The organism is Microbispora sp. CSR-4 (assembly GCF_008033685.1).
Classification (GTDB): domain Bacteria; phylum Actinomycetota; class Actinomycetes; order Streptosporangiales; family Streptosporangiaceae; genus Microbispora.
The window spans coordinates 57,672-169,428 of the sequence record NZ_VJVX01000007.1; the positions used below are offsets into that span (position 1 = coordinate 57,672).

The 111,757-nt window shown below is 71.6% G+C and carries 91 protein-coding genes, 1 tRNA gene and 1 pseudogene (1 of these 93 running past the window's edge); 47 read left to right on the top strand and 46 right to left on the bottom strand.

The genetic code is table 11. From position 1 onward, the window contains the following. On the top strand, positions 1-1,115 hold the 3' end of the coding sequence (locus FLV34_RS08735) for a glycoside hydrolase family 3 protein (protein WP_147942827.1). Its footprint begins 1,816 nt before the window's first position; 1,115 of the gene's 2,931 nt are visible here — the last part of the coding sequence; its start codon lies beyond the left edge, outside the window; its stop codon occupies positions 1,113-1,115. A gap of 199 nt (positions 1,116-1,314) precedes the next feature. On the opposite strand, the gene FLV34_RS08740 is transcribed toward FLV34_RS08735, so the two are convergent. The 3 genes from FLV34_RS08740 to FLV34_RS08750 are packed head-to-tail and all read right to left on the bottom strand — an operon-like array spanning position 1,315 to position 7,526. Continuing rightward, the gene (locus tag FLV34_RS08740; RefSeq protein WP_147942828.1) at positions 1,315-3,366 is read right to left on the bottom strand and encodes a serine/threonine-protein kinase; all 2,052 of its coding nucleotides are present in this window, start codon (positions 3,364-3,366) and stop codon (positions 1,315-1,317) included. A 5-nt stretch (positions 3,367-3,371) separates the two neighbouring features. Further along, positions 3,372-5,357, bottom strand: a complete 1,986-nt coding sequence (locus FLV34_RS08745) for a hypothetical protein (RefSeq protein WP_147942829.1) — start codon at positions 5,355-5,357, stop codon at positions 3,372-3,374. Between the two features lie 3 nt (positions 5,358-5,360). After that, positions 5,361-7,526, bottom strand: coding sequence for a protein kinase family protein (locus FLV34_RS08750; RefSeq protein ID WP_147942830.1), 2,166 nt, complete (start codon positions 7,524-7,526; stop codon positions 5,361-5,363). 114 nt (positions 7,527-7,640) lie between these two features. Here FLV34_RS08750 and FLV34_RS08755 point away from each other — a divergent pair, with 114 nt between their 5' ends. Next, complete coding sequence (locus FLV34_RS08755) at positions 7,641-9,155, top strand: serine/threonine-protein kinase (RefSeq protein WP_147942831.1); 1,515 nt, start codon at positions 7,641-7,643, stop codon at positions 9,153-9,155. 2 nt (positions 9,156-9,157) lie between these two features. Next, the gene (locus tag FLV34_RS08760) at positions 9,158-10,546 is read left to right on the top strand and encodes a serine/threonine-protein kinase (protein WP_187280578.1); all 1,389 of its coding nucleotides are present in this window, start codon (positions 9,158-9,160) and stop codon (positions 10,544-10,546) included. Between the two features lie 360 nt (positions 10,547-10,906). On the opposite strand, the gene FLV34_RS08765 is transcribed toward FLV34_RS08760, so the two are convergent. Beyond that, on the bottom strand, positions 10,907-11,437 hold the full coding sequence (locus FLV34_RS08765) for a hypothetical protein (RefSeq protein ID WP_147942833.1): 531 nt from the start codon (positions 11,435-11,437) through the stop codon (positions 10,907-10,909). Between the two features lie 222 nt (positions 11,438-11,659). Here FLV34_RS08765 and FLV34_RS08770 point away from each other — a divergent pair, with 222 nt between their 5' ends. Next, on the top strand, positions 11,660-13,045 hold the full coding sequence (locus FLV34_RS08770) for a hypothetical protein (protein ID WP_147942834.1): 1,386 nt from the start codon (positions 11,660-11,662) through the stop codon (positions 13,043-13,045). A 66-nt stretch (positions 13,046-13,111) separates the two neighbouring features. Next, entirely contained in the window at positions 13,112-13,366 is a 255-nt protein-coding gene (locus FLV34_RS08775; RefSeq protein WP_142618158.1) for a hypothetical protein, read from the top strand. 170 nt (positions 13,367-13,536) lie between these two features. Here FLV34_RS08775 and FLV34_RS08780 read toward each other — a convergent pair whose 3' ends face one another. After that, positions 13,537-13,884: a hypothetical protein gene (locus FLV34_RS08780; protein WP_142645740.1), complete on the bottom strand. Its 348-nt coding sequence runs from the start codon at positions 13,882-13,884 to the stop codon at positions 13,537-13,539. A gap of 459 nt (positions 13,885-14,343) precedes the next feature. Between FLV34_RS08780 and FLV34_RS08785 the strand changes: the two genes are divergently transcribed. The 5 genes from FLV34_RS08785 (at position 14,344) to FLV34_RS08805 (ending at position 22,368) form a co-directional block, all read left to right on the top strand. Then, the gene (locus FLV34_RS08785; RefSeq protein WP_142645739.1) at positions 14,344-15,555 is read left to right on the top strand and encodes an ROK family transcriptional regulator; all 1,212 of its coding nucleotides are present in this window, start codon (positions 14,344-14,346) and stop codon (positions 15,553-15,555) included. Positions 15,556-15,708: 153 nt separating this feature from the next. Continuing rightward, the gene (locus FLV34_RS08790; protein WP_147942835.1) at positions 15,709-16,656 is read left to right on the top strand and encodes a PD40 domain-containing protein; all 948 of its coding nucleotides are present in this window, start codon (positions 15,709-15,711) and stop codon (positions 16,654-16,656) included. 584 nt (positions 16,657-17,240) lie between these two features. Next, positions 17,241-20,090, top strand: coding sequence for a glycoside hydrolase family 3 protein (locus FLV34_RS08795; protein ID WP_147942836.1), 2,850 nt, complete (start codon positions 17,241-17,243; stop codon positions 20,088-20,090). Next, positions 20,081-21,088: a LacI family DNA-binding transcriptional regulator gene (locus tag FLV34_RS08800; protein ID WP_142645736.1), complete on the top strand. Its 1,008-nt coding sequence runs from the start codon at positions 20,081-20,083 to the stop codon at positions 21,086-21,088. Before FLV34_RS08795 ends, FLV34_RS08800 begins: the two co-directional genes overlap by 10 nt. Continuing rightward, positions 21,085-22,368, top strand: a complete 1,284-nt coding sequence (locus FLV34_RS08805; RefSeq protein WP_147942837.1) for a GH1 family beta-glucosidase — start codon at positions 21,085-21,087, stop codon at positions 22,366-22,368. Before FLV34_RS08800 ends, FLV34_RS08805 begins: the two co-directional genes overlap by 4 nt. Before the next feature lie 144 nt (positions 22,369-22,512). Here the strand turns inward: FLV34_RS08805 and FLV34_RS08810 are convergent, their stop codons facing one another. Both FLV34_RS08810 and FLV34_RS08815 read right to left on the bottom strand, forming a co-directional pair. After that, a complete protein-coding gene (locus FLV34_RS08810) occupies positions 22,513-23,664 on the bottom strand; it encodes a low temperature requirement protein A (protein WP_187280579.1) in 1,152 nt (383 codons plus the stop codon). Between the two features lie 34 nt (positions 23,665-23,698). Beyond that, positions 23,699-24,769, bottom strand: coding sequence for an isopenicillin N synthase family oxygenase (locus FLV34_RS08815; protein ID WP_147942839.1), 1,071 nt, complete (start codon positions 24,767-24,769; stop codon positions 23,699-23,701). 215 nt (positions 24,770-24,984) lie between these two features. On the opposite strand from FLV34_RS08815, the gene FLV34_RS08820 reads away from it, so the two are divergent. Further along, positions 24,985-26,343 (top strand): cell wall metabolism sensor histidine kinase WalK, encoded by a 1,359-nt coding sequence (locus FLV34_RS08820; RefSeq protein ID WP_147942840.1) that lies wholly within the window; start codon positions 24,985-24,987, stop codon positions 26,341-26,343. A gap of 266 nt (positions 26,344-26,609) precedes the next feature. On the opposite strand, the gene FLV34_RS08825 is transcribed toward FLV34_RS08820, so the two are convergent. Continuing rightward, positions 26,610-27,428, bottom strand: a complete 819-nt coding sequence (locus FLV34_RS08825) for a DoxX family protein (RefSeq protein WP_147942841.1) — start codon at positions 27,426-27,428, stop codon at positions 26,610-26,612. 76 nt (positions 27,429-27,504) lie between these two features. Beyond that, positions 27,505-29,094 (bottom strand): MFS transporter, encoded by a 1,590-nt coding sequence (locus tag FLV34_RS08830; protein ID WP_187280580.1) that lies wholly within the window; start codon positions 29,092-29,094, stop codon positions 27,505-27,507. A gap of 222 nt (positions 29,095-29,316) precedes the next feature. Here FLV34_RS08830 and FLV34_RS08835 point away from each other — a divergent pair, with 222 nt between their 5' ends. From FLV34_RS08835 to FLV34_RS08845, 3 genes are all read left to right on the top strand, one after another. Beyond that, positions 29,317-31,509, top strand: coding sequence for a hypothetical protein (locus FLV34_RS08835; RefSeq protein ID WP_147942842.1), 2,193 nt, complete (start codon positions 29,317-29,319; stop codon positions 31,507-31,509). Positions 31,510-31,632: 123 nt separating this feature from the next. After that, the gene (locus FLV34_RS08840; protein WP_142645730.1) at positions 31,633-33,981 is read left to right on the top strand and encodes an AAA family ATPase; all 2,349 of its coding nucleotides are present in this window, start codon (positions 31,633-31,635) and stop codon (positions 33,979-33,981) included. Positions 33,982-34,092: 111 nt separating this feature from the next. Then, a complete protein-coding gene (locus FLV34_RS08845; RefSeq protein WP_142645729.1) occupies positions 34,093-35,796 on the top strand; it encodes an ABC transporter family substrate-binding protein in 1,704 nt (567 codons plus the stop codon). A gap of 126 nt (positions 35,797-35,922) precedes the next feature. Here the strand turns inward: FLV34_RS08845 and FLV34_RS08850 are convergent, their stop codons facing one another. From FLV34_RS08850 to FLV34_RS08860, 3 genes are all read right to left on the bottom strand, one after another. After that, positions 35,923-36,687 carry a LamB/YcsF family protein gene (locus FLV34_RS08850; protein ID WP_142645728.1) on the bottom strand — a complete coding sequence of 255 codons (765 nt, stop codon included), beginning with the start codon at positions 36,685-36,687 and terminating at the stop codon, positions 35,923-35,925. 62 nt (positions 36,688-36,749) lie between these two features. Continuing rightward, on the bottom strand, positions 36,750-38,252 hold the full coding sequence (locus tag FLV34_RS08855; protein WP_142645871.1) for a hypothetical protein: 1,503 nt from the start codon (positions 38,250-38,252) through the stop codon (positions 36,750-36,752). A 225-nt stretch (positions 38,253-38,477) separates the two neighbouring features. Next, on the bottom strand, positions 38,478-38,732 hold the full coding sequence (locus tag FLV34_RS08860; RefSeq protein ID WP_185948921.1) for a hypothetical protein: 255 nt from the start codon (positions 38,730-38,732) through the stop codon (positions 38,478-38,480). A 101-nt stretch (positions 38,733-38,833) separates the two neighbouring features. Here FLV34_RS08860 and FLV34_RS08865 point away from each other — a divergent pair, with 101 nt between their 5' ends. The 4 genes from FLV34_RS08865 to FLV34_RS08880 all read left to right on the top strand — a co-directional run bounded on the left by FLV34_RS08865 (position 38,834) and on the right by FLV34_RS08880 (position 44,649). Beyond that, positions 38,834-39,400 (top strand): HhH-GPD-type base excision DNA repair protein, encoded by a 567-nt coding sequence (locus FLV34_RS08865; protein WP_142645727.1) that lies wholly within the window; start codon positions 38,834-38,836, stop codon positions 39,398-39,400. 177 nt (positions 39,401-39,577) lie between these two features. Next, on the top strand, positions 39,578-41,659 hold the full coding sequence (locus FLV34_RS08870) for a SpoIIE family protein phosphatase (RefSeq protein ID WP_142645726.1): 2,082 nt from the start codon (positions 39,578-39,580) through the stop codon (positions 41,657-41,659). Between the two features lie 218 nt (positions 41,660-41,877). Further along, a complete protein-coding gene (locus tag FLV34_RS08875) occupies positions 41,878-43,566 on the top strand; it encodes an RNA polymerase sigma factor (protein ID WP_260617124.1) in 1,689 nt (562 codons plus the stop codon). A gap of 192 nt (positions 43,567-43,758) precedes the next feature. Continuing rightward, positions 43,759-44,649, top strand: coding sequence for a hypothetical protein (locus tag FLV34_RS08880; RefSeq protein WP_240971006.1), 891 nt, complete (start codon positions 43,759-43,761; stop codon positions 44,647-44,649). A 1-nt stretch (position 44,650) separates the two neighbouring features. On the opposite strand, the gene FLV34_RS08885 is transcribed toward FLV34_RS08880, so the two are convergent. Both FLV34_RS08885 and aceE (FLV34_RS08890) read right to left on the bottom strand, forming a co-directional pair. Next, complete coding sequence (locus FLV34_RS08885) at positions 44,651-45,400, bottom strand: YaaA family protein (protein WP_147942843.1); 750 nt, start codon at positions 45,398-45,400, stop codon at positions 44,651-44,653. 271 nt (positions 45,401-45,671) lie between these two features. After that, positions 45,672-48,128: a pyruvate dehydrogenase (acetyl-transferring), homodimeric type gene (aceE, locus tag FLV34_RS08890; RefSeq protein WP_147942844.1), complete on the bottom strand. Its 2,457-nt coding sequence runs from the start codon at positions 48,126-48,128 to the stop codon at positions 45,672-45,674. Positions 48,129-48,199: 71 nt separating this feature from the next. Here aceE (FLV34_RS08890) and FLV34_RS08895 point away from each other — a divergent pair, with 71 nt between their 5' ends. Together FLV34_RS08895 and FLV34_RS08900 are read left to right on the top strand one after the other, a co-directional pair. Next, a complete protein-coding gene (locus tag FLV34_RS08895) occupies positions 48,200-48,814 on the top strand; it encodes a GntR family transcriptional regulator (RefSeq protein WP_222709456.1) in 615 nt (204 codons plus the stop codon). A gap of 43 nt (positions 48,815-48,857) precedes the next feature. Beyond that, positions 48,858-49,598 (top strand): N-acetyltransferase, encoded by a 741-nt coding sequence (locus FLV34_RS08900; protein ID WP_261985709.1) that lies wholly within the window; start codon positions 48,858-48,860, stop codon positions 49,596-49,598. Between the two features lie 170 nt (positions 49,599-49,768). Here FLV34_RS08900 and FLV34_RS08905 read toward each other — a convergent pair whose 3' ends face one another. After that, positions 49,769-49,999 (bottom strand): hypothetical protein, encoded by a 231-nt coding sequence (locus FLV34_RS08905; protein ID WP_079312375.1) that lies wholly within the window; start codon positions 49,997-49,999, stop codon positions 49,769-49,771. 245 nt (positions 50,000-50,244) lie between these two features. On the opposite strand from FLV34_RS08905, the gene FLV34_RS08910 reads away from it, so the two are divergent. Further along, the gene (locus tag FLV34_RS08910; protein ID WP_142645720.1) at positions 50,245-52,317 is read left to right on the top strand and encodes a type IIA DNA topoisomerase subunit B; all 2,073 of its coding nucleotides are present in this window, start codon (positions 50,245-50,247) and stop codon (positions 52,315-52,317) included. Positions 52,318-52,381: 64 nt separating this feature from the next. On the opposite strand, the gene FLV34_RS08915 is transcribed toward FLV34_RS08910, so the two are convergent. The 5 genes from FLV34_RS08915 to FLV34_RS08940 all read right to left on the bottom strand — a co-directional run bounded on the left by FLV34_RS08915 (position 52,382) and on the right by FLV34_RS08940 (position 57,211). After that, positions 52,382-52,876, bottom strand: a complete 495-nt coding sequence (locus tag FLV34_RS08915; protein ID WP_142645719.1) for a carbonic anhydrase — start codon at positions 52,874-52,876, stop codon at positions 52,382-52,384. Between the two features lie 1,820 nt (positions 52,877-54,696). Next, positions 54,697-54,945, bottom strand: a complete 249-nt coding sequence (locus FLV34_RS43365; RefSeq protein ID WP_147942846.1) for an FxsA family protein — start codon at positions 54,943-54,945, stop codon at positions 54,697-54,699. Between the two features lie 231 nt (positions 54,946-55,176). Next, the gene (locus FLV34_RS08930; protein ID WP_142645717.1) at positions 55,177-55,500 is read right to left on the bottom strand and encodes a hypothetical protein; all 324 of its coding nucleotides are present in this window, start codon (positions 55,498-55,500) and stop codon (positions 55,177-55,179) included. 15 nt (positions 55,501-55,515) lie between these two features. Next, a complete protein-coding gene (locus tag FLV34_RS08935) occupies positions 55,516-56,523 on the bottom strand; it encodes an SPFH domain-containing protein (protein ID WP_147942847.1) in 1,008 nt (335 codons plus the stop codon). A 187-nt stretch (positions 56,524-56,710) separates the two neighbouring features. Beyond that, on the bottom strand, positions 56,711-57,211 hold the full coding sequence (locus FLV34_RS08940) for a carbonic anhydrase (protein WP_142645715.1): 501 nt from the start codon (positions 57,209-57,211) through the stop codon (positions 56,711-56,713). A 139-nt stretch (positions 57,212-57,350) separates the two neighbouring features. Between FLV34_RS08940 and FLV34_RS08945 the strand changes: the two genes are divergently transcribed. Continuing rightward, on the top strand, positions 57,351-57,716 hold the full coding sequence (locus FLV34_RS08945) for a VOC family protein (RefSeq protein WP_142645714.1): 366 nt from the start codon (positions 57,351-57,353) through the stop codon (positions 57,714-57,716). Positions 57,717-57,724: 8 nt separating this feature from the next. On the opposite strand, the gene FLV34_RS08950 is transcribed toward FLV34_RS08945, so the two are convergent. Together FLV34_RS08950 and FLV34_RS08955 are read right to left on the bottom strand one after the other, a co-directional pair. Further along, entirely contained in the window at positions 57,725-58,003 is a 279-nt protein-coding gene (locus FLV34_RS08950; RefSeq protein ID WP_142645713.1) for a DUF3817 domain-containing protein, read from the bottom strand. A 2-nt stretch (positions 58,004-58,005) separates the two neighbouring features. After that, complete coding sequence (locus FLV34_RS08955) at positions 58,006-58,500, bottom strand: hypothetical protein (protein WP_142645712.1); 495 nt, start codon at positions 58,498-58,500, stop codon at positions 58,006-58,008. 327 nt (positions 58,501-58,827) lie between these two features. On the opposite strand from FLV34_RS08955, the gene FLV34_RS08960 reads away from it, so the two are divergent. Beyond that, positions 58,828-59,796: a GlxA family transcriptional regulator gene (locus FLV34_RS08960; protein WP_222709450.1), complete on the top strand. Its 969-nt coding sequence runs from the start codon at positions 58,828-58,830 to the stop codon at positions 59,794-59,796. Positions 59,797-59,968: 172 nt separating this feature from the next. Here the strand turns inward: FLV34_RS08960 and FLV34_RS08965 are convergent, their stop codons facing one another. Together FLV34_RS08965 and FLV34_RS08970 are read right to left on the bottom strand one after the other, a co-directional pair. Continuing rightward, the gene (locus FLV34_RS08965; RefSeq protein ID WP_142645710.1) at positions 59,969-62,497 is read right to left on the bottom strand and encodes a DNA topoisomerase (ATP-hydrolyzing) subunit A; all 2,529 of its coding nucleotides are present in this window, start codon (positions 62,495-62,497) and stop codon (positions 59,969-59,971) included. Between the two features lie 232 nt (positions 62,498-62,729). Next, entirely contained in the window at positions 62,730-63,305 is a 576-nt protein-coding gene (locus tag FLV34_RS08970) for a GNAT family N-acetyltransferase (protein WP_187280581.1), read from the bottom strand. Between the two features lie 191 nt (positions 63,306-63,496). Between FLV34_RS08970 and FLV34_RS08975 the strand changes: the two genes are divergently transcribed. The 3 genes from FLV34_RS08975 to FLV34_RS08985 all read left to right on the top strand — a co-directional run bounded on the left by FLV34_RS08975 (position 63,497) and on the right by FLV34_RS08985 (position 66,926). Then, on the top strand, positions 63,497-63,958 hold the full coding sequence (locus tag FLV34_RS08975; protein WP_168065661.1) for an ester cyclase: 462 nt from the start codon (positions 63,497-63,499) through the stop codon (positions 63,956-63,958). Positions 63,959-64,022: 64 nt separating this feature from the next. Beyond that, positions 64,023-66,134 carry a RecQ family ATP-dependent DNA helicase gene (locus tag FLV34_RS08980; protein WP_222709451.1) on the top strand — a complete coding sequence of 704 codons (2,112 nt, stop codon included), beginning with the start codon at positions 64,023-64,025 and terminating at the stop codon, positions 66,132-66,134. Between the two features lie 213 nt (positions 66,135-66,347). Beyond that, positions 66,348-66,926 (top strand): hypothetical protein, encoded by a 579-nt coding sequence (locus tag FLV34_RS08985; RefSeq protein ID WP_142645707.1) that lies wholly within the window; start codon positions 66,348-66,350, stop codon positions 66,924-66,926. Between the two features lie 109 nt (positions 66,927-67,035). On the opposite strand, the gene FLV34_RS08990 is transcribed toward FLV34_RS08985, so the two are convergent. Beyond that, positions 67,036-67,929 (bottom strand): carbohydrate kinase family protein, encoded by an 894-nt coding sequence (locus FLV34_RS08990; RefSeq protein WP_147942850.1) that lies wholly within the window; start codon positions 67,927-67,929, stop codon positions 67,036-67,038. A 277-nt stretch (positions 67,930-68,206) separates the two neighbouring features. On the opposite strand from FLV34_RS08990, the gene FLV34_RS08995 reads away from it, so the two are divergent. From FLV34_RS08995 to FLV34_RS09030, 8 genes are all read left to right on the top strand, one after another. Continuing rightward, positions 68,207-70,933 carry a bifunctional GNAT family N-acetyltransferase/acetate--CoA ligase family protein gene (locus FLV34_RS08995; protein ID WP_147942851.1) on the top strand — a complete coding sequence of 909 codons (2,727 nt, stop codon included), beginning with the start codon at positions 68,207-68,209 and terminating at the stop codon, positions 70,931-70,933. A 110-nt stretch (positions 70,934-71,043) separates the two neighbouring features. After that, the gene (locus FLV34_RS09000; protein ID WP_142645704.1) at positions 71,044-71,637 is read left to right on the top strand and encodes a DUF5998 family protein; all 594 of its coding nucleotides are present in this window, start codon (positions 71,044-71,046) and stop codon (positions 71,635-71,637) included. Positions 71,638-71,724: 87 nt separating this feature from the next. Beyond that, positions 71,725-72,852, top strand: coding sequence for an alkaline phosphatase family protein (locus FLV34_RS09005; RefSeq protein WP_147942874.1), 1,128 nt, complete (start codon positions 71,725-71,727; stop codon positions 72,850-72,852). A gap of 127 nt (positions 72,853-72,979) precedes the next feature. Then, positions 72,980-73,420 carry a MarR family winged helix-turn-helix transcriptional regulator gene (locus tag FLV34_RS09010; protein ID WP_142645703.1) on the top strand — a complete coding sequence of 147 codons (441 nt, stop codon included), beginning with the start codon at positions 72,980-72,982 and terminating at the stop codon, positions 73,418-73,420. A 41-nt stretch (positions 73,421-73,461) separates the two neighbouring features. Further along, on the top strand, positions 73,462-73,713 hold the full coding sequence (locus FLV34_RS09015; protein WP_147942852.1) for a hypothetical protein: 252 nt from the start codon (positions 73,462-73,464) through the stop codon (positions 73,711-73,713). Next, positions 73,710-75,098 carry an MFS transporter gene (locus FLV34_RS09020; RefSeq protein ID WP_205829870.1) on the top strand — a complete coding sequence of 463 codons (1,389 nt, stop codon included), beginning with the start codon at positions 73,710-73,712 and terminating at the stop codon, positions 75,096-75,098. The genes FLV34_RS09015 and FLV34_RS09020 overlap by 4 nt, the downstream gene beginning before the upstream one ends. Before the next feature lie 95 nt (positions 75,099-75,193). Then, a complete protein-coding gene (locus tag FLV34_RS09025) occupies positions 75,194-75,778 on the top strand; it encodes a hydrolase (protein ID WP_147942853.1) in 585 nt (194 codons plus the stop codon). Between the two features lie 142 nt (positions 75,779-75,920). Further along, positions 75,921-76,733 carry a sulfurtransferase gene (locus tag FLV34_RS09030; RefSeq protein WP_147942854.1) on the top strand — a complete coding sequence of 271 codons (813 nt, stop codon included), beginning with the start codon at positions 75,921-75,923 and terminating at the stop codon, positions 76,731-76,733. A 468-nt stretch (positions 76,734-77,201) separates the two neighbouring features. Here the strand turns inward: FLV34_RS09030 and FLV34_RS09035 are convergent, their stop codons facing one another. The 4 genes from FLV34_RS09035 to FLV34_RS09050 are packed head-to-tail and all read right to left on the bottom strand — an operon-like array spanning position 77,202 to position 82,377. Then, positions 77,202-80,258 carry a CHAT domain-containing protein gene (locus tag FLV34_RS09035; RefSeq protein WP_147942855.1) on the bottom strand — a complete coding sequence of 1,019 codons (3,057 nt, stop codon included), beginning with the start codon at positions 80,256-80,258 and terminating at the stop codon, positions 77,202-77,204. Next, a complete protein-coding gene (locus FLV34_RS09040; protein WP_147942856.1) occupies positions 80,255-80,788 on the bottom strand; it encodes a hypothetical protein in 534 nt (177 codons plus the stop codon). Before FLV34_RS09040 ends, FLV34_RS09035 begins: the two co-directional genes overlap by 4 nt. Beyond that, entirely contained in the window at positions 80,785-81,312 is a 528-nt protein-coding gene (locus tag FLV34_RS09045) for an RNA polymerase sigma factor (RefSeq protein ID WP_147942857.1), read from the bottom strand. Before FLV34_RS09045 ends, FLV34_RS09040 begins: the two co-directional genes overlap by 4 nt. A gap of 45 nt (positions 81,313-81,357) precedes the next feature. Beyond that, positions 81,358-82,377 (bottom strand): S8/S53 family peptidase, encoded by a 1,020-nt coding sequence (locus FLV34_RS09050; protein ID WP_147942858.1) that lies wholly within the window; start codon positions 82,375-82,377, stop codon positions 81,358-81,360. A 192-nt stretch (positions 82,378-82,569) separates the two neighbouring features. Here FLV34_RS09050 and FLV34_RS09055 point away from each other — a divergent pair, with 192 nt between their 5' ends. After that, a complete protein-coding gene (locus FLV34_RS09055) occupies positions 82,570-83,067 on the top strand; it encodes a DUF3145 domain-containing protein (protein WP_179155579.1) in 498 nt (165 codons plus the stop codon). A gap of 222 nt (positions 83,068-83,289) precedes the next feature. On the opposite strand, the pseudogene FLV34_RS42265 reads toward FLV34_RS09055, so the two are convergent. The 11 genes and pseudogenes from FLV34_RS42265 to FLV34_RS09110 form a co-directional block, all read right to left on the bottom strand. Then, positions 83,290-83,469, bottom strand: a pseudogene (locus tag FLV34_RS42265) (aldo/keto reductase); the annotation flags it as partial. Between the two features lie 172 nt (positions 83,470-83,641). Beyond that, a complete protein-coding gene (locus FLV34_RS09065) occupies positions 83,642-85,063 on the bottom strand; it encodes an acyl-CoA carboxylase subunit beta (RefSeq protein ID WP_147942859.1) in 1,422 nt (473 codons plus the stop codon). A 15-nt stretch (positions 85,064-85,078) separates the two neighbouring features. Next, the gene (gene fabF, locus FLV34_RS09070) at positions 85,079-86,311 is read right to left on the bottom strand and encodes a beta-ketoacyl-ACP synthase II (RefSeq protein ID WP_142645694.1); all 1,233 of its coding nucleotides are present in this window, start codon (positions 86,309-86,311) and stop codon (positions 85,079-85,081) included. Positions 86,312-86,410: 99 nt separating this feature from the next. Continuing rightward, positions 86,411-86,650: an acyl carrier protein gene (locus FLV34_RS09075; protein ID WP_147942860.1), complete on the bottom strand. Its 240-nt coding sequence runs from the start codon at positions 86,648-86,650 to the stop codon at positions 86,411-86,413. A 79-nt stretch (positions 86,651-86,729) separates the two neighbouring features. Further along, positions 86,730-87,686 carry a beta-ketoacyl-ACP synthase III gene (locus FLV34_RS09080; RefSeq protein WP_142645693.1) on the bottom strand — a complete coding sequence of 319 codons (957 nt, stop codon included), beginning with the start codon at positions 87,684-87,686 and terminating at the stop codon, positions 86,730-86,732. Beyond that, positions 87,683-88,579, bottom strand: coding sequence for an ACP S-malonyltransferase (locus FLV34_RS09085; RefSeq protein WP_142645692.1), 897 nt, complete (start codon positions 88,577-88,579; stop codon positions 87,683-87,685). Before FLV34_RS09085 ends, FLV34_RS09080 begins: the two co-directional genes overlap by 4 nt. Before the next feature lie 117 nt (positions 88,580-88,696). Beyond that, positions 88,697-89,899: a CdaR family transcriptional regulator gene (locus FLV34_RS09090; protein ID WP_142645865.1), complete on the bottom strand. Its 1,203-nt coding sequence runs from the start codon at positions 89,897-89,899 to the stop codon at positions 88,697-88,699. 256 nt (positions 89,900-90,155) lie between these two features. Continuing rightward, entirely contained in the window at positions 90,156-91,805 is a 1,650-nt protein-coding gene (locus tag FLV34_RS09095; protein ID WP_168065659.1) for a DUF2079 domain-containing protein, read from the bottom strand. Positions 91,806-91,956: 151 nt separating this feature from the next. Beyond that, on the bottom strand, positions 91,957-92,400 hold the full coding sequence (locus FLV34_RS09100) for a DUF350 domain-containing protein (RefSeq protein ID WP_142645690.1): 444 nt from the start codon (positions 92,398-92,400) through the stop codon (positions 91,957-91,959). 14 nt (positions 92,401-92,414) lie between these two features. Next, on the bottom strand, positions 92,415-93,578 hold the full coding sequence (locus FLV34_RS09105; RefSeq protein WP_147942861.1) for a glutathionylspermidine synthase family protein: 1,164 nt from the start codon (positions 93,576-93,578) through the stop codon (positions 92,415-92,417). Positions 93,579-93,591: 13 nt separating this feature from the next. Further along, positions 93,592-93,993, bottom strand: coding sequence for a hypothetical protein (locus FLV34_RS09110; RefSeq protein ID WP_261985710.1), 402 nt, complete (start codon positions 93,991-93,993; stop codon positions 93,592-93,594). Positions 93,994-94,198: 205 nt separating this feature from the next. Here FLV34_RS09110 and FLV34_RS09115 point away from each other — a divergent pair, with 205 nt between their 5' ends. From FLV34_RS09115 to FLV34_RS09130, 4 genes are all read left to right on the top strand, one after another. Further along, positions 94,199-95,215 carry a PHP domain-containing protein gene (locus FLV34_RS09115; protein ID WP_221889864.1) on the top strand — a complete coding sequence of 339 codons (1,017 nt, stop codon included), beginning with the start codon at positions 94,199-94,201 and terminating at the stop codon, positions 95,213-95,215. Positions 95,216-95,284: 69 nt separating this feature from the next. Next, on the top strand, positions 95,285-95,743 hold the full coding sequence (locus FLV34_RS09120) for a YafY family protein (RefSeq protein WP_142645687.1): 459 nt from the start codon (positions 95,285-95,287) through the stop codon (positions 95,741-95,743). Positions 95,744-95,840: 97 nt separating this feature from the next. Continuing rightward, the gene (locus FLV34_RS09125; RefSeq protein WP_222709453.1) at positions 95,841-96,554 is read left to right on the top strand and encodes a YafY family protein; all 714 of its coding nucleotides are present in this window, start codon (positions 95,841-95,843) and stop codon (positions 96,552-96,554) included. Positions 96,555-96,825: 271 nt separating this feature from the next. Beyond that, positions 96,826-97,221 carry a VOC family protein gene (locus tag FLV34_RS09130; protein WP_147942863.1) on the top strand — a complete coding sequence of 132 codons (396 nt, stop codon included), beginning with the start codon at positions 96,826-96,828 and terminating at the stop codon, positions 97,219-97,221. Between the two features lie 223 nt (positions 97,222-97,444). On the opposite strand, the gene FLV34_RS41345 is transcribed toward FLV34_RS09130, so the two are convergent. Continuing rightward, on the bottom strand, positions 97,445-99,472 hold the full coding sequence (locus FLV34_RS41345; protein WP_261985711.1) for a serine protease: 2,028 nt from the start codon (positions 99,470-99,472) through the stop codon (positions 97,445-97,447). 250 nt (positions 99,473-99,722) lie between these two features. Beyond that, entirely contained in the window at positions 99,723-102,476 is a 2,754-nt protein-coding gene (gene aceE, locus FLV34_RS09140) for a pyruvate dehydrogenase (acetyl-transferring), homodimeric type (protein WP_142645684.1), read from the bottom strand. A 566-nt stretch (positions 102,477-103,042) separates the two neighbouring features. Between aceE (FLV34_RS09140) and FLV34_RS09145 the strand changes: the two genes are divergently transcribed. The 7 genes from FLV34_RS09145 to FLV34_RS09175 all read left to right on the top strand — a co-directional run bounded on the left by FLV34_RS09145 (position 103,043) and on the right by FLV34_RS09175 (position 106,190). Continuing rightward, the gene (locus FLV34_RS09145; RefSeq protein WP_142618036.1) at positions 103,043-103,237 is read left to right on the top strand and encodes a DUF1918 domain-containing protein; all 195 of its coding nucleotides are present in this window, start codon (positions 103,043-103,045) and stop codon (positions 103,235-103,237) included. A gap of 10 nt (positions 103,238-103,247) precedes the next feature. After that, on the top strand, positions 103,248-103,655 hold the full coding sequence (locus tag FLV34_RS09150) for a secondary thiamine-phosphate synthase enzyme YjbQ (protein ID WP_142645683.1): 408 nt from the start codon (positions 103,248-103,250) through the stop codon (positions 103,653-103,655). Between the two features lie 139 nt (positions 103,656-103,794). After that, positions 103,795-104,223 carry a DUF3052 domain-containing protein gene (locus FLV34_RS09155; protein WP_142645682.1) on the top strand — a complete coding sequence of 143 codons (429 nt, stop codon included), beginning with the start codon at positions 103,795-103,797 and terminating at the stop codon, positions 104,221-104,223. 73 nt (positions 104,224-104,296) lie between these two features. Next, entirely contained in the window at positions 104,297-104,752 is a 456-nt protein-coding gene (locus FLV34_RS09160) for a peroxiredoxin (RefSeq protein WP_185948918.1), read from the top strand. 71 nt (positions 104,753-104,823) lie between these two features. Further along, the gene (locus FLV34_RS09165; protein ID WP_142645680.1) at positions 104,824-105,150 is read left to right on the top strand and encodes a hypothetical protein; all 327 of its coding nucleotides are present in this window, start codon (positions 104,824-104,826) and stop codon (positions 105,148-105,150) included. Then, the gene (locus FLV34_RS09170; RefSeq protein WP_142645679.1) at positions 105,147-106,103 is read left to right on the top strand and encodes an ROK family protein; all 957 of its coding nucleotides are present in this window, start codon (positions 105,147-105,149) and stop codon (positions 106,101-106,103) included. The genes FLV34_RS09165 and FLV34_RS09170 overlap by 4 nt, the downstream gene beginning before the upstream one ends. Before the next feature lie 15 nt (positions 106,104-106,118). Beyond that, positions 106,119-106,190 (top strand) — tRNA-Val (locus FLV34_RS09175). A gap of 59 nt (positions 106,191-106,249) precedes the next feature. On the opposite strand, the gene FLV34_RS09180 is transcribed toward FLV34_RS09175, so the two are convergent. Genes FLV34_RS09180 through FLV34_RS09190 form a run of 3 tightly spaced genes read right to left on the bottom strand, consistent with a single transcriptional unit; the run spans position 106,250 to position 109,040 of the window. After that, the gene (locus FLV34_RS09180; protein ID WP_147942864.1) at positions 106,250-107,407 is read right to left on the bottom strand and encodes a site-specific integrase; all 1,158 of its coding nucleotides are present in this window, start codon (positions 107,405-107,407) and stop codon (positions 106,250-106,252) included. Next, positions 107,404-107,610, bottom strand: a complete 207-nt coding sequence (locus FLV34_RS09185; protein ID WP_147942865.1) for a helix-turn-helix domain-containing protein — start codon at positions 107,608-107,610, stop codon at positions 107,404-107,406. Before FLV34_RS09185 ends, FLV34_RS09180 begins: the two co-directional genes overlap by 4 nt. Then, the gene (locus FLV34_RS09190; RefSeq protein WP_261985712.1) at positions 107,607-109,040 is read right to left on the bottom strand and encodes a replication initiator; all 1,434 of its coding nucleotides are present in this window, start codon (positions 109,038-109,040) and stop codon (positions 107,607-107,609) included. Before FLV34_RS09190 ends, FLV34_RS09185 begins: the two co-directional genes overlap by 4 nt. Before the next feature lie 138 nt (positions 109,041-109,178). On the opposite strand from FLV34_RS09190, the gene FLV34_RS09195 reads away from it, so the two are divergent. Continuing rightward, positions 109,179-110,048, top strand: a complete 870-nt coding sequence (locus FLV34_RS09195) for a GntR family transcriptional regulator (protein ID WP_147942867.1) — start codon at positions 109,179-109,181, stop codon at positions 110,046-110,048. 1,130 nt (positions 110,049-111,178) lie between these two features. Here the strand turns inward: FLV34_RS09195 and FLV34_RS09200 are convergent. After that, positions 111,179-111,649: a hypothetical protein gene (locus tag FLV34_RS09200; RefSeq protein ID WP_147942868.1), complete on the bottom strand. Its 471-nt coding sequence runs from the start codon at positions 111,647-111,649 to the stop codon at positions 111,179-111,181. Positions 111,650-111,757: the final 108 nt, after the last annotated feature.

Sequence of the window (111,757 nt, forward strand, 5' to 3'; positions counted from 1 at the left end):
TGCCGTTCATCAACGGCCGCGAGGACCACGACCGCACCGACATGAACCTCGCCGAGGGGCAGGAGGCGCTGGTCAAGGCCGTGAAGGCGGCCAACCCCAACACGGTGGTGGTGCTGGAGAACAGTTATCCGACCACCATCAACTGGGAGCAGGACAACGTCCCCGCGATCCTGTGGACCACCCACGCGGGCGCCGAGACCGGGCACGCCCTCGCCGACGTGCTGTACGGCGACGTCAACCCGGCCGGGCGGCTCACCCAGACCTGGTATCGGTCGGCCGACGAGCTGCCGGGCATCCTCGACTACGACATCGTCAAGAAGGATCGGACGTACCTGTACTACAAGGGCAAGCCGCTCTATCCGTTCGGCTACGGCCTGTCGTACACGTCGTTCTCCTACCAGGGCCTCAAGGCCGTCCAGAAGGGCGACGCGTACGAGGTCTCTGTCAAGGTGACCAACACCGGCTCCCGGGCGGGCGACGAGGTCGTGCAGCTCTACACCCACCAGCACCGCTCGCGGGTGAAACAGCCGGTCAAGCAGCTCCGCGCGTTCGAGCGGGTGACGCTGGCGCCGGGGCGGACGAAGACGGTCGCCTTCACCGTCAAGAAGAGCGACCTGGCGCTCTGGGACGTCACGCGCGACAAGTGGACCGTCGAGAACGCCACCCACGACGTGCTCGTGGGGTCGTCCTCGGCGAACATCCGCCAGCGGGCGACGATCAACGTCAAGGGTGAGAACATCCCGCACCGCGACCTGTCGAAGACCACCCGCGCGGTCGACTTCGACGACTACTCGGGCATCCACCTGGTCGACGAGACCAAGGTGCGCGGCGACGCGGTGGCGGGCGCGAACGGCGGCTGGATCGCCTTCAAGGACGTCCAGCTACGCAAGCCCCGCACGGTGACGGCCGGGGTGGCCTCCACGAGCGGCGGGAGCATCGAGGCGCGCCTCGGCTCGCCGACCGGCGCCAAGGTGGCCACGATCCCGGTCGCCGCCACCGGCGGGATCTACAACTGGGCCGCCGCGACCGCTCCCGTCTCCGGCGCGAACGGCGTGAAGGACGTGTATCTGGTGTTCAGCGGCGACGTCCGGATCAAGGACCTCGCCCTGAGCTGAGGCTCCCCGCCGAGAACGACGGACGCCCCGGACAACGGACGCCCCGCGTACCTGCGTGGGGCGTCCGTGCCGGTTCAGGGCGCCGGTTCAGGGCGCCGGTTCAGGGCACAGGGTGCAGGGTCAGAGTGCAGGGTCAGAGTGCAGGGTCGGAGTGCAGGGCCAGGGCGCCGGGTTCGGAGAGCGCGTTCGGAGAGCGTGTTCAGCCCGGGGTGATGTGCAGGAGCCAGTAGGTGTCCTTCGTGCCCGTGATTTCGGCGAACAGCCGGACCCGCCGGCCGGACAGGTCGACGATGTGGACCCGCCAGGGCGTCGAGCCCTTGTCGAAGACGAGGAGGTGGTCCTCGTTGAACCAGCCCCACAGCGCGCCGTCGGCCGGAAGGGGAAGGCTCGCCCGGCGTCGGCCGGAGTCGGCGTCCACCACGCACGCGCGCCGGTCATCGCCGGGACACAGCGCCGCGAGCAGACGTCCGGAGGGGGAGAAGCCGGCGTCGGCGGTCCAGCGGACGCCGTCGATGGTCCGGCGCGGGGTCCCGTCCAGGTCGTAGACGCGGATGCCGTCCGCCCCGGGGGCCGCCTGCCGGATCACCGCGGACCCGTCGGGCGTCCACCGGTAGACCGGGGCGGCCGCCGCGGGGGCGTTCTTCTCGTCCTCGCCCTCGACCTCGGTGAAGGACACCTTCCTCGCCGGCACGTCGACGACCGCGAAGCCCACCGGCCGGGGATCGCGGTCCGGCTCGGCGGAGACCGTGAGCAGCAGCCGGCGGCTGTCGCGGGACCACTCCGGGGAGCCCGCGAGGAGCGGACGGTCCACCGTGGGGACCGAGAACCGCTCACCGGTCCCGCGGTCGGTGAACAGCACCTGATTGTGCAGGTCCGACACGCGCTGCGGGGTCTGCGCCACCGCCGCGACCAGCCTGCCGTCCGGGGACACGACCGGGTCGAGCAGGCCGTCGAGCTTCTCGTACGCGGCCCGGCCGGGCTCGCGGACGTACGCGGGCTGACTGAACGGACCCGTCTGCACGAGGAACGACGTGACGCGCACCGGGTCGCCGGGCGCCTCGTAGAGCGTGGCCCGCAGCTCCGGCACGGCGACGCGGTCCGCGACCGGCGCGGGCGGGCCGCTCAGGGCGGGACGGGGGCGCGGCGGCGGCACGTCAGGGCGGGTCGCCACGTAGGCCGCCACGCCCGCGCTGAGAACCACTCCCGCGCAGGCGGCCGCGACCGCGCGCCGCACGCTGGTCCGCTTCTCCCCGCCGTCCTTTTCCCCGCCGCGCTGGATTCGGCCGCGCTGGATTCGGCCGCGCTGGATTCGGCCGCGCTGGATTCGGCCGCCCGGCACGGCGGCCTCGTCCTCCGCGCTCTCCGGACGGCCGGAGGCGGCGTCGGAGCCGCGATGGAGGAGCCCGGCCGTGTCCTCGGCGGGGCGTGGGTCCTCGGCGGGGCGGCCGAGCAACCGGAGCAGTGCCTGCGCCGCGGCCGGACGGGCGGCGGGATCCTTCCGCAGGCACTCGGACGCCACCTCGCGCAGGTCTCCGTCGAGCGCGCCGAGATCGGGCTCCTCCGTCAGCACGCGGCGGATGATCGCGGGGACCGTGTCGTGCCCGAAGGGCGGGACACCGGTGGCGGCGAACACCACGACCCCCGCCCACGCGAACATGTCGGCGGCCGGAGCGGGCGGTGCGCCCCGCAACTGCTCGGGGGCCATGTAGGCGGGGGTGCCCAGCACTCCCTCGCCGGTGATCTCCACCGCGTTCCCGGGGCCGAACGCGCGGGCGATGCCGAAGTCGATCACCCGCGGGCCGTCGGGGCCCAGCAGCACGTTGGCCGGCTTCAGGTCACGGTGGACGACGCCCGCCCGGTGGATCGCCGCCAGAGCGGTCACCGTGCCGATGGCCAGGCGCCGCAGCTCCTGGCCACGCAACGGACCCCGCTCCGCCACGGCCTGCTGCAGCGTCGGGCCCTCGATGAACTCGCTGACGATGTACGGCAGGCCGTCCGCCGTGCCCACCTGGAGCACCTGGGCCGTGCAGAACGACGCCACCCGGGGCAGCACCTCCGCCTCCCGGCGGAACCTGGCGTCGGCCTCCGGGTCGCCGGTGGCGTGCAGGACCTTCACGGCGACCCGTTCGCCGCGCCCGGACTCCGCGAGGTAGACGACGCCCTGTCCACCGGAGCCGAGCCTGCCCAGGACTCGGTGGCCGCCCACCTCGGACGGATCGCCGGGGCGCGGGGGAGAGACGGCGCCGGGCATGGCGGTCAGCGCGGGGTGAAGGAGAACTGAACCGGCTTGTCCGGACGCTTCCGGGCCTCCGCCAGGACCCTGACCCCCCTGCCCTTGAAATCCGTCACGACCGCACGCACCCGGTCCTCGCCGGCGGGCTCGCTCACGATCAGGTGCTCCTCGTCGTACCAGCCGAGGACGCCGCCGCCCTCGTGACCGGGGACCGTCCTGGCGCGTTCGCCCGTGACGGTGTCCCACAGGCAGACGGCGTTGCGCTTTTCGCACCCCGTGGTGGCGAACAGGCGGCCGGACGGCGAGAACACGTCGCCCGCGCCGACTGAGGGCCCCGTCCAGTGCATGCTCCGCAGCAGCCGCCCGGACAGGTCCCACACCCGGGTGCCGAGGGCCTGCTCGGGTGTGGTGTAGGGGCCGATGACCCCGGCCCCGTCCGGCATCCACCGGAAGTAGCCCACGGCGCGCGCCGACTCCGGCAGCGCCAGGTGCGCCTGGGCGTCCTCGGCGTTGGCCGTCTGGACGAAGCGGGCACGGCGGGTCGCCGGGTCGGCCACGAGGAACCCGGCCGGATAGACCGCGTCCGTGCCCTTGCCGTAGTCGTAGACGGTGAGCAGCAGCCGGGCGCCGTCCCGGGACCACTGGGGGCCCGAGGAGATGTAGGGCGAGCCCAGGCCGGTGACGGTGAACCGTTCGCCGGTCCGCCGATCGGTGAACGCGATGGACTGGCGCTCGGATTCGGCCACGTAGAGCGAGTTCAGCACGGCGAGCCATCTGCCGCCGGGGGACACCTCCGCGAGGACCACGTCGCCGCCGACCGCCGTGAAGCCGCCCTGGGGGAGCCGGGCGTAGGCGAGGTCGGTCCGCCCGTCGGCCGCGGCGTGATAAGAGGTGAGGATCACGGGGTCGGCCGGCTCCTCGTGCAGCGTGAGCCCGGGTGACGCACCGGCGGACACGGCGGACACGGTGGACACGGTGGACGCGGCGGACGCGGCGGACACGGGGGAGGCCGGAGCGGCGCCGGTCACGCCGATCGCATCGGTCGTGGCGGTCGTCGCGGTTGCGGGCGGCTGCCGGGCCTCGCGCGGCGTCAGGGCGTACGCTCCGCCGCCGCACACGAGCGCGATGGCCGTCCCCGCGGCGGCGAGCGTGAGCCACGAACGGCCCGCACGGGACGTGGGCGTCCGGCCGGAGGGTTGCGTGGGCGCTTCCCGCGCCCCTTCCGCGGCCGGCGCGGCCTCGGACAGCTTTTCGGGGATCCACTCGGGGATCTTCTCGGGGATCAGCGTGTCCAGGCCGCCGGAGTGCCCGATCAGGCGAAGCAGGACCTCCTCGGCCCGGGGCCGGGCGCCCGGCTCGGCGGCCAGGCAGTCGGCGACGAGCTGCCGCAGGTCGCCGTCGAGCGGGTCGAGGTTCGCCGCGCCGTGGGCCAGGCGTTCCTCCTCGGTGAAGGGGGCCCGCCCGCTCGCCGCGTACACGACGGTCGCGGCCCAGCCGAACACGTCGGCGGGCGGGCCCACCGGATCGCCGGCGGCCTCCTCGGGGGAGCTCCACAGGAGAGGGTTGGGCGCGGCGGAGCCGTCGCAGAGCAGACGGGGACCGTCAGGGCCGAGCACGATCCGGTCGGGCCGCACGTGCCCCGCACGCAGCCCGGCGCGGTGCAGGGCCGCGACCGTGGTCATCGTGGCGATCGCCAGCCGGTGGAGCGCCGGGCCGGAACGCGGGCCCTCGGCGGCGACGTCCTCCTCCAGGGACGGCCCGTCCACGTGCTCGGTCACCACGTAGTCCGGGCCGGAGCCGACCACGAGCGCGGCTCCGACGACGGCGGCTCGCCGCAGCGCCTCCAGCCGCGCCGGGCCGGGACGGGCCGTGGCGGGGAACCGCTTCACCACGACCCGCTCCCCGGAGGGGGACATGGCCGTGTACGTGGCCTCGCCGAGCCGCCCGGTGAGGCGGTAGGGACCGAGCGCGGCCGGGTCGCCCGGACCCGGCGGTGCGACGGGGGGCATCGGTCAGCTCCCTGTGCTGGAGAAGGGGGTGCCGGAGGAGGGGGTGCCGGATAAGGGGGTGCCGGATAAGGGGGTGCCGGATAAGGGGGTGTAGGAGAAGATCAGGTCGTCGGCGTCGTCGGCCGGGGCGATCTCGGCGAGCACCCGCTGCTGCCGTCCCCGCTCGTCCATGACGACGACCTCGTGGTTCTTCCGGGTCGGGTCGATCAGGAGAAGGTGCGCGTCGTCATACCAGCCGAGGAACACGGCGCCGGAAAAGAAGATCGCGATCGAGTGCCTGCGGACGCCGGTGGCGGTGTCCCACAGGCACAGGGTGCCGCCGCTCGGGCAGTACGTGACGAAGAGCCGCCCTGAGGGGGAGAAGAGACGGCGGCCGACACCCGGACCCACCCAGGGCAGGTCGCGCGTCTGCCGTCCGGTGAGGTCGCGGAACCGGACACCGTGCCCGGAGCCGGTGGCGTGGCCGACGGCGACTCCCGATCCGTCCGGCAGCCACGCGTAGGAACCCACCCCCTGCTCGTGCTCGTCCTGCGTGTCCACGTACGACGAGGTCCGCGTGGCGGGGTCGAGCACCACGAAGCCCGTGGGGGTGTTCTTTCCGGTCATGACGGACAGCAGGAGCCGGGCGCCGTCACGAGACCAGACGGGCCGGTCGAGCTTCCCGTCCGGGGCCGGCGCGGCGAGGGTGAACCGCTCTCCGCCGCGCTGGTCGCGGAACTCGACGGACCCCTTCTTCGCCAGGACAAGCGCGAGCCAGGCCCCTCCTGGGGAAACGAGCGGCTCGACGTCCGGCGTCTCCAGCTTCTCGAACGCGTCCCCCGTCCGCAGGTAGGTGTCCGGACCGACCCGGTAGCCCGTCATCCGTACGGCGTCCTGAGGGCTCTCGTGCAGCATCATGCGTACGCCGGGCACCTTCAGGCGGGTGGTGGCGGCGGGAGGCGTGGGCGGGTCGGCGGCGGCCGAGACGATCTCGACCGGCGGCGGCGACGTCGTGACCGGGCCGGTCGCGGCGGCCTGGCGCAGCGCGAGCGCGTGGCCGCCGCCGGCCGAGGCGAGGGCGATCACGAGCCCGGCGAGAGCGAGGGCCGGCCGCCTCCACCGGGCCCGTGTGCCTCGCGCGGACCCTGCCGCGAACTCTGCCGCGGACTCTGCCGCGGACCCCGCCGCGGGCCGCTGCGGGGCCGGTGCGGCGTCCGTGCCGCCGGGCTCGCCGCGATCGTCCCCGGACGCGGCGGCGGGAAGCGCCATGCGTGGGCCGCGGTCGACGGGGACGGTGAGCAGGGAATGGCCGACCAGCGTGAGCAGGGCGTCGGAGGCGGTGGGGCGGGCCGCCGGGTCCTTCGCGAGGCATCCGGCGATCAGGCTCCGCAGCGGTTCCTCCAGCGCGGACAGGTCCGGTTCGCCGTGCAGCACCCTGGTGACGACGGCCGCGGGCGAGCCCGCCTCGAACGGCCGGTGTCCCGTGGCGGCGAAGACGACGGCGCCCGCCCAGGCGAACACGTCGGCAGGCGGCCCGGTGGCCCGTCCGGCGAGCTCCTCCGGCGTCAGCCCGTCGAGGTCCACGGGCAGGGTGGCGCCGCGGTCGGCCCCTGGATGGGCCCCTGGGTGGGCCCCTGGGTGGGCCCCTGGATCGGCCCCTGGATCGGCCCTGGCATCAGCGGCGGCGTCGCCGGGAGGGGCGGCCGGTCTCAGCAGCGGGGCGATGCCGGCGCCGGTCACGCGAGGGCCGTCCGGGGTCAGGATCACGGCGTCCGGGCCGAACGCTCCGTGCACGGCTCCGGCTTCGTGGACGGCGACCAGCGCGGTCGCCGTCCCGACGGCGAACCGGTAGAGCGCCGGCTCCGGCAGCGGCCCCCGAGCGGCCACCTCCTCGGACAGCGTGGGCCCGTCAACCGGCTCCGTCACGACGTAGGGCCTGCCCCCGCTGGTGCCGGCGTCGAGGACGGGCACGAGGTGGAAGGCGGGAAGCCGCCGTACGGCGTCCACCGCGAGGAGGAAGGCGTCGGGGTCGCCGAGCGTCACGTCATACAAGGTGACGATCACATGGCCGCCCGCGTCCGCCTCAGCGGAGTAGACCACCGCGTGTGCGGTCTCGGTGATCCGGCCGAGCAGCCGGTAGTCACCGAGCCGCTCCCGATCGTCCGGTCGTAACGGGCTGGTGGCGAGCAACTCGCCCTCCGTTTCGAGGCGGTCCGTCTCTGGAGGCCCCCATTATGCGTCGATCACGGGGCCTGGGAAGGATTTCGTCGGGCGATCAATCACGCTTTCGCTATTCTCCCCCATATGGCCGAATCGCTGAGGGGGACGCTGGCCTCGCGATACCACCTCGTACGCCCGCTGGGCTCCGGTGGCATGGGCACGGTGTGGCTGGCCAGAGACTCCGTGCTCGACCGCGAGGTCGCGATCAAGGAGCTCCGCCTCCCCGAGGGCCTCGGCGAGCGCGAGCGGGCCGAGCTGATCGCCAGGGTCATGCGCGAGGCGGAGGTCACCGCTCGCGTCCGGCATCCCGGGATCGTCGCGCTCCACGACGTGCTCCTCCAGGACGGCAGGCCGTGGATCGTCATGGAGCTGCGGCACGGCCACGATCTCGCCCGGCAGATCACCGCGTACGGGCCGATGCCGTACCGGCAGGTGGCGGACCTCGGCGCCCGCCTGCTCGACGCGCTGTCGGCCACGCACGCCGAGGGCGTGCAGCACCGGGACGTCAAGCCGGGCAACGTCTTCCTCTCCGCCGACGGCCGGGTGCTTCTCACCGACTTCGGCATCGCCCGTCCGGCCGACCAGGCGTCGATCACCGAGGCCGGGCTGATGGTCGGCTCACCGGGATTCATCGCCCCGGAACGGCTCGCGGGTGAGCCGGGCGGCCCGGCCTCCGACCTGTGGTCGCTCGCCGCCACCCTCTACACGGCCGCCGAGGGCGTCGCGCCCTACCAGGGCAGGCATTCCGAGGTGATCCGGGCGACCCTCACCCAGGCTCCCCGTCCGCCGGTGCTCTCGGGACCGCTCGGCCCGGTGCTGCTGTGGATGATGGCGCGCGAACCGGCCGCCCGCCCCGACGCGGCGACCGCGCTCGGGCTGCTGCGGCAGGTGGCCGACGGCGGCGTGCCCGACCTCGACTCCCGGCGCGGCCTGCGAATCGAGGCGCGCAAGCGGACTCCCCGGTGGTGGTACGCCGCCGGGGCCGTCGCCCTGACCGGCGTCGCGGCCGCCGTGGCGGTCGTCGTGCTCTCCGCCGGGCCGGACGAACGGCCGAGCGACCCCGTGCACCGGGTCTCGCCCACCTTCAACGGCGCCGTGGACCTGTGCCGCGCGCTGCCTGCCGGGGAGGTGCGGCGCGTTCTGGGCGCGGCGGCGCAGCCACGGCCGGGCAAGACGAGCTGCCAGTGGACCGTGAAGGGCAGCGGCATCGAACTCAGCGCGGAGACCGACTCCGACACCCCCGAGCCGTGGAAACTCGACACGGCGGCGGCGCAGACGCTGATGGAGGGGCTGCGCAGGCAGTACGCCTCGGGGCCGCGCGACGCGAGCTGGCTCTGGTACGAGATCGGCCTCGACAGCAGGACCCAGGTCATCGAGACGGCGGCACGGGACACACCCGACGTCGCCGACGAGGCGTTCGCCTTCGACCTCACCACCCCCGACGGCAAGGCACAGGCCGCGGGTGTGTACTTCCGGCTCGGCGACCTCGTCCTGCGGCTCCAGTTCGCCGATCTCGACGTGAGCTCCCCGGCCGACCTGCGTGACCGGGCCGTCTCGGCCGCCTCGGCGGCGGCCGAGGGCCTGAGAGAGCTGGCCTGACCGTGGACGTGCTCGCCGGGCGTTACCGCCTCGCCGAACCGCTCGGCGAGGGCGGCGGCGGCACGGTCTGGCGCGCCCACGACGAGCTGCTGCGGCGTGAGGTGGCGATCAAGCAGCTGCACGTCCCGCCGGACCTGGACGAGCGGCAGCGCGCCGACTTCCTCGGCAGAGCCATCGAGGAGGCCCGGGCGGCCGGGCGGCTCACCCACCCGTCCATCGTCACGGTCCACGACGTCGTCGGGCACGCCGGGCAGCCGTGGATCGTCATGGACCTGGTGCCGGGCCGCTCCCTCGACAAGATCATCCGGGAGGACGGGCCGCTCGCGTCCGAGCGCGTGGCCGAGATCGGGCTGGCCGTGCTCGACGCGCTGGAGGCTGCCCACGCCCGGGGCATCCTGCACCGCGACGTCAAACCGGCCAACGTCCTCATCGGGCCGGATGGCCGCGCGCTGCTCACCGACTTCGGGATCGCCGCACCGGTCGGCCGCACCGGGAACTCCTGGCAGAGCTCGGCGGGGTCGCCCAACTACATGTCCCCGGAACGGTTCCGCGACGAGCCGGACGGGCCGCCCTCCGACCTGTGGTCCCTCGGGGCCACGCTCTACCCCGCCGTCGAGGGGGAGCCGCCGTTCCACCGCAACATGGCGGCCGCGCTCGTCGCCGCCGTCCTGCTCCACGAGCCCCGGCCCATGACCCGGGCCTCGCGGGTGCTCACGTGGATCGTGCTCGCCCTGCTCGACAAGGACCCGGCGCGTCGCCCGCCGCCCGAGGTCGTACGGCAGGCCCTGCACGCCGCCGCCGCGCCGCCGGCCTCCCCGTCGGCACCCGCCGGCCGGCCCGGCGGAATGTGGCGGCTTGTCGCGATCGCCGCGGTGGTGGTCGTCGTCGGCCTCGCGGCGGGACTGGGCGCCTGGTTCCTCGTGTCCGGGAAACAGGGCGGCTCGGGGCGGTTCGACGGCGTCCCCGACGCCTGCCGCAGCCTGACCACGGAGCAGATCCGCGACGTCCTCGGCGCCACGCCGCGTGGGAGACCCGCCGCCGAGGGGCGATGCGAGTGGAAGGAGCACGCCACCGGCCACGACGGGACGATCACGGTCGGATACCGGTTGCCGGCCGATGGGGACGGGGAGGCCGCGGCCTCCCGTGACCTCGCGGCGGAGCGGGCCGCGCGGTGCCCCGCCGCGCGCGACCTGCCCGGGATCGCCGACGAGGCCTTCACCTGCGACTCCTCCGACCCCGCCACCGGGACCACCGGGGCCACGGTCTGGTTCCGCCTCAGCAATCTCATCGTCGAGGTCGCCTACCGGCGCAACGGTGACCCCTCGGTCACCCCCGCCGACCGGCGCACGGCCGAGCGCGCCGCCGAACTCGTCGGCATCGGGCTCGGGTGACCTCCCGCTCAGCATCTGTAGGAGACCCCCATGACCAGCGGTGACGACGCCCCCGTCGAGCCCGGCGCGACGCCTCCCCGGGACGACCGCCCCGGGCAGGGACTGCCGCCGTACCCGCACCCCCAGCCGGGGGTTCCGCCCTACCCGCCCCCGTACGGCCCGCCGCCCGGCTCACAGTCGGGTCCCCAGCCTGGCTCGCAGTCGGGTCCTCAGCCTGGTCCCCAGTCGGGTCCTCAGCCTGCGTCACCGTTCGGCCCGCCGCCTGGTTCACAGCCCGGCTCACCGTTCGGTGCCCCGCCCGGTTATCAGCCGTCCGCCGCACGACCGGGACTCCCGCCCGGCACGCCGGGGGCTCAACCGCTACAGCCCGGTGCGTACGGTCCGCCGCTGCCGGGTGCGTACCCTGCCGGTCCGCAGCAGGGTGGGTACGCCGGGCCGCCACCGCAGCCGGGCGCGTACCCGGCTGGACCTCAACCGCAGGCGGACGGGTACCCCGGTGGGCAGCAGCCGCCGGGTGGGTATCCGGGAACGCCGCCCGGGTCCCAGCCGCAGCACGGGGGGTACCCCGGTGCGCAGCCGCAGCCGGGCGCGTATCCCAGTGGGCAGCCGCAGCCGGGCGCGTACCCGGCTGGACCTCAACCGCAGGCGGACGGGTACCCCGGTGGGCAGCAGCCGCCGGGTGGGTATTCCGGTTCGGGGCCTGGTGCGCAGCAGCAGCCGGGCGCGCAGCCGCAGCAGGGCGGGTATCCCGCCCCGGGGCCCTATCCCGGTCCGTCGGCCGGGCAGCAGCCGTACCCGGGTGCTTATCCGGGTGCCGCGCCCGGCGGCGCGCCGCAGCCGGAAGGGTATCCCGGGGCGTCGAGCGGTCAGGGCCTGCCGCAGGCGGGGCATCCGGCCGGGCCGCCTCAGCCCCCGGGTTCGCAGCCGCCCGCGTCGCAGTCGCCCCAGTCTCAATCACCGCAACCGCAGTCGAATCCCTATCCCTATCCGTCCCAGGGCGGGCAGAGTGGCCAGAGCAGCCAGAGCGGGCAGAGTGGACAGGGCGGCCCGCCGTCCGGGCAGCCGGGACAGGGCTGGCAGGCGGCGACGCCGCCTCCGCCCGAGCTGTGGCAGATGCCGACCCAGCCCTCCGCTCCGGCGCGGCGGGGATGGGTGCTGCCGGTGGCGGCGGTCGTCGCCGTACTGGTGGTGGCCGGGGGGACGTTCGCCTTCATGACGATGCGGCAGACGGGGACGACCACCACCAAGGCGGGTGCGACGACGACGGCGGCGGCGACGGCCAGGAATTCGGCCACGGCCGCGCCGGTGGCGGCGACCGCCGACGTGTGCTCGATGCTCGACCCGGACGAGGCCGAGCGCCTCGTGCCGGGAGCCACGATCGACTCCTCGACGAACGACAACCGCGGCGACAGCCTCGTCAGCTACGTCCGCTACACGTGCGGCTGGGTCAACCGGAACATCTCGTACAAGGACCTCATCCGCAGCCGTGAGATCACGGTGAACGTGTCCAAGTACGAGGCGATCGGGACGACCACGGCCGAGAAGTCCGCGCGGATCCAGTTCGACGGAGAGTTCAAGCAGTACAAGTACCAGGAGACCCACTCGGACAAGGAGCACTACTACTCGCCGGTCCAGGAGTACCAGGGCATCGGCGACCAGGCGGCCGCGCAGTACCAGTGGACGCGGGAGGGCGACAAATACTGGTACTCCTTCGGCCAGGGAGTCGGCCGGGTGGGCGACGTGGTCTTCCAGGTGAAGTACGAGGCGAGCCAGAAGAAGAAGGAAGCCGATTTCCTCTCGACGGAGTCCACGCAGTCGATCACCGAGGAGAACGCCCTGCGGGAGGTGAAGGGGCTGCTCGGGCAGCTCGCCAAGTCGGTGACCGCCTGGCGGGCCGGACAGCCGCTGCCCTATCACGCGCGTCCCAAGCCGAGCCCGACGCCGTCGCCCTCGCCCACGAAGATCCCCCTGCCCCGGGCCTGCGTGAGTCTCACGACGCTGGCGGCCACCCTGGTGCCGGACACCGAGGGCGTGGCGGTGCGGAGCAAGGAGGGCAAGTCGAACGTCTCCCAGTGCCAGTGGTGGAACGAGAAGCTGCCGCTCGGCGGAGGCAAGGTCCGGTGGCGCAACCTGCGGGTCGCCATCCACACCTTCTGGGACGAGGAATCCGCCCGCTACTACCTCATCGACCAGCGCTCGAAGACCAAGTTCACGGCGAACAGCCAGATCGGCGGCATCAAGTGGGGCAGGGTCGAGAAGCTGACCGGCTTCGGGCAGGAGGCGTTCGGTCAGGCGATCCGGCAGCGCACCGACACCGCCCAGGGCAACCGGTACGAGATCTACGCCCTGGACGGCAAGAACGTCATCTGGGTGCTGCTGTCCGGCAGTGACCGCCCGGAGAACACACCGATCAACTCGGCCGATTCCGTGCTCATGGACCCGAAGGAGGCGGCCACCGGGGCGAAGTCCGTGGCCAAGGCCCTGCTCGACGCCCTGTGAGGCGGTGTTCGTGCAGATTTAGGCGGGTATTTCCCCCCTCGACCGCGAGTCGACGGGGGGAAAACCATGGCTACATGTGAGGTCTGCGGCAACGACTACGACATGGCCTTCGAAGTGCACAGCCAGGGAGCGGTGCACGTCTTCGACAGCTTCGAATGCGCCATCAGCCGGATGGCGCCCGTGTGCGAGCACTGTGGGTGCCGCATCGTGGGCCACGGCTCGGAGTTCGACGGCCGCTGGTTCTGCTGCGCGCACTGCGCCCGGGAGGCGGGCGCGACCAGGATTGTCGACCGAGAGGTCACGGGCGCCGTCGCACGCTAGGGAGCGTCCGGCGCATGCTGCCCGTCGCGAGCGCGGCGCCGTACGGGCCGCGCGCAGCAGAGCCATGATCTGTGTCAGACACGACCAAGAGCGGCGGGCCGCCCTGACGGTCATGAGGGCCTCCGCGCGGGATCCACTCCCGCCGGAGGCCCTCATGCCGCGCGACACGCTCAGGGCTCGAACCCGACCAGGCGGATGATGAGGAATCCCTCGCCCTCGCGTTTGGGCGGCAGCGTGGTGCCGGGCACGGCCTCGAACACCTCCGGGTGCTCGTCCCTGGTCACCACGCAGAACAGGTCGTCCGACAGGGTCATGCCCAGCGCCATGGCCCGCCTCGCCGCGGCGTGGAAACTGCCACCCGCCTCCAGGTCCGCGGCGACCGTCTCGGCCGCGGGCCGGTCGGGCACCCGGATGCGGGCCACCCGGGCCCGTTCCGGCCGGGCGGAGCGGGCACGGAGATAGTCCTCGATCTCCCACACGAGCAATTCGCCGAGGTAATGCGACATGTCCCTCTTCACGGTGCTCAGGCTCGCCTATGGCGGTTGATTCCCGTTTGCACTCCGGTTGCTCCCCGATTCGCCTCCGGTGCTCGGCTTCCGCGGTTCGCCCCCGGTGTCCGCCCCCGGTGTCCGCCCTCAGTGCTCGGCTTCCGGGTTCGTGCCGGCGCGGTTCGCCCCTGGTGTTCGACTTCGACACCGGCCGAGAGTCCGCCGGCGCGTCCCTCGTCTCACCCGGGCGCTTGCCCCTGGATTCACATGACGCTGCACGGTAGTCTTTTAGTTAGTTCCTTAGCCAAACAAATGTCGGAGGAGTCGAGTGCCACCAGGTTACCCGGGAGGCGCTGGGGCCGGTGGCCGGTGCCAAGCCGGGCGCGGGGCTGCCCGCGCGTCCGTGCGTGCCGCGATTCCAGCCGCCGCTGTCGTGTCAAATTGCTCGCAATTGCGGCATGATGAGCCCGAGCGGGAACGGGGCGGACATTGATCACATCGCACAACGGGCCACAGCCGGCCGACTTCACCGACGTGCGGGCGACCAACCTTGCCGTCGTGCTGCGGTTCGTCCGGGAGAACGCCCCCTGTTCGCGTGCCGACATCGCCGCCTCGACAGGCCTCAACAAGGCCACCGTGTCGAGCCTGGTCGCCGATCTCATCGACCGGCGCCTGCTCCGCGAGACCGGCCTGACCGAGCACCGCGTGGGCCGGCCCGCCACCATGCTCGTCCTGGACGGCTCGCCGTACGCCGCGATCGGCATCGAGGTCAACGTCGACTACATCTCGGCGGTCGCGGTGGACCTCAAGGGCGAGGAGCTCCTGAACTGGCGGCGGTCCTTCCCCGGCGGCACCTCCAGTGCGGGGCAGGCGGTCGTCGCCATGGCGGCGCTCGCCCGGCGGGTCGTCAGCCGCATGACCAAGGAGGCCCGGCAGGTGCTCGGCCTGACCGTGGCCGTGCCCGGCCTGGTCGACGTCAACGGGAACGTGCGGGTCGCCCCCAATCTGGGCTGGCGCGACGCCGATCTGGCGGGCGACCTCACCAAGGCGCTGCGCGACCCCGGCTTCCCCGTGCTCGTGGACAACGACGCCAACCTCGCCGCCCTGGCGGAGCACCGGTTCGGCCCCCACCGCAACGCCGCCAACCTCGTCTACGTGACCGGCGAGGTCGGCGTGGGCGCGGGCATCATCATGGACGGCCGGCTCAGGCGGGGCGGGCAGGGCTACAGCGGCGAGATCGGCCACATCGAGCTCGACCCCGCCGGGCCCACCTGCCGCTGCGGCCGGCGCGGCTGCCTGGAGGCCGTCGCCGGGATCGGCGCGATCCTCGCGCACACCGCGCCCGACGCCTCGCCGTCCGAGCTCGAACTCGAGATCGACGAGGTCGTACGCCGCGCACGCAACGGCGAACAGGACATCCTCGCGCTGCTGGAGAACGTGGGGCGCCACCTCGGCAGGGGAATGGCCGCCGTGGCCAACATGCTCAACCCCGAGGTCGTGATCCTCGGGGGCTACTACGTGCCGCTGGCGCCCTGGCTCGTCGCGTGCGCGGAGGAGGAGATGTACGGCAGGGTGCTCGCCCCCGGCGGGGGAGGCTGCCGCCTTGAGGTGTCCACGCTCGGGTACGGCGCCGCCGCGCTCGGGGCCGCCGCGCGGGTGCTCGACTCGGTCGACTCCGGCCGCCTGCCCGCCCAACGCTGACCCCCACCCCGCCGCCCGCCCGCGCGGGCGGCGCGCCGGGCCGGACCCATGCGCCCGGTGCATTGGTCCTGGCGGCAGGTGTACCGGAATCGAGCGACTGCGAACCCGGCCGGGACGCGAGGCGTCGAACATGCACTGCCGACGAATTGGACCATGATGAACACACGCCCGCTGTCCGCCGCCGCGCTCTGCGCCACGCTCACGGCCGCGCTGGCCACCCCGGCGTTCGCCGCCCCCGCACTGGCCGCTCCCACATCGACTGCCCCGGCCGCTGCTCCGGCCGCCGCGCCCAAGCCCCTCACCGGGGTCGCCGTCTACCTGTCGTACGACACCGGTTTCCCGGTCAGCCGTTACGAGCCCCGCAAGGGCTTCACGAAGCTGGGCGCCATGCCGATGACGGGTCAGTTCTCCGCGTCCCCGGACGGCAGGAAGCTCGCCTGGATAACCGACGCCGGGTACGTGCGGGTCGGCGACGGCCGCAGGGTCACGACCGCGGCCAAGGGCGCCGCGGCCGGGTTCCCGTGTGCCACCCCGGTCTGGTCGCCCGACTCCAGGCGGGTCGCGTACGTGGGGAAGGGCAACTCGGACGCGCGGCCGATCTCGGTCGTCGGTGCCGACGGCAGGGGCCGCAGGAGGGCGGGCACGACCCTCGGGCTGTGCCACCTGGCCTGGTCGGCGAACGGCCGCTACCTCGCGGGGTACGCCGGGACGACCGAGGGCGTCTACCGCCTCGACGTGAAGACCGGCAAGGCGACCAAGGTCAAGGGCGTCGCTCTCGCGAACCACGTGCAGAGCCTGTCTCCCGACGGCTCGAAGGTCGTCGTGGCGCCGTTGTCGAGGAACGCGGCAGGAGGGGACGGTTCCTGGCCGGGGAGCTTCCGCCCGGTCGTGGTCGACGTGGCCACCGGAAAGAAGGTCGCCATCCCGGTGAAGGGCTCGCTCATCGGCGCCTACTACCTGCGGGACGGCCGCCTCGTCGTGCGGGTCGCCGGGCGCACCGCCAACACCCTCGTCGTACTCGACAGGAACGGCAGGCAGGTGCAGCGCCTGACCGAGCCGGCCGCGGCCAGGCGGCAGGCACTGCTGCAGATCGTCGGCTGACGCCCGAGCGTCGGCGGAAAGGGCGGGCGCGGGCCTGCCGGGACTCCGGCCCCGCGCCCGCCTTCGTGTCAGGGCTCGCATACGGCCCGCGCCCGCCGCATGCCCCCGCCGCCCGCCTTCGCGTCAGAACCGCGCATGGCCCCCCGCCCGTCCTCGCCCGCGGCCTGTGCCTGGCTTCGCTCGCAGTTCGCTGTTCGCCTTGGTGCGCGGCCCGGACCCGCCTTCACCTACAGCTCGGACAGCTCGCCGTTCGCTTTGGCCCGCGGCCCGCACCCAGCCTCCGCCTACAGCCCGCCGCCCGGCTCGGCATGCGGCCCACGCCACGGCTCCGCGTACGGCCGGAGGGGGCAGCGGTGTGACATCGACGTGAAACCGGTGCGAACAAGGGTCTTGACCTGAGCCGAGGATGAGGGCACTCTTCCGGATAAGCCCGGATTTACACGCCGGAAACTTGCGGTAACCCTTTCGAAGCGCTTCGACGACGGCGCTTCCCCAACCGAACATGCGGATCCTCGCGACGCCCCTCACGGGCGCGTTTTTCGGCAGGTCATCGAAGCGCTTCGACGCGAAGGGTGAGTCTCCAGATGAACGAACCGGCGAGACACGACCAGGACCCGGCATTCCGGAACCCCGCGCTGTCTCCCGCCGAACGGGTGGACGACCTGCTCGGCCGGCTCACGCTCGACGAGAAGATCGGCCTGTTGCACCAATACCAGGCGCCGGTCGAACGGCTCGGCCTGCGAAGCTTCCGCACCGGCACCGAGGCCCTGCACGGCCTGGCCTGGCACGGCCCGGCGACGGTGTTCCCCCAGGCCGTCGGCCTGGCCAGCACCTGGAACCCGGACCTGGTCCGCCAGGTGGGGGAGGCGACCGGCGACGAGGTCATGGCCTTCCACCACAAGGATCCGCAGAGCGTGGGCCGCAACGTCTGGGCTCCGGTGGTCAACCCGCTGCGCGACCCGCGCTGGGGGCGCAACGAGGAGGGCTACTCCGAGGACCCCTGGCTGACCGGGGTGATGGGCACCGCCTACGCGCGCGGCCTGCGCGGGGGCCAGTCCGTGCTGAAGACCGCGCCCACGCTGAAGCACTTCCTCGGCTACAACAACGAGACCGACCGGTGCGTGACCTCCAGCGTCCTGCCGCCGCGGGTGCTGCACGAATACGAGCTCAAGGCGTTCCGCCCGGCGCTGGAGGCGGGGGCCGCGGTGGCCGTCATGCCGTCGTACAACCTGGTGAACGGCCGGCCTGCCCACCTGTCGCCGCTGATCGCCGACCATCTGCGGACGTGGGCGCCCGACGACATCCTCGTGGTCAGCGACGCGTACGCGCCGGGCAACCTCGCCGGGCTGCAGGGTTACCACAAGGATCTGACGGAGGCGTACGCGCACGCGATCAAGGCCGGGCTGGACAGCTTCACCCAGGACGACGCGGACAGCACCGCCACCCTGGGCCACGTCAGGACCGCGCTCGACCGCGGCCTGCTGACCGAGGCCGACATCGACTCCGCCGCCCGGCACGCGCTGTCGATCCGGGTGCGCCTGGGCGAGTTCGACCCCGACACGCCGTACGACGACATCACCCACGACGTCGTCAACAGCCCCGAGCACCGGCGGCTCGCGCGGGAGGCCGCCCGCCAGTCGATCACCCTGCTGAAGAACGACGGACTGCTCCCGCTGACGGCCCCGCGTACGGTCGCGGTGATCGGCCCGCTGGCCGACGCGCTGTTCGAAGACTGGTACAGCGGCACGCTGCCCTACCAGGTCACGGCCCTGGCGGGGCTCGCCGAGCGGTGCGAGACCGTCTACTGCGAGGGCGTCGACCGGGTGGCGCTGCGCACCGAGGGCGGGTACGTCGGCGCGTCCGCCGACCCTGCCGGCGGGCCGTTGTACGTCGGGAGCGAGCGCTCCTGCTTCGACGTGTTCGACTGGGGCGGCGGCGCGTACGCGTTCCGGTCGTGCGCCAACGGCCGGCACGTGCAGGCCGGTGAGGGCGGTGTGCTCACCAACGACCAGCCGGGACCGAACGGCTGGGAGGTGCGCCAGACCTTCCGGATCGAGGAGCGGCCGAGGGGCGTGGTGCTGCGCAACATCTCCTCGGGCGACTACGTCACCGTGACCGGCGGCGTCGTGCGCACGACCGACGATCCCGACGCCGCGTCCGTGCTGGCCCTGGAGCCCGTCGAGAGCGGCGCGGCCCGCGCGGCGGAGGCGGCGGCCCGCGCCGACGTCGCGATCGTCGTGCTCGGCGACCACCCGCTGGTGAACGGCCGCGAGACCGAGGACCGCGCGACGCTGGCGCTGCCCGAGCGGCAGGAGGCCCTGCTGAAGGCCGTCCACGCGGCCAACCCGGCGACCGTGCTGGTGGTCTCCAGCGGTTACCCCTTCGCCGTGACCTGGGCGCAGGAGCACCTGCCCGCGATCGTCTGGTCGGCCCACGGCGGCCAGGAGTACGGCCACGCGCTCGCCGATGTGCTGCTCGGCGACGAGGACCCGGGCGGCCGCCTCACCCAGACGTGGTATCGCTCGGCCGCCGAGCTGCCCGACCTGCTCGACTACGACATCATCGCCTCCGACGCCACCTACCTCTACTACCGCGGCCGGCCGCTCTACCCGTTCGGGCACGGCCTGAGCTACACCCGTTTCGCCTACTCCGACCTGGAGCTGTCGTCGGCCGACCTCGCCGAGGGCGACACGCTGACCGTCCGGGTGACCGTGACGAACGCGGGCGGACGCGCGGGGGAGGAGGTCGTGCAGTTCTACACCCACCAGCGGCGCTCCCGGGTGAAGCAGCCCCTGCGCCAGCTCCGCGGCTTCGTCAAGGTGCGGCTCGCGCCGGGCGAGAGCCGTACGGTGTCGGTGGACGTGCCGGTCGGCGACCTCGCCTTCTGGGACGTGACGCGCGGCAGGTTCGTGGTCGAGGAGGCCGCGCACACGGTGCAGGTGGGCGCCTCGTCGGGGGACATCCGGCTGTGCGCGCCGTTCCGGGTGCGCGGCGAGCGCATCCCGCCGCGCGACCTGACCTCGGGGCCACTGGACGCGGCCGATCACGACGAGTACGACGGTGTGGTGCTGTGCGACGCCGCTCTCGACTCCGGCGACGCGGTCCGCTCCACGGGACCGGGGGCGTGGATCGTCTTCAAGGACTGCGACTTCGGTGGGGACTTCGGTGGGGACTTCGGTGGGGGCTTCGGTGATCAGGGCCCCTCCGCCTGCCTGCTCGCGGTGTCGAGCGACGAGGGCGGCGTGGTCACGCTGCGGCTCGACGATCCTCTGATCGGCGAGGTCGCCGGCGCGGTCAGCGTTCCGCCCACGGCGACCAGGCATGATTTCGTGGAGGTGAGCACCCCTCTGGCGGGAGCCGCGGGAGTGCGCGATCTTTATGTGGTGTACGAGAGCGAGGGGGTCACGGTGAGCGCGTTGGGGTTCTGCCCGTGAGGACCGTGACGATCGCCGATGTCGCCAAGCACGCGGGGGTCGCCGTCAGCACGGTGTCGTACGTGCTGAGCGGCAAGCGGGCGATCTCGGCGGCCACCCGGCAACGCGTCCTGGACAGCGTGCGGGTCCTCGGTTATCACCCCAACGCCGGCGCCCGCGCGCTGGCGAGCAAGCGGGCGAAGGTCATCGCCCTGGTGCTGCCGCTGCGGGCAGGCATGAACCTGCCGGTCCTCATGCAGTTCGCGACCTCCGTCGTCACCACGGCCCGCCAGTACGACCACGACGTGCTGCTCATGACGGCGGACGAAGGGGCCGAGGGGCTGCACCGGGTGGCGGCCAGCGCGCTGGTCGACGGGCTGCTGCTGATGGATGTGGAGATCCACGACCCCCGCGTGCCGCTGCTGCGCAAGCTCGCCGAGCCGGCCGTGCTGATCGGTTTCCCGGCCGACCCCGAAGGGCTGACCTGCGTCGACCTCGACTTCGCCCGCGCCGGGGCGCTGTGCGCCGACCATCTGGCCGACCTCGGCCATCGCGAGATCGCGCTGCTCGGCGCGCCGCGCGTGGTCTACGAGCGCGGCACGGGTTTCGCCGAGCGGACGATGGCGGGTTTCGTCGAGGCGGCCCGGCGGCACGGGATCGAGGCCGACGCGCGCCCCTGCGAGGAGTCGTTCGACGAGGTCCACGCCGCCGTCAAGCTGCTGCTCGACGAGCGGCCGGGCCTGTCCGGGCTCGTCGTGCACAACGAGGCGGCCGCCGGCCACGTGCTGGGGGCGTTGCGGATCCTCGGGAGGCGGGTGCCCGAGGACGTCTCGGTGGTGGCGATCTGCCCGGACGACATCGCCGAGCGGGCCAGCCCAGCGCTGACCTCCGTGCTCATTCCCGCCGAGGACGTCGGCAGGCAGGCGGTCCGGCTGCTCATGGCCAAGCTGGAGGGCCAGGCCGTCCCGGAGTCGACACTCCTCGAACCTCGGCTGACGATTCGCGAAAGTTCACGATGACCTCATTTCCCGACGGCTTCCTGTGGGGGGCCGCGACCGCGTCGTACCAGATCGAAGGAGCGGTCCACGCCGACGGCCGCGTGCCCTCGATCTGGGACACCTTCTCCCACACCCCCGGGATGGTCGCCGACGGCCACACCGGCGACGTGGCCTGCGACCACTACAACCGCTATCTCGAGGACGTCGAGATCATGGCGTGGCTGGGGCTGAAGGCATACCGGTTCTCGGTGGCCTGGCCGCGCCTGGCCGACCTGAGCTTCTACGACCGCCTCGTCGACGCCCTGCTCGCCAAGGGCATCACGCCGGTCGCGACGCTCTATCACTGGGACCTGCCGCAGACGCTGCAGGACACCGGCGGCTGGACCAACCGCGAGACGGCCTTCCGGTTCGCCGACTACGCCGCCGTCGTGCACCGGCTCCTCGGCGACCGCGTCGGCGTCTGGACGACGCTCAACGAGCCCTGGGTGTCGGCGTTCGTCGGGCACGGGTCCGGCCGGCACGCGCCCGGGGTGACCGACCCGGCCGCCGCGTTCACCGCCGCCCACAACCTGATGCTCGGGCACGGCCTGGCCGTGCAGGCGCTGCGGGCGGGAGGCGCGGAGACCGTCTCGCTGACGCTGAACCTGACGCCGATCCTCGGCGACCCCGAGCCGGCCCGCCTGATCGACGGGCTGGCGAACCGGCTGTTCCTCGACCCCGTGCTGCGCGGCGAGTATCCCGCCGACGTCCTCGCGCACCTGGAACGTTTCACCAAGGTCAACGTGGACGACCTTCCGACGATCGCGCAGCCGATCGACGTGCTCGGCGTCAACTACTACACGGTCAACCGGGTCGTCGCCGATCCCTCGGCCGAGGGGCATCCGGAGTATCCCGGCAGCGAGGGCATCGCCTGGGAGGACCCGCACGGCGAGGTCACCGAGATGGACTGGGAGATCAACCCCGCCGGCCTGGAGGACCTGCTCGTACGGCTGTCGCGCGACTACCCCGGCACGCCCTTGATGATCACGGAGAACGGGGCCGCCGTGCCCGACGGGGTGTCCGACCCCGGCCGGATCTCCTATCTCGACGCCCACTTCCGCGCCGCCCGGGCGGCGATGGACCGGGGCGCCGACCTGCGCGGCTACTTCGTGTGGTCGCTGATGGACAACTTCGAGTGGGCCCGGGGCTACCACAAGCGGTTCGGGCTCGTCCGTGTCGACTACGACACGCTGGAGCGCACGCCGCGCGACAGCGCCCGCTGGTATCGCGAGGTGATCGCCAGGAACGGCCTGGCGGACTGAGACCCTCCCGCCCGGGTGGCACCGGTTCCCCGCCGGATTCCCGCCGGATGCCCACCGGTTCCGCACCGGTTCCGCACCGGTTTCCGCGCCGGTTTCCGCGCCGGTTTCCGCAGCCACCCGGGCGAACCCCCACGACGCGTTCGGCTAGGCCGTGGCGGCTTGCCGCTGCAGGACGTTCTCGACGCAGATCATCGCGATCAGCAGGACGACCAGCACGCCGAGGTGGGCGGCCGACGACCACAGGCCGATCGGGACGGTCGCCGCGGCCAGCAGCACCGCGGCGACCCGTACGGCGGTCCGCGTCGGCCCGAGCACCCGGCGGAACCACAGGTCGCCGAGCAGGAACAGCGCGGTGCCCCCGGCCAGCGCCACGGCGGGGCCGAGGTCGAGGTGGCCGTGGCCCACGGCCTTGTGGATCCCGGCCGCGGTCGCGACGATCCCGAGCAGGATCGGGATGTGGGCGTAGAAGTACGCGCCCAGGATGAGCCGGGTCCGCTGGACGACGTCGGCCCGCATCAATGCGTGTTCGGGCCCGCTCTCGTCGCGTGCGAAGTACACCCACCACAGCGACGCGGTGAGGGCAAGGCCCAGCAGGGCCGCGACGATCAGGGCCGCGCCCGGGTGGCCGTCGGTCGCCCCGATGCCGATCGCCACGATCGACTCGCCCAGCACGATGATGACGAGCAGGCCGTGCCGCTCGACGATGTGCGCCGGGTGCAGGGGGAAGCCCTTCTGCCCGATGAAGATCGGGCTCAGCCAGATCAGCACGAGGGCCGCCGTCCACAGCGCGTAGTTCCACGGCGAATCGACGAACGCGGCGGCGAAGACGAGCGCGGTCGCGGTCAGGTTGAACGGCACGACCCGGGCGATGGCGGCCGTCGCCTGGAGATAGAGCCCGCCGTGGACGAGCACGATGACGAGATAGCCGACGGCGAACGCCACGCCGCTGCCCGAGAAGGCGCGCGGGATGGCCAGAGCCATGATCAGGAACCCGGCCATGCCGCCCAGGATCAGCACCCGCCGGGCCGCGTGCTCCGGCGGCACGGTGTTGGTGAGCCAGGCGTAGCCGGAGTACATCCACCAGAGCAGACCGAAGATCAGGACCGCCTGCACGGTGCCCTGGCCGGTGAACCCCTCTCCGTCCTGCCGGGTGAAGTCGTCCACGAGCAGTGACGTGAGCTGCGTGATCGTGAAGACGAACACGAGGTCGAAGAAGAGCTCGATCGTGGAGACGCGCAGCTCGGCGTCCGGCGCGGTCGGCTCCACGCGCTCGGCGAACCAGCGGGGGAGAGGCATGGCCAACATTGTGCTGCTTACACCGCTTGTGTGATTACACGTTTTCACGTGCTCCAGAGGACGGCGGCAGCACCCTGCAGCCGAGTCCCGGGAACACCTTGGCGACCTTCGCGGTCAGGTAGTCGCCGTACGTGCCGGTGAAGGCCCGCAGGTCCAGGCCGTCCCATCGGGGGCGGCCCCCCTCGCGGGCGGGCAGCGAGGGCAGCGGCGGCACCTCGCAGTCCCAGCCCGGGTCGAAGAAGAACGGGAAGGAGAGCCGGCTCCGGCCGGTGGCGTTGCGCACGCGGTGCGGAGTCGAGCGATAGAGCCCGCCGGTCAGCTTGTCGAGCATGTCGCCGATGTTGCAGACCAGCGTGCCCGGGATGGGCGGCGCCTCGATCCAGCCACGTGAGGTGTGCACCTGGAGGCCGGGATTGTCGTCCTGGAGCAGCAGCGTCAGCAGGCCGTAGTCGGTGTGCTCGCCGACCCCCCACTCCTCCGGATCGGCGTACGGCGGGGACGGATAGTGGAAGATCCGGAACAGGGTCGTGGGCGGGGCCGTGTAACCGGCGGCGAAGTAGTCCTCGTCGAGCCCCAGGCTCAGCGCCACGCCCCGCATGACCGCCTGCCCCACGTGGGTGAGGGCGTCCATGTACGCGAGCACGGCCGGGCCCAGCTCGGGCACCTCCTCGGGGAAGAGGTTGGGCCCGTGCAGCGGCCGGGGATCGTCGGGTTCGAGTTCGGCGCCGAAATAGAGGCCCTCCCTGAGGTCGGGCCGGCCGGAGGTGAGCTCGCCGCCCACGGGGAAGTAACCGCGCCAGGCCCGCCCGCCCCGGTCCATCGATATGCGCGACTTGTGCTCCTCCGGCAGCCGGAAGAAACGATCCGCTGCGTCCCTGAGCTCGGAGATCAGGGCCTGGGGCACGCCGTGTCCGGTGATGTAGAAGAAACCGCTGTCCAGGCAGGCGGCCTCGATGCGGCGTGCGACCTCGGCGCGCGCGTGGCCTGCTTCGGGGCCGTTCCCTGGGCCGGTCCCTGGGCCGGTCCCGGGGCCGGTTCCGGGGCCGGTCCCTGAGCCGGTGAGGGCGGAGACGTCGATTACCGGCAGTGGTCCAGCGGCGTTCATATCCCATATCCCACCATCCGGAAGGGCCGTCCGGAAGGCTCCTTTACCTGCTTGCCGGTCGTGTTGCGCGGGGAGGCATTTCGACCTGATAGGACCATCTCGTCCAGTTTGTTCCGTTACCAAGTAATAACGCCCCGAAGAGTAGATTTCTTAGGCACGGATAGTTCGCCACGTCGTAAGTGGGCGATCAGGTGGGTTTCGGGGATCGTTGGTCGTTGAGGAATCGCATCGCGCTGTTCACCGGCACGGTGGTCGCCCTGCTGTGCATCGCGTTCTCGTTCGTCCTGGTGTGGTCCCTGCACGTGGCGGCCCGGGACAACCTAGTGCTGAGGGTGACGGCGACGGGCGGGCGGGTCGCCTATCTCGTGGACCACGGACAGGTGGAGAGCGTGCTGCCCCCCAGTGGGCGGGACGAGCCCGTCCAGGTGGTGGACCCGCAGGGCAGGGTGCGTTCTGCGACGCCGGACATGGCCGGAAAGCCGCCCATGGCGAGCTTCCATCCCTCGCCGCCGTCCCGCAAGGCCACGCGCGAGGTCTGCGGCGGCGTCTTCGGCCCGGACCGGTGCTACACCGTGGTCGCGCAGGAGGTCTACAGCAACGGCGGCGACTGGACCGTCTACAGCGCCGCGCCGAGCCGGCCGTTCAACGTGCCGCCGGGCCTGGTGGTCGGTCTGATCGTGGGATCCGCGCTCGTCACGGCCGCCGTCGCGTACGGCACCCAGCGCAGCGTGCAGCGGGCGATGTTGTCGGTGCGGGCCATCAGGGCCGAGCTCGACGAGATCAACGCCTCGGACCTCGGGCGGCGGGTGCCGGTCCCCGAGGCCAAGGGGGACATCCACGACCTCGCGCAGAGCGTCAACTACACGCTCGACCGGCTGGAGGAGACGCTGGAGCAGCAGCGGCGCTTCACCTCCGACGCGTCCCACGAGCTGCGCAGCCCGATCACCGCGATCCGCGCGCAGGTGGAGGACGCGCTGCGCGCCCCGCAGGAGTCCGACCTGCGGGAGATCGGGCCGGCCGTGCTGAAGAGCCTCGACCGGCTCCAGGCGATCGCCTCCGACCTGCTGATGCTGGCCCGTCTCGACGCGGGCGCGCCGTGCGAGCGCGAGCGGCTGGACCTCGGGCAGCTCGTGTCCGCCGAACTGGACGCCCGCCGTCCGCACAAGAGGATCGTCTCGCAGCTGGCCCCCGGCGTGATCGTCCGGGGAGACCGCATCCGGCTGGGCCGCCTGGTCACCAATCTCCTCGACAACGCCGAACGGCACGCAGCCAGCACCGTACGGGTGGAGGTGCGGCGAGAGGACCCGCATGACGGGGACCCACGGTTCCGTTCCGGCGTGGCCGTGCTCGAAGTGCTCGACGACGGCGCGGGGATCGCACAGGACCAGCGGGACCTCGTCTTCCAGCGGTTCACCCGGCTCGACTCGGCCCGCAGCAGGAACGCCGGGGGTGCCGGACTGGGCCTGCCCATCGCCCGGCAGATCGCCGAGAGCCACGGCGGCACGTTGACGATCATGGACAGCCCCCGCGGCGCGCGATTCCTCCTGTGCCTGCCGCTCTCCCAGGAGCCCTGACCGGCCCCGGCCGGGCCCCTCCGCATCTCGTACACGCCGCACGGGAAGACCGGGCCCACTCACCGCACGGAAACGCCGCACCCTTCATCCACGCACGCGGCATGCGGAGGCTCACACGCCGCCTCTCGCACGCCGTATCCACTCGCACGCCGTATCCACTCGCACGCCGTATCCACTCGCACGCCGTATCCAAGAGCCGCCGCACGGGCACGCCGCACGCGCGGGCGCGGGGGCCGCGCCTGTGGCCCGTGCCGGGCGACCCGCCGTCAGTGGGCCTCGGCGCGGCTCTCCGTGGTCGTGTCGTCCTCGCGCCGCGTACGCCGCTGCCGGGGCGTGGCCTTCCGCACCGTCGTCGTGGCAGGGGCCTCCTCGCCCGGCGGCTCCGCGGCCGTACTGGTCCCGGACGAGGTGGAGCCCGCACTCGCACCGCTCGCCGAGGGCGGCTCCGGCGGCCCGGCCGAGCCGGTGGAGGGGGCGGGCGCGGGCTTCCCTGAAGCGGACCCGGACCCGGACCCGGACCCGGACCCGGACCCGGACCCGGACCCGGACGCGGACCCGGACGCGGCGGGCCGGGCGGAGGGCTCGTCCGCACCCGGCTCCCCGGGCTGTGGCGGGCGCAGCGCCGCGATGACCGCGTCGGCCTCCGCGTCGGCGGCGAACTCTCCGGCGGCCTCGGCCTCGCGCCGTTTGATGACCACCATGTGGTCGACGGAGATCCGGCCCGCGCCCGTGACGGCCAGCAGCACGGAGGCGGCCCCGAGGGCCACGATCAGTTCGATGTCGCCCCCGGTGAGCGGCAGGCCGCTGTCCCCGGCCGTGATCACGAACACCGCGAGAGCCTCGGCGAACAGCAGGAGCCCGACGGCCGGCACGATGAGGCCCGCGATCAGCAGCGTGCCGCCCACCAGCTCCGTCAGCATGGTCACCGGCGCCCACACATGGGGCAGCGGGGCCTGGAGCGCGGTGAACTGGTCGGCGGTCGCGTTGAGGCCGGCTTCGAGCTTCTGCCAGCCGTTGGCGAAGAAGATCCCGCCGACGCCCATGCGGGCGGCCAGCGAGGCTAAGTCGTGCAGGGTTCTCTTCACGGCTTCTCACTCTGGGGTGGGGGGTGACTTGCCCGGACACTTTCCCGCCGACGCCGCCGTCATGCGTCCGGTCCGCTCAGGTCCCTTCGCTGTCGGACTCCTCGGCGTCGGCGCTCGCGGGGGTGGGAACGTGGCGGGGGAGCAGCAGGGCCACCGCCAGCGCGGTGAGCGCGAGCAGCGCCACGCTGACGGCGATGGTGGAGTGCAGGGCGGTGACGAAGGCCGCGCGGGCGGCCTCCAGCAGCGCGGTCCCGGCCGCACCGGTCTCGTCGGCCACGTGCGCGGCCGCGGCCAGCGACTCACGCGCCTGCGCCATGAGCCCGGCCGGGATGCCCGGCACGTTTGCGAGGGAGGGGGCGTACACGATCGTGGTGATCGTCCCGAGGACGGCGATGCCGAGGCCCGCCCCGAGCTCGTAGGCCGTCTCCTCGATCGCGGCGGCGCCGCCGGCCCGCGACTCCGGCACGGTTGCCATGATCGTGTCCGACGCCGCCAGCAGGGCGACCTCGACGCCGAAGCCGATCCCCACGAAGCAGGCAGTCAGCATCACCGGATGCTGCTCGGTGCCCCAGGTCAGCACCGGGGTGAGCGAGAGCGCGGTCAGGGCGAGGCCGCCGCCCACCGTCGCGCGCAGCCCGACGCGCCCCAGCACGTGCGCGGCGGCCAGGCCGCCCGCGATCGCCGCGACCATGAGCGGCAGCATCCGCACGGCGGCCTCCAGGGGCGAAAGCCCCAGCACGAGCTGGAGATACTGCGCCAGCATCAGCTCCAGCCCGACCAGCGCGAAGATGGCCAGCAGCACGCAGCCGACGCCCGTCGCGAAGCCGCGCTGCGCGAACAGGCCGATGTCGAGCAGGGGGAACGCCAGCCGCCGCTGCCGCCGTACGAACCAGACGAGCAGTGCGACGCCGGTCGCGAGCACGGCGAGCGAGAGCCCGCGGCCCAGCGTGTGCCCCGACCCCGCCTCCTTCAGCCCGAACGCGATCGCCAGGATGCCCACGGTGGACAGGGCCGCGCTCAGCGCGTCCCACGGATGGTCGGCCCGCCGCGGTGACGCCGGCAGGATCCGTACGGCGAGCGGCAACGCGATCAGCAGCAGCGGCACGTTGATGAGGAAGACCGCGCCCCACCACAGGTGCTCGACGAGGACCCCGCCGATCAGCGGCCCGACGGCCGCTCCCGCGGCGGCGACGGCGCTCCACACGCCGAGCGCGATCGCCCGCTCGCGCCGGTCGGTGAAGACCTGCCGGATGATCGAGAGCGTCGCCGGCATGATCATCGCGCCGCCGACGCCGAGGAAGGCCCGCGAGACGATGAGCGCGAGCGGGGTCGCGGCGAACGCGGCCGACAGCGAGGCCAGGCCGAACACCACGTAGCCGCCGAGCACCAGGGGCCGCCTGCCATACCTGTCGCCCAGCGTGCCGAACGTCACCAGCAGCGGCGCGACGACCAGCGAGTAGATGTCGATGATCCACAGGAGCTGTACGGACGACGGCTCCAGGGCCGCGGTGAGCGCCGGGACGGCGATGTGCAGCACGGTCGCGTCGACCGCGATCAGGAGCAGGCTGAAGCACAGGAGCACGAGCACCGACCACCGGCTCGCCCTCCGCTCCCGCAGGGCACTGGTGGCGCGGACGGCGGCGGACTCGACCGAAACCATGATCATAGTCCGCTCAGTGCTCCTGCTCCGAGATCCCGGCCAGCTGGAACATGCGTGGCAGCTTAGGCCATGGGAAGCGGATCTCTCAGCCCTTCCGGTGATGTCGGGAACAAATCGCCGGATCCCCATCACCCCAGGTGATCAAGCGGAGCAATCCGCCTCTCTAGAGAGCCATAGGTATATATCCCGCGTCTAGGCAAGAGACCGGCCGCAACGGATCATGCGGTCGTGGGGAGCGATATCGACGGACGCGACACGTCCCCGGTGCCGCCCCCGCTCGACCGCGCCGACGCCCGCGCCTGGTGCGCCGTCGCGGTGGCCCGGCTGTCGTGCGACCAGCCGGAGGCGGCGCTGGAAGCGGCGCGCCAGGCGATCGGCCGCGATCCGCAGGACGAATGGGGGCATCGCCTCGTCGGGGCGGCACTGGAGCGTCTCGGGCGCGACACCGAGGCGGTGGCGGCGGCACGAGAGGCCGTACGGCTCGCGCCCGGCTCCTGGGCGGCGCGGCTGCGGCTCGCGAGCGCGCTGCGGCGGATCCCCGGACGGTGGCGGGAGGCCTGGGCGGAGGCCCGCCGCGCCGTCCGGTTCGCCCCCGACGAGCCCGACCCCCACGTGCTGTGCGGCGACCTCGCGCTGCTGCGCGGTGACCACGACGGGGCCGCCCGGGCGTACGGCGCGGCGCTGCGCAGGCGCCGGGACCACCCGGCGGCGTGGGTGAACCTCGGCCTGGCCCTGCTGCGCTGGCAGCGGCCGCGCGACCACCACGACCCCGCGTGGGAGGCCGACCCCCGCGACACGGGCCGTGCGCGGCGTGCCCTGGAGACCTGGTCGCGGCAGGTGCGGGTGATCCTCGCGGTCGCGACGGCCGGGATCTGCGCGGCCGTCCTGCTGCCGGGCCTTCTCCCCGGCGCGAACGGTCATCCCGGCACGCGGCGCCTCTCCGGTGTGCAGGGCCTCCTCGGCATGCACGGCCTTCCCGGTGTGCACGATCTCCCCGGCCCGCACGACCTCCCCGCCATGCGGGGGGACGTGCGCGTCGTCGGCGCGCTGGCGCTCGCCGCCGTCCTCGTGGTCTGCCTCCGGCAGGCCGCGCGCGTCGGCGCCTGGACCTACGTCCCCGGGATGCTCCGGCGCGACCTGCGGCTCTTCATGTCGGTCGCGCTCGGGTTGCTCACCCCGGCGGCGTACCTGGCGGAGCTGGCCACGCTGCCGGAGCCGGGGGCGGCTTCGCTGCACGAAGGGGGCGGCGTCTGGGCCGGGGCGACCGGGCTGGTGCTCCTGAACCCCGTCGTGGCGCTCGCCGTCCGGCTCCTGGCCGAGACGTGGCGGGGGCGCCCGCTCGCCGCGCTGAGGCGGTTCGCCACCGCGCTGCATGTGCCCTCGTCGTCACGCATGCGACCCCCCGCCTCATCGGCCATGCCGTCACGCGTGCCACCACCCGCGCAACGACCTGCCTCATCGGCCACGCCACCACGCGTGCCCCCGCAAGCGCCGCCACCCGTCCCATCTCGCGTGCCACCACCCGCGCAAGGCTCCGCCTCACCGCCCATGCCGTCGCGGGTGCCGCCGCAAGCGCCGCCACCCGCACAACCACCCGTACGGCCGGCTGGGTCCGGCGTGGCCGATCGGGGGCGGGCGGCGGCGGCCGACCGGGCGGCGGCGCGTGACATCGCCGTCGCGTACTGGATCGTCGCGGCCCGCGCGTGGCAGGCGGCCGCGGTGCTCATGCTCCTGCCTTTCGTGACCACGGTGCCCCTCGCCGCCGTCGCGTGCCTGGCGGTCCCGGTTGGGCTGCTGCACGCGCGCACGACGGGCGCGCCGCGGCCGGACGACCGGTGGCTCGCCACGGCGCTCACCGCCCCGGCCGTCGCCGCCCTCTGCGCCGCCGCGGCGGGCGCGGCGCACGCCCTCATGGGACCCGGCCCCGCCGTCGTGGCCCTGTGGCGCTGTGCGTGGGGCGCGCTGGCGCTCGGCGCGGCGGCCTTCGCGGTGCGTGCCGTACGGGCGTGGTGGCGCGGCGGGCCGGGCCCGTGGCGCGCCTCGCTCGTGCCGTCCGAGTCGCGGGGCGCGCGGATCCCCGGCGACCTGACCCCCTCGGCAGGTCTCAGCGAGGAGGTGCGGCACGCCGCGGCCTACTCCCGGAACGTGGTCCTCGCCTGCACCGGGGCTGACGGCCCGCGCGCGCTCGCGGTGAGCGCCGTGACCTCGGTGAGCCCGGCGGGCGAGTTCCGCCTCATCGCGGGCGACGAGGCGTGGGACGCGGTGCGGCGCGATCCCCGCGTGGTGCTCTTCGTGGGAGACCCGCGATTCTGGGCAGAGGTGCGGGGCGTCGCCGTGCCGGACGACGACGTGCTGCGGGTGACGCCGCGGCAGGTTCTGATGCGCGAGTACCCCGGACGCCACCAGGCCCGCACCCGGTAGCGCGAACCACGCAACTCGGGCGCGCGTCCGGTTCCGGCGACGTGCGTCGTCCACCGCGCCGCTTGGGTCCACCCATTCCGTTCGCACGTGCGGTATAACCGGGGTCGAAGCGGGGAGGCGTCGATGCGGGACTCCGACAGGGCACGGGCGGCGAGCCTCTTAAGCCGGACTGCGGCACGTGATCTGTTCGAACAGGTGCGTTTCCGCTATTTCCAACTTCCGCCGTTCGCGCGGCGCGCGTTGTTCGTCGTGCTGCTCGTCGCCACCATGGGCCTGGCCGCGGCGCTCAACTGGTCGCTGGTGCCCACGTTCATCTACACGTTCCTGGCGCTGTGCTTCCTCGCGCTGGCGCTCAGCTATCCGCGCGCCGCCGCGACCGTGCTCGTGCTCGCCGGGTGGGGCCTGCTGCTGCCGCTGTTCATGGGCGTGTTCGGCGGGCAGTCGATCGCGCCCGGCCTGCTGATGCTGCTGGGCGCGCTGACCGGCGTCGCGGCCCACCTGATCCGGTGGGTCCCGCCGTGGCTGACGACGCTGATGGCACTCGCGCCCGCCGGCGTCGTCGCGCTGTCGCTGTCGCCGCTGTCGCCGTCCGCCGCCCTGTGGGGCGCGTACGGCGTCGTCGCGGCGGTGCTCCTCTATCGCCTGGTGCTGGCCCGCAGGGTGCGCGCGGAGGCGGAGCGGGAGGCGGCGGGCGCGGAGACCCAGGTGCAGGTGCGCGGCAGGGCGGGCGGGCACCAGACCGCCGCGGCCGAGGCCGGCGCCCCGCCGCCCATCACGGTCGAGCAGGCGCTCGCGGAGCTGGAGTCCATGATCGGCCTCGAACCGGTCAAGGAGCAGGTGCGCGCCATCGCCGCGTCGATAGAGGCGGCCCGGCTGCGCAGGGAGGCGGGCTACGCCAACGAGCGGCCGATGCGCCACTTCGTGTTCGTCGGCCCTCCCGGCACCGGCAAGACCAGCGTCGCCAGGTCGCTCGCCAAGATCTTCTACGCGTTCGGGCTGCTGGAGACGCCGTTCGTGGTCGAGGCGCAGCGGGCCGACCTCGTGGGGGAATACCTGGGGGCCACGGCGATCAAGACCAACGAGCTGATCGACCGCGCGCTCGGCGGCGTCCTGTTCGTGGACGAGGCGTACAGCCTGATCAACTCGGGCGACGGCCAGCCCGACCGGTTCGGCGCGGAGGCCGTGCAGACGCTGCTCAAGCGGGCCGAGGACGACCGTGACCGGCTCATCGTCATCCTGGCCGGCTACGAGCGGGAGATGAACGACTTCCTCGCGTCCAACCCGGGGCTGTCGAGCCGCTTCGCCACCCGGGTGCGCTTCCCCAGCTACAGTCCGGCGGAGCTGCTGGAGATCACCGAGGCGCTGCAGCAGCGCCGGGGAGACCGGCTCGCCCCGGAGGCCCGTCCCGTGCTGCGCCGGCTGTTCGAGGACGTGGAGCGCCGGGGGCTCGTCGACGACCTCGGCAACGCCCGGTTCGCCCGCAGCCTCGCCGAGGCCGCGGCGCAGGCCCGCGACGTGCGCGTGGTGAGCGCGGGCGGGGCGCCGCGCGGCGAGGACCTGGTCACCACCACCGCCGACGACGTGACCAAGGCGTTCAACGAGATCACCGCGCGATACCGCGGCTACCAGGTCACCCCGACCCTGGACGAGGCGCTCGCGGACCTCGACAGGATGGCGGGCCTCGAACCGGTCAAGCGGCAGGTGCACGCGATCACCGCCCAGCTCAAGGTGGCCAGGATGCGCCAGGAGCAGGGCCTGCCGGTCCAGTCGCAGATGCGGCACTTCGTGTTCGTCGGCCCTCCTGGCACCGGCAAGACGACCGTCGCGCGCATCCTCGGCCGGATCTTCTCCGCGCTGGGCCTGCTGGCCCGGTCCGACGTGGTCGAGGCGTCGCGGGCCGACCTGGTCGGCCAGCACCTCGGCGCCACGGCGATCAAGACCAACGAGCTGGTCGACCGGGCGCTCGGCGGGGTGCTGTTCATCGACGAGGCCTACAGCCTGGTCAACACCGGCTATTCGGGGGGCGACGCCTTCGGGGCCGAGGCGGTGCAGACCCTGCTGAAGCGCGCCGAGGACGACCGCGACCGCGTGGTCATCATCCTGGCGGGCTACGAGCGCGAGATGGACGCGTTCCTGGCGACCAACCCCGGCCTGGCCTCCCGGTTCAACCAGCGCGTGTCGTTCCCCTCCTACCGGCCGTCGGAGCTGGCCGAGATCGCGGAGCTGCTGGCCTCCGGCAGCGGCGACAGGTTCGACGCCTCCGCCGCCCGCGACCTCGCCGACGTCTTCGACTGGGTGTGCCGGGAGGGGCTCATCGACGGCCTGGGCAACGGCCGCTTCGCCCGGTCGCTCTACGAGCGGGCCGCGCTGCGGCGCGACGTCCGGCTCGCCGAGCAGGGGTCGGCGAACGCCGCCGAGCTGACGACGATCACCAGCGAGGACGTCCGCAGCGCGGTGGACGAGTTGTCCTGATGCCGTAGGACGTGTCAGGGGAACCCCGCAGACGCGTGTCCCGATGGCCGCGAGCCGTCACTTCCTGCTACTAATCGACTGCGGATGGTAGCCGGAGGATCGGAGAAGCACGTGAGAGCACGATGGCCGGTCGCCCTGGCCACACTGGCCGCTCTGTGGGCCGCCGGTGCCTGCGGCGTGCAGCGGGGGCCCGGTGAACCGGACAACGGGCTCGCCCCCTCCCCGGTCAAGGCGTACGACATCAACCCGATGGCCCGCGACAAGGTCAAGGACGGCGGCACGCTCCGGTGGGGGCTCACCGACTTCCCGACCCAGTGGAACCGCAACCACATCGACGGCGACGGCACCGGAGTCAAGGCGGTGACCGACGCGCTGATGCCCCGCACGTTCCGCTCCGACGAGCGGGGGCGGCTGACGCTCGACACCGACTACGTGACCAACGCGAGGATCACCGCGACCTCTCCCCGGCAGGTCATCACCTATTCCATCAACCCCAAGGCGAAGTGGTCGGACGGCAGGCCGATCACCTGGACCGACTTCGCCGCCCAGTGGAAGGCCATGAGCGGCCACGACCGGGACTACCGGGTCGACTCGACCATCGCGTACGAGAACATCCAGAGCGTGGCCAGAGGGGCGAGCGACCGCGAGGTGGTGGTCACCCTCGCCCAGCCGTTCAACGAGTGGCAGTCGCTGTTCACGCCGCTGTATCCCAGCAGCACCAACGCGACCGCGGCGGCGTTCAACGCCGACTGGATCAACCACATCCCGGTGACCGCGGGGCCGTTCCGCGTCGAGCGTCTCGACGTCAAGGGCAAGACGGTCAGGCTCACCCGCAACCCCGCCTGGTGGGGCAACCGCGCCAAACTGGACGCCATCGAGTTCCGGACCGTGCGCCCCGACCAGATGGTCCACGCGTTCACCAAGGGCGACGTGGACCTCTTCGAGGTGGGCCCGTCCCCCGACGACTACGCGCGGGTCAGGGAGGCGTGGGACGCCGTGATCCGGCAGGCCGCGAGCACCCAGTATCGGCAGTTCACCTTCAACGGGGAGAGCCCGGTCCTGTCCGACGCGCGGGTGCGCGAGGCCGTCGCGGCGGCGATCGACCGCCGCGGCCTCATGCAGGTGGACCTCAAGGGGCTCGGCTGGCCGATCGTGACGCTGGACAACCACTTCCTCATGAACAGCCAGTACGGGTATCAGGCCAACGCCGGACAGATCGGTGCGTATGACCCGAAACGGGCCGGGCAGCTGCTCGACCAGGCGGGCTGGAAGCTGTCGGGCAAGACCCGCGTGAAGAACGGCAAGCCGCTCACGCTGCGCTTCGTCGTGCCCGACGGCATCGTCATGAGCGGCGTCGAGGCAGGCGTCGCCCGGCAGATGCTCGATCGCGTGGGCATCCGGGTCGACGTGCGCAAGGTGTCCTTCAACGACTTCTTCGGCAAGCACCTCATCCCCGGCGACTTCGACATCACCGCATTCGCCTATCCGAGCTCGCCGTTCCCGGTGTCGAGCGCCTTCGACATCTACGCGGACGGCGAGAGGGGCGGCCGGGGCGACGACGTCGAGTGGTACTCCAACCTCGGGCGCAGCGGGAGCAGGCAGATCGACGAGGCCATGTATCGCGCGGGCAGCACGCTCGACCCCGGCAAGGTGCCCGGCCTGCTGAACGAGGCCGACCGGCTGGTCTGGAAGAAGGTCAACGTGCTGCCGCTCTACCAGAGCCCGCAGGGCGTGGCCGTGCGGTCCGCGCTGGCCAACGTCGGGGCCAACGGGTTCTTCGACCTCAGGTACGAGGACATCGGCTACGCCTCCTGAGCGGCGCCCACGGGCCGTCTCCGGGCCGCCGGAGGCCCCCGGCGACGCCCAGGAGGCGCCCAGGCGGTGCCCGGGAGGCACATGCGGCGACAGGGGCCCCCAGCCGACGGCACGGGGCCTGGCGGGTCAGATGAACGGCTCCACCGTCACGCCGGCCTCCAGGAGCGCCTTGCGGACGGCGGCGGCGATCCGTACGGCGTCGGGGGTGTCGCCGTGCACGCAGACGGACCGGGCGCCGACGCGCACCTCGCCGCCCTCGATCGTCGTCACCACGCCCTCCGTGGCCATGCGCACGGCGCGGGCCGCGACCTCGTCCGGATCGTGCAGCACCGCCCCCGGCCGCCTCCGGGGCACCAGCGTCCCCTCGGCCGTGTACGCGCGGTCGGCGAAGCACTCGGCCACCGACGGCACGCCATGACGGGCGGCCACCCGCGAGAGGGCCGACCCGGGCAGCGTGAGGATCGGCAGCGCCGCGCCGAAGGCCTCCACGGCGGCCACCACGGCCTCCGCCTGCTCCTCGTCGCGGCAGGCGCGGTTGTAGAGGGCGCCGTGCGGTTTCACGTACGACACCCGCCCGCCCATCGACCTGGCCATGCCGTCCAGGGCGGCGAGCTGATAGAGCACGTCGGAGCACAGCTCCTCCGGATCGATCTCCATCTCCCTGCGGCCGAAGCCGGCCAGGTCGCGATAGGAGACCTGGGCGCCGATCGTCACGCCGCGGTCCACCGCCGCCGCGCAGGTGCGGCGGATGATCAGCGGGTCGCCCGCGTGGAAGCCGCAGGCGATGTTGGCGCTCGTCACCAGGTCGAGCAGGGCCACGTCGTCCCCGAGCCGCCAGATCCCGTAACCCTCTCCGAGATCGGCGTTCAGGTCCATCACGCCAGTGGTCATCGCCGTGCCTCCCGCAGCTCGGTGCGGTGTCCATCCTGCCGCAGGGAGAGGGGCCGCCGCCGTCAGGCGGGAGGTTCGTCCGGGATGTCGGCGATGTCGTCGAGCGCGGCGGCCAGCTCGTCCGGATGGTCGCCGATCCGCTCGGCGATCTCGATGAGGACGTGCAGCACGTCGTGCCGGTCGTGCCCGAGGTCGATCAGGCGCTGGGCGGCCTCCCACAGCTGCGGCGGGTCGCCGACCCACAGCCGGCCCGCGATCTCCTCGTGCCAGGCGAGGTGCTCCTCCAGGTCCGTACGGCCGAGCTCGCCGGCGTGGTCGATCTCCAGCAGGATGCGCCGGTCGGCCTCGTCCGCCGGGTTCAGCAGGTCGAGGCTGGTCGAGCCGCGCATGCCCTGCAGCAGGGGGAACGCGAACGCGCGCCGGGCCAGGGCGGACAGGTCGCCGTCGGGCAGCAGCCGCTCCACGAGAGAGCGGTCCAGCCCGAACGTGGTCGGGTCGCGGTAGGCCTCGGTGAAGCGGGCCGTCGCCTCCCAGACCGCGTCGAGCGTCGCCCGCACCCCCTGCTCGGGCAGGCCGATCCGGGGGCCGGCGAAACGCACCCACGCCGACAGCACATGCGGCATCGCGTCCTGCTCCGCCGGGCTGAGCAGGACCTTGCGCGGCAGCCAGTCGAGCAGGAACGTCTCGCACTTCGTCGGGCTCACCCGCATCGGCCGCCCGAAGTCCTGGTCGCAGCCGTAGTCGATGATGTGGTCGGCGCACCGGGAGGCGGCCGACGGGTCCGACAGGTTCTCCGCCGCGTCCGAGGCGAGGAACTCGGCCGCCAGCATCGCCCGGCGGTCGCGGCTGTAGGGCGCCTCGGTGTGCGCGGGGGCGGGCCGCATCCGCCCGGGCGGCAGCGCCTTGATCCGCGCCCGCGCGAAGGCGTGGTAGGCGCTGTAGCTGTCGCTCACGAGCTTGGGGCCGGTGCGGCCGTGCGCGGCGGTCCTGGTGGCCTTCATGGCGAACTCCAGCAGCGCCCGCGCCTGCTGTGGCTCCAGCTCCTCGAACCGCAGCAGCGCGTTGCCCGCGGCCTCCAGCCTGGCCTGTTCGAGCAGCTTGTCGACCTGCGACGACACCCAGGCGTCGCGGGCCATGCCGCCCATGTTGTAGTCGACGACCACGACCAGCGCGTGCCTGTCCTCGCCGTTGTAGGCGAACGTGCACACCACGGTGTCCTGGTCGCCGTACACGTCCCTGGAGACGTAGCAGCCGGTCGGCTTGACGGCCCCGACGCGGTCGGCCCAGCGGGGGCGGGCGACGTCCGACTCCATCAGCGCGAGCGCCGCGCCCTCCGCCTTGGCCGCCTGGCGGGCGGTGCCGAGGTAGGCGACGGAGACGAGCAGGGTGAGCGCGGCCGGCGTGCCGGCCTTGGCCGCGTAGTCCACCAGCCCCTCGCCGAGGATCTGCTCGACGTCGCCGCCGCGCAGCCGCCTGCCCCACCAGGCCCCGAGCATGTCGGAGACCATGAGCTCGGCGTCGAGAGGGCTGCGGACGGCGAGCAGTTCCCTGGCCGCCAGCAGCATCTCCGCGAACACGTCGTCCGGTGGCCGGGTCTCCCGGGGGTCACGTCGGCGCCGGCGACTCACGAGGTCTCGCTCCGCTCGCTCACGGTGACCACCTTCTCGCATTCCCGCCGCGAACGGCATCAGGAACACGGCCCGGTGACTTCCCCGTTATCTGCCGCTCCGGCCGTGCCCGCCGTACGGGTGCGGGTGGGGACGCTCGCTGGGGGACCGCGGCGCGGCGCCTCACCTCCGGGAAGGCGGCGCCGAGTTGACCACGCCCAGGAGGCGTTCCCGGGCGACCCGCTCGACGATCTCCGGAGTGACGTCGAGTCCGAGATGCTCGCCGCAGGCCCAGGTGTCGGCGACGCACCGGGCGACTGCGGACAGGGGGACGGTCAGGAATTCCGCGGCCAGCCGGTGGGTGACGAGTTCCGCCGGTTCACGAAGACCCGGCTCCGGTGTTGGGCCGCCACTGATTCGTGCTGCGAGTACGGGCATGGACTGCATTCCTCGCTGAATGGGGACCTGCCGCCCCTTATTCCACCTCTTTCCCCGGCGGTGTCAACCCTTCGCGGGCCGCCGCGTGGGAAGCTGAATCCATGCGTATCCGGCTCGCCCAGGATCCCGAGGCCGACGAGCTTCTCGGCCGCAGCCCCCTCGCACTGCTCATCGGCATGCTGCTCGATCAACAGGTGCCGCTCGAGCGGGCCTTCGCGGGGCCCCGTACGATCGCCGACCGGCTCGGCAGGGACCTGGACGCGCGTGAGATCGCCTCTTATGATCCTGATCAGTTCGCGGCTCTGCTCGCGGCGACGCCTGCCGTCCACCGCTATCCGAAGGCCATGGCGGCGCGGGTCCAGGCGCTCGCGGCCTATCTGGTCGAGCAATACGATGGCTCGGCCGAGAAGGTGTGGGAGGATGTCCGCGACGGCGCCGGGCTGCTGCGCCGGCTGCTGGCCCTCCCCGGATTCGGCCGGCAGAAGGCCCAGATCTTCCTGGCCCTGCTGGGCAAGCAGTGCGGTGTGCGCCCGGACGGCTGGCGTGAGGCGGCCGGGCCGTACGGCGAGGAGGGGGTGCACCGGTCGGTGGCCGACGTCGTGGACGCCGAGAGCCTGCAACTGGTCCGCGCGACCAAGCAGGAAGCGAAGCGGGCGGCCAAGAAGTAGGCCGGATCCTCCTGCGCGAGACGCCGGTCTTTTGACAGGATGCGTTGACCGCATGGCGGGCGGGGCTTCCGTCCGTGCATGCCGATCGCCCATGATGTAGGGCAGATCTGCGCTACCAATCACAGTTATGGAGATGTGCCTCGTGGGAGACGCTGGCACGCGACGGAGGTGCCGACCATGAGCGCCGAAACCTCCGTGCCCCGGCCCCGGGAGCCCGGTTTGGACATATCAGACTCCGACCTCTTCAGAGGCATGATGTCGGAGGCGCCGTTTGCCTTCGCCTTTTTCAACCCGGATGGACGTTTCGTCCGGGTCAACTCCACCTTTACCGAGCTGACCGGCCATCCTGTCGAGCTGCATCTTGACCGCCGGCCGTCCGAGTTACTGCCGGCCGACCTGACCACCCTCATCGAGGCGGCGCTGCGCCGGATCGCCGACGAGTCGCTGCCGATCACCGACCAACGGATCAGGACCCGCGCCGGGAACGGCGACACCCGCCACTGGACGGTGTCGTTCTACCCGATGCGGGGCGACGACGGCGTCGTCGGCACCGCGTTCTTCGGCGTGGACGTGACCGAGCGGCAGCTGAACGAGGAGGTCCTCGAGCGCAGCGAGGAGCGTTACCGCTCGCTGGTGGAGTCGCAGCAGCAGCTCGTGTGGATCACCTCGCCCAGCGGCACGGTCGCCGAGGACGCGCCCCAGTGGCGTGCCATCACCGGCCAGGGCCTGGAGGAGTACCTCGCCCACGGCTGGCTGGACGCCGTGCACCCGGACGACCGTCCCGGCACCGAGGAGGCGTGGCGCGAGGCGCTGCGCGGCCGGACGATGTTCGAGTGGAGCTACCGGGTGCGCACCCGGGCCAGCGGCTACCGGCACTTCGAGGTCCGGGCCGTGCCGATCATCAGGCACGGCCGCGTGGTGGAGTGGGTCGGGGCGAACACCGACGTCACGCCGCAGCGCGAGGCCGAGGAGATGCGCGGCCGCCTCACCGACCAGCTCGGCGCCGCCGCGCTGCGCACCGCCCGTCTCCAGGGCGCGACCGCGCAGCTCGCCGAGGCGCTCACCGTCGAGCAGGTGGTGCAGGTCATCATCGACGTCGGCCGTACGGCCCTCGCCGCCGACCACTCGTCGGTGGCCCTGCTCGACCTCGACCGGGCGACGCTGAAGCTGATCAGCAGCGGCGGCACCCCGGACACCCGGGGCGAGGAGATCGATCTCGCGAACCCCAACGTGATGACGATGGCGGTCAACAGCCGCCGCCCGGTCTTCGCCGAGTCGCCGGAGAGCCTGCGCGCCCAGCTCGTGGACGCCGGCGCCGACGAGGCACAGATCTCCGGGTTCCTCGCGCAGACCGACGAGCGGGCCTGGGTGGGCCTGCCGCTGCTGGCGGCCGGGCGGGCGCTCGGCGCGCTGCGGTTCGCGTTCACCCGGACCCAGAAGATCTCCCAGGAGGACGGCGTCTTCCTGGAGGCCCTCGCCGGTCAGTGCGCCCTGGCGGTCGAGCGGGCCACGCTCTTCGAGCGCGAGCACAAGACCGCCGAGACGCTGCAGCGCAGCCTGCTGCCCGAGCGCCTGCCGGTGGTGCGTGGGCTGACGCTGGCCTACCGCTTCCGCTCCGGCTCCCGGCACGTGCAGGTGGGCGGCGACTGGTACGACGCGTTCGTCCTCCAGGACGGCCGGGTGGCGGCCGTGGTGGGCGACGTCATGGGCAAGGGCGTCAAGGCCGCCGCCGGCATGGGCCGGATCCGCAACGCCATGCGCGCGCTCGCGCTGACCAACCCGCCCCCGGCCGCGGTGCTGACGGGGCTCGACCGCGTTTTCGAGGCCACCGAGGAGGAAGAGCAGGTCACCACCCTGGCGTACATGGTCGTCGAGCCCGGCACCGGGGAGGGCACGCTGGCCCTGGCCGGTCACCCGCCGCCGCTGCTGGTCTCGCCGCAGGGCGTCGGGCTGCTGCACGAGACCGAGCCGGGCACTCCGCTCGGCTGGGCCACGAGCCGCAAGCAGTTCCGGTTCTGCGTGCCGCCGGGTCACACCGCCGTCCTCTACTCGGACGGCCTGGTGGAGAACCGCAAGCGCGGGCTGGACGCCGGACTCAGGGAGCTTTCGTCCGTCGTGGCCGAGGCGCCCCCAGAGGTCCTGATCAGCCCGAATATGCTGCTGGATTTCCTGGTGGACCACATGCTGTCCGGGTATGAACAGGATGATGACGTAACGGTACTCGCGGTCCACGTGCCACCGGCCACGAAGAGTGACTGAATGAATCAGGCATAACGGTTGCTTTCGGGTATCAGTGACCTCCTTCCGTACGCACTAGTGTCTCGGTCGGCCTAGGGTGGAGGAGCAACCGGCGGGACGCGGCCGTATCACGTACCGTGGCGTGCCACAATGGCATGTCGCGGTCTGCGCGACCTCACCACCGGAAAAGAAGAAGCACCTGGGTCCATTCTCGCCATGCGTTCGTTCGAGAGGTGTTCGTGTCGCCTGCAAGTTCGACTCGCTCGAAGCCGTCGGAGCTGAACGAGCCAGTGATTCAGCAGCTCCTCGAGCGTGGGCGCTCGCAGGGTTTCCTCGAGTCCGAGGATGTCCGCAAGGCCTTCGAGGAAGCGGACATCCCGATGTCGCAAGCCGCTGGATTCCTGCGCAGCCTCAGCAAGGAGGGTGTGACCGTCGTGGTGACGGCCGCCGACTCCGCGGCTCCCAAGCGTTCTCGAGGTCAAGCCAAGCGCCGCACCACCGCGCCCGTCAAGAAGACCACCAAATCCGCCGCGGCCAAGGAGTCGCAGCCGGAGACCGTGACCGCCGTGGTGACCGACTCCGCGCCGGCCGCCAAGCCGGCGCCGAAGAAGCCCGCGCCGGCCAAGCCCGCGCCGCCCGCGGCCAAGCCGGCCGCCGCCAAGGCGCCCGCCAAGCCCGCGCCGCCGAAGAAGGCCGCGCCCGCCAAGCCGGAGGCCCCCGCCACGGGTCCCCAGGCCAAGGCGCCCAAGGCCGACTCCAAGCCGAAGTCCGCCGACATCGCCGACGACGAGGACATCGACCTCGAAGGTGACGTCGACATCGAGGACTTCGACATCGAGGTCGAGGACGTCGAGATCGACGCCGAGGTGGAGACCGACGACTCCGACACCGAGGCCGAGGGGGAGGCCGACGGCGACGAGCCCAAGGCCGAGGCGCTCGCCCAGTCCGAGGACGAGGTCCTGATCCTCACCGACGACGATGACGACGCGCCCGTCGCCCAGGTGGCGGCGGCCGGAGCCACCGCCGACCCGGTGAAGGACTACCTCAAGCAGATCGGCAAGGTTCCGCTGCTCAACGCCGAGCAGGAGGTCGAGCTCGCCAAGCGGATCGAGGCCGGCCTGTTCGCCGAGGAGCAGCTCGCCCAGGAGGCCGACAACCTGCCCGTCGACGTCCGCGCCGAGCTGGAGTGGATCGCCGAGGACGGCCACCGCGCCAAGAACCACCTGCTGGAGGCCAACCTCCGGCTCGTGGTCTCGCTGGCCAAGCGCTACACCGGCCGCGGCATGCTGTTCCTGGACCTGATCCAGGAGGGCAACCTGGGCCTGATCCGCGCCGTCGAGAAGTTCGACTACACCAAGGGCTACAAGTTCTCCACGTACGCCACCTGGTGGATCCGGCAGGCGATCACCCGGGCCATGGCCGACCAGGCGCGGACCATCCGCATCCCGGTCCACATGGTCGAGGTGATCAACAAGCTGGCCCGCGTCCAGCGGCAGATGCTGCAGGACCTGGGCCGCGAGCCCACGCCGGAGGAGCTGGCCCGCGAGCTCGACATGACCCCTGAGAAGGTCATCGAGGTGCAGAAGTACGGCCGCGAGCCGATCTCCCTGCACACGCCGCTGGGTGAGGAGGGCGACAGCGAGTTCGGCGACCTCATCGAGGACTCCGAGGCCATCGTCCCGGCCGACGCCGTGAGCTTCACGCTGCTGCAGGAGCAGCTGCACTCCGTTCTCGACACGCTGTCGGAGCGCGAGGCGGGCGTGGTCTCCATGCGGTTCGGCCTCACCGACGGGCAGCCGAAGACCCTCGACGAGATCGGGAAGGTCTACGGCGTGACCCGTGAGCGGATCCGCCAGATCGAGTCCAAGACCATGTCGAAGCTGCGCCACCCCTCCCGTTCGCAGGTGCTGCGCGACTACCTGGACTGACGCACGACTCGATCGTCCCCCCGGCCACGCACCACGGCCGGGGGGACGATCGTGTTTACGCCGACGTAACATCGTGGTAGCGCTGTGGGCACGGCGATGCTCCTAGGCTCGCGCCTCATGGGAGTGATCGAAGTGGATCGGGCGCGTGCTCGGGGGCCACGAGTGATCCCGGACCGCCCTTGGGCGGACACCATGCTCGACGAGGCGGTCGAGGCCGTCTCCCGGGGTGACCTCAGACCGGCGGCGGTGGTCCTCGCGGACAGCAGGGGCGACCCGGAGAAGCGGTCGCTGCGGGTGGAGGCGCTGTCGCGCGCCGTCATCGGCGCGAGCCGGTCGATAGAGGCGTTGATCGCCTACGACCAGGGCAACCCCGACCTCTGGCTGTGGCTCGGCCGGGCCCGCCTGGAGGAGGCCTGGGAACTGCGGCCCGACGTACGGGCCAGGGCGGTGCAGGCGGACCGGCAGCACGCCTACCAGTCGGCGATGGAACGGGCCAGGCAGCCGCTGCTGACGGCGGCGGGCCTCGCGCCGAGTGACCCCGTTCCCTGGGAGTGCCTGATGTGGCTGGCGATCGGGCTCGACCGGCCGCGCGCGGACAAGGACGCGGTCTGGTACGAATGCTCCCGCCGGTGGCCGACGCTGTATTCGGGGGCCCTGGCCCGCCTGATCACCCTGTCGCCCGGCTGGGGCGGCACCGCGGCGGAGATGCTCGCATTCGCCCGCTCGGCCGCCGCGCACGCCCCGGAGGGCAGCCCGCTCCCGGCGCTCGTGCCGCTGGCCCACTTCGAGATCGTCGCCGCCGCCCGCACCCCCATGTCGCGGGGCGGCTGGTTCTCCTTCGAGGCGCAGCGCGACATCGTCTCGGCCGCCGGTCAGTGGGCGGAGCGGCGCCTCGGCGGGGCGCACCCGCGCTCGGTGGAGGCGCACAACGTCTTCGGCGCCGCCTTCTACCTGTCCGACCTCAGGCGTCCGGCGCGGGGGCACCTCGCCAGGACGGGCGGCCGGTTCAGCCGGGTGCCCTGGTCGCACCTCGGCGATCCGGCGCAGCAGTACCGCCGGGCCTGCGCCCGGCTCAACCTCTGACTCACTCGTCCACGATCACGTCGAGGATCCGCGGCTTTCCCCGGCCGGCCGGCGCGGCCGGTTCCACGCGATGCCCGAGGCCGGTCAGCAGGTCGGCGAGATCCCCGGCCGTTCGAGGGCGATCGGGTGTCTCGAGGAGCGCGCGGGCCACGACGCCCCGGGTGGCCTTCGCCATGTGGCTGACGACGGTCCGCTTTCCGGCCGCCTCCCGCAGCACCCGTACGGCCACGCCGCGCTCGCCGGGCTGCCAGGCGGCGGCGTACGTCGCGGAGCGCATGTCCACCACGAGCCCCTTGGTCGCGTCGAGCACCGCGCTGATCGACGGCCGCCAGAACGCGGCCAGGCCGCCCATCGGCGGCAGCCGTACGCCCATGGACAGGCGATAGGGCGGCACGCGGTCGGATGGGCGCAGCAGGCCCCACAGCGCCGAGAACACCACGATCCGCCGGTCGGCCCGCCGCCGGGCCTCGGGGGAGAGGGTGGCCAGGCCGAGATTGTCGTACAGCACGCCCGTGTAGAGGGCGGCGACGGGCAGCGTGCATGCCGTGGGAAGCGCCAGGTTGCGCTCGATCTCGCCGGCCTGCCCCTCCGACAGGCCGAGCACGTCGCGCGCCTCGGGCGTCCGGCAGAGCGAGACGAGGGCGTCGAGGACCTTCTCGCGCGGGGAGGCGAGTTCGGGGAAGCTGAGCCGGCGGGCGGCGGAGGTGCCCCGCTCGGCCTTCCCCTCCGACGGAGGAAGCAGGATGAGCACGGTTTCGCAGCCTACTGCGCCCCGACCGGAGAGTTTCCCCCGATCGGGGCGCAAGGTCGTGCCTGACAAATCAAGCCCTGCTGCGCGTGGCCCGGGCGGCGCCTCGCTGCGTTCTCGTCCCACCCGCGGAGATCGCTCGCAGGCTCACAATCTCCGCGGGCCCGGGGTCGTCGCCCGTAGCCTCCGGCTACGAGCTCCTCCGCCGCCTTGCGATGCGTCCGCCTGCCCGCTCGTGACGGGCGGCATTTGTCAGACACTCTCCAGGCCCGGCCTACTCCTGGCCGGTCTTGACCGCCTTGAGCACGGCCTCCGCGATCGAGCGGGGGTCCACGCCGAAGTGCTTGCGGACCGACTCGCGGGTGCCCGACAGGCCGAACCCGTCGGTGCCGAGCGAGGTCCAGGGCCGGTCGATCCACGGGCTGATCTGGTCGGGCACCGCGCGCATCCAGTCGCTGACCGCGATCACCGGCCCCTCGGTCCCGGCCAGGGCCTGCCGGATGTACGGCACGCCTTCGGTGGACATGGCGTCGCGGCGCAGCTCGCTCCAGGAGGTGACCGACCACACGTCCACGCCAAGGCCGTACTCCTCACGGAGCAGCCGCTGCGCCTCCAGGGCCCAGTGGATCGCGGTGCCGCTCGCCAGCAGGTGGGCCTGGCCGCCGCCCTCGGAGAACCGGTAGATCCCCCGGAGGATGCCCTCCTCGACGCCCTCGGGCATCGCGGGCTGGGGGAGCGGCTCGTTGTAGACGGTCAGGTAGTAGAACACGTCCTCGCCGTCGGGGCCGTACATGCGCCGGAGCCCCTCACGCACGATCGTCCCCACCTCGTAGGCGAAGGCTGGATCGTAGGCGAGGCACGCCGGGTTGGCGGAGGCGAGCAGATGCGAGTGACCGTCGGCGTGCTGCAGGCCCTCCCCGGTCATCGTGGTCCGGCCGGCGGTGGCGCCGACGAGGAACCCGCGGCCGAGCTGGTCGGCCAGCGCCCACATCTGGTCGCCGGTGCGCTGCCAGCCGAACATCGAGTAGAAGATGTAGAAGGGGATCATGACTTCGCCGTGGGTGGCGTAGCTGGAGGCCGCGGCCGTGAACGACGCCATCGACCCGGCCTCGGTGATGCCCTCCAGGAGGATCTGCCCGTCGGTCGCCTCCTTGTACGCCAGCAGCAGGTCGCGGTCGACGGACTCGTAGCGCTGGCCGAGGGGCGAGTAGATCTTGGCTGTGGGGAACAGCGACTCCATGCCGAAGGTCCGGGCCTCGTCGGGCACGATCGGCACCCAGCGGCGTCCCGTCTCCGGCTCCTTCATCAGGTCCTTGACCAGGCGGACGAAGGCCATCGTCGTGGCCACCGGCTGCTTGGAGCCCTTCTCCAGAGCGCGGAACGGCGTCTCGGACGGGGTCGGCAGCGGATGGTAGGAGACCGTGCGGCGGGGGATCGGCCCGCCCAGCTCGCGGCGCCGCTCGGCGGCGTACCGCGCCTCCGGCGAGTCGGCGCCGGGGTGCACGTAGGGCGGCAGGTCGCCGTCTAGCGCCGAGTCCGGCACCGGCAGGCCGAGCCGGTCGCGCAGCGCGCGGAACTCGTCCTTGCTGAGCTTCTTCATCTGGTGGTTGGCGTTGCGCGCCTCGATGCCCGCGCCGAGGGTCCAGCCCTTGACGGTCTGCACGAGGATCACCGTGGGCGCGCCGCGGTTGTCCAGGGCCCTGCGGTAGGCGGCGTACACCTTCCGCGGCTCGTGGCCGGCCCGGGACCCGCCGACGATGCGCTGCAGGTCCTCGTCCGAGTGCGGCACGTCAATCCCGTGGAACAGCCGCTCCCTGATGTAGGCGCCCGACGACGCGGCGAACGTTTGGAACTGCCCGTCCGGCACCTCGCCCAGCCGGGCCACCAGCTCGTCGGAGGTGAGCAGGCTGTCCCACTCCTGGCCCCACAGCGCCTTGACGACGTGCCAGCCCGCGCCCCGGAAGACGCTTTCGAGCTCCTGCACGATGCGGGTGTTGCCGCGTACGGGTCCGTCGAGCCGCTGCAGGTTGCAGTTGATCACGAACGTGAGGTTGTCGAGCCCTTCACGGGCGGCCAGGGTGAGGGCGGCCGTGGCCTCCGGCTCGTCCATCTCGCCGTCGCCGAGGAAGGCCCATACGTGGCTGTCCGAGGTGTCCTTGATGCCGCGGTTGTGGAGATAGCGGTTGAACCTGGCCTGATAGACCGCGTTGAGGGGGCCGAGGCCCATGGAGACGGTGGGGAACTGCCAGAAGTCCGGCATGGATCGGGGGGGGGGGTACGACGGCAGCCCGCCCTCGGGCTCCCGCCGGAACAGGTCGAGCTGGGCCTCGCTCAGCCTGCCCTCCAGGAAGGCACGCGCGTAGATGCCGGGGGAGGCGTGGCCCTGGAAGTAGACCTGGTCGCGGCCGCCCTGGAAGAAGTGGTTGAAGCCCACCTCGTACAGCCAGGCGGCCGAGGCATAGGTCGCCAGGTGTCCGCCGAGCCCCAGCCGGCTGCCCCTGGTGATCATCGCCGCGGCGTTCCACCGGTCGTACGCGGCGATGCGTTCCTCCATCTCCAGGTCACCGGGGTAGCCGGGCTCCTCGGAGGTGGAGACGGTGTTGATGTAGCGGGTGGTCGTCGCCAGCCGCCTCAGCAGGTAGTCGGCCCGTTCGGGGCCGGCTGCACGGCGGACCGCCTCGAGGGATTCGAGCCACTCGGCGGTCTCCTGCGGATCCAGGTCTTCTACCATGAATCTATTAAATCACCCTATGATCGATCATCGGATGTATCCTGGGCCCTATCATCGGCCTCGTGGAACCCGTGCTGCGGCCGCCGCTTCGCGACCATATCCGGCAAACGGTGCTCGACGGCCTCATCCACGGCCGATGGAAGCCCGGCGACCGTATCATCGAGCGTCGTGTGGCCGCCGAGCTGGGTGTCAGCCAGGCCCCCGTGCGTGAGGCGCTGCGCGAGCTGGAGGCGCTCAGGCTCATCGAGTCGGCGCCCAACAAGGGCGCACGGGTCCGCGGGCTCACCCGGAGCGACCTTCGCGAAGTGTACGAGGTGCGGGCGGGCCTGGAGGAGACGGCCGTCCGGCTGGGCAGGCCCCGCGTGGGGGTGCTGCGTACGCATCTCGGCCGCCTGCGCGACGCGGCGGCCGGCGGTTCCCTGGACGATCAGGTGCGGCACCTCGTGGCCTTCCACCGGGAGATCGTGAAAGCCTCGGGCAACGAGGTGCTGCTGTCGGTGTGGGAGTCGCTCGGCATCGAGGTGTGGTCGCACCTGTCGATCCGCCTGTTCCGGATGAACCCGCACGAGAACGTCGGCCGCCACGAACCTCTGGTGGAGGCGTTCGAGCGGGACGACCCCGAGGTGGGCGTCCTGCTCCGCGAGCACGTGCTCGGCTACGCCCCGCTCGACCCCGGAGGCAGGTAGGGGGTTCGAACCCGGGCAGCGCAGGTCAACTAGGCTGCGGCGGGTGAGTGAGGTGAGCGAGGAGATCGCACGGTTCGACCTCCTGGTCGACGAGGCATGGCCGGCGCCGGGACGGGTCGAGGACGGGGGCTGGGTCTACCGGCACGCGGGCGGTGTGACGAAGCGGGCCAACTCGGTGCTGCCGCTGGGAGAGCGCGCGGATCTGCCGGAGGCGGGCGACCGGGCCGAGCGTTTCTACGCGGGCATCGGACAGCCCTGCGTGTTCTCGGTCGGCATGGGCGCCTCGCCCGGGCTCGACGACGAACTCGGCCGCCGGGGTTATCGGCTCGTGGACCCCACCCTGGTGATGACCAGGCCGATCACCGGCGACGAGGCCGCCGCCGGGGCTCCGGTGGCGGACAGGCCGTCGGAACGGTGGCTGCACACCTGGTGGACCGTGGACGGCGGGCGCCACGACGAGACCGGCGGGGTTCCGGCGCGGACGTGGGGCGAGCGCATCCTCAGCGGGGTGCCCGCCGGGTACGTCCTCCTGGAGGAGGGCGCGGTGGGACGGGCCGTGCCGCAGGGGCGCCGGCTCGGGATCTACTGCATGGCGGTCGAGCCGCACGTCAGGCGGCGCGGGCTGGGCGCGGCCGTGCTGCGCACCCTGCTCGCCTGGGGACGGCAGCGTGGCGCCGACAGCGCCTACCTGGTGGTGACGGAGGCCAACACCGGCGCCCGCGCGCTCTACGAGCGTGAGGGATTCACCGTCGCCGGCCGCTACCACTACCGGGTGCGGTCCTGACCCGCGGGCGCCGCCGCCGGGCCCCGGGGGAAGCGGGGAACGGCGGTGGCGCCGGCCGGGCGGCCCGGGCCGAGAGGTTCGTCCGGGCCGATGACGTGGATCGATGATTCATATGGAGACGGCGCGCGGAGCCGACGTCGTCGTCCGCGCTCCGGCACGCCGTCTATGGGTCAGCGCTCGCCGTCAGGGGCGGTCGCGGGGGATTCACTGAGTCGGGCCGACTCGTCCTGGATCTCAGCACCTTTGTCGCGCAGCACAGCCACGTGCTGACGCCCGTGGTGGGCGCAGAACAGCAACTCCCCACCCACGGGCAGGGTCGCGCGGATGTAGGCCTGAGCACCGCACCGGTCACACCGGTCCAGGGCCGTCAGCGGCTTGATGGGGGCGAGAGCTCCAGTCACGTATCGCCTTTCGGGTCGCCCCACGGTGTGGGGACGTTGGCGTCAGTCACTTGGGACAACATCTAACCGGATACGGGCCTTCCCAATCATGCTCCGAGTACGCCCAGAGCAGAATGATCCGTAAAGTGACCGGGATCACAGCGAAAGTGCCGGTCATAGTGCTGCGCCTGGCAAGCTTGTGCGCGTACAAACATGAGTGGCGTTAAGCTGCGTACGCGTGTTCGATTGATAAATAGGAGTTGGGTGTGACTGCGGTTCGCGCGGAGACGGGGTACACCGCCCGTCATCTCTCTGTGCTGGAAGGCCTGGAGGCGGTCCGCAAGCGCCCGGGGATGTACATCGGCTCCACGGACACGCGCGGCCTCATGCACTGCCTGTGGGAGATCGTCGACAACTCGGTCGACGAGGCGCTCGGCGGCTACTGCACCCGGATCGAGGTCGAGCTGCACCCCGACGGCTCGATCGAGGTGCGTGACAACGGGCGCGGCATCCCCGTCGACATCGAGCCCAAGAGCGGCCTGGCCGGCGTCGAGCTCGTCTACACGAAGCTCCACGCGGGCGGCAAGTTCGGCGGCGGCTCCTACGGCGCCTCCGGTGGTCTGCACGGTGTCGGCGCCTCGGTGGTCAACGCGCTGTCCTCCCGGGTGGACGTGGAGGTCGACCGCGACGGCAAGGTCCACCAGATCAGCTTCCGCCGGGGCGTGCCCGGCGTGTTCGACGGCGACGGCCCGACCGCCAAGTTCCGCAAGAAGTCCGGCCTGCGCGACGGCGGCCCGGCCCCGCGCCACGCCACCGGCACCCGCGTGCGTTTCTGGGCCGACCGGCAGATCTTCCTGCCCGAGGCGGAGGTCTCGCTCGACGAGATCCACGTGCGGCTGCGCCAGACGGCCTTCCTGGTGCCGGGGCTCACGCTCGTGGTGCGCGACGCCCGCGGCGAGGAACCGGCCGAGGAGACGTTCCGCTTCGACGGCGGCATCAGCGAGTTCACCGAGTTCCTGTCCCGCGACGAGGCCGTGTGCGACGTGCTGCGGCTGCAGGGCGAGGGCCACTTCCACGAGACGGTCCCCGTGCTCGACGAGCAGGGCCACATGACGCCGACGGAGGTCGAGCGGGAGCTCACCGTCGACGTCGCGGTCCGCTGGGGGAAGGGCTACGAGACGACCGTACGCTCGTTCGTGAACGTGATCGCCACGCCCAAGGGCGGCACCCACGTCGCGGGATTCGAGCGGGCTCTGGTCCGCACGATCAACGAGCAGCTCAGGGAGACCCGGCTGCTGAAGAACGGCGACGAGCCGGTGACCAAGGAGGACATCCTCGAAGGGCTGACCGCGGTCGTCACCGTGCGGGTGCCCGAGCCGCAGTTCGAGGGCCAGACCAAGGAGGTGCTCGGCACCTCCGCGGCCAGTCGCATCGTCGCCCATGTGGTCACCCGTGAGCTCAAGGCGCTGTTCGCGAACCCCAAGCGGGGGCAGAAGCAGCAGCTGCGCGCGGTGCTGGAGAAGGTCGTGGCCGCGGCCAAGGCCCGCATCGCCGCCCGCGAGCACCGCGACAACCAGCGGCGCAAGTCGGCCCTGGAAAACTCGGCGCTGCCCGCCAAGCTGGTCGACTGCCGCAGCGACGACGTCGACCGCAGCGAGCTGTTCATCGTCGAGGGCGACTCCGCGCTGGGCACGGCCAAGCTCGCCCGCGACTCGGAGTTCCAGGCGCTGCTGCCGATCCGGGGCAAGATCCTGAACGTGCAGAAGGCGTCGGTCGCCGACATGCTCAAGAACGCCGAGTGCGCCGCGATCATCCAGGTGGTCGGCGCGGGGTCCGGCCGTTCGTTCGACATCGAGTCGGCCCGCTACGGCAAGATCATCCTGATGGCCGACGCGGACGTGGACGGCGCGCACATCCGCTGCCTGCTGCTCACGCTCTTCCACCGCTACATGAAGCCGATGGTCGAGGCCGGGCGGGTGTTCGCCGCGGTGCCGCCGCTGCACCGCATCGAGGTCACCAACCCCGGGCGTGGCCAGGACAAGTACATCTACACCTACAGTGACGCCGAGCTGCACAAGGTCCTGCGCGACCTGGAGCGGCGCGGCAAGCGCTGGAAGGACCCCGTGCAGCGTTACAAGGGCCTCGGTGAGATGGACGCCGATCAGCTCGCCGAGACGACCATGGACCCGCGCCACCGCGTCCTGCGCCGCGTGCGGATCGAGGACGTCGAGGACGCCGAGCGCATCTTCAACCTCCTCATGGGCAGCGATGTCGGCCCGCGCCGCGAGTTCATCATCGGCAGCGCCGCCGAGGTGGACCGCGACCACATCGACGCCTGACACATCAGGTCGCCTGGTCGCCGGCCCACCTTCCCCGTGAGGTGTGACGACCGGAGGCCGCCTCTCAGGGCTTGACCTCGCGCAGGCGTCCGGTCTCGACCTCGTAGACGAACCCCCGCACCGAGTCCTTGTGCGGGATGAACGGGTCGGCCGTGATCCTGTTGATCGACTGGATGACGTCCGCGTCGAGGTCGGAGAACGCCTCGGCGGCCCAGTCGGGCTTGATCCCGGTCTCGGCCTCGATGCCCCGGCGGAAGTCGTCGTCGGTGAAGGTCAGCATTCCGCAGTCTGTGTGGTGGATGAGAATGATCTCCCGCGTGCCGAGCAGGCGCTGGCTGATGGCGAGGCTGCGCCGCTCGTCCGCGGTCACCACGCCGCCGGCGTTGCGGATGACGTGGGCGTCGCCCTCGCTGAGCCCGAGCAGGCCGTACACGTTCAGCCGGGCGTCCATGCAGGCGAGGACGGCCACCCCGCGTGCCGGGGGCAGCGGCAGGTGTCCCTTGTCGAAGGCCGCGGCGTATCGCTCGGCGTTGGCGAGGAGCTCGTCGGTGACGCTCATGTGATGCCCCTTCGAATCGTATGAGTCGCTGGGCTCAGCGTTGCCAACTATTCCTACCAAGTCAATAGGTATATGCCGTAGGGGCGCCAGGATCTCCTGTCACGCGTCGAGGTGTCGGTGCCGGAAGGCGTCGTGACGCTCACGTGCGCCGTGGAGCGCCGCTCGCAAGCATGGGTGCTCACCCGCATGGTCGAGCGGACCAACGGTGTGATCGGCGTCGTCGGCCGGCTGGAGTGGAAAGAGGACGGCGTCGGCCCTGGGAAGAGCGCTGACCGGCCGTCACCCCGTCTTGCACTCCGGAGCGGTGGAAACGCCGACACCCCTGCCCGGTCATCGGGAAGGGGTGTCATGGCGCACTCTGGAACTTTCAACCGCACCCGGAAAGACGGCGGCCCCCCGAACTCTCGGGCGACTGATCGGCCCCTGGACATGACGGCTTTACGACATAGGAGCATCGAGAGGCCGCGATCGGCGACGGCCGCGTTCCGCCTCCGGCAACGCCGGTTGCCGCCGGCGCGCCGGCCGAAAGCGCGACCGCTCCGCTCGACAGTCAGGATGCATTGGCGCAGATCGCATAAGGGGCGAGAATCGCATCGAACTGGCTGTTGTTGAAAACCAAGACCTCCCACCCCGTATTTGCGGCGTTCGGCGCGGATGTGACGATAGAGATGGTGCCGTCGCCTGGAGCGAGGGTGCCCACAAGAGTCCTGAATCCGCCGGAAATCACCACTTTTCCGGCGGGGCACATAACTCCCGCGGAATCTATAGATACCGGGTCTGAGGTGAACGCTGCTCCGGTGACGACCTCATAGCCCGAGACTCCCGCCGGGCCTTGCGGGCCTGCTGGACCCTGTGGACCCGCCGGGCCTTGCGGGCCTGCTGGACCCTGTGGACCCGCCGGGCCTTGCGGGCCTGCTGGACCCTGTGGACCCGCCGGGCCCTGCGGACCTGCCGGACCGACTGGACCTGCCGGGCCTTGCGGGCCTGCTGGGCCTTGCGGACCCGCCGGGCCTGCTGGACCCTGTGGACCCGCTACACCTCGCTCGCCGTGCGGCCCTGCAGGCCCCTTCGGGCCCGCCGGGCCTGCCGGACCCTGTGGGCCTTGCGGGCCTGCCGGACCCTGTGGGCCTTGCGACCGTGCCGGCCCCGCGGGTCCCTGCGGACCCGCCACCTGGCTCTGGTGAGGCGCCCCGTCCGTGGTCAAAATCCTGTCCTGCGCGCTCCAGGTCTGCGCCGTCGCGTCAGAGTTCTGCCAGTTGTAGGGGAGCGCCACGGATGTCGTCTCTGTCTTCTGTACCGGCGGCAGCACCTGAGTGAGATCCCGCAGCATGTTCTGGTTCTGGTTCGCGCCCTGACGCTCGTGCTGCCTTTGCTTGTTCTTGCTTTTGTTCTTGTTCTTGTTCTTGTGATTCGGGCCCGGGCGATGAGAGGAGTGAACGGCGGGGCGAAGGTGTCCATGGCGGACTTGAGAGGCTGCCTCACGTGCGGCAGTGGCGGATTCGACGGCGGCGATGTCAATCACGGGGACGGTGCCGGCGGTCAGCACCGTGCCGATTGCGAAACCCCTGAACATGCTGCCGAGCGTGGCCAACGTGATCACCTCTAAATGAGATTCCACCCATAGGTGCGCGATGTCGAAATTTCCCCGGAGAGGCCCGTCGGCCGCAGGCCTCCCGGTGTGGACCATCTTGCATCCATTCATTCGATGCGCCCGTGCCGACACACAGGTGTCACACGCCGCCACCTATTTATTTATCGCTCTATTAATGACAGGTCTTCGGGTTGTCTACTTTATTCAGATAATCCCGTCGCATTCCGGCTTATGCTGAAAGTGCGGCATCGAAGAGACCTTCCTCCCGCCGTACGAGGTGAGCGGGCCGTGTCGAGACTCCGCACGGCGATGAGCCCGTCACGCGCGGTCGATGACCTCGCCGGACATCACGCGGCCCCGGCACGCCCGGGTCGGCGAGCGAGCGCACCCGGCGGCGGGTGAGCGGCAGGATCATGAAGAGCCCGAATACGTCGCTAAAGAAGCCGGGCCGGCAGCAGGCGCCACCGGCGACGATCAACGCGCCACCGGAGAGCTCCTTGTCCGGGCATGCGGCCCCGGCTCGATGGCCATGCGCGCCGCCGCCACCCCCACCGGCCCTCGCGGCAGTTACGGCCCTTACGGCTCAGAAGCCGTCAGCCGAGGATGCCGTCGGCGATGTGCCGGGCGACCTCGGACGGTGTGTGACCCTGGTGTCTCCCAGTGCCACCTCCGGTACGCCCGGCGGCCGCACCGTGGCGGGCGTACCGGCTCAGTTGGACTCGATCTCCAGGGTGCTGACCCGGTTGCGGGCCTCCAGCATGCCCTCCCGGTAGCGCTCGTCCCAGGCGGGATCGTCGTCGGGGATGGCCCTGACCGTCTGTCTGGTCAGCTCCACCGGCCCGTTGGGGCCGGGAGCGACCTTGCGTACGACGATCAGGGTCCATCCGTTCTCCATGACCGTGTCGGTCTCCCAGCGGGCCTGCCCGGCCACCTCGCGCCGCGACGCCGGCCTCCCGCCGCGCGCGAGCACCACGAGCAGATATATGAGCACGGCGATGACGATGAGTGTCACCGGAAGGGCGAGCAGGCGCATCGGGGTTGCGGCTTCCTACTTGGTGGGCAGGGCGACGCCTCCAGTATTGCCCGGCGCGTACACCGTGATGCCCTGGGGCAGGGCCTTCAGCTTCTCGATCTCCGCACACGTGGGGCACCTGTTGTAGCCGTCCTGGCGGGCCTTGTTGGCCTCGGCCTCGGCGCGCGCCTGGGCGACCTTCGCCTGCGCCTCGGTGACCTTCGCGAACGCGGCCTGCGCCTGGTTGACCGCCTCCTGGACCTCGGTGGGCAGGGTCACCCGCGAGAGGTTGAAGTGGATGTTGGTCACGAAGTCGGCGCCGAGAGTCGCCTTGAGGTCCTCCGCCAGGCTCGTGTTCACCGCGTTCTGGATCTTGGCGATGTTCGCGTTGTTGCCCTGCTGCGGCAGGCCGGTCTGCTGGGTGCCGCTGTTGTTCTGCACGAGCGCGCAGGAGGAGACCAGCTCGGCGCAGCGGAAGTTGTTGATCTGGGTGCGCAGGTCGTTGTCGATCACGGGACGGATGATCTGGTCGAGGAAGGCCGACCAGCCCTCGTCGCCGTCCCAGGGGTAGTAGGTCCCGCCGTTGGTGCTGCGGAACTTGCGCGTGCCGAACTTGTCGTCGAACGACTTCAGCGTCTCGTGGTCGAGGTTGAGCCCGAAGTAGAGCGTGCCCTCGATGCCCATGTTGACGCCGTCGCTGCTCGGCACGTTGACCACGTCGACGCCGGACTTCTCGCCCTCGCCGGAGTTCGAGGTGATCGTGTAGAACCGCTGCTGCGCCGGATAGCGGTGGATCTGGGACCACCAGCCGATCCAGGTGACTCCGGAACCGGGGTCGATGACCTGGCGGACCTTGTTGTCGTCGAGCGGGCCGCCGTCGCGGACGACCGCCACCTCGCCGCCGCTGGTGCGCTCGAACCCGCTGAAGGCACCGATCAGGGTCGGCGTCCCGACGACGATGAGCGCGAGGATCACCAGGATGGCGATGCGACGGAAGGATCGGCCTGACGTTCCGCCGGAGGCGGAGGAATTGCGGCTTGGCATATGGGGGCTCCTAGGGGGGGCGCCTCGGGACCGGTTGTGGTGCCGGGGAAAGGCTCACGTGTCGTCGGCCAGGACAACGTAGCAGCGGTGCGCCCTGGTTCCGGCATGGCCGGAAGGAGCGGAGAAGGAGCCCGACCCGGTCACGTACGGCAGGCCGGGCGGCCTGCCGTACGAGGAGGGGTGGGAATCAGAACTCGACGGGCTGGAGCCGTCCGGTGTGCACGTCGTAGATCGCGCCGCCTACGGCGAGGTCGTCGGGCAGGTAGGGGCTGGACGTGATGCGGGTGATGTCGTGCCGCAGCGCGGCCCGCTGGTCGGGGACGGTCTGGAAGTCGAGGCTGCGGGTGTCGACGCCGTAGTCGGCGGCGATGAGGTTGTGCACGTCCTCGTCGGTCGACTTGGACATCCGGCAGTCGGTGTGCGGCATCACCAGCACACGGTCGACGCCGAGCAGATAGACGGCGAGGACCAGGGTCCGCAGCACGTCGTCGGTCACCCGCGCACCCGCGTTGCGCAGGATCTTGGCATCGCCCGCGTTCAGGCCGAGCAGCCCGAGCGGGTCGATTCGGGAGTCCATGCACGTCACCACTGCCAGCCCACGCGCCGCGCGGCCGCTGAGCCCGGAGTGGGTGAACGTGCTCGCGTACTTTTCGTTGGCGGCCAGTAGATCGTCGAAAGCTCCGGTCATGTCACAGATGTTGCCCGATGCCCCTCCGAGCGGTCACGCGGGGGCGGGCTTTCGGGCACTTCCAAACGGCTGGCCATCGCTTGCGACACCGGTATAGGGTTTTCACCGGTGTTATCCGCTGGAGGGAGAAGAGGTCACCATGAGCGGTGTCGCACGTGTGCACTCGGTCGTGCTCGACTGTCCGGAGCCGAAGGCACTGGCCGGCTTCTACGCCGGGCTGCTCGGCTGGGAGGTCGCCGACGAGGACGAGGACTGGATCATGCTCGCCGGCGACGACCAGACCCGGATCGCCTTCCAGCGGGTTCCCGAGTACGTGCCCCCGGCCTGGCCGTCCGCCGAGCACCCGCAGCAGTTCCACCTCGATCTGAGCGTGGACGACATCGCCGAGGCGGAGAAGCAGGTGCTCGCCCTGGGGGCCGTCAGGCACGAGCACCAGCCGGGCGAGGGCCACTGGACGGTCTTCCTCGACCCGGCCGGGCATCCGTTCTGCCTGATCACCGGGTGAGCCGACGCCTAACCGAAGGAGTCGGCGGCTTTGTCCCGGCGCGTGAGACGCCGCAGGACGAGAAGGCCGCCGATTCCCGGCAGCCAGGCCAGCACCTTGCCGGTCGGGTCGCACTCCGCGTCACGGGCGGCGGCCACGACGACGATCAGGTACGCGCAGCCGTGCAGGGGGCCGACGAGCGAGGAGACGGGCGGCAGGTGCAGGGTGGCCAGATTGGCCAGGAGGACGGCCAGCGACCCCAGCTCAACGGCGGCGGCGGCGCGCAGCGCCGAATGAGGGCGTGACATGGTCAGACTCCCGTGGTCGAGCCGGGCCGGACGATCATCAGCACCGTGACGGCCGCCCACAGCAGGTTGAAGACGCCGGTCAGCATGGCGAGCCGCGCCACCCCACCGCCGGCGTCGGCGGGTGTGGAGTCCCCGGCGGTGAGCCTGGCGAGGACGGCGTCCTGACGCGGCAGGACCGCCAGGGCCAGGATCGCCGCCGCCGCGCCGGTGAGCAGGACGGACGCGATCACCCACGCGTCGCCCAGCACGCCGAGGCCGCTCGCCGTGGCGAACCCGAAGACCGGTACGGCCAGGCCCGCGACGGCGTAGACCCGGCAGATGCGGTGCAGAATGCGGAGCGCGGCCACGCCGCCGGTCCGGGCGCCGTCGCTCTCGTTGGAGAGGCCACGATTCGACAGGGCACGCGCGGCGGCGGGGAACATGCTCGCCGCGACGGCGACCGGGCCGACCGCGAGGATCGCGGCGAGGACGTGGACGGCCAGGAAGAACGCGGTCATCGTGCCTGGTCCCATATCAGCGGGCGGCGCTCGCACCCGAAGGCGCTGAGCGCGTCGAGCCCTGGGTGGTGACCGGTCACGTGGCGCGCGAACTGGGCCGGCATGGGCATCGCTCCTTGTCGTCGCGGGTGTCGTCGCGGGTGTCGTCGCGGGTGTCGTCGGCGGTGTCGTCGGCGGTGCGGTCACCAACCGTAGGAGTGCGGCCCGGGGCGATCCCAGAGGCGAGAACGACAAAAGCCAACGGATTCTCGCCAACGGTTCTCACCGGAGAGTTCGCGTATCAGGCCTGGATGTGGTGGTGGCGGGATCCCGTCTATCGTGGCGATCGTGCACACTGTGGCGATCTTGGCACTGGACCATGTCGTGCCGTTCGATCTGGCGACCCCCATCGAGGTGTTCGGGCGCACCCGCCTGCCGGACGGCCGGAGCCCCTATCGGGTGCGGGTGTGCGGGCCCGCCCCCGAAGTGGAGAGCGACGCGTTCGCCCTGCGCGTGCCGTACGGCCTCGACGCGCTGGCCGAGGCCGACACGGTCATCGTCCCCGGCCGCTCCGAGCGGGCCGGGCCGCCTCCGGCCGAGGCGCTTGAGGCGCTGCGCCACGCCGCCTCGCGGGGCACCCGCCTCGCGTCGATCTGCGTCGGCGCGTTCACGCTCGCGGCGGCAGGGCTGCTGGACGGCCTGCGGGCGACCACGCACTGGGCGGCGGCGCCCCTGCTGGCCCGGCGGTTCCCGCTCGTGGACGTGCGGCCGGACGTGCTCTACGTCGACAACGGGCAGGTGCTCACCTCGGCGGGCGCGGCCGCCGGGCTCGACCTGTGCCTGCACATGATCCGGCGCGACCACGGCTCGGCCGTCGCGGCCGACGCGGCCCGCCTGTCGGTGATGCCGCTGGAGCGGGAGGGAGGCCAGGCCCAGTTCATCGTCCACGAGCACCCTCCGGTGCCCAGCGGCTCGGTGCTGGAGCCGGTGCTGGCGTGGATCGAGGACAACCTCGGCCACGACCTGACCCTGCGGGAGATGGCGGCCCGCTGCGGGATGAGCGAGCGGACGTTCAGCAGGCGCTTCCGGCAGCAGACCGGCACCACACCGCTGCAGTGGCTGCTGCGCGCCCGGGTCCGGCGGGCGCAGTATCTGCTGGAGAACACCGACCACGGCATCGAACGCATCGCCACGCAGGCAGGTTTCGGGTCGCCGACGGCGTTCAGGGAGCGGTTCAAGCGGGTCGTGGGGACCACGCCGCAGGCGTACCGCGCCTCGTTCCACTCCTCGTCCCGGGAGAGCCCCGCCGCCACCTGAGCGCCGCGAAAGGGCGCGCGGCGGCGGCGCGGAGCCGTGAAACCGGCCCCGCGCCGCAGGTGTCGCATAGGGCGGCGTGCCGCCTGTGCGGCATGGGGCGGCTCCGCGCCGCCGTGCCACATGGGCGGCGAGGAGCCGCCTGCGCGTCATCGTGGCGGCTCTTGGCCTCCGGTCACTGGGACGGCTCTTCGCCTCCGGTGTCGCCGGTGGTGGCCAGGCCGCCCTCCGTCGCGGCGGCCTCCTCGCCGCCGTCCGCGCCGAGCGCGCCGCCGATCGCGGCGATGGCGTGCACGAGGCGCACCCCGGAGCCGTCACGGCGGCCGAGCTCCTCGGGCAGCGGCACCGGCTTGCCGGTCGAGGAGACGGCCTTGACCGGTGCCGGGCCGGCGTAGGCGAGCAGCAGGACGTCTTCGCCCTTCAGGAAGCGCTGGGCGCGCACGCCACCGGTCGCCCGCCCCTTGGGCGGGAAGTCGGCGTAGTCGGAGACCTTGCCCGCGCCCATCTGCGTGCCGGGCAGGGCGGTGGAGGAGCCGGCGATCGTCACCACACGCGCCTCCCGCGTGGGATCGACCACGCCGAAGAAGACCACCTTCGCGTCGCCGTCGAGGCGTACGCCCGCCATGCCGCCCGCGGGACGTCCCTGGGGCCGTACGACGGAGGCGGGGAAGCGCAGGAGCTGCGCGTCGCTGGTGATGAACACCAGGTCGTGGTCGGCGGAGGTCAGCTCGACGGCGCCGACTACCACGTCGCCGTCCCGCAGCCCGATCACCTCGAACTCGTCGCGGTTGACCGGATATTCGGGCACGACCCGCTTGACCACGCCCTGGCTGGTGCCGAGTGCGAGCCCCGGCCCGTCCGGGTCGAGCGAGCCCAGCCCGACGACCTTCTCGTCCGGTTCGAGGGCGACATACTCCGACACCGGATGGCCGCCGGCGAGCGAGGGCGGATTGGCCGAGGGCGGCAGTGCGGGCAGGTCGAGCACCGAGACCCGGATCATCCGGCCCTGGGAGGTCACCACGCCCACCTCGCCGCGCACGGTCGAGCGGACCACAGAGACCAGCACGTCGTGCGCCGTCCGGTCGCCCTCGCCGGAGACGGGCGAGGCGTCGGTCGTACGGGCGAGCAGGCCGGTGGACGACAGCAGCACCAGGCAGGGATCGTCGGCCACCTCCAGCGGCACGACGGCGGTCCTGGCCGCCTCCGACGACTCCAGCAGGACCGTGCGGCGCGGCGTGCCGTACGTCTTGGCCACCTCGGCCAGCTCGGACGACACGACCTTGCGCAGCCGGTCGTCAGAGCCGAGGATCTCGTTCAGCTCGGCGATGTCGGCCTGGAGCTGCTCCTTCTCGCGGTCGAGCTCCAGCTTGTCGTAGCGGGTGAGGCGGCGCAGCGGGGTGTCGAGGATGTAGTTGGCCTGGATCTCGCTCAGCTCGAAGGTCTCCATGAGCCGCGTGCGGGCCTGGGCCGTGTCGTCCGAGTCGCGGATCACCCGGATGACCTGGTCGATGTTGAGCAGCGCGATGATCAGGCCGTCGACGAGGTGGAGCCGTTCCTCGCGCTTGCGCAGCCGATAGAGCGACCGCCTGCGCACGACGTCGAGCCGGTGGTCCACGTAGACCGACAGCAGCTCGCGCAGGCCGAGCGTGCGCGGCTGGCCGTCGACGAGCGCGACGTTGTTGATGCCGAAGGTCTCCTCCATCGGCGTCAGCCGATAGAGCTCCTCCAGCACGGCCTCCGGGTTGAAGCCGTTCTTGATCTCGATGACCAGGCGCAGGCCCTTGTGGCGGTCGGTCAGGTCCTTGAGGTCGGCGATGCCGGTGAGCTTCTTCGCGTTCACCAGCTCTTTGATCTTGGTGACGACCCGCTCGGGGCCCACGTTGAACGGCAGCTCGGTGACGACGATGCCCTTGCGGCGCGGCGTGACCTGCTCGATCGTCGCCTTGGCCCGCATCTTGAAGGTGCCGCGGCCGGTCTCGTACGCGTCCCTGATGCCGTTCAGGCCGATGATCGTGCCGCCGGTCGGCAGGTCGGGGCCGGGGACGAAGCGCATGAGCTCGTCGAGCGTCGCGTCCGGCTTCCTGATCAGGTAGCGGGCCGCGGCGATGACCTCGCCGAGGTTGTGCGGGGCCATGTTGGTGGCCATGCCGACCGCGATGCCGGAGGCGCCGTTGACGAGCAGGTTGGGGAACGCCGACGGCATGACCGACGGCTCGGTCTCCTGGCCGTCGTAGTTGGGCTTGAAGTCGACGGTGTCCTCGTCGATCGACTGCACCATGAGCATGGCGGCCGGCGCGAGGCGGGCCTCGGTGTAGCGCATCGCCGCGGGCAGGTCGTCGGGAGAGCCGAAGTTGCCGTGCCCGTCGACCAGCGGCAGGCGCATCGAGAACGGCTGCGCGAGCCGTACGAGCGCGTCGTAGATGGCCGAGTCGCCGTGCGGGTGGAGCTTGCCCATGACCTCGCCGACGACGCGGGAGGACTTGACGTGCCCGCGGTCGGGCCGCAGGCCCATCTCGCTCATGGAGTAGAGGATGCGGCGCTGGACGGGCTTGAGTCCGTCGCGCGCGTCGGGCAGCGCGCGCTGGTAGATCACCGAGTAGGCGTACTCAAGGAAGCTCGTCCGCATCTCCGCGGAGACGTCGATGTCGACGATCCGCTCCTCGAAGTCCTCGTCCGGCGGGGGTGTCGTCGTGCGTCGGGCCATGTCCTGGTTTCCTGCGTGTCGAGGAGCCGGACCCCGGCCGTCGTGACCGGGGAGGGCGAACGGTCGTGGTGAACATCAATAGTGGGCATCGAACATTCTGCCGAGAGTTCACCCTGTTCGCGACTCACCACCATACTGCCGGGCTCGTGCCCGCCGTCCGGCTTCCCCGACGGGACAGCCCTTCCCGGTTTCGGACCGGTCCCGGACCGGTCCCGGACCGGTCCTGGACGGGTCAGTCGCGGGGGCCGGCGCCGGGCCAGGGACCGGGCGTCTCGCCCTCGTCCTCGTCGCCGGGCGCGTTCAGCTTCTCGTCGTAGATCCGGAAGCCCCGGGCCTTGTAGTTCGCCAGCGCCGCGGGCCCGTCGAGGGAGCAGGTGTGCACCCACCCCCGCCGGGTGGCCTCCCGCTCAGGCCAGCGCCCGGCGAGGTCCCAGGCTCGGGCCGTGGCCTCGCCCAGCAGCCACCCGCCGAGGCCCTGCCCGATCGCGTACGGCAGGAGCCCGAAGTTGGTGATCTCGACCGTGGCGTCGTCCTGGGCCACCAGCTCGGCGTACCCGGCGGGGGTGCCGCGCACCCAGGCCACCCAGGTCTCGACGCCCGGCCGGTCGAGCCAGTCCCTCCACTGCTTCCAGGTCCACGGCAGCCGGTTGGTCCACTGCCAGTCGCCGCCTACGGCCGTGTAGAGGAAGCGGCTGAACTCGGGGCTGGGGACCTCGGCGCGGACGACCTGCGCGGGGATCGCGGGGGTCCGTCCCGGCCGCAGGTCTGCGGGGCTGGTCTGTTCGAGATACCAGGTGGTCACGTCCATAGCGGGACTCATCCAACCACGACGCCCGTCCGGGGCCGGATGCGGCCGCCGGGCCTCGCCCCCGTCCGGGGCCGGAGGTGACGCCCGCGCCTCACTCCAGCTGATGGGGCAAATGGGCGTATATGTACTGTTTATCCAGTTATAGCTGCTTCTTTGGTTCCTCCCCCCGAGAGAATGGAGGTGCTCCCGCGGTGTACGACGTCGTTGACCGGATGCTCGACGCGATGAACGCGCACGACCTGCAGGCGGTGTTGCGGTGCTATGCGCCGGGCGCGGTGGTGATCGGACCGGAGATGGAGGCGGGGGAGCCCGGGGAGATCGGGTCCTACATGCTGCAGATGTGGGAGGGCTTTCCCGACCTGCACTTCACCCGATGGGAGACGATCACACTCGCGGACGCGGTCGCGACGGAGATGACAGCGGCAGGCACGCACACCGGGCCCTATCTGGTCGTCGGGGGCGATCTTCTCGCCCCGACCGGCCGGCGCATCAGCGTACGCGTCTCCTGGTTCTGGCATCTGGAGGACGGCCTCATCCTGAGCCAGCGCTGCTACTACGACCAGCTCGAGATCTATTCGCAGCTCGGCCTGCGGCTGCCCCTGTGCTTCGCGGACGAGGACGCCGGAAGCGGCGCGCCCGCAGAACGCGGTTAGTTTCCCGCCTCGCCTCCCGCGATCGCGGCGGAAACGGTCGGCGGGACCTGGTACCAATGGGCGGGTGAGCGAAGAAGAGGTGACGCTGCGGGAAGAGGCCGAGGCCCGGCTGCGGGCGCTCGCCGGCGATCAGGCGCGGCTGCGCGACGACCAGTGGGCCGCCATCAAGGCCCTGGTCATGGACCGCAGGCGGGCGCTGGTCGTGCAGCGCACCGGCTGGGGAAAGTCGGCCGTCTACTTCATCGCGACCGCGCTGCTGCGCGAGCTCGGCGAGGGCCCCACGGTCATCGTCTCCCCGCTCCTGGCGCTGATGCGCAACCAGATCGCCGCCGCCGAGCGGGCCGGCATCCACGCCGAGACGATCAACTCGGCCAACCCCGAAGAGTGGGAGAAAGTCTACGGCCAGGTCGCCGAGGGCGCGGTCGACGTGCTGCTGGTCAGCCCCGAGCGGCTGAACAACCCCGACTTCCGCGACAACGTGCTGCCCGAGCTGGCCGGCAGCGCGGGGCTCCTGGTGATCGACGAGGCCCACTGCATCTCCGACTGGGGCCACGACTTCCGGCCCGACTATCGCAGGCTCCGCACTCTGCTGGCCGAGCTGCCGCCGGGCATCCCCGTGCTGGCCACGACGGCCACGGCGAACGCCCGGGTCACCCGCGACGTGGCCGAGCAGCTCGCCGTCACCCAGGAGTGGGACGAGCTGCCCGGCGGCGAGGTGTTCGTCCTGCGCGGCCCCCTGGAGCGCGAGAGCCTCCACCTCAGCGTCGTACGGCTCGGCGGAGCGGACCAGCGGCTCGCCTGGCTGGCCAGGACGCTGCACGAGCTGCCGGGCTCCGGCATCGTCTACACGCTGACCGTCGCCGCGGCCCAGGAGATCGCCGCGTACCTGCGCGAGCAGGGCCACACCGTCGCCGCGTACACCGGGCAGACCGAGCCGGCCGACCGGCTGGCGGCCGAGGAGGACCTGCTCGGCAACCGGGTCAAGGCGCTGGTCGCGACGTCGGCGCTGGGGATGGGCTTCGACAAGCCCGACCTGGGCTTCGTCATCCATGTGGGCGCGCCGGCCTCGCCCGTGGCGTACTACCAGCAGGTGGGCCGTGCCGGGCGCGGCGTGGAGCGGGCCGAGGTCATCCTGCTGCCCGGCCCCGAGGACCGGGAGATCTGGGCCTATTTCGCGTCGCTCGCCTTCCCTCCCGAGGGAGTGGTCAGGGCGACGCTCGACGCGCTGTCCGAGGGGGGAGTGCTGTCCACCGCCGCGCTGGAGACGCGGGTCGACCTCAGCCGGAGCCGCCTGGAGATGATGCTCAAAGTGCTCGACGTGGACGGCGCCGTGCGCCGGGTCAAGGGCGGCTGGGAGGCCACCGGCGAGCCGTGGAGCTACGACGCCGAGCGTTACGCCCGGGTGGCCGCCGAGCGCCGCGCGGAGCAGGAGGCCATGCTCGGCTACATCACGACCACCGAATGCCGGGAGCAGTTCCTGCGCCGCCACCTCGACGACGAGTCGGCGACTCCGTGCGGCAGGTGTGACAACTGCACCGGCGCCCACAGGTCCGCCGAGGTGCCGGATGACGCCGTCCGGGCCGCCCAGCAGCGGCTCGCGCGTCCCGGCGTCGAGATCGAGCCGCGCCGCCAGTGGCCCACCGGCCTACCGGACCTGAAGGGGCGGATCAAGCCCGAGCTGTGCGCCGAGCCCGGCCGCGCGCTCGGCCGTCTGACCGACATCGGTTGGGGCACCCGCCTGCGCGACCTGTTCGCGGCGGGCGACGGGCCCGTCCCCGACGACGTGTTCGCGGCCGTGATCGAGGTGCTGAAGTCGTGGGGATGGGAGCGGCGTCCGGTCGTGGTGGTCGCGATGCCGTCGGGTTCGCGGCCGGCGCTGGTCGGGTCGCTCGCCGAGCGGCTCGCCCAGGTGGGCCGGCTGGAATATCTCGGGACGCTCGGTTATCGCGACGGGTCGCCGGCCGCCCGGCACAACAGCGCCCAGCGGGTGACGGCCATCCGGGGGACGCTCGCGATGCCGCGTGACGTGGCCGCGAGGATCGCGGCGGCGGGCGGGCCGGTGCTGCTGGTGGACGACCGCGTGGACAGCGGATGGACGATGGCCATGGCCGCCGCCCAGGTCAGGCACGCCGGGGCGCCCGCCGTGCTGCCGCTTGCCCTGGCCGTCACCAACTGACCCGTCTCAGCGGCCCCGGACCGGGCACCCCCCGGCCACGACCGGGGCGTCCCTGACGGGCAGGGGCAGTGAGCCGGGACTGGGCCGGGCTCCGGACCTGCGCTCGGGGCCGCACTAGGGGCCGCACTAGGGGCTGCGCTCGGGGGCGGGTCAGGGCGAGGTCAGGGTGGTCACCTCATCCCGGGGCCGGGTTTGATCAACAGACTTGTCGCCATGAAATCACTTGTTGTGGCTCCGGTCCTGGTCGGCGCGTACGGCGTCGCCCGCATCGCCGACGGACTCGACGGGAGCCGCGGGCCCGGCCTGGCCTGGACCGTGGGGCACCTGTGCTTCCTGGCCGCGTTGGTGCTCTTCGTGCAGATCTTCGGGCGGCTCCGGGCGATGGCCGGTGGCGGCGTGGTGGCCACGGCGGGATACGCCGCAGGGCTCATCGGGGCGCTGGCGCTGGCCGCGCAGTTCACGATCGACCTGGTGGTCGGCTTCCTGTCCGCCGATCATGACGCGATGGGGCCGCGCTTCGAGGCCGTCAAGGCGATCCCGGGCGTCGAGCCGGTCGTGTACACCGTCGTCCCGTTGCTGTTCTACGTCGGCATGGTCGTGCTGGTGGCCCGGCTCGCCGCGGGGCGGCGGGTGCCGTGGTGGAGCGCGGTGCTGGTGCTCGTGCAGGCCGTGCTCCCGCTGGTGAGCAAGGACCTGATCCCGCTGGGCGCGGCCCTGCTCCTGCTGGCCTTCGTGCCGCTGCTGCGCCTGCGGCCCGCGCGGCCGGCCGTGGCCGCGCGAAGCCCGTTCTGAGCCTGCTCCCGTACGAACCGCGCCCTGCAGAACAGGGCCTCTGAAACACGGGCCTCACGAAGAAGGCCCTACAGAACAGCGCCCTTTAGAGCCGACGTCAGAGACGGGGTCAGAGGCGGGGGCGGGCGCCGAGGGTGGAGATGCACTTGGCGGCGAGGGCGTTGCCCGCCGCCAGCGCCTCGGCGGCCGGCTTGCCGTCCAGCCAGACCGGCAGGAAACCGGCGGTGAAGGCGTCACCGGCGCCCGTGCCGTCCACGATCCGGTCGACGACCTCGGCGGGCGCCCGGACCGGCTCGGGACGGTTGTTGGAGAACCAGAGCGAGCCCTCGGCGTTGAGCTTGATCACGACCTGGGGGAACCAGGCGGTCAGCACCTTGGCCGCCGCGGCGGGGTCGTCCCTGCCGGTGAGCACCTTGGCCTGGTCGGTGTTGGCGAACAGCAGCTTCGCGCCGTCGGTCCACTCGAGGAAGGGTTCGGCGCCGGTCCGCTCCAGCGGGGCGGAGGAGGCGCAGTCCACCGAGATCGACATGCCGGACCGCCGGGCCATGTCGAGCGCGGCGAGGCCGGCGTCGCGCGAGCCCTCGTTGATCAGCGTGTAGCCCGACATGTGCAGGTGGCCGCCGCCGCCGAACAGGTCGCGCGGCAGGTCCTCGGGGGACAGCGCGGCGTTGGCGCCGGGGTCGGACAGCATGGTCCGCTCGCCCTTGTGGGTGACGAGCACGACGCAGGTGCCGGTCGGCCGCTCGGGGTCCATGACGAGGCGGGCGTCCACGCCGTAGCCCATGAGCTCCATGTCGCGGTTGCGGCCCGTGATGTCGGCGCCGCGGCGGCCGATGAAGGCGACCTCCGAGCCCTCCACGGCGAGCCAGGAGGCGATGTTGGCGCCGGAGCCGCCACCGTGCATGGTCACGACGGCCGGGGTGTCGCTCGCCCTGGCAAGAGGGAATTTCGCGCGAGCGACCGCGTCCGTCATGAGATCGCCCACCACGACGACCCGCGTCATGATGTCACCACCTTGCCAACTGCTTGTGGAGGTGAGCCATGCCCATGGAGGGGTGGCGTCCTCTCCGTGCTGTGAGGCTGACGTCCAGAAACCTAACAGCTTCCAGGGGCGTCGTGGGGTGGAGAGCGGACAGACGGGCACAGTCGATGCACAAGCGTTGCCCAACTTGCCACGTCAGGGCTGGTAGATCCCTTATAGGCGAATCCGGAAAGCGGATCGGTGAGTCGTAAGGAATGTCTCAATCCAGGCGAAGCCGGACGCGGCTAGCCTCGATTGCGTGCACCCTCAGTACCCCGCCCACTGGGAGGCGGACGTCGTGCTGTCCGACGGCGGCACCGCCCACGTCCGCCCGATCAGGCCGGACGACGCCGACATGCTGCGCTCGTTCTACTCGCGCCTGTCCGCGGAGTCCATCTACTTCCGGTACTTCGGGCCGCGCCCCCGCCTGACCGACAAGGACGTGGTCTGGTTCACCAACGTCGACTACGACAACCGGGTCGCCCTCATCGCCACGATCGGCACCGAGATGGTCGCGGTCGTACGGTATGACCGGGTGCAGCCGCGCGACCACGCCGAGGTGGCCTTCCTGGTAGAGGACGCCCACCAGGGCAGGGGCGTGGCCGCGGTGCTGATGGAGCACCTGCGGGCCGCCGCCCGCGAGCGCGGGATCAAGACCTTCATCGCCGACGTGCTGCCGGGCAACCACCGGATGATGGGCCTGTTCCGCCAGGCCGGCTACACGGCGCAGAGCCAGTTCGAGGACGGCGTCGTGCGCATGACGCTCGACCTGTCCAGCACCGAGACCGCGCTGGAGGTCCGGCTCGCCCGCGAGCACCGCGCCGAGGCACGCTCGATCGCCCGCCTGCTGACGCCCGAGTCGGTCGCGGTCATCGGTGCGAGCCGCGAGCCGGGCGGGATCGGCCAGACGGTCCTGCGCAACCTGCTCGCCGCCGACTTCACCGGCCCCGTCTACCCCGTCCACCGGCACGTACGGGCCGTGGCCGGCGTGCGGGCCTACCGCAGCGTGTCGGCCATCGACGGCGAGGTGGACCTCGCGGTGCTGGCGGTCCCCGCCGAGGGCGTGCTCGAACTGGTCGAGGAGTGCGCGGAGAAGGGCGTGAAGGGCCTGGTCGTGGTCTCCTCCGGATTCGGCGAGACCGGGCCCGAGGGCCGGGCCCGCCAGGAGGAGCTGGTCCGCATCGCCCGCGCGTACGGCATCCGGGTGGTCGGGCCCAACTGCCTGGGCATCGCCAACACCGACCCCGCCGTACGGCTCAACGCGACGCTCGCGGCGACCCTGCCGGGGCGGGGGAGGGTCGGGTTCTTCAGCCAGTCGGGCGCGCTCGGCACCGCCCTGCTGCAACGGGTGGCGCAGCGCGGCATGGGCATCTCGACGTTCGTCTCGGCGGGCAACCGGGCCGACGTGTCCGGCAACGACCTCCTCCAATACTGGGAGGAGGACCCGGCGACCGACGTGATCCTGCTCTACCTGGAGTCCATCGGGAACCCGCGCAAGTTCACCCGGCTGGCCCGGCGGATCTCCCGCTCGAAGCCGATCGTGGTGGTCAAGTCGCGCGGCGTCCCCGGCGGGCACCGCGCGCCCGTGCTCGCGCTGCCCGACACCGCGCTGAGCTCGCTGTTCGCGCAGGCCGGGGTCATCCGGGTGGACGACCTGGTCCAGCTCTTCGACGTCGGCCAGCTCCTGGCGCACCAGCCGCTGCCTGCCGGGCCGCGGGTGGGGGTGGTCGGCAACTCCGACGCGCTCACGCTGCTCGCGGAGGAGGCGTGCGCGGACGCCGGCCTGCAGCCGGGCGTGCCGGTGAACCTCGGCGCCCGCGCCGGCGCCGCCGAGTTCGCCGCGGCCCTGCGGAGCGTCCTGCCGCAGGTGGACGCCGCCGTCGCGATCTACATGCCGCCCATCCCAGGAGACTGCCGCGAGGTGGCCGAGGCGCTGCTGGAGGTCGCGCGGGAGTCGGGCAAGCCGGTGCTGGCGACCTTCCAGGGCGCGCTGGGCATGCCGGTCGAGCTGCGGGTGACGGACGGCCCCGGCGACGACTCCCCCCAACGCGGGTCGATCCCGTCGTACCCCGCCCCGGAGGAGGCGGTTCGCGCGCTGGCACACGTCGTGCGGTACGCCCAGTGGCGCAGGCAGCCGCCCGGCACGGTCCCGACCGTCGAGGGGATCGACACCGCCGCGGCGCGGGAGATCGTCGCCGCCGCCCTGGCAGGCAAGGACGCGGCCGGTGAGGCATCCGGCGGGGGTGGTGCGGCAGGCGAGGGTGCGGTCGACAGGGGTGCGGCCGGTGAGGGGACGGTCGGCAGGGGTGCGGCCGTCGAGGAGCGGGAGATCGACGCGACCGCGCTGCTGGCCTGCTACGGCATCGAGGTCTGGCCCGCGTACGTCGCCGCCGACGCCGAGGAGGCCGTCGCCGCCGCCGAGCGGATCGGCTGGCCCGTGGTGGTCAAGTCGGCCGACCCGGAGGACGCCCGCCGCGCCGGCACCGTCCGCATCGGCCTCACCGAGCCCGCCGGGGTCCGGCAGGCGTACGCCGACCTCGCCGCGCTCCTCGGGCCGGGCACGCCGCTCGCGGTGCAGCGCATGGCGCCGCAGCCCTCGGTGCCCACCGTCGTCGGCGTGACCCAGGACCGCTATTTCGGCGGGGTCGTCACGTTCGGCCTCGGCGAGGTCACCGCCCGGCTGCTCGGCGACCAGGCGTACCGGCTCGCGCCGCTCACCGCCGAGGACGCGGCGGGGCTGGTGCGGTCGGTCCGCGCCGCGCCGTTGCTGTTCGGCGAGTACGGCTACCAGGCGGTGGCCGTGGAGGCGCTGGAGGACCTGCTGGTGCGGGTGGGACTGCTCGCCGACGCCCTGCCCGAGGTGGCCAGGATGGACCTCGACCAGGTCCTCGTAGGCGCGTCCGGGGTGGCCGTGCTGGGGGCGCGGGCCGTCCTGCGGCCCGTCACCGCGCTGCGCCCCGACGTCGGCCCCCGTCGCCTGAGCTGACCGGCGCGATGATCGACGCCTGAGCCGATCGGCCCGGCGTCACGCCGTGGGCGGAAAACCCGTCCCGTCGGGGTGTGAAACAGGTGTCCCTTACAGGGCAGGATGGACCCATGAGGGAAACCCGAGTCTCCGCCGCGGGCTTGCGCGAGGCCATAGATCGCAGCGGCTACTACCCGGATCTGGTGGCCGACGCCGTCGACTCCGCGCTCGGCAACGAGCCGGTCACGGCGTACGTCGTGCATCACGAGGCCACGTTCGACCCGGCGATGGAGGTGCGCAGGCACGTCACGGTCCTGGTCCTTTCGCCCACCCGGCTGCTGGTGTGCCACACCGACGAGCACCCGCCCGCCGAGGGCATGCCCGCCTCGCACGCCTCCACGACGACCGAGGCGGTGAGGCTCAGCCGCATCCAGTCGGTCGCCGTGACCAGAGTCGTGCCCGACCCCGCGGCGTACGCACCGGGCGTTCCCCCGACGGAGGTCACGCTCACGATCGGGTGGGGCGCGATCTCCCACGTCGATCTCGAACCGGCGACCTGCGGCGACGAGAACTGCGAGGCCGACCACGGCTACACCGGCGCGATCACGGCCGACGACCTGTCCCTGCGGGTCAGCGAGGCGGCCGACGGTCCCGAGGCCGTCACCCACGTGCTGACGTTCGCGAAGGCGCTGTCGGAGGCCACCGCCAAGGCGGCGACCACCTGACCGTTCCCCCTTGAGTCCCCCTTGAGCCGACGGGGAGGTGACGTGATCGATCCCCAGCCCTCGGGGGCTCCGCCCGGGGAGCCCACCATGGAGTCGCCGGTCGCGCCCGTGCCGTACGTGCCCGCGTACGGCACGGCCTCCCTGGCCGACCTGCCGGGCTCGCTGCTCGCCTCCCTCGGGCTGCCGACCGGCAACACGCTGGCGCTCGAGCCGGCCTCCCGGGTGTGCCTGTTCCTCGTGGACGGTCTCGGGGCCGAGCTCCTGGCCGCGCACCCCGGTGCCGCGCCGTTCCTCTCGGCCCATCTGCGCCGGACGCTCACGGCCGGCTTCCCCTCCTCGACCACGACCAGCCTGACCACCCTGGGCACCGGCGCCACTCCCGGGGAGCACGGCATGGTCGGCATCCAGATGGCCGTCCCGGGAGAGGGGCGGTTGTTCAACTGCCTGCGCTGGACGGTCCCCGGTCTGCCGATCGACCCGGACGTCTGGCAGCCCGCGCCGACCGTCTACCAACGCATGGCGGCGGCAGGCGTCGAGCCCGTTTACGTGGCGCCCGCGTCGTTCGACGGCACCGGGCTCACCCGCGCCGTCTACCGGGGCATGCGCTACTGGGCCGCCGAGAGCCCGGACGAGCGCGTCGAGGCCGTACGGCACGCGCTGCGCGAGACCGCGTTCGTCACCGTCTATTACGGCGACGTCGATCGCGCGGGGCACGTCAGCGGGTGGGGCGGCCGCGAGTGGCTCGAACAGCTCGCCATCGTGGACCGCATGGCCGAGCGCATCGCCGAGGCGCTGCCGCCGGGCGCGGCGCTGTACGTCACGGCCGACCACGGCATGATCAACGCTGCCGACAAGGTGGACGTGGATCTCCGTCCCGATCTGCTGGAGGGCGTGCTCATGCTGGGCGGGGAGGCCCGCGCCCGCCACGTCTACACCGCTCCGGGCGCGGCCTCCGCGGTGCTGGAGACCTGGCGGGAGGCCCTGCGCGGGCGGGCCTGGGTGGTCACCCGCGAGGAGGCCGTCTCGGCGGGCTGGTTTGGCCGCAGTGTCCGGCGCGAGTGGCTCGGCCGCATCGGCGACGTCGTGGCCGTGCCGTACGGCGAGTGCGTGATCGTGGCCTCGGCCGGGGAGCCGGTGGAGGCTTCCCTGATCGGGTATCACGGCTCGCTGACCCCCGCCGAGCAGAACATCCCGCTTGTAGAGATTCGCCGCTGACGCTGGTGCGGCCGGGGCGCTGCCGCCCCTGCGAGAGCCGCCGCCGATCCACATGCCCTTTGATCATCAGTCTGGACTGCGCAGTTTTGCGTGTACAGTCTGGACTGTCTTTCTTTGGGAGTGTGCCATGAGCGATGCCGTCTCTGAGGCGGCGGCGCAGGCGGCCGGCGACGTCTGGGTGGCGGTCAGCCGGCTCGTCCGCAGGCTGAGAGAGCTCGACACAGCGGGAGACCTCAGCCCCGGACAGGTCTCCGTGGTGGTGCGGCTGTTCAAGCACGGCCCGGCGTCGGCCAGTGAGCTGGCCGCGGCCGAGCGGGTCAGGCCGCAGTCGATGGCGGCGATCGTCCAGGCACTGGAACGGGCCGGGCTGGTCGAACGCCACCGCGATCCCGAGGACGGCCGGCGTCAGCTCGTCACGCTGACCGAATCGGGACGCGAGCGCCGCCTGGACGACCGGAGGGCGCGTGAGGCGTGGCTGGCACGGGCGCTGCAGGCACACTGCACCGAGGCGGAGCTGCGCACGATCATCGAGGCGATGGCGCTGCTGGACGCCGTGGCTCAATCGTGACCGGCCCAGTCGTAGCCGGGTCAGCGGTATCCGCGCCAGCGGTGTTCAAGCCGGTCGTGTCCGGGTCGGCGGTGTTCAAGCCGGTCGTGTCCGGGTCGGCGGTGTTCAAGCCGGTCGTGGGCGGGGCCGTTCGTGAACAGGGCACCGTCGTGGTCGGGCCGGAAGTGGCCGGGGCGGTTGTGCCAGCGCCGGTCGTGTCCGGGCCGGCGGTGTCCGAGGCTGAAGGGTCCGGGCAGGTCGCGGTCGGGGCCGTTCGTGAACAGGGCACCGTCGTGATCGGAGTCCGGGCATGACGCGCGTTGCCGCCGTCTTCCGGGTGGGACGCCGATCGGACTCCGGCGGCTTCGACCGCAGGCTGATCGTCCCGATGATCCTGGGCTCGATCCTCAACCCGATCAACTCGTCGATGCTGGCGGTGGCACTCGTGCCGATCGGCCGCTGGTTCCACGCCTCGCCCGCGCAGACGGCGTGGCTGGTGACGGGGCTCTACCTCGCCACAGCGGTCGGCCAGCCGGTCATCGGGCGGCTGGTGGACACCTTCGGCCCGCGGCCGCTCTACCTGACCGGCACGGCACTCGTCGGCGTCGCAGGGCTGCTCGGCGTGCTCGCGCCCACCCTCGGCGTACTGATCGTGTCCCGCGTCCTGCTCGGGATCGGAACCTCCGCCGCCTATCCCGCCTCGATGTTTCTACTGCGGGCCGAGGCCGACCGCACCGGCATGCGAAGTCCCAGCGGCATCCTGGCGGCGCTGTCGATCTCCAACCAGGTCATCGTGGTCATCGGGCCGACCCTGGGCGGCCTGCTCATCGGAGCGGGCGGCTGGCATCTCATCTTCGCCGTCAACGTGCCGCTCTCGGCCGCCTGCCTCGTCCTCGGCGCGCGGCGGCTGCCCCGCGGCTCCTCGGCCGCCCGGCGCGGCGGGGGACTGGACGTGCTCGGCATGGCGCTGTTCGCCGGCACGCTCACGGCGTTCATGACGTTCCTGATGAACCCGGCGTGGGACCTCTGGTGGCTGCTCGTGGTCGTCGTGATCGCCGGCACCTGCTTCGCCGTACGGGAACTGCGGACCGCCCAGCCGTTCCTCGACCTGCGGGTGCTGGGCGGCAACCCGCCGCTGCTGGCCACCTACGGCAGGCAGTGGCTGGCCTTCACGACCTCCTACGCCTTCATGTACGGCTTCCCGCAGTGGCTGCAGGACAGCCGGTCGCTCGGCCCCTCGGCCGCCGGGCTGCTGCTTCTGCCCATGTCGGCGACGGCCATCGCCGTGACCGCCCTCACCGGCCGCCGCCCCGAGGTGCGCGGCAAGCTCGCCGTGGGCGCCGCGGCGCAGATCGCCGCCTGTGTCGCGCTGCTGACGGCCGGCTCCGGCAGCCCGATATGGCTGCTGGCGCTGACCGGCGCGTTCGTCGGCGTCTCGCAGGGCCTCAACGGGCTGGCCAACCAGAACGCGCTGTACGCGCAGGCCGACCCGGCCCGCATGGGGTCCTCAGCCGGGCTGCTCCGCACGTTCGGATATCTCGGCGCGCTGAGCGCCTCGGCCTCCAACGCGACCTTCTACCGGGATGGCGCGACCACAACCGGGCTGCACGAGCTGAGCCTGCTTCTGCTGGGCGTCTCGGCGCTGCTGCTGGTCGGCACCCTCGTCGACCGGTCGCTACGGCGCGTCGGCCGCACCTGACCATCCCGGCCCATCCACCAGGGCCCATCCAGCCGGGCGCATCTCATCAGTGCCCATATCCCATCAGGGCCATCCATCAGAAAGGGAGCTTTCCCATGCCCGTGACCACGCTCGACCCCAGGACCGCGCTCGTCGTCGTCGACCTCCAGAAGGGCATCTTGGCCATACCCGGCGGCCCGCACTCCACGAGCGACGTGCTCGCCCGGACGGTGCGGCTGGCCGAGGCATTCCGGGCGCGCGACCTGCCGGTCGTCCTGGTGCGCGTCACCGGAGCGGCCGACGGCGCGGACGCCGTCCCGGGACGCACCGACCTGCCGCGCGCCGGGCAGGCCCGGCCCGACGGATGGGACGAGATCGCCGACGACCTGGCCGGGCACCCAGGCGACATCGTCGTCACCAAGCGCAACTGGTCGGCCTTCTACGGCACCGACCTCGACCTGCATCTGCGCCGCCGCCGCGTCACCCAGGTCGTGCTGACCGGAGTCGCCACGAGCATCGGAGTCGAGTCGACCGCGCGTGCCGCCCACGAGCACGGATACAACGTCACTCTGGCGACCGACGCCATGACTGACCTCGACCCGGAGGCCCACCGCAACAGCATCGAGAAGATCTTCCCGCGTCTCGGTGAGACCGGCACGACGGCTGACATTCTCGGCCTGCTCGCCGCGATCGGGTCCTGAGCCGCGCGGCCCCTGCCTGCTTCGCAGCGCGCTCTTTCGCCTTGGCACGTCGGACCCTGCCTGCCGCCGCACGGTGGACGCCGCCGGCTTGGCACAATGGCTGCGGCACCGTCCGGCAGGGGCGCGAAGGCAAGGGGATGGCATGAGCCCGCTGATCACTCCTGAGGAGCTCGCCGCGATCGGCGACGCCTCGATCCTCGACGTTCGCTGGCGGCTGGGCGGGCCGCCCGGCATCGAGGCGTACCACGAGGCGCACATACCCGGCGCGCTCTTCTGCGACCTCGACGCCGACCTCGCAGCCCCGGCCGGGCCCGCCGGACGGCATCCGCTGCCCACGCCGGAGGCGTTCCAGGAGGCGATGCGCCGCCTCGGAGTGTCCGAGGGCCGGCCGGTGGTCGTCTACGACGACGCCGACTCGACGGCGGCGGCCAGGGCCTGGTGGACGCTGCGTTACTTCGGCCACGGCGACGTACGCGTGCTCGACGGCGGGCTGCGGGCCTGGACCCGGGCCGGGCTCCCGTTGACCAAGGACGAGGCTCCCGTCCCGCCGGGCGACTTCACCGCGCGGCCGGGCGGGATGCCGGTGCTCGACGCCGACCAGGCCGCCGCGCTGGCGTCCGACGGCGTGCTGCTCGACGCCAGGGCGGCCGAGCGCTACCGGGGCGAGGTGGAGCCGATCGACCCGGTCGCCGGGCACGTCCCCGGTGCGATCAGCGCCCCGACCTTCGAGAACGTCGAGCCCGGCGGCCGGTTCCACAACAGGGAGTTCCTCCGCGAGCGCTTCAACAGCCTCGGAGCGGTCGAGGGCGTGCCCGTCGGGGCGTACTGCGGATCGGGCGTCACGGCCGCCCACGAGGTGCTCGCGCTGGAGATCGCCGGCCTGCCGGCGGCCCTGTACGTCGGCTCGTGGTCCAACTGGGTCGCCGACTCCAGCAGGCCGGTCGCGACCGGCTGACCTCGGCGCTCGGCTGCAGAGCTGGGCCCCGGTACGTGTGACCCGGCTGGAGCGCACGCCCCAGAGGGATCGTGTGACCCGGCCATGCTGGGCACGGTTCCAGCACTCGACCCTGGCGCCTGTCCGGGGCTTTGCTCGCGGGGTCGGCTCCGGTGCTTGGCTGGGTGCTCGGCTTCAGCGCTGGACACTGGCGCTCGTGCCGGAGATCGGCTCGCGGGGTCGGCTCCGGTGCTTGGCTTCGGTGCCGGACCCTGGCGATCGTCCCGGAGCTTGGCTCGCGCGCTTGGTTCCGCTGCTCGCCTGGCTGCTCGGCTTCATTGCTGGATCCTGATGCGCGTCCTGGAGCTTCGCTCGCATGGTCGGCTGCGATGTTTGGCTTCGGTGCCGGATACTGGCGATCGTCCCGGAGCCAGCTCATGACGCCTGACTCCGGCGCTGGGTCCTGACGCTCGGTCCGGTGGCGGGCCGTCAGCTCGTGGCGAGGGGTTCGTCGCCGGCGCCGAAGCAGACGAAGCCTGGCACTGCCGTCTTCTCGGCGGCCTGGGCGAGCGCCTCGGCGGGGGAGCGGCCCTCGGCCAGCAGCGTGTGGAAGAGCGTCATGAGCGTTCGCGCCTCGTCGTCGCGCACCGGCACGACACCGGCCACCACGCACGCGGCGTCCCCGTTGCGGGCGGCGCTGTCGAGGAAGGCCCCGGCGAGGCCCAGCGCCGCGCCGTCCACCGGGGCGTGGGCCATCCCGGCGTCGCAGGCCGACAGCACGACGAGACGGGGGATCCGCCGCGCGGTCAGCAGGTCGTAGGCCATGAGCGGCCCGTCGTCGAGCGTGATCTGCGACAGCATGGGCCCGCGCGGGCTGAACATCCCGTGCGCGGCGATGTGGAGCACGTCGGCCTGCTCGATCGCGCGGAGCACCTCCGCCCTGGTCGCGCCGATGCGCCGCCCTCGAGTGTGCGCGGCGGCGACCATGTCGGCCTCGGCCTCGGCGTGATCGAGCCCCGGCCCCGCGAGCGACAGCACCAGAGGGGCTCCGGCCGGGCCTCGGCGTGAGGCGAGCCACACGGTGGCGTCGGCGGCCACCGACACCGGCCTGCCGCGTAGCGAGGGAAGCAGCGGCCAGGGCAGCGTGTACAACGCTCCGGTGGGCACGATCGTCACCGGGCTGCCGGGCGGGCTCCCCGCCAATGACAGGGTGCCTGGACCGGATAGGAGAACGTGGTCGAGCGCGTACAGCTCGCCTGCGAGTCCCTCGTCCACTGACATGGGAAAAGCATCCACGCCGCCTGGCGCATCCCGCAGAGTGCTGCGCCCGTAGTCAAGCGGAGCGTCGGGTGGGGTGTCGCGCCTGGGCTCGGGTCGGGCGTCGCGCTCGGGGTCACGTATGGCGCCGCGCTCAGGGTCGAGCAGGGTGTCGCGCCTGGGGCCGAGCGGGGTGTTGCGCCCGGGGCCGAGTGGGGTCCCGTGCATGGGGTTGGGCGGGGTGTTGTGCTCGGGGTTGAGCAGGGTGTTGCGCTCGGGGTAGGGCAGGGTGTTGTGCTCGGGGGCGAGTGAGGTCCTGTGCATGGGGTTGGGCTCGGGATTGCGCCCGGGGCGGGGCAGGGTGTCGAGCAGGGCACGGCGGCGCAGGCCATACCTGATGCGCACGGTCGCCTCCACTGCCGCCTGGTAGCTGCCGAGGAACCGCAGCGTGCATCCCCCTGAGCCGGCCGTGACGGCGAACAGGTCGTCGCCGCGCCGTACGAGTTCCACGAGCAGCCCGGATCCGGCGGGCGGGTCGCCGTGCGGCCCGGACCCGGTCGGCATAAAGCCGTGCAACCTGGACCCGGTCGGCATGCTGCCGTGTAGCAGCGGCGCGGGAACCGGGGCGCCGCGCACGACCGCCCGCCACCGTTCGGCCCATTCGAGCACGGTTCGGGCATCGCCCGTCCGTCGGGCCCGGTCGAGGGCGATCTCCAGGCCGAGCGCGGCGAGGTCCTCGGCCGGCCGTGCCGCGTGCACCCGCAGCTCCGCGTCCCGCGCCGCGTCACGGTCGCGCGGACCGGCCGCGTCACCGATGGGACCTGCCGCGTCACCGATGGGACCTGCCGCGTCACCATGCGGACCGGCGGTGTCGCCGTGCGGACCGGCCTGGTCATCGAGTGGACCGGCGTCGCCGGGGGAGTGCACGGCCTCGATTCCTCGGGCCGCGGCAATCAGGGCCTGATCGAGGTCCCCGTCCAACCGATGCCGCATCGCCACCGCGTGCCAGCGTACGAGCGGGCGGGTGGCGGTGGCGGCGTGGTCGAGCTGGGCGCGGGCCTGCGTGATCGCGCCCAGCCGTACGGCCGCCGCCGCGGCGGTGAGCCGCAGCGCGGCCGAGGCAGCAGGCCATCCGCACACCGCGAGCTCGCCGGCGCAGGCGACCAGATCGGTGACCAGGCTCTCGGCGTCCGACGCCTCGTGCGCGGGTGCGTCCGGTGGTGCGGGTGTCTCCGCGAGGCGGGCGCGCAGGACGACCTCCCTGGCCAGGGGCAGCCAGGCCGTCCTGCCCTGGGCGTCCAGCTCCGCGAGCGCCGTACGCGCCGTCGCCGCGGCCAGCGTGGCGTCCCCGGCGAGGAGCGCGGCCTGGGCGAGCAGCAGCCGTGCGCCGGGCACCGCCGCCTGCGCCCCGGCCGCCACCAGTTCGGGGACGGCCTGTTCGAGCAGCGTGCGTGCCTCACCGGGCAGGCGCGCGGCCAGCAGCGCTTCGGCGAAGTCCGTGCGCATCACCGCGAGCCGTTCAGGAAAGCCGAAGAGGGTCGCCTCGGCCGCCTGGTATCGCGCGAAGGCGGCGGCGATGTCGCCGCGCCGGGCGGCCACGAACGGCAGGTTGCCCTCCGCCAGCATCGCGACGTGGTCCAGGCCGGCCGACCTCGCGAGCCGGGCGCACTCCGCGAGATCGGCCTCGGCCTCGGCATACCGCTCACGGTAGGCGTGCGCGAGGCCGCGGTTGAGCAGCCCGCCCGCCCTGAAGTGGGCGTCGTCGCCCAGCAGGCCGATCGCCCGGTCGCAGTGCCGTACGGCCTCCTCGTGCCGTCCCAGCAGGATCAGGGCGACCGACCGCTGCACGCCGAGCCTCGCGAGGTCCGCTCCCGAGAGGTCCCGTTCGGCGAGGTCGGCGAGGCGCAGCCCGCCCTCGGGGTCGCCGAGCTGGGCCCGCACGGTGACGAGCGACATCCGGGCCTGCACCACCCGGCGCGGAAACCCGCGCCCCGCCGCGATCGCCTCTTCCAGCCGCTCTCCGGCGAGCTCGAGGTCGCCCAGCTCGCGGGCGGCCAGCGCGGTCGCGCGCAGCGCCACCGACGCCGCCTCGCCGTACGCGCCCGCGGGTCCCGGCCACCCGGCCAGGTCCAGTACGGCTCTCGCCTCCACGAGGGCCAGCCGGGGGTCGGTCGCGGAGAGCCGTACGGCAGCCTCGGCCCTGCCGAGCAAATCGACGCCGTGCGGATCGATGGCGTGCGGATCGACGCCGTGCGGATCTACGTCCAGCGAGTCCCCGGGCGGAGTCATGGGTGCACGTGGATCCAGCGGGTGAAGACGGGCGGGTGGCCGGGCCGGTGGCAGACGACGCTGACCCAGCCAGGCGGCAGGCCGGCCACCGCGAAGTGGCCGCTGCCGGAGGGCGTACGGACCTTGGCGATGTGCGGCGTCCGCACTTCGACCGTGGCATCCGGCCCGGGGGCGGGGGACACCTGACCGGCCACCTCCATACGCCCTCCGGTGACGGTCGTCTCGACGTCGATGACCAGGCCATCGGCACTGAACCGGCGGGCACCGGCCTGCGCGGTCCCGGGCCGCGTCGTCTCGCCCTGTGCCGTCTCGGGCTGCGCGCGTTCGGCCTGTGCGTGTTCGTCTTGTGCCGTTCCGGCATCGGCGGCGGAGCGAGCCCCCGGCGGCACGGGAAGGTCGACCGGCCCGGCGGGCACGCCTCCGGGCACCCGCAGGCCGAAGACCGCGCGGGCGGCGGCCGACACGCCTTCCGGCACCGGGTCGGCGCCCGCTCCCATGCGCAGGGCCGCCAGCAGGTATTCCTCCCTCACGATGCGTCCTCCTCTTCCACAAGAGCGCGCAGGCGGGCCATGCATCGGGCCCGGGTGGGGCCGATGCTGCCGATCGGCAGGTTCAGACGGACCGCTATCTGGGCGTACCGCGCCTCGGGGTGGAGCACGTAGAGGCGGATGAGCGACCGGCACGGCTCACCGAGCAGGTCGAGCCTGCGCCACACCTGCCTGCCGAAGTCGGCGTCCACCACCGCAGCGGTCGGGTCGGGCAGTGCCGTGTCGGGCACGTCCAGGTCGGAGACCACCTCCCCGCGTGCCCTGCGGCTGAGCCGGGCGGCCTCGTGCCGGGTCGTGGTGACGAGCCAGGCGCCGATCCGTTCGGGGTCGCGGATCGTGTCCGCGCTCTCCACGAGCCGGAGCCATGCACCCTGTACGGCGTCGGCCGCGTCGGCGGTGCTCAGCCCGAACGCCCGGGCGACCGCCCACATCCTGCCGTCGAATCGGGCGACCAGGGCCTCCCAGGCGGCCTGGTCGATGGTGGCGAAGGAGTTGTCTGTCGTCATCCGTCACTCTGCGCGCTCGAGGGAAAGCGTATGGTGACGAGAACCTTACCGATCCCCGCTCGTCACGACCACCCCGAGATCCGCGACCCGCCTGTCGCCGTCGAGCAGGCGGCGTACGGCCTCCGCCGGCGGCACCTTCCGGCACAGGCGGGCGAGCGCGCCGGTGACGACGGCGGCGGCGAACGAGGTGCCGCTCCAGGTGGCGTAGCCGTGGAAGTCGCCGAACTCGAGGAAGCTGCTCGTCAGCCCGACACCCGGGGCCCAGACGTCCACCCATGGGCCGTACGCGGAGAACTCGGCCCTGTTGTCGCCGTCGAGTGCGCCGACCGCGACCACGCCGGGCAGTGCCGCGGGCCAGAAGGGACGCGACGACGCGGTGTTGCCCGCGCACGCGACGACGGCGGGGAAGCCCGCGAGCGCCTCGGCCAGCCCGAGGGGCGGCGCGTCGTCGAAGGTGTGCCCGCCGAAGGAGAGGTTCACCACGTCGGTCCGGCCGTCGCGCAGCACGGCGAGCGCCCGCAGCAGCGCCGCCTGGTCGCTGACGCCGTCGCTGTCGAGGAGGCGGAGGACGCGCAGCCGTACGCCGGGCGCGTGCCGCAGGATCAGCCCGGCCACGAACGTGCCGTGTCCCGCCTGTCGGTCGCGCACGCCGTCGCCGTCCGCGTCGGGCGTCTCGGCGATGTCGTCGTCGTACCACCGTGCCATCCAGGGGTGCGGCGCCAGGCCGGTGTCGAGGACCGCGGCGACGACCTCGCCCGGCTCACCCGGCTCGTACGGCGGGGCCGCCGCGGGTGCGGGCGGCCCGCCGGGCCCGCCGAAGAACAGCGGCTGGCCGGAAAGGACATGGTTGGGGGAGGCGGCGTGCCCGCGGTCGCGGAGCGTGGCCGTCAGGTCGATCACGTCGGTGCCCGGCGGCAGCCGTACGCGGTGGACCCGGCCGGTGCCCGGAAGGGGCTCGGAGGCCAGTGCCCACCGGGAGACGGCGGTGGGAGAGGAGGTCAGGAGTTCGTCGGGCCGGATCAGGGCGGGCCGTCCGGGGAGGGGTTCGACGAGCCGGCTGCGCATGGGAAAGCCTTTCCGTATTGATTACGGAGCGTGTCCTTCCCGAATTGGTTGGTCGCCAAGCACCAATCGGTATGACCCCCCTCTGGTGCCAGGCTGCAACGGACGGTAGTCTCTCCTACAGTCATCCAACCGTGATCATTCCAAGTATGAGGCCGTTGGGGAAGGCGCACCTCATGCGAATTGGGAGGTCCGGTGGCTGCTGCTCGTGGCGTCCTGTACGTCCACTCGGCTCAGCCTGCGCTGTGCCCGCACATCGAGTGGGCCGTCGCAGGCGTTCTTGGCGTACCCGTCGACCTGACGTGGACCGCCCAGCCCGCCGCGCCCGGGACCCTGCGGGCCCAGGCGGAGTGGGAGGGGCGTCCCGGCACGGCGGCGGCGATCACGTCCTCACTCATGGGCTGGCAGCGCATCCGGTTCGAGATAACCGAGGACGCTTCACCGGGTGTCGACGGCTCCCGGCACGCCTACACGCCGACGCTCGGCGCGTTCACGGCGGTCGTCGGCGCGAACGGGGACATCCTGATCCCCGAAGACCGCCTGCGCAACGTGATGCTGATGGCCGCCCAGGGCCGGGTCGTCCTGGAAGAGGAGCTCGACCGCCTGCTCGGCAAGCAGTGGGACGAGGAACTGGAGTCGTTCCGCTACGCGGGCGAGGGCGCGCCGGTGCGCTGGCTGCACGCGGCCGTCTGATCCTGTGCCACCGCGGTCTCAGCCCTGCGCCGCGGTGGCCTGAATCCTGCGCCGCGGTGGTCTGTTTTGCGCGGATCGTGATAACAAGGCGCGGGTGCGCCTTATGAAAACCATATAGAAAGCCGCCTTTTTCGCAGATATACCGGGACTCATCCACGTCCGCACCCCCGACGCGGACCCGAGGAGGAGCCCATGAGCGTTCTCGCCCGGCGGCTGGTCGTTGGCCACATGCGGGCCGTAGGAGTCGCTGGTGTCGATGTGGGTGACGCCGAGTTCCACGGCCCGGCGTAGCACGGCGAGCGCGGTGACGTGGTCACGCGGCGGGTCCCACACCCCCGGGCCGGGCAGTTGCATCGCCCCATACCCGAGCCGCCGGCCGGCCGGCCCGTCACCCAGTCGCAGGACGCCGCCGGCGAGGCCGTGAGAACCAGCGGAATCGTCAAGTAGCGGATATCCGCCGCGAGAGAACGCGAAAGCGCCGGTCCCCGCGTTCAGGGACCGGCGCTTCCGGTGCGTCGTCAGAAAGGCGTCCTCAGATAGGCGCCGCCAGAAGGGCGCCGCCAGAGGGGCGTCGTCAGAGGGGGATGTTGCCGTGGGCGCCCCGGGCCGGGGTGGCCTGGGCGAGCACCCGGGCGATCATGCCGCGCGTCTTGGCCGGCTCGATCACCTCGTCGATCACGCCGAGGTCGAGGGCGCGCTGGAGGCCGCCCGCCGTCTTCTCGTGCTCCTCGGCCAGCCGGGCCTCGAGCGCGGAGCGCTCCTCCTCGGGAGCGGCGGCCAGCTCGCGCCGCTTGAGGATGCGCACCGCGGCGACCGCGCCCATGACCGCCACCTGGATGTCCGGCCAGGCGAACACCCGGGTCGCGCCGAGCGAGCGGGAGTTCATCGCGATGTAGGCCCCGCCGTACGCCTTGCGGGTGATGAGCGTGATGCGGGGCACGGACGCCTCGGCGAACGCGTGCAGCAGCTTCGCGCCGCGCCGTACGATCCCGTCGTGCTCCTGGCCGACCCCGGGGAGGTAGCCGGGCACGTCCACGAGCACCACCAGCGGCACCCCGAAGGCATCGCACATCCGGACGAACCGGGCGGCCTTCTCCGCGGAGGCGGAGTCGAGGCAGCCGCCGAGCCGCATGGGGTTGTTGGCGATGACGCCGACCGTGCGGCCGCCGAGGCGGCCCAGGGTGGTGACGATGTTCGGCGCCCACTTGGGGTGCAGCTCCACGCCGGGCTCGTCGAGCAGCCCCTTGACCAGCGGGTGCACGTCGTACGCGCGGCGGGGGTTGTCGGGGAGCAGGGTGCCGAAGTCGACCTCGTCCACGTCGTCGCGCACCCGGCCCTGGTGGCCGAGCAGTACGGCGAGCTGGCGGGCCCGCAGCATCGCCTCGGGCTCGTCCTTGGTGACGACGTGGACGACGCCGCTGCGCTTGCTGTGCGGCTCCGGACCGCCGAGGGAGGCCATGTCGGTCTCCTCGCCGGTCACGCTGCGCACGACGTCCGGACCGGTGACGAAGATGCGGCCGCTGTCGGCGAGGATCACGATGTCGGTCAGGGCGGGGCCGTACGCGCCGCCGCCGGCCACCGGGCCGACCACGACGGAGATCTGGGGGACCAGGCCCGACGCCTTGGTCATGGCGGCGAAGACCCGGCCGACCGCGTGCAGGGACTCGGCACCCTCGGCGAGGCGGGCGCCGCCGGAGGGCCAGAGGCCGATGATCGGCACCCGCTCCCGCACGGCCACGTCGTAGGCGTGGACGATGTGCTCACAGCCCTCCGCGCCCATGGCGCCGCCCTGGACCCGGGCGTCGCTGCAGAACGCGACGACCGGCACGCCTTCGACGCGCCCGGACACCGCCAGCACGCCGCTCTTGTCCTCGGGGGTGATCGGCCGGATCGAGCCCTCGTCGAGCAGGTGGCCCAGGCGCACCAGGGGGTCACGGGGGTCGACGGCGGCGGCGTCGGCGGCGTCGGCCACCGTTCTGCTGTCCAGCACTGTCATTCGAGACTCCCTATGTCAAACCGTCGTGAAGGCCACGGCGACGTTGTGTCCGCCGAACCCGAAGGAGTTGTTGACCGCGGCGATCTGCCCCTCGGGGAGGTCACGCGGCTTGGCGCGCACGATGTCCACGTCGACGCCCTCGTCGAGGTCGTCCAGGTTGATCGTGGGCGGCACCACGCGCTCGGCCAGCGCCTTGATCGTGAACACCGACTCGATGCCGCCGGCGCCGCCGAGCAGGTGCCCGGTCATCGACTTCGTCGACGTGACGAGGGGATGCGATCCGATCGACTTCTGGATGGCCTGCGCCTCGATGACGTCGCCCGCGGGAGTGGAGGTGGCGTGCGCGTTGACGTGAAGGATGTCGCGGCCGGTCAGGTCCGCGTCGGTCAGGGCCTGGGTCATCGCCATCATGACGCCGCGGCCCTCGGGCTCCGGCTGGGTGATGTGGTGCGAGTCGGCGGACATGCCCAGGCCGGCCGCCACCGCGTAGATGCGGGCGCCGCGGGCCACCGCGTGCTCGTACGACTCCAGCACGACCAGGCCGGCGCCCTCGCCGAGGACGAAGCCGTCACGGCCCCGGTCCCAGGGGCGGGAGGCCCGCTCGGGCTCGTCGTTCCTCGTGGACATGGCCCGGGCCGCCGCGAAGGCCGCCATGTTCAGCGGGTGGATCGCGGCCTCCGTGCCGCCGGCGACCACGACGTCAGCCCGGCCGCTGCGGATCATCTCCATGGCGTAGCCGATGGCCTCGGCGCCGGACGCGCAGGCGGAGACGGTGGCGTGGACCCCGGCCATGGCGCCGAGCTCCAGGCCCACCCAGGCCGCCGGGCCGTTCGGCATGAGCATCGGAACGGTGAACGGCGACAGCCGCTGCCAGCCCTTCTCCTTGAAGGTGTCGTAGGCCGACAGCGTGGTGCCGATGCCGCCGATGCCGCTGGACACGCAGACGCCGAGCCGCTCGGAGGGAACCTCGGGGGCCCCCGCGTCCTGCCATGCCTGGCGGGCGGCGATCAGCGCGAACTGCTCACTGCGGTCGAGCCTGCGGGCCTCCGGCCGCGGCAGGACCTCGGCCGGATCGACGGCCGCGGTGCCGGCGAACTTCACCGGAACGGAGTCGACCCAGTCCTCGGTGAGCGGGCGGATGCCCGACCGCCCCTCGAGGAGCGCCGACCAGGTCGATGCGACGTCTCCACCGAGGGGCGTCGTCGCGCCGAGCCCGGTGACTACGACACGTACCCGGTCCTTACTCACTTGTCTGCACTCCTCTTGGTATCGGGGCGTGAAAGGGGGCCGGACGCGCCCTGTCGCCTCGCGGGAGGCGGGGCGGGCACGCCCGTGCGGCCGGGGGACTCAGGCCTGGGTGAAGCTGATGACGTCCTTGACGGTCTTGAGGGTCTTGAGCTGGTCGTCGGGGATCTCGACGCCGAACTCGTCCTGGGCCGCGACGGCGATCTCGACCATGGAGAGCGGGTCGATGTCCAGGTCGTCCACGAAGCTCTTCTCCGGGGTGACCTCGTCGGCCGAAATGCCGGTGATCTCGTTGATGATCTTGCCGAGGCCCGCGAGGATCTCCTGCTCGGTCAGTGCCATGTCGCGATTACTCCTTGGATTTGCTGTCTTCCGGTTTCCTGGGTTGCCCCAGCTCTGTACGGCAGGCCGTACAAGTTCCTCAGGGGATCTCGATCACCTGGGAGGCGTAGGTGAGGCCGGCGCCGAAGCCCAGCAGCAGCGCCAGACCGCCCGACTGGACCTCGCCGCGCTCGATCATGCGCGAGAGCGCGAGCGGAATCGACGCGGCGGAGGTGTTGCCGGCGAGCACGATGTCCCTGGCGACGACGGCGTTGTCGGCGCCCAGCTTGCGCGCGATGGACTCGACGATCCGCAGGTTCGCCTGGTGGGGGACGAAGGCGGCCAGGTCGGAGGGGTCCACGCCCGCACGTTCGCAGGCGAGCCTGGCCACCGGGTGAAGCGCGGTGGTGGCCCAGCGGAACACCGTCTGGCCTTCCTGATAGAGGTAGGACCGGCGGTCCTTGACCTGGATGGCCTCGGCCTTGTCACCGGCGCTGCCCCAGGCCACCGGGCCGATGCCGGGCCGGTCGGAGGGGCCCACGACCGCGGCGCCCGCGCCGTCGGCGAAGATCACGGCGGTCGAACGGTCTTCGCTGTCGACCCACTGGCTGAGCTTCTCGCTGCCGACCACCAGCACGTTGGTCGCCGAACCCGACCGCACCGCGTCGGACGCGGCGGCCAGCGCGTAGCAGAAGCCGGCGCAGGCGGCGTTGATGTCGAAGGCGCCGGGGGCGGTGATGCCGAGCCGGTGGGCGACGCGGCCGGCGGCGTTGGGGATGGGGGCCTCGATCGTGCAGGTCGCCACGATCACCAGGTCGATGTCGTCGCTGGACAGGCCGCTGGCCGCGAGGGCCTTGCCACCCGCCTGCACGGCGAGGTCGATCTCGGACTCCTCCGGGCCCGCCACACGGCGTTCCTTGATGCCGACGCGGCTCTGGATCCACTCGTCGTTGGTGTCGAGCCGGGCGGCGAGATCGTCGTTGGTCACGACGTTGGCGGGCTGATAGCCACCGAACGCCAGGATCCTCGCCGCGGGGGCGCCTTGGCCGAGCTTCACTGCAGCACCTCCCGGGCGGTGTCCAGGTTGTCAGGGGTCTTGAGCGCCACGGTCTTCACTCCGGGCAGGGCCCGCCGGGCCAGGCCGGTCAGCGTGCCGCCGGGCAGCAGCTCGATCATGGCGGTGACGCCGCGCTCGGCCATCGTCGCCATGCAGGCGTCCCACCGGACCGGGCTGGCCACCTGGTTAACCAGCCGGTCGAGGAACTCGGCACCGCCGGAGACGGCCGCGCCGTCGGAGTTGGACAGCAGCGTGACCGACGGGTCCGCGGGGGTCAGCGCCGCGGCCTCGGTGCGCAGGTGGTCGACGGCGGGGGCCATGTGGACGGTGTGGAAGGCTCCGGCGACCGCCAGGGGGCGCACCCGCGCCTTCTCCGGCGGCTCGGCCGCGAAGGCCTCCAGCTGCGCCAGCGTGCCGCCCGCGACGATCTGGCCCGCGCCGTTCATGTTGGCGGGGGTCAGTCCGTGCTTGGAGATGGCGGCGAGGACGTCCTCCTCCGCGCCGCCGAGCACCGCGGTCATGCCGGTCTCGGTGACGGCGGCGGCCTTGGCCATCGCCCGGCCGCGCTCGCGCACCAGGGCGAGGGCCTGTTCGGGGGTCAGCACCCCGGCGATCGCGGCCGCGGCGAGCTCGCCGACGCTGTGTCCCGCGACCACGTCGGGCCTGATCCCGAGCGTCTCGAACGACGCCAGGGCGGCGGCCACGAGCAGGGGCTGGGCCACGGCGGTGTCGCGGATCTCATCGGCGCCCGCGGTCGTCCCGTACGCCACGAGGTCGAGCTCCACGATCTCCGACCACGCGGAGATCCGGTCGCGGAACTCGGGTATCTCGAGCCACGGACTGAGGAATCCTGGGGTTTGGGCGCCTTGGCCCGGAGCGACGATGACGAGCACGTACTCAACCCTGCCCTGTAGAGGTTCACCACACTGATGGAGATCCGAACGAACTTTGCCGCTGCCGTGTTGTGGGGTACCTACAGTTTCGGTGTCGAGCAGATTAAGGCACCCGGCTCAGGTTACGGACAGACGCCCGAGTATGAGACCCACCTGGAGGGTGAATGCGGACCGCCCCTCCGTGGGCTGATACCCGGTCAGTTCCGTGATCTTACGTAGACGGTATCGCACGGTGTTCGGATGGACGAACAGCAGCCTGGCCGTCGCCTCAAGCGAGGTCCCCTGCTCCAGGTAGGTCGCGAGCGTGTCGAGCAGCGGGGTCCCGGCGAGCGGTTTGTAGACGTTCTCCACAAGCTGGGCGCGGGCGTCCTCGTCGCCGTCCAGCGCGCGCTCGGCGAGCAGGTCCTCGGCGAGCACCGGGCGCGGGGCGTCGGGCCACCCGGCGGCGGCACGCAGGCCCGCGATGGCGGCGCGGGCCGACCTGGCCGCCGCGTGCAGGTCGGGCACCTCTGGCCCGATCACGACGGGCCCGGGGCCGAAGCGCGCCACCACGCCGCGCGCCGCGTCCTTGACGCCGTCCGCGCCGCCGACGATGACGATGAGCCGGTCGCCCTGCACCCCGGCGAGCAGCTCGTGGCCGAGACGGCGCCCCTTGTCGCGCAGGCCGTCGATGACGCTCTGCGGGTCCTCGTCCGGGGCGTACCCGGCGAAGACGACGACCGGCGCGGAGGTCCAGCCGAGCGCGGCGGCCCACGAGTGCAGCCCGTCGTCGACCTGGCCGCGCACCAGCGCGTCCACGATCAGCGCCTCAAGCCGCGCGTCCCACGAGCCGCGCGCCTCGGCCTCCCTGGCGTACACCTGGGCGGCGGCGAAGGCGACGTCGCGGGTGTAGCGCAGCATCGCGTGCCGCAGCAGCTCCGCGCCGCCGGGCGCGGCCAGCTCCTCGACCTGGGCCTCGACGACCTCGACGACGATGCGGACGAGATCGACCGTCTGCTGGAGCGACACGCTGCGCTTGAGCTCGCGCGGCGCGGTGCCGAAGAACTCGATGCTCGGCGTCGGCCGCCCCTCGCCCGCGTGGCCGAACCACTCGACGAACGCCGCGATCCCGGCCTGCGCCACCAGGCCGACCCACGACCTGTCCTCGGCCGACAGCGCGCGATACCAGGCCAGCCGCTCCTCCATGCGGGCCATCGCGGCCGTTCCGAGGCTGCCCATGGCGCGGTCGAGCCGCCGCGCCGTGTCCTCCCGGATCCTGTCGTCCTCCCGGATTTTGTCGTCCTCGCGGATCCTGTCGTCGTCCCGGACGCCGTCGCTCATCGGCACCCCGTCTCCGGCCGTCCGGACGACGTCGTCGTTCTGCCCGTCCGTACGCATCTGCCCGCCGTTCCACGCGCCCCGCTCGCTCACGCCCTCTAGCGTGCCAGGTCATCGCATTGATCGTGCCGCACGGGTGTGTGGGCGGCGTCACCGCAGGTCGGAGCGGCGGGCCGCGGGCTCAGGAGCCGACGCGGCCCAGCGGTCTCGGGCGCCGACGCGGTGCGGCGGTCTCGGGCGCCGATGCGGCGCGGCGGCCTCAGGAGCCGATGCGGTGCAGGACGACGATGTCCTGGCGGTCGAAGCGCAGCTCGTAGCCCTCGGTCAGGTAGCTGTCCACCACGCCGCGCAGGTCGTTGTTGACGGAGGCCACGATCCAGGGCGTGCCCCGCTTCTGGTAGTCCCACCACAGCACGGTCGCCCGGCCGGACAGCCGCGCGCCGAAGTCGTCGCTCGCCTCCACCACCGTGCCTTCGGGGACCATGCTGATGGCCTGCTCCCTGGCCTCCGTACGGGGATCGGGCTGGTAGAAGTCCGGGCTCATCAGGTTGTCGAACGGCCGGTAGGGGACCGTGGTGACCGCGACCGCGAAGACCGCGGCGGCGTAGGCCAGCCGCAGGCCGTGCCCGGGGCGCGGCACCCCGCGCCGCTCCAGCCACCGGATGAGCCGGGCGGCGCCGTCCACCCCGGCCATCAGCAGGACCATGATCACGAACGCGTCGTAATGCCAGCCGGTCGACCACCAGTTGTCGGAGTCGGCGAGCAGCCGTTCGAGGATCAGCGGCAGCGCAGCCAGGAACAGCGGGGACAGCAGGCACAGGAACAGCGCCGGCCACAGCAGCAGGCCCCAGGTGTCCCACTTCGAGTGGTCGTCGAAGAGCATGCCCACGAACTGGAGCGGGTGCGTGACGGCGCTCCACAGCATCTGCGGCAGGTCATCGCCGAGCTTGGAGTAGCGCGTGTAGTAGGCCGGGTTGCCGCCCGCCAGCGGAATCAGGAACTTGCGTACGACCTCGAACACGGCCACGCCGGTGAAGACCAGCCCGGTCCCGAGCCTGCGCTGCCCGGTGAAGAACAGCCAGACGCCGAGGCCCGCCACCATGAGGCCCAGGTCCTCCTTGGTGAGCAGGAGGCCGGCCACCGCGAGCAGCCCCGGCAGCCGCCGCCCGGCGTGCAGCCGCTCGACGGCGATCGCGCTCAGCAGAGGCACGAAGGCCACCTCGTGGAACTCCACCGCCGTCGCCTGCGCGATCGGCCAGGAGATGGCGTACGCCACGGAGACGAGGTAGGCGTGCGGCGTGCCCAGCACGCGGCGGGTGAACTTCCACAGGAACGGGATGGCCAGGGCGAACAGCACGGCCTGCGCGACGAGTAGCGTCTCGGGCCCGTCGTGCAGCCAGTAGAACGGCGCCAGCACGGCCAGGATCGGCGAGAAGTGGTCGGCGAGCTGGATGTAGTCCATGCCGAAGCCGCCGGTGACCCCGCGCAGCGGCACGGTGGGCGCCGAGAAGTGCGAGTATCCGCGCACCGCCTCGTCGAAGATGACCAGGTCGTAGGTGGCCACCTGGAAGTGGGCGAGCCTGAGCAGCGAGAGGGTGCAGTTGAGGGCCGTCGACAGCGCGCAGAGCACGGACAGCGCGATCAGGTGCCGGTTGGACCGCAGGATCCCCGCGGACGGGCCTTGCGGGTCCGCCTCGCCGTCCGGCCGCTCCTGCGGCTCGGCGGTGGCCGTGGCGTCGGGGGTCTCCGCGGGCTCTGTCTCGCCTGCCGCCCGGGTGCCTGCGGCGTCTCCGGGCTCCGCGACGGCCGTTCCGTCCACGGCGGCTGCCTCCAGGGTGTCGTCGGGGTCGCTGCTTTTCCGGGGCGGCTCCTCCGCCGGTCGCCCGGACGCCGTGGTCCCCGTGAACACGAGGAGGAGAGTAGGCCCTACGGGCAGGAACGGTCTATACGGGCGCATCTCCGGAAACTCGCTGCCGCGGCGTACGGCGCTCCCACCTGGGGCTCCTCACGCGCGCCCATGAATCTTTCATGGGCGCGGGGCCGGAGGTCGCCGGCGCCGGTCAGATGACGGCGACGGCCGTGATGAGGCCGATGAAGAAGTGCGTCACGCCGAGGAGGACGGCGGCGGGCTGCAGCGTCGTTTCCTGGACGAGTTCACGCACCGAGATGCCGGCGACCTTGTCGAAGGCCACCATGCCGAGCGTCTGCACGGCGATGCCCACCAGGCCGAACACGAGCGTCGCGAGCAGCCCTTCCTGCAGCGCGCCGCCCGACGACCAGATGGAGGCCGCCACGACGAGCCCGACGCCGGCGACGCTGGAGGCGGCCAGCATCGTGGCGTTGGGATTGCGGTCGGTGCGGATGACCTTGCTGAGCCGCCCGGGCGTCGCCAGGTCGATGACGTAGAACCCGGCGACGAGCAGCAGCACGCCCAGGATGGCGTACGCGAGGATCGCCAGGGCGCCGTGCGCGAGCACGTCGCCGATGGAGGTTGTGGTGTTCACGGGGGCCTTCGCTTTCAGCCGTGGATGCGGTGGGGGACGAAAGAGGACGTGTCGTCGGTGACGAGGCCGGAGGTCTCCCGGATGCCGAGTCCGGCCGACTCGTCGTCGACGACCCACGCCCCGAGCACCGGACGCCAGCCGTCGAAGTCCGGCAGCGGCAGGAACTCCTGGTAGACGAAGCCCTCTGTGCCGTAGTCGCCCTCGGTCTCCACCTCGACGCCCGGTGCGGAGATCCGCATCGAGGCGCCCTCGCGGCCGAGCAGCGGCTTGCGTACGTAGCCGGGCCCACCGGCCAGCTCACGGGGACCGTCGAGGTAGGCGGGCAGCAGGTTCGGGTGGCCCGGATATAGCTCCCAAAGGATCGCCAGCAGGGCCTTGTTGGACAGCAGCATCTTCCACAGCGGCTCGATCCACGTCATCGAGACCTGCTGGGCGAGCGCGTGCGGCGCGAACGGCTCGGCGACGATCCACTCCCAGGGATACAGCTTGCACAGCGTGCGGACGACCCGGTGCTCCATGTCGACGAACCTGTGGTTGAGCGCGTCCCAGCCGATGTCCTCCATGGCGATCGCCGCAGTGACCAGCCCGGCCTGCTCCGCGGTCTCCTGGAGGTAGCCGATGGTCATCGCCTCCTCGCCCGTCTCGTCGGCGCTGGTCCACGCGAAGTGGGCCGGGCCGGTCTGGAGCGTGAGCGACTTCCAGCGGTCGACCAGGCGCTCGTGGATCGAGTTCCACTGGTCGTCTTCCGGATAGACGTCCTTCAGCCAGAACCACTGCACGACGGAGCTCTCGACCAGGCTCGTCGGGGTGTCGGCGTTGTATTCCAGCAGCTTGGCCGGGCCCGTGCCGTCGTACCGCAGGTCGAACCGGCCGAAGACGTGCGGGTCGCGCCGCCGCCACGACTCCGCGACGGCCGCGCGGCAGTGCGGGGGGATGCCGAGGTCGGCGAACCGGCCGGAGGTCACGATGTGGTCGGCCGCCGCCAGGCACATCCGGTGCAGCTCCTCGACCTGCTCCTCCAGCGCCAGGACCTCGTCCATCGTGAAGACGTAGTGGACGCTCTCGTCCCAGTAGGGCCGGGTGAGGCCCACGGGGTGGGCGGAGCGGTGGAACGCGAGCCCCTGCGACTCGACGAGGGCGGCCCAGTCCTCCCTGGGCGCCGAGCTCAGCCTGCGCACGTGCCGGCCCCGCTCAGCCGCCGCCGCCGAAGTGGAAGCCGAAGCCGCCCCGCTGCACGACCCGCCCCGACCGGGTCGTGATGTGGGCGTCGGCCGGCCGTACGGTCGTGCCGCGGTAGACCCGGCTGCCGTTCCGGATGCCGCCGTAGTACCAGCGGTACGCGCCGTGCGAGCCGTAGTAGTGGCTGCGGCCGCCGTCGTCGTCGCAGTAGTCGTCGTCCACGACGAGGTAGGAACCGTCGAGGTTGAGCGTCGAGGTGTCCACGCAGTCGGCGCCGACCTCGTCGTAGTCGTCCTGCGCCGCGCAGAAGCCGACGACGAGGACGGACAGCACGCCGAGGGTGCCGAGTTTGATCGCGGTGGAGGACTTGATGCCGCCGGAGGGCGGCGGTGTCCCCGGCGGCTGCGCGCTCATGGCCATGGGATGGGTCGGCAAGGAGCCGCCGGGTGGCGTCGTGGGTGGGGGGCTCTCCCCGGGCTCTGCCAATCGGGCTCCTGCTGTCGAGATCGGCACACATTATCGTCTGGTTGGACGAACGGGACAGGCAGGTGCCGGGTTCCTGATGCGTCTGTTATCTCCGGCCCGGCTGAGGCTCCGTACGCCGGGTAGCGTGCCGGTTGTGGACCCCGTCGAGGCGCTCAAGCGCATCGCCTTCCTGCTCGAACGGGCCGGCGAGCCGACCTACCGCGTGCGCGCCTTCCGCGGCGCCGCCGCCGCGATCGAGGGCCTGCCCCGGGAGGAGCTCGTACGGCTCGCGCGCACCGGCGGCCTGACCGGCATGCGGGGCATCGGCAAGGTGACGGCCCTGGCCATCACGGAGGCGCTGGACGGCGCCGTGCCGACCTACCTGCGGCGGCTTGAGGACACCAAGGACGTCGACCTGGACGAGGCCGCGCAGGCGCTGCGGTCGGCGCTGCGCGGCGACTTCCACAGCCACTCCGACTGGTCGGACGGCGGATCGCCGATCGAGGAGATGGCCGACGCCGCCCGCGCGCTCGGTCACGAATACCTGGCGCTGACCGACCACTCACCCCGGCTGACCATCGCGAACGGTCTGTCCGCCGACCGGCTGCGGCGTCAGCTCGACGTCGTCGCCGAGCTCAACGAGCGGTACGCGGGGGAGGGCGGCCCGCCGTTCCGGATCCTGACCGGCATCGAGGTGGACATCAACGCCGACGGCTCGCTCGACCAGGAGCCGGAGCTGCTCGGACGGCTCGACGTCGTGGTGGCGAGCGTCCACTCGCTGCTGCGGATGGAGGCCGCGGACATGACCCGGCGGATGGTCACGGCGGTGGCCGACCCCGACGTGGACGTCCTCGGGCACTGCACCGGCCGCGTCGTACGCGGACGCGGGCGGCCTGAGTCGCGGTTCGACGCCGAGGTCGTCTTCGAGGCGTGCCGGAGGTTCGGCGTCGCGGTGGAGATCAACTCCAGGCCCGACCGGCTCGACCCGCCCAAGCGCCTGATGCGGCTGGCGTACGAGATGGGCTGCGAGTTCGCGATCGACTCCGACGCGCACGCGCCCGGCCAGCTCGACTGGCAGCGGTTCGGGTGCGAGCGCGCCGCCCTGTGCGGGATACCGCCCGAACGCATCCGTAACACCCGGTCCTGGGAGGTTGTCGCAGGCATGGGGTGATGGTGCTGTGGCGTCCGAGTGAGGTGTGTTGTGCGGGTTTGGCCGCACTGATCGACGTAGCGTCGAATCATGAAACGCCGCGACGCGCTGGTGAGGGAGCTGGAATCCGCCGGGTGCCTGTCGGCCCGCGAGCTCGCCTCGCGCCTCGGCGTCAGCAAGAGCACCGTCGTGCGCGACGTCGCGAAGCTCCGGGAGGCCGGTGTCCCCATCCGGCTCGACCAGGGCGGGTACGCGCTCGCGGGCCCCGACCTGGTGAAGCGCGCCATCGACAGGGCGCTGCGCGGGCGGCACGTGCTGCGCCTTGAGTACGTCAACAGCAAGGGTGTGCCCACCGTCAGGGACGTCGAGCCGAGCATCTGCCTCGGAGGGCGGGGCGGGCACTGGTATCTGGTGGCGTGGTGCCGGTTACGCGACGACGTCCGCGTCTTCCGGCTCGACCGGATCTCCTGGGCCGAGGTCATGGACGAGCGTTTCCCCGAGCCGGGCCGCGACCGGCTGGCCGAGCTCGCCGAGGCCGTCGGCGGCTGACCGCGCCGTTCGCGCTGACCCACTATGACCTGGATTGATGGGATGCAGTCGAACGCGTCAGCGAGAAATGTCGGTGGGGTGGCCTACCCTCTGCGGCGTGAACCGTACCGACCGGCTCTACGCGATCGTCGAGGACCTGCGGGCGATCTCCCCGCGCTGCCGGTCCGCGCGTGAGCTCGCCCTGCGCTTCGAGGTGAGCTCGCGGACCATCGAGCGGGACATCTCCGCGCTGCAGCAGGCCGGCGTGCCGATCTACGCGGAGGTCGGGCGCAGGGGAGGATACGCGCTGGACAAGAGCATGTCCCTGCCCCCGCTCAACTTCACCCCCGCCGAGGCCGTGGCGGTGGCGATCGCCCTGAGCCGCACAGAACAGCAGCCCTTCGCCGACGAGGCGCGCAGCGCGCTGCGCAAGCTCGTCGCCGCCATGCCCGGCCCCGAGGGGGACCGAGCCCGGCAACTGGCCGCCCGCGTGCAGATCCTCACCGACGACAAGCCGGAGTCCCGCTACACCGGGTCGATCGGCCGGGTCATCGAGGAGGCCCTGCTCAAGGGCGTCGTCCTGCGCATCCACTACGGCGACGCGCAGGGTGTGCTCACGACCAGGGAGGTGGAGCCCGGGGCGTTCGTCGGCGGGCGGAGCGGGGGGGGGTACCTGGTGGCCTGGTGCCGCCTGCGCGACGCCGTCCGCGTCTTCCGGCTCGACCGCATCGTCGAGGCCGTCCTCACCGAGGATCCGGTGCCAGGCCGGCCTTTGGAAGCGTTCGACGCCGGGGTGCCTGACATGATCGCGCGCACGCCGGTGCTCGACTGATCGTTTCTTCGAAAAAATGTTCGTGAGTCTTCGGAAACGCCGACAGGGGGGTGTCGCGAGGGAGCGGGAGGCTCTACTCACACGACGACGGACCGGCCGTGGCCCATCGAGCACCTTCCCCGCTCGACACGCCGCCGCCGTCGCACAGGAGAGAGCGCCCGCCACAGAGGGCTACAGCAGGGCGTGACAAGCCGCGACAAGTAAGGCGCGACAAGCAGGGCGCGACAAGCAGGGCGCAACTGCAGAGCGCCACGGAAGAAAGAGACCGACGATGACCACTCCCGCCGCCCCAGCCGTCAACACCGTCGCCTGGTTCGAGATCGCGAGCGACGATCCCGAGGGGGTCCAGCGCTTCTACGGTGACCTGTTCGGCTGGCGGTTCCAGACCGACGAGAACTCGGCCGCCATGGGCATGGACTACCGGCTCATCAGCTACGACGGTGACGACGAGGTGAGCGGCGGCGTGTTCGGCACCCGCGGCGACATGCCCGGTCACGCCATCTTCACCGTGCTCGTGCGGGACGTGGCCGAGACCTGCCGCACCGTGGAAACCCTGGGCGGGAAGGTGCTCAGCCAGGTCGTGGGCAACGAGAGCGGCCCCGACTTCGCCTACCTTCACGACCCGTCCGGCAACCTCTTCGGCATCTTCGCCCCGGCCGGTTCCTGACCGGCCGGAGCGCACCCAGGCCGTCCGAACGCCCGCCGGGATCCCCCCGTGCTTCCCCTGCGGTGCCTTTCCCCCCGGGCCCTTCCCCTCCGGGCCGTCAGGGCGCTCGGACGGCCGTTCCCCACCCCCGCCGGTCGGGTGGGGTCCGCCGGCCGCCCGTTCGAGGTGCCGACACGGGCGGCCGGCCCCGCCGCGTCGCCACACGTGCCGTGGCGGGGCCTCGTCATGCCTCCGGCTGCCGGTTCTGCACCTGCGGGTGCTGCACCTGCGGGTGCTGCACCTGCCGGTGCTGCAACTGGCGGCGCAGCTCGGCGATCTCCCGCTCCAGGTCGGCGATGTCCGGGGCGCCGGAGCCGGCCTGGCCCTGACCCTGGACTTGGCCCTGGCTCTGGACCTGGCTCTGAACCTGGCTCTGAACCTGATCCTGGCCCTGGCCCGGTGCGGCCTGCGACCACTGCTGCCCATAGGGCGAGGGAGCTGGACGCACATACCGTGTCGCGCCGTCGAGTCGCTGAAGGTCGTTGCCCGCGTCCGGCCGCTGGGAGTCGTCGCCCATGTCCGGCCGTTGGCGGTCGTAACGCACGCCAGGCCGCTGGGGATCGAAGTCGCGCGAGGGCGGGACCTCGTGGTCTCCGGACGTCCGCCCGGGCCGGTGGCCGTTGGCCGGCGGCAGGCTCTGCGGCTGCCGGCCCTGCGGCAGCAGGTGCCCGTTCACCGGCTGCCGGTCGTAGCCGGCGCCGACCTGCGCCGGGTAGCCACCGCCGCCGTCGGCCTGGAAATACGGCCCGCCGTACGCGGGCGAGGGCGACTGTCCCTGCGCGGAGAAGGCGGTCTTCCTGCGCCTGCGCATCAGGATCAGCAGCAGGAGACCGCCGCCGGCCACGACCAGCGCACCGGCTCCGGCGGCGATCCACAGCCACAACGGCTGCGGGGTCTCGTCCTTGCCGGACGAGATCGCCTGCTGGGAGTCGGTGATGTACTTCGCGACGTACGGGTGACTCGGGAACAGCGCCTGCACCTCGCGGAACTTCGGCAGCGCGTCCTTGTAGTGCCGCTGGAAGAAGTCGTCGAGCGCCTCGTTGTACTTCGTCGTCGTCAGCGACGCGGCGGGCCTGACGTTCTTCTCGTTGAGCTTCTCCTTGATGATCGAGACCGGGAGCACGAAGCTCTCGTTCTCCGACGCCTCGCCGTTCTCGCTCACGGTGCCGGCGATCAGCATGCCGACGACCTTGCCCGCCCGGCTGAAGACGGGACCCCCGGAGTTGCCGTGATAGGAGGGCGCCTGCGTCTGGACGTACGGCACGCCTTCCTGCGTGGTGCGCTTGGCGTTGTACGGCCCCTCGGTCAGCGCCGGGTCGAGCTTCGACTCGACGCTGAACCACGGCGTGTTGGTCACCAGGCCGGGGAAGCCGCTGATGTAGAGCGTGTCGCCGGTCTGCACGTCGGCGTCATCGCCGAGCGGCACGGTCGGCAGGTTCTGCCGGCCGTTGACCTTGAGCAGCGCGAAGTCCTTGCCCGGGTAGCTCTCGCCGACCGACACCAGCTCGGCCGGGACCTCCTTGGCCGTCTTGTCGACGCCGCCGCCGGGCAGGCTCTGCAGGACCGACAGGCTCTTGCGCAGGCCGCGGATCTCCAGGTGGGTGCTGTTGAAGGTGACGTAGATCTGCTGGACGAGCTCGATCATCTCCTTGTCGGCCTCGAAGTTCCGCAGGGCGTTGATCATGTCCTTCGCGTCCTGCTTGTTGAACTTCTCCAGCGCCTGCCGCGCGAAGGTCTGCGACAGCTCCTCGTCGCTCATCTCGACGCAGTGCGCGCCGGTGACCATGTAGCCGTCGGGGGTCACCCACCAGCCCGTGCACATGCCGCCGACCTGAGCCTTGACCGTGCGTTCCGGGCCGACGGGCCGGAGATACCGGTCGACGTCGGCCGCCACGCGCTGGAAGAGGAACTTGGCGATGCTCCGCTCGTCAGAGGGGATCTTGCCGGTGAGCACGGCCCGGGTGGCCTCGTTGGTGAGCTGGTCCCACGCGGCCTCCTTGGCCTGGCTGCTCGGGACGACGACCTCGCCGGAATAGGTGATGCTGGTGAGCTGCACGGCCGGGTGGGTGCGAGCGGCCAGCCGGGTGCCGACGGGGACCTCGTCCCCGGTGTCCGCCGAAGCGGGAGCGGCCACGACGAGCAGGGCGAACGCCGCCGTCGCGGCCATTCCCCCGGTCAGTCTGCCGAAGTATTTCCTGAGATTTCCATCCACGGCCGCAAGCGTGATGGAACGTTCTTGTTACCCGCTTGGAGGTGGCTTGGGACCGGCCGGTAACGCACGCCACGGCCGCATCCGCGCCGCTCAGGCGGGATGAGGGCCCCGGACACAGCCCCGCTTCCGGCGCGGGTGAGGGCTCCGGACTCCCGCGTGGGGTGAGGGCTCCGGACTTCCGCGTGGGGTGAGGGCTCCGGAAACGACGGCGGCCCCCGCCGGAGCGGGGGCCGCCGAAACGATCCGCGGATCAGACGCCCATCGACTGGGTGTCGTTGGTCTCCGGGGTCTGCTGAGCCGTCACCTCGGTCACGCCGTTCTTGAGGTGATAGCGGGCGACGGCCTCCTGCAGCGTCTCGGCCTTGACCTCGCCGCGCCGCACGAGCTGGGTCAGCACCGCCAGCGTGATCGAGGCCGCGTCCACGTGGAAGTGGCGGCGCAGCGCCGAACGCGTGTCGGACAGGCCGAAGCCGTCGGTGCCGAGCGAGGTCCAGTCGCCGGGCACCCACTGGGCGATCTGGTCCGGGACGGCGCGCATGTAGTCGCTGACGCCGACGAACGGCCCCGGCACACCCGACAGCTTGGTGGTCACGTACGGCACCCGCTGCTCGGCGTCGGGGTTGAGCAGGTTGTGCTCCTCGACGGCCAGGGCGTCCCTGCGCAGCTCACTCCAGGAGGTGGCCGACCAGACCGAGGCCGCCACGCCCCAGTCCTCCGCCAGCATCCGCTGTGCCTCCAGCGCCCACGGGCCGGCGACGCCGGACACCAGGATGTTCGCCTTCGGCCCCTCGCCCGTCGCAGGGGCGTAGAGGTAGAGGCCCTTGAGGATGCCCTCCACGTCCACGTTCTCCGGCTCGGCCGGCTGCGGGTAGGGCTCGTTGTAGACGGTCAGGTAGTAGAAGACGTCTTCGGGGTGCTCCCCGTACATCCTCCGCAGGCCGTCCTTGACGATGTGCGCGATCTCGAACGCCCACGCCGGGTCGTACGCCACGGCGGCGGGGTTGGTCGAGGCGATCAGCGGGGTGTGGCCGTCCTCGTGCTGCAGGCCCTCGCCGTTCAGCGTGGTGCGGCCGGCGGTGGCGCCGAGCAGGAAGCCCCGGCCCATCTGGTCGCCGAGCTGCCACATCTGGTCGGCGGTCCGCTGGAACCCGAACATCGAATAGAAGATGTAGACCGGGATCATGTGCTCGCCGTGGGTGGCGTACGACGTGCCCGCCGCGAGGACCGAGCCCATCGAGCCGGCCTCGCTGATGCCCTCGTGCAGGATCTGACCCTCGGTCGACTCCTTGTAGGACAGCAGCAGCTCGCGGTCGACCGCCTCGTACGTCTGCCCGTGGGGCGAGTAGATCTTGGCGGTCGGGAACATCGCGTCCACACCGAATGTGCGGGCCTCGTCCGGGATGATCGGCACGAACCTGGCGCCGATCTCCTTGTCGCGCATGAGGTCCTTGAGCAGGCGGACGAACGCCATGGTGGTGGCGACGTTCTGCTTGCCGGAGCCCTTGCGCAGGCCCGAGTAGACGGGGTCGCCGGGGAGCTTGAGCGGCTTGGCGCGTACTACTCGCTTCGGCAGGTAGCCGCCGAGCGCCGCCCTGCGCTCCTTCATGTAGGCGATCTCGTCGTTGTTCTCGCCCGGGTGGAAGTACGGCGGGAGGTCGGCCTCGAGGTCCTTGTCGGGGATGGGCAGGTAGAGCCGGTCGCGGAACTCCTTGAGCTCGGCCTTGCTCATCTTCTTCATCTGGTGCGTGGCGTTGCGCGCCTCGAAGTCCTTGCCGAGCGTCCAGCCCTTGATCGTCTGGGCCAGGATGACGGTCGGCTGGCCGACGTGCTCGCGGGCCGCCTTGAACGCGGCGTACACCTTGCGGTAGTCGTGACCGCCGCGCGACAGCTTGCGGATGTCGTCGTCGGTCATGTGCTCGACCATCTTGCGCAGGCGCGGGTCGCCGCCGAAGAAGTGCTCGCGGATGTAGGCGCCCGACTCGACCGAGTAGGTCTGGAACTGGCCATCGGGCGTGGTGTTCATCTGGTTGACCAGCACGCCGTCGACGTCGGCCGCGAGCAGCGGGTCCCAGTCACGGCCCCAGACGACCTTGATGACGTTCCAGCCGGCACCGCGGAAGTACGACTCCAGCTCCTGGATGATCTTCCCGTTGCCGCGTACCGGGCCGTCGAGCCGCTGCAGGTTGCAGTTGATGACGAAGGTGAGGTTGTCGAGCTCCTCGCGGGCCGCGACGCCGATCGCGCCGAGCGACTCGGGCTCGTCCATCTCGCCGTCGCCCAGGAAACACCAGACGTGGCTGCGGCTGGTGTCCTTGATCTTGCGGTTGAGCAGGTAGCGGTTGAACCGCGCCTGGTAGATCGCGCCGATCGGGCCGAGGCCCATGGAGACCGTGGGGAACTCCCAGAAGTCCGGCATGAGCCGGGGGTGCGGGTAGGACGGCAGGCCCTTGATCCCGTGGGACAGCTCCTGGCGGAACGCGTCGAGCTGGGCCGCGTCGAGGCGGCCCTCAAGGAAGGCACGGGCGTAGATGCCCGGGGCCGCGTGGCCCTGGATGAAGACCTGATCGCCCGACTCCCCGTGGTCCTTGCCGCGGAAGAAGTGGTTGAAGCCCACCTCGTAGAGCGAGGCCGCGGACGCGTAGGTGGCGATGTGGCCGCCGACGTTGGTCCGCGCGTTGGCACGGGTCACCATCACCGCCGCGTTCCAGCGGATGTAGGCCCGGATGCGGCGTTCGACGTACTCGTCCCCTGGGAACCAGGGCTCACGCTCCGGTGGGATGGTGTTGATGTAGTCCGTGCTGCGCAGGCCGGGCACGCCGACCTGGTGTTCGCGGGCGCGCTCTAGCAGCCGGAGCATCAGGTAGCGGGCCCGGGTGCGACCCTCGGTCTTGATGACGTTGTCGAGCGATTCGAGCCATTCGCTGGTCTCGCTCGGATCGACATCAGGCAACTGGCTGGGTAGGCCGTCACTGATGATCGAAAAACGCTGGCGTCCGGAAGCCACTGGGTCTCGCCTTCCGAGAATGGACTGTGTCTCGTCGGATCTGTTACGTCTGGGTTGCCTGCTGCGATGCAGTCAGCGCTTGATCGCGGCGTTGCGGTCTTCTTCCATCCTGTCTCGTCCTACCGGAAAGTGCATCTCTACTTCCCGGTAACCGAACCGTCCGCGCTGGCTGCGGGGCAGTTCTTGGCCTAGACCACCGATGGTAGGACGATTTTTACCCACCATCCATTCCTGGCCGCCGCCGGGGGCGCCGCAGGGTCTCAGAGGTCATATCGTGCCTGGTCGGAACCCCCCTACCCGGCCTTGCCGAGCCTTATCCGGAAGGCCCGGCGAAGTCGTCGCGCGGCCGGGATCCCCGACGATTTGTAATCGTCTACGGCACGCTCTCTACTCGTCTGTTTCCAGGTCTGCGGCATGTCGCCCGGGACAAGCGGACGGGGCCGGGCGGTCGTGTGGCGGCCACGTAACGTTTTGGTATGAGTTGTCCCTTCCTCTGAGGAGAGGAGGGTTTCTCCTCTTTCCAGGTGGCGATAGCCGTACCAGGCTCAGGAGAGAGGGGGACCGAGATGCATGCAACGGTAGGGGACCGGCTGGTGGTGCACGGTGCCGTCGTGGGCGACCACGAGAAGCACGGTGTGATCGTCGAGGTCCGCGGCCCGGAGGGCGGCCCGCCGTTCCTGGTGAGATATGAGGACGGGCACGAGGCGCTCGTCTTCCCCGGACCGGACGCCGTCGTCGTCCCAGCTCAGCGCGAATCGTAATATCGCGGATGTGAAATCGACGGTGATCGACGTGCGGACCGGCGCGCGCGAGCGCGTGCACGACATAACGAAGGAGTGCGCCGACTTCGTGCGCGAGTGCGGGGGAGACGGGCTGCTGCACGTCTTCGTCCCGCACGCGACGGCGGGCGTGGCGCTGATCGAGCTCGGCTCCGGGAGCGACGAGGACCTGCTGGCCGCCCTGGGAGACCTGCTGCCGGCGGACGACCGGTGGCGGCATGCGCACGGCTCTCGCGGGCACGGGAGATCGCATGTCATGCCCGCCTTCATTCCGCCGTACGCTACCGTTCCCGTCCTCGCGGGCAGGCTGGCGCTGGGGACCTGGCAGTCGGTCGCCCTGGTCGATCTCAACGTCGACAACCCCGACAGGCGTGTTCGTTTGTCGTTTTTGACCGATTAAGAGATAACGGTGCGGGTCACCCGCCGTGGCGACCGTTGACGACGAAGGGTCGCAGCGTGTGGACTGTGCCGAAGCATGGCTCTCAACGAGCCGGGACAACCGCAAACTGGGCGGGGTCACCCAAGCAGGAGGGATAAACGTGAGCGCGACCGCGGGTCAGGCGCAGGACGAGCGCGGCCTGGCCGAACGACTCGGCCTCAAAGCCGGTCAGGTGGTGCAAGAGGTCGGCTGGGACGAGGACTGCGACGAGGCGCTGCGCGAGTCCATCGAGGAGCTGACCGGCAACGAGCTGGTGGACGAGGACTACGACGACGTCGTCGACGTGGTGCTGCTCTGGTGGCGTGACGGCGACGGCGACCTCTTCGACGCGCTGAGCGACGCGATGACCGCACTCGCCGACGGAGGCCAGATCTGGCTGCTGACCCCCAAGGCGGGGCGCGAGGGCCACGTGGAGCCCAGCGACATCGGCGAGGACGCGGCGACCGCGGGTCTGTCGCAGACGAGCAGCGTGAGCGCCGCCAGGGACTGGTCGGGCACAAGGCTCGTCGCCCCGAAGGCCCGCCGCTGAGTATTGCCCTGCCGTACGGCCCGGGGATGCCGTACGGCAGGATGATGAGCGGACACCTGGGGAGGGACTGCTCATGGCGATAGAGGTCGGGCAGCGGGCTCCGGATTTCGCGCTCAAGGACCAGCACGGAGTCCCCGTGCGCCTGTCCGGCCTGCGGGGAAAAACCGTGATGCTCGTCTTCTATCCCCTGTCCTTCAGCCCCGTCTGCCATGGCGAGCTCGCGGCCATCCGCGACGAGCTCGCCGGCTCCCTGCCTCCGCACGTCCAGGTGCTGGCGGTGTCGGTCGACTCGATGTTCAGCCAGCGCGCCTGGGCCGACCAGGAGGGTTTCACTTTTCCCCTGTTGTCGGATTTCTGGCCCCACGGTGAGGTCGCCCGGGCGTACGGTGTCCTCGATGAGGACAGGGGCCTCGCGCTCCGGGGCACGTTCATCATCGACGGCGAAGGCATCGTGCGCTGGAAGGTCGTCAACCCGATCGGTTCCGCACGCGATCTCGACGAGTACCGCAAGGCGCTCGCGGACATCTGATCGTTTCATTGCCCGCCCCCGGGCACTGACATATCCGACTCCGACTCCGACTCGCCCTTTTGGAGGCCACGATGCCCTGCTACCGGTGCGGGGCCCGGCAGACCGACCCCGTCCGCGGCGCCAGCCCATGGAAGCGCGCGGTGCGCCACGAGGCGCAGGTCCTCGTCTGCCCGGACTGCCAGCGCGTGCACGATCTCGATCTCGACACGTGCGCCTCGTGCGGCTCGATCGCGCTGATCTGCCGCCTGGGGGAGATCGAGTGCCGCTCCTGCGGTGAGGTGCGGCTCGCCCGCGCCGGTGAGCCGCTCGTCACGGCCGGCCCGCCGGGTTCCGCCCGGATGCCCGGCCTCGCCGCGGAGGTGGAGGCGGCCCTCGACCGCGTCCTGGGCCGCTCGTGACGTACGTCGTCGCCCTGGACGTGGGCGGCACCTCCATGAAGGGCGGCCTCGTCACCCGGCGCGGCGAGGTCACCGTCCTCGCCGGGCGTCCCACGGGGCGTGAGGACGGTCCTGACGCGGTCGTGGACGCCGTGCGCGCCTACGTCGGCGAGATCGCCGACCTCGGCCGCTCCCGGTATGGCGCCGAGCCCGCCGGGGTTGGCCTGGCCGTACCGGGCATCGTCACCGCGTCCACCGCCGTCTATTCGGCCAACATCGGCTGGCGCGACGTGCCCGCCGAGGCGTTCACGCCGCCGGGCGTCCCGGCGCGGCTCGGCCACGACGTCCGTACGGGCGGCCTGGCCGAGAGCGTCTTCGGCGCGGGCCGCGACGTCGCCGATTTCCTCTTCCTGCCCATCGGCACCGGCATCGCGGGAGCGGTGGTGCTCCGCGGCGAGCCGTACGGCGGAGCGCACGGGTGGGGCGGCGAGATCGGGCACGCGGCCGTCTGGCCCGCGGGGGAGAAGTGCGCCTGCGGGCAGATCGGCTGCCTGGAGACCTACGCCTCCGCCTCGGCCGTGGCCCGGCGCTTCACCGACCGCTCCGGCCGTACGGCGACAGCGAAGGAGGTCGTCGAACTCGCGGTCGCGGGAGACCCGGTGGCCGCCGAGGTGTTCGGCGAGGCGATCGAGGCCCTGGCCATCGCCCTCGCGTCGTACGTGCTCGTGCTCGACCCGGCCCTGATCGTCATCGGCGGCGGCCTGGCGGAGGCAGGCGCAACCCTGTTCGAGCCGTTGAAGGAGCGGCTCGCCGGTCGGCTGGCCTTCCGCGAGCCCCCGCCCGTACGCCCGGCCGCCCTGGGCACCCGGGCGGGCATGCTGGGCGCGGCCCTACTCGGCTGGCAGGCCGCGGGAGACGGCGACGCGGGCGCCGACTGGTCACTCGATGTGCTGAGAGGCGGGTCGGTGTCGTAAGGTGTAGTCCGGTCCGGGCGGTTAGCTCAGCGGTAGAGCACTCGCCTTACAAGCGAGGGGTCACTGGTTCGAACCCAGTACCGCCCACCTGGTGAAACGGCGTGTTGCCGATCTTGTTTTCGCGGACCGAGTGACTATCTGAGTGACTATGCCTCGAAGAGGCTGTCCATCTTCTCCGCGCCCTGCATGAGCACCGGGCGGATCTGCTTGCGGTAGACGGTCTCGGTGACCACGGTGTTCCGATGGCCGACGAGGCGGGAGATGTCCTCGATCGGGACACCGGAGTCCGACAGCAGCGAGACGAAGCTGTGCCGCATCTCCCGTGGGGACCAGTCCTTGCCGGCGAGATCGGCGTTGTCGAGGATCTTGCGGAAATCGCGTCGTACGTTGTGCGCGGTCAGCGCGGTTTCGTTCTTGGTACGGAAGACGAGATCGGACTCAGTGGAGGTCTGCTTGTCAGCCAGGGTATGAAGGGCGTCGACGCAGAGGCGGGGCAGCTTGAGGGATCGGCGGGACTTCACGGTCTTCGTGTCGCCCTTCTGGCGGACCGAGCGCCAGACGTGGATGGCGAACTCCTCCTGGTCCCAGCCGGCCTCGGCGACGGGTAGCCACGCCTGTCGTTCCTCGTCGTACGCGACGACGTGTGACCAGGTGAGCGCGCGAAGCTCCTCGGTCCGAGCGCCGATCAGCAGCGAGAGCACGATGTACGCCCGCATGCGTGGGCTGGCCTTGGCCGCCTCGTCGAGGATGGCCTGAGCCTGCGGCAGGGTGAGTGCTTTAGAGGGACGGCCCGCGCGCCCTTCGGGGATCTCGCAGAGATCGACGACGTTCCGTTTCACCTTGTCGCGGCGCATCGCGCTCTTGACCGCGCGGTTCAGGATGCCGTGGATCAGCTTGAGCGAGCGCGTGCTGAGTTCTCCCTTCTTGTTGGCCAGCCAGGAGTCCACGTCCTCCACGGACAGGTCACGCAGCTTGCGCGCGCCGAGCGCCGGGAGGATGTGGGTCTCCGCGAACGTCGTGTACATCCGGACTGTGCTGGGGGACCGGCCACCCAGGCCGTGAGCGAGCCAGTAGGTCACGGCGTCGCTCACGGTGTAGTTGGTCGGTGCGATGGCCAGGCCGTCTTCGTGGTCGCGGATTATCTCTTTGAGCTTGGCCTTGGCTTCGGTCTTGGTCTTGCCGCTGGCCTTCTTCACGATGCGTTTCCCCGCAGGGGAGTAGCCCAGGGTCACCGAGGCGATCCAGCGTTGCCGCTGTTCGTCCCAGTGCAGGCCGCCGTCTCCTTTGCTGCGTCGGGCGGTCATGATGCCTTCCTTGCCTCCTTCTCCAGTAGCCGGATGTAGTCGTCGATGGCCGAGGCCGGGATGAGCCGGGTACGGCCCTGGCGGACGGAGCGGAGTCGCCCCGAGCGGATGAGTTCGTAGATGACGCTGCGACTGAGGCTGAGCAGGCGCATCGCGTCGGGGATTCGGTAGAGCCGCCGATCGGCGGATGGGGGTGGGGTCATCCGTCCTCGCGCTCTGCCCTGATGGCGCGGGCGGTCTGGACGCGCTGGCGGATGTGCTCGGCCATGATCGCCTCACCGGGCGTGTGGCCGATCCCGGCCAGGCGCCAGTGGCCGAGGACGAGCGTGGTCGCGTCGCCGAGGGCGGGCAGCCCGTGGCGTTCGCGTGCTTCGGCGGCCCGGTGCTGGGCGCGAGCGCCGCGCAGGTCGCCGAGCTTGAGGGAGTAGGCGCGGCTCTTGCTGGAGAAGTGACCCCGGAAGCCGAGCATGTGCGCCCAGGGTCGCAGGCGCAGGGCGGCGAACTCCGGGCGTCCGCCGAGGTCCCAGCAGGTGCGGATCATGCGCCGGGCGTGGTCGGTGACCGGCAGTGCGTCCAGGTTGAGTCCGGCTTTGAGGCCGGTTCCGGGGCAGCGCCCACAGGTAGCAGTCAGCGTGATCCGCCCACGACCGCCGCAGGCCGGGCACGACACGCGGTGATCGACGGTGCCGGAGGCTTCCGCGCCTTTGGTGGCGTACTTGGCGATGTAGCCGGCCACCGCCCGTTCGCTGACTCCTTCCGCTCTTTCGTCGAGGAGGATGGGCCGGATGTCGAGTTGGTCGCCCCAGGTCAGCTCCCACTGCCCGAGTTCGCTTTCGGGTGAGGAGAGACGGACACGGGCGAGCGCAGGTGGGACCGCCCGTACGAGCAGGTCGTGATCGGCCCATGCGGGAGGGGGTTCCTGGGCTCCTGCCGGGCCGTCGAGGCGGATGACTGAGTGGAAGTGGACGAGGCCGCGCCGCTGATACTCGGCGACCTTGGCGAAGGAGACGCGCACCTCTTTGCCGAAGGCACGGCGGCTCATTCCCATATGTGCGGCCAGCTCTTGACGCATGGCCAGAGTGAAGCGATGCCACAGCGCGCCCGCGTGCGCCTGCCACAGAACGGCCCCGATGTAGTCGTAGCAGTCCGGGCAGATGGGCTGTCCGAGCCGGTCATCTCGTGGCTCGTGCCGGACATGGCAGCCAAGCGGCCGCCCGTGCTCGCACACCTTGTCACGCTTCCGAGGACGGCAGGCACGCCCGTCCCGGTGCGAGTGAACCGGGCCGAAGGACGGAGCGGTCAGCGTGACGAAGGCCCGCGGATGGGAGCTGACCGTTTCCGGGACGCCCTTGCCGCCCGACAGGCCAGCGCGGATCAGGTGGAAGGTGTCGGCCCGGTAGACCTCCGAGCAGGCCGGGCACACCGAGGCGCGCCGGTTGCCGCAGGCGATGCGCAGGCGACCGTCCGGCTCGTCGGCTGTGGTGTAGCTGTGCAGGACCTCGCCGGTGCCCGCGTCCACGATGGCCGATTCGCCGGCCAGGTGGATCGGGTGAGAACAGCCGCCTGTCGCGGCCACCATCGAACGCCACCGGTCATAGCCGGGCGCGTTGATGACCCGAACGAGGTCGGTCATCCAATCGTGTTCGTCATTCGCGCTCATGATCGGTACCTCCCTCCTACTGCAGGACCACTTGTAGTACATGTTGACGTGCGTTGCTGGTGCTCGTCAACCTGTAGTACAAGTTGTGTTGAGAGAAGTGGGAGGGATCGTATGGAGACCGAGGAGAAGGACCCGCGTTGGCGCGTCATCGCCACCGACCTACGCGCCGCCATCCTCGATGGCCGTTACCCGCCTGGTGGTGCACTGCCGAGCGAACCGGAGCTGGTCAGGAAGTATGAGGTCTCCCGTCCCACGGTTCGCAAGGCCATCGACACCCTGGTCTCCGAGGGTCTGGCCTACGTAATGCGCGGACGAGGCTCGTTCGTGCGCCCCATGCCCGAGCGGCGCGCCATCATCATCACGGACCGGAACCGGCCGGACCTGGCCGCTCCCGGCAACCATCCCGACGTTCAGGAGTTCGGCTGGGACCTGGCCATGAAGGACGTCGAGCCCGAGGCCCCGCTGTTCACCGACGAGAAAATCAGCGCGAACCGAGACGTCGCCATCATGCTCGGCGTCCGGCCCGGACACCCGGTGATCCATCGCCGCAGCATGTGGCACCGCGGCCACACAGCCCGCATTCATGGCGCGTCAGCCCGGCTGGAAATCAACTCCTACACGAACGCCGACATGGTCACCGACTGGGACGACCCCAAGCGGTACCACCAGTTCCGCGAGCGTCCTGGCTTCTTCTACCAGTCGCTCATTAGCGAGCACGGCCCGGTCAGGTGGATGACCCTGACGACGGCCCGCATTGCGTACGAGGACGAGCGAGCCCTGCTGGGGCTGGACTATGCCGAGGCGTTGCTGATTATCCGGCGCACGATGTCCCACGCCAACGGCCGTCCGATCGAGGTCACCGAGGTCAAGGCCCCCGCCAACCGCTACGAGATCGGCTATCACACGGAGCTTGCCGACGACCCCGACGCCGACCTCACGCCACAGGAGCTCAGCGACAACGGCATCGACCTCGTGATCTAGACCCTGCCTTTTGGTGGTTCAGAGTTTCTTTACTGGTTCAAGGGCGAGCCGCCTACGGCGGCCCGCCTCGCGCGCCGGTCGGCCAGCCGGCCGGGCGTGCGGCTCTTCGGCCGGTCCCGGCCGGCGCCGCCCGCGCGCTCCCGGCCACCAAGACGGAAGGCCAGACGATCGAACACCACCGCGGCCAGGACGACGCGGTCCAACTCGCCGAGACGATCCGGAGATAAGAGCCGCAAGGGGCTCCGCCCCCTGCACCCCCGGCCCTCCTCGGAGATGAGCCGGGACAGTACAGGTGGTAGGGCGGTCATCTCCTCGTCGGTCCCCCGAGGGGATGCCAGACCGGCCGCCCAAAGTCAAGCCGTCGTGTGCAGGCAGGACAACCAGCCAGAACGGAAGGTCACCGGGAGTATGTACACGCGAACGACAGCTTGACCCCAGGCGTCCGGCCCGGCATGGCTACGCCTGCCCGACGAGGAGATGACCACCAGACCGGTTGCTGCGGTAAATAGCCCTGAGAGCAGCTCTAAAACCCGGGTGGTCCGCCATATAGTTCTTTAGATCCACATTTACGATGATATTGCATATCATCAAACATAGACTTTTATGTGGAGCTTATGACAAATACCTTGCCGCCCGACGGAATACAGTCCGTCAGGTTTCCCAGCTCCTTCGGCGGCGTTTTCCAGTTCTGAATGAATCCGCTTAGATCTATCATGTCCCCCTCGAGAATCATTTTCTTCGACACGCGCACACCTCTCTTTCTGTTTGCAAGTATGGGCTCCGCCCCCTTGGGCCAAACCGACCCATATATGACATCGGGACGCACTATTGAGCTGATCGTTAAGCATTTACTTTTAGGATTAAAGACAAGGCGGCCCACTAAGCCTACACCCGGATTATCAATGTTGTTGTGTATGATGATACGAGGGTCCGTACCGCTCAGGCGGAATTTCCAATCATCCTCCTCTTGACAGGATGCGACAAGGAGGGGGACTAATGCAAGATAGACAACTTGCTTCCACTGCGGTGATTTCATGCTCTATTCAATCTGTATGTATGGATCTGAGCATCAGATGTCGCCGATGAACGAAGATGGGGGTGCCAATATTACTTGGCACCCCCCCAATAGACTATGAGCCTACTGGCGCTGTCCATACATAATACCCACCGAGAGCGCTTGACAGGTCCGCGGCCGGAGTAAATGAATCCCAGGTTTTCTGGTATGCGCCGTGATGAATGCCCCATGCCCTGTTACCGTAGTACCAGGGGCCACCACTATCTCCGCCAGCGGCTTGACGGTCTTCCATCACCGTGAGGTCGTAGTAAGTTCGCCCGTCGTCGCCCGTACCTACGGCCCCGACCTGCTTCACATGGCTGCACGTAGCCCCAGTTTTACGACCGAATCTACAGATCCTGTCGCCGATGTTTGAATAAGTGCCCCAATCGTAGACGTAGCGCTTAAAAGTCCAGTCGTAATAGAACGTGCGGGTGACGACGAAATTTCCTCTGGAGTATCGGGCGAGATCATAGCTTGAACTTACGGATTCTTTTGCAACACCTGTAAAGGTGTTATTGACCTCATCTCCATTGATGTATGCCAACCCACCTCCCAGGGCCCAAGCGTTCTCGGCTGGTGAGATGGGCGCAGCCCTGGGACGGACGGGTAGTTGAGGGCGCCCCGGTGCGGAGATGACAAACGCGACCCCTCA

Coding starts and splice junctions, on each gene's coding strand:
- FLV34_RS08740 (WP_147942828.1), bottom strand. CDS start 3,366: ATGCCCGGCGCCGTCTCTCCCCCGCGCCCCGGCGATCCGTCCGAGGTG.
- FLV34_RS08745 (WP_147942829.1), bottom strand. CDS start 5,357: ATGCCCCCCGTCGCACCGCCGGGTCCGGGCGACCCGGCCGCGCTCGGT.
- FLV34_RS08755 (WP_147942831.1), top strand. CDS start 7,641: ATGGCCGAATCGCTGAGGGGGACGCTGGCCTCGCGATACCACCTCGTA.
- FLV34_RS08765 (WP_147942833.1), bottom strand. CDS start 11,437: ATGCCCCGCCTGCGGCAGGCCCTGACCGCTCGACGCCCCGGGATACCC.
- FLV34_RS08770 (WP_147942834.1), top strand. CDS start 11,660: ATGCCGACCCAGCCCTCCGCTCCGGCGCGGCGGGGATGGGTGCTGCCG.
- FLV34_RS08775 (WP_142618158.1), top strand. CDS start 13,112: ATGGCTACATGTGAGGTCTGCGGCAACGACTACGACATGGCCTTCGAA.
- FLV34_RS08790 (WP_147942835.1), top strand. CDS start 15,709: ATGATGAACACACGCCCGCTGTCCGCCGCCGCGCTCTGCGCCACGCTC.
- FLV34_RS08795 (WP_147942836.1), top strand. CDS start 17,241: ATGAACGAACCGGCGAGACACGACCAGGACCCGGCATTCCGGAACCCC.
- FLV34_RS08805 (WP_147942837.1), top strand. CDS start 21,085: ATGACCTCATTTCCCGACGGCTTCCTGTGGGGGGCCGCGACCGCGTCG.
- FLV34_RS08810 (WP_187280579.1), bottom strand. CDS start 23,664: ATGCCTCTCCCCCGCTGGTTCGCCGAGCGCGTGGAGCCGACCGCGCCG.
- FLV34_RS08815 (WP_147942839.1), bottom strand. CDS start 24,769: ATGAACGCCGCTGGACCACTGCCGGTAATCGACGTCTCCGCCCTCACC.
- FLV34_RS08830 (WP_187280580.1), bottom strand. CDS start 29,094: ATGATCATGGTTTCGGTCGAGTCCGCCGCCGTCCGCGCCACCAGTGCC.
- FLV34_RS08840 (WP_142645730.1), top strand. CDS start 31,633: ATGCGGGACTCCGACAGGGCACGGGCGGCGAGCCTCTTAAGCCGGACT.
- FLV34_RS08850 (WP_142645728.1), bottom strand. CDS start 36,687: ATGACCACTGGCGTGATGGACCTGAACGCCGATCTCGGAGAGGGTTAC.
- FLV34_RS08855 (WP_142645871.1), bottom strand. CDS start 38,252: ATGCTGCTGGCGGCCAGGGAACTGCTCGCCGTCCGCAGCCCTCTCGAC.
- FLV34_RS08860 (WP_185948921.1), bottom strand. CDS start 38,732: ATGCCCGTACTCGCAGCACGAATCAGTGGCGGCCCAACACCGGAGCCG.
- FLV34_RS08865 (WP_142645727.1), top strand. CDS start 38,834: ATGCGTATCCGGCTCGCCCAGGATCCCGAGGCCGACGAGCTTCTCGGC.
- FLV34_RS08870 (WP_142645726.1), top strand. CDS start 39,578: ATGAGCGCCGAAACCTCCGTGCCCCGGCCCCGGGAGCCCGGTTTGGAC.
- FLV34_RS08880 (WP_240971006.1), top strand. CDS start 43,759: ATGCTCGACGAGGCGGTCGAGGCCGTCTCCCGGGGTGACCTCAGACCG.
- aceE (WP_147942844.1), bottom strand. CDS start 48,128: ATGGTAGAAGACCTGGATCCGCAGGAGACCGCCGAGTGGCTCGAATCC.
- FLV34_RS08915 (WP_142645719.1), bottom strand. CDS start 52,876: ATGAGCGTCACCGACGAGCTCCTCGCCAACGCCGAGCGATACGCCGCG.
- FLV34_RS08930 (WP_142645717.1), bottom strand. CDS start 55,500: ATGCGCCTGCTCGCCCTTCCGGTGACACTCATCGTCATCGCCGTGCTC.
- FLV34_RS08935 (WP_147942847.1), bottom strand. CDS start 56,523: ATGCCAAGCCGCAATTCCTCCGCCTCCGGCGGAACGTCAGGCCGATCC.
- FLV34_RS08940 (WP_142645715.1), bottom strand. CDS start 57,211: ATGACCGGAGCTTTCGACGATCTACTGGCCGCCAACGAAAAGTACGCG.
- FLV34_RS08945 (WP_142645714.1), top strand. CDS start 57,351: ATGAGCGGTGTCGCACGTGTGCACTCGGTCGTGCTCGACTGTCCGGAG.
- FLV34_RS08950 (WP_142645713.1), bottom strand. CDS start 58,003: ATGTCACGCCCTCATTCGGCGCTGCGCGCCGCCGCCGCCGTTGAGCTG.
- FLV34_RS08955 (WP_142645712.1), bottom strand. CDS start 58,500: ATGACCGCGTTCTTCCTGGCCGTCCACGTCCTCGCCGCGATCCTCGCG.
- FLV34_RS08965 (WP_142645710.1), bottom strand. CDS start 62,497: ATGGCCCGACGCACGACGACACCCCCGCCGGACGAGGACTTCGAGGAG.
- FLV34_RS08970 (WP_187280581.1), bottom strand. CDS start 63,305: ATGGACGTGACCACCTGGTATCTCGAACAGACCAGCCCCGCAGACCTG.
- FLV34_RS08985 (WP_142645707.1), top strand. CDS start 66,348: ATGAAATCACTTGTTGTGGCTCCGGTCCTGGTCGGCGCGTACGGCGTC.
- FLV34_RS08990 (WP_147942850.1), bottom strand. CDS start 67,929: ATGACGCGGGTCGTCGTGGTGGGCGATCTCATGACGGACGCGGTCGCT.
- FLV34_RS09000 (WP_142645704.1), top strand. CDS start 71,044: ATGAGGGAAACCCGAGTCTCCGCCGCGGGCTTGCGCGAGGCCATAGAT.
- FLV34_RS09005 (WP_147942874.1), top strand. CDS start 71,725: ATGGAGTCGCCGGTCGCGCCCGTGCCGTACGTGCCCGCGTACGGCACG.
- FLV34_RS09010 (WP_142645703.1), top strand. CDS start 72,980: ATGAGCGATGCCGTCTCTGAGGCGGCGGCGCAGGCGGCCGGCGACGTC.
- FLV34_RS09020 (WP_205829870.1), top strand. CDS start 73,710: ATGACGCGCGTTGCCGCCGTCTTCCGGGTGGGACGCCGATCGGACTCC.
- FLV34_RS09025 (WP_147942853.1), top strand. CDS start 75,194: ATGCCCGTGACCACGCTCGACCCCAGGACCGCGCTCGTCGTCGTCGAC.
- FLV34_RS09030 (WP_147942854.1), top strand. CDS start 75,921: ATGAGCCCGCTGATCACTCCTGAGGAGCTCGCCGCGATCGGCGACGCC.
- FLV34_RS09035 (WP_147942855.1), bottom strand. CDS start 80,258: ATGACTCCGCCCGGGGACTCGCTGGACGTAGATCCGCACGGCGTCGAT.
- FLV34_RS09045 (WP_147942857.1), bottom strand. CDS start 81,312: ATGACGACAGACAACTCCTTCGCCACCATCGACCAGGCCGCCTGGGAG.
- FLV34_RS09050 (WP_147942858.1), bottom strand. CDS start 82,377: ATGCGCAGCCGGCTCGTCGAACCCCTCCCCGGACGGCCCGCCCTGATC.
- FLV34_RS09065 (WP_147942859.1), bottom strand. CDS start 85,063: ATGACAGTGCTGGACAGCAGAACGGTGGCCGACGCCGCCGACGCCGCC.
- FLV34_RS09075 (WP_147942860.1), bottom strand. CDS start 86,650: ATGGCACTGACCGAGCAGGAGATCCTCGCGGGCCTCGGCAAGATCATC.
- FLV34_RS09090 (WP_142645865.1), bottom strand. CDS start 89,899: ATGAGCGACGGCGTCCGGGACGACGACAGGATCCGCGAGGACGACAAA.
- FLV34_RS09110 (WP_261985710.1), bottom strand. CDS start 93,993: ATGAGCGCGCAGCCGCCGGGGACACCGCCGCCCTCCGGCGGCATCAAG.
- FLV34_RS09120 (WP_142645687.1), top strand. CDS start 95,285: ATGAAACGCCGCGACGCGCTGGTGAGGGAGCTGGAATCCGCCGGGTGC.
- FLV34_RS09130 (WP_147942863.1), top strand. CDS start 96,826: ATGACCACTCCCGCCGCCCCAGCCGTCAACACCGTCGCCTGGTTCGAG.
- FLV34_RS09145 (WP_142618036.1), top strand. CDS start 103,043: ATGCATGCAACGGTAGGGGACCGGCTGGTGGTGCACGGTGCCGTCGTG.
- FLV34_RS09160 (WP_185948918.1), top strand. CDS start 104,297: ATGGCGATAGAGGTCGGGCAGCGGGCTCCGGATTTCGCGCTCAAGGAC.
- FLV34_RS09165 (WP_142645680.1), top strand. CDS start 104,824: ATGCCCTGCTACCGGTGCGGGGCCCGGCAGACCGACCCCGTCCGCGGC.
- FLV34_RS09180 (WP_147942864.1), bottom strand. CDS start 107,407: ATGACCGCCCGACGCAGCAAAGGAGACGGCGGCCTGCACTGGGACGAA.
- FLV34_RS09185 (WP_147942865.1), bottom strand. CDS start 107,610: ATGACCCCACCCCCATCCGCCGATCGGCGGCTCTACCGAATCCCCGAC.
- FLV34_RS09190 (WP_261985712.1), bottom strand. CDS start 109,040: ATGACCGACCTCGTTCGGGTCATCAACGCGCCCGGCTATGACCGGTGG.
- FLV34_RS09195 (WP_147942867.1), top strand. CDS start 109,179: ATGGAGACCGAGGAGAAGGACCCGCGTTGGCGCGTCATCGCCACCGAC.